This is a genomic window from Streptomyces barringtoniae (assembly GCF_020819595.1).
Lineage (GTDB): Bacteria > Actinomycetota > Actinomycetes > Streptomycetales > Streptomycetaceae > Streptomyces > Streptomyces barringtoniae.
In genome coordinates this window covers 113,383-224,861 of the sequence record NZ_JAJHNP010000005.1, presented here as the reverse complement: position 1 = coordinate 224,861, position 111,479 = coordinate 113,383, and the positions used below count along the sequence as shown (strand labels likewise).

Annotated in this window: 107 protein-coding genes, 3 tRNA genes, 3 pseudogenes and 1 riboswitch (2 of these 114 only partly in view); of the genes and pseudogenes, 51 read left to right on the top strand and 62 right to left on the bottom strand. The window is 72.4% G+C overall.

Annotated features, from left to right (window positions below; translation table 11 throughout):
* On the top strand, positions 1-503 hold the end of the coding sequence (locus tag LMU33_RS10450) for a DUF2252 domain-containing protein (protein WP_228619411.1). 907 nt of this gene lie to the left of the window's left edge; 503 of the gene's 1,410 nt are visible here — the last part of the coding sequence; its start codon lies beyond the left edge, outside the window; its stop codon occupies positions 501-503.
* A 22-nt stretch (positions 504-525) separates the two neighbouring features.
* On the opposite strand, the gene LMU33_RS10445 is transcribed toward LMU33_RS10450, so the two are convergent.
* The 6 genes from LMU33_RS10445 to LMU33_RS10420 form a co-directional block, all read right to left on the bottom strand.
* Complete coding sequence (locus LMU33_RS10445; protein WP_228619409.1) at positions 526-723, bottom strand: DUF8691 family protein; 198 nt, start codon at positions 721-723, stop codon at positions 526-528.
* Between the two features lie 112 nt (positions 724-835).
* Positions 836-1,354 carry a hypothetical protein gene (locus tag LMU33_RS10440; protein ID WP_228619760.1) on the bottom strand — a complete coding sequence of 173 codons (519 nt, stop codon included), beginning with the start codon at positions 1,352-1,354 and terminating at the stop codon, positions 836-838.
* Between the two features lie 17 nt (positions 1,355-1,371).
* The gene (locus tag LMU33_RS10435; RefSeq protein ID WP_228619407.1) at positions 1,372-3,000 is read right to left on the bottom strand and encodes an MFS transporter; all 1,629 of its coding nucleotides are present in this window, start codon (positions 2,998-3,000) and stop codon (positions 1,372-1,374) included.
* 145 nt (positions 3,001-3,145) lie between these two features.
* Complete coding sequence (locus LMU33_RS10430) at positions 3,146-5,815, bottom strand: winged helix-turn-helix domain-containing protein (protein ID WP_228619406.1); 2,670 nt, start codon at positions 5,813-5,815, stop codon at positions 3,146-3,148.
* 187 nt (positions 5,816-6,002) lie between these two features.
* The gene (locus LMU33_RS10425; RefSeq protein ID WP_228619404.1) at positions 6,003-7,217 is read right to left on the bottom strand and encodes a hypothetical protein; all 1,215 of its coding nucleotides are present in this window, start codon (positions 7,215-7,217) and stop codon (positions 6,003-6,005) included.
* A 1,182-nt stretch (positions 7,218-8,399) separates the two neighbouring features.
* Entirely contained in the window at positions 8,400-9,278 is an 879-nt protein-coding gene (locus tag LMU33_RS10420) for a YhjD/YihY/BrkB family envelope integrity protein (protein WP_228619402.1), read from the bottom strand.
* Between the two features lie 287 nt (positions 9,279-9,565).
* Here LMU33_RS10420 and LMU33_RS10415 point away from each other — a divergent pair, with 287 nt between their 5' ends.
* From LMU33_RS10415 to LMU33_RS10405, 3 genes are read left to right on the top strand one after another with little or no spacing between them, the layout of a single operon-like run.
* Complete coding sequence (locus tag LMU33_RS10415; protein WP_372477915.1) at positions 9,566-10,024, top strand: DUF6325 family protein; 459 nt, start codon at positions 9,566-9,568, stop codon at positions 10,022-10,024.
* A 58-nt stretch (positions 10,025-10,082) separates the two neighbouring features.
* Positions 10,083-10,394 carry an SHOCT domain-containing protein gene (locus tag LMU33_RS10410; protein WP_228619401.1) on the top strand — a complete coding sequence of 104 codons (312 nt, stop codon included), beginning with the start codon at positions 10,083-10,085 and terminating at the stop codon, positions 10,392-10,394.
* Positions 10,395-10,426: 32 nt separating this feature from the next.
* Positions 10,427-10,837 carry a DUF4186 domain-containing protein gene (locus LMU33_RS10405; RefSeq protein WP_228619399.1) on the top strand — a complete coding sequence of 137 codons (411 nt, stop codon included), beginning with the start codon at positions 10,427-10,429 and terminating at the stop codon, positions 10,835-10,837.
* Here the strand turns inward: LMU33_RS10405 and LMU33_RS10400 are convergent, their stop codons facing one another.
* Positions 10,838-12,385: a M1 family metallopeptidase gene (locus LMU33_RS10400; RefSeq protein WP_228619397.1), complete on the bottom strand. Its 1,548-nt coding sequence runs from the start codon at positions 12,383-12,385 to the stop codon at positions 10,838-10,840.
* 213 nt (positions 12,386-12,598) lie between these two features.
* Between LMU33_RS10400 and LMU33_RS10395 the strand changes: the two genes are divergently transcribed.
* On the top strand, positions 12,599-14,818 hold the full coding sequence (locus LMU33_RS10395) for an NADP-dependent isocitrate dehydrogenase (protein ID WP_228619396.1): 2,220 nt from the start codon (positions 12,599-12,601) through the stop codon (positions 14,816-14,818).
* Between the two features lie 126 nt (positions 14,819-14,944).
* Here LMU33_RS10395 and LMU33_RS10390 read toward each other — a convergent pair whose 3' ends face one another.
* The gene (locus LMU33_RS10390; RefSeq protein ID WP_228619394.1) at positions 14,945-15,286 is read right to left on the bottom strand and encodes a DUF5713 family protein; all 342 of its coding nucleotides are present in this window, start codon (positions 15,284-15,286) and stop codon (positions 14,945-14,947) included.
* A gap of 82 nt (positions 15,287-15,368) precedes the next feature.
* Between LMU33_RS10390 and LMU33_RS10385 the strand changes: the two genes are divergently transcribed.
* Both LMU33_RS10385 and LMU33_RS10380 read left to right on the top strand, forming a co-directional pair.
* Entirely contained in the window at positions 15,369-16,148 is a 780-nt protein-coding gene (locus LMU33_RS10385) for an N-formylglutamate amidohydrolase (RefSeq protein ID WP_228619393.1), read from the top strand.
* Between the two features lie 177 nt (positions 16,149-16,325).
* A complete protein-coding gene (locus LMU33_RS10380) occupies positions 16,326-17,549 on the top strand; it encodes a cytochrome P450 (protein WP_228619392.1) in 1,224 nt (407 codons plus the stop codon).
* A 5-nt stretch (positions 17,550-17,554) separates the two neighbouring features.
* On the opposite strand, the gene LMU33_RS10375 is transcribed toward LMU33_RS10380, so the two are convergent.
* Genes LMU33_RS10375 through LMU33_RS10365 form a run of 3 tightly spaced genes read right to left on the bottom strand, consistent with a single transcriptional unit; the run spans position 17,555 to position 20,090 of the window.
* Positions 17,555-18,034: a hypothetical protein gene (locus LMU33_RS10375; RefSeq protein ID WP_228619390.1), complete on the bottom strand. Its 480-nt coding sequence runs from the start codon at positions 18,032-18,034 to the stop codon at positions 17,555-17,557.
* Complete coding sequence (locus LMU33_RS10370) at positions 18,031-18,630, bottom strand: RNA polymerase sigma factor (protein WP_228619389.1); 600 nt, start codon at positions 18,628-18,630, stop codon at positions 18,031-18,033. Before LMU33_RS10370 ends, LMU33_RS10375 begins: the two co-directional genes overlap by 4 nt.
* A gap of 35 nt (positions 18,631-18,665) precedes the next feature.
* Positions 18,666-20,090, bottom strand: a complete 1,425-nt coding sequence (locus LMU33_RS10365) for a S8 family peptidase (RefSeq protein ID WP_228619388.1) — start codon at positions 20,088-20,090, stop codon at positions 18,666-18,668.
* Between the two features lie 85 nt (positions 20,091-20,175).
* Between LMU33_RS10365 and LMU33_RS10360 the strand changes: the two genes are divergently transcribed.
* Positions 20,176-22,779 carry a CHAT domain-containing protein gene (locus LMU33_RS10360; RefSeq protein ID WP_228619387.1) on the top strand — a complete coding sequence of 868 codons (2,604 nt, stop codon included), beginning with the start codon at positions 20,176-20,178 and terminating at the stop codon, positions 22,777-22,779.
* Between the two features lie 4 nt (positions 22,780-22,783).
* On the opposite strand, the gene LMU33_RS10355 is transcribed toward LMU33_RS10360, so the two are convergent.
* Positions 22,784-24,496: a LuxR family transcriptional regulator AbsR2 gene (locus LMU33_RS10355; RefSeq protein ID WP_228619385.1), complete on the bottom strand. Its 1,713-nt coding sequence runs from the start codon at positions 24,494-24,496 to the stop codon at positions 22,784-22,786.
* A 95-nt stretch (positions 24,497-24,591) separates the two neighbouring features.
* On the opposite strand from LMU33_RS10355, the gene absR1 reads away from it, so the two are divergent.
* Positions 24,592-25,686, top strand: a complete 1,095-nt coding sequence (absR1, locus tag LMU33_RS10350) for a beta-glucuronidase AbsR1 (RefSeq protein ID WP_228619384.1) — start codon at positions 24,592-24,594, stop codon at positions 25,684-25,686.
* Positions 25,687-25,792: 106 nt separating this feature from the next.
* Here absR1 and LMU33_RS10345 read toward each other — a convergent pair whose 3' ends face one another.
* The 9 genes and pseudogenes from LMU33_RS10345 to LMU33_RS41365 all read right to left on the bottom strand — a co-directional run bounded on the left by LMU33_RS10345 (position 25,793) and on the right by LMU33_RS41365 (position 33,300).
* Entirely contained in the window at positions 25,793-27,175 is a 1,383-nt protein-coding gene (locus tag LMU33_RS10345; RefSeq protein WP_228619382.1) for an NtaA/DmoA family FMN-dependent monooxygenase, read from the bottom strand.
* A 25-nt stretch (positions 27,176-27,200) separates the two neighbouring features.
* Positions 27,201-28,409, bottom strand: a complete 1,209-nt coding sequence (locus LMU33_RS10340) for an LLM class flavin-dependent oxidoreductase (RefSeq protein WP_228619381.1) — start codon at positions 28,407-28,409, stop codon at positions 27,201-27,203.
* 131 nt (positions 28,410-28,540) lie between these two features.
* A complete protein-coding gene (locus LMU33_RS41930) occupies positions 28,541-28,648 on the bottom strand; it encodes a putative leader peptide (RefSeq protein WP_372477914.1) in 108 nt (35 codons plus the stop codon).
* Positions 28,649-28,805: 157 nt separating this feature from the next.
* Positions 28,806-29,831: an ABC transporter substrate-binding protein gene (locus LMU33_RS10335; protein WP_228619379.1), complete on the bottom strand. Its 1,026-nt coding sequence runs from the start codon at positions 29,829-29,831 to the stop codon at positions 28,806-28,808.
* Between the two features lie 57 nt (positions 29,832-29,888).
* Complete coding sequence (locus tag LMU33_RS10330; protein ID WP_228619377.1) at positions 29,889-30,680, bottom strand: amino acid ABC transporter ATP-binding protein; 792 nt, start codon at positions 30,678-30,680, stop codon at positions 29,889-29,891.
* Positions 30,677-31,658, bottom strand: a pseudogene (locus LMU33_RS10325) (amino acid ABC transporter permease). The gene LMU33_RS10330 and the pseudogene LMU33_RS10325 overlap by 4 nt, the downstream one beginning before the upstream one ends.
* A 182-nt stretch (positions 31,659-31,840) precedes the next feature.
* On the bottom strand, positions 31,841-31,990 hold the full coding sequence (locus LMU33_RS10320) for a hypothetical protein (protein WP_228619375.1): 150 nt from the start codon (positions 31,988-31,990) through the stop codon (positions 31,841-31,843).
* Positions 31,991-32,023: 33 nt separating this feature from the next.
* Positions 32,024-32,135: riboswitch (SAM riboswitch) on the bottom strand.
* A 78-nt stretch (positions 32,136-32,213) separates the two neighbouring features.
* Positions 32,214-33,101 carry a glutathione S-transferase C-terminal domain-containing protein gene (locus LMU33_RS10315; RefSeq protein WP_228619374.1) on the bottom strand — a complete coding sequence of 296 codons (888 nt, stop codon included), beginning with the start codon at positions 33,099-33,101 and terminating at the stop codon, positions 32,214-32,216.
* Between the two features lie 76 nt (positions 33,102-33,177).
* Positions 33,178-33,300, bottom strand: coding sequence for a hypothetical protein (locus tag LMU33_RS41365; protein WP_283844112.1), 123 nt, complete (start codon positions 33,298-33,300; stop codon positions 33,178-33,180).
* 188 nt (positions 33,301-33,488) lie between these two features.
* Here LMU33_RS41365 and LMU33_RS10310 point away from each other — a divergent pair.
* From LMU33_RS10310 to LMU33_RS10300, 3 genes and pseudogenes are all read left to right on the top strand, one after another.
* Positions 33,489-34,325, top strand: a pseudogene (locus LMU33_RS10310) (dihydrodipicolinate synthase family protein); the annotation flags it as partial.
* Positions 34,291-34,416: pseudogene (locus LMU33_RS10305) on the top strand (proline racemase family protein); the annotation flags it as partial. The pseudogenes LMU33_RS10310 and LMU33_RS10305, both read left to right, overlap by 35 nt.
* A gap of 32 nt (positions 34,417-34,448) precedes the next feature.
* Positions 34,449-35,138, top strand: coding sequence for a GntR family transcriptional regulator (locus LMU33_RS10300; protein WP_228619757.1), 690 nt, complete (start codon positions 34,449-34,451; stop codon positions 35,136-35,138).
* On the opposite strand, the gene LMU33_RS10295 is transcribed toward LMU33_RS10300, so the two are convergent.
* Positions 35,135-35,362 (bottom strand): hypothetical protein, encoded by a 228-nt coding sequence (locus LMU33_RS10295; RefSeq protein ID WP_228619372.1) that lies wholly within the window; start codon positions 35,360-35,362, stop codon positions 35,135-35,137. The genes LMU33_RS10300 and LMU33_RS10295 overlap by 4 nt on opposite strands.
* Before the next feature lie 242 nt (positions 35,363-35,604).
* On the opposite strand from LMU33_RS10295, the gene LMU33_RS10290 reads away from it, so the two are divergent.
* Both LMU33_RS10290 and LMU33_RS10285 read left to right on the top strand, forming a co-directional pair.
* Complete coding sequence (locus LMU33_RS10290; protein ID WP_228619370.1) at positions 35,605-37,041, top strand: amino acid permease; 1,437 nt, start codon at positions 35,605-35,607, stop codon at positions 37,039-37,041.
* Positions 37,042-37,126: 85 nt separating this feature from the next.
* On the top strand, positions 37,127-38,674 hold the full coding sequence (locus LMU33_RS10285) for a carboxylesterase/lipase family protein (protein WP_228619368.1): 1,548 nt from the start codon (positions 37,127-37,129) through the stop codon (positions 38,672-38,674).
* Here LMU33_RS10285 and LMU33_RS10280 read toward each other — a convergent pair.
* Together LMU33_RS10280 and LMU33_RS10275 are read right to left on the bottom strand one after the other, a co-directional pair.
* Complete coding sequence (locus LMU33_RS10280) at positions 38,656-39,345, bottom strand: response regulator (protein WP_228619367.1); 690 nt, start codon at positions 39,343-39,345, stop codon at positions 38,656-38,658. The two genes, LMU33_RS10285 and LMU33_RS10280, sit on opposite strands and share 19 nt — an antisense overlap.
* Positions 39,345-41,033: an ATP-binding protein gene (locus LMU33_RS10275; protein ID WP_308280768.1), complete on the bottom strand. Its 1,689-nt coding sequence runs from the start codon at positions 41,031-41,033 to the stop codon at positions 39,345-39,347. The genes LMU33_RS10280 and LMU33_RS10275 overlap by 1 nt, the downstream gene beginning before the upstream one ends.
* 237 nt (positions 41,034-41,270) lie before the next feature.
* Here LMU33_RS10275 and LMU33_RS10270 point away from each other — a divergent pair, with 237 nt between their 5' ends.
* The 4 genes from LMU33_RS10270 (at position 41,271) to LMU33_RS10255 (ending at position 44,909) form a co-directional block, all read left to right on the top strand.
* Positions 41,271-42,131, top strand: coding sequence for an ABC transporter ATP-binding protein (locus LMU33_RS10270; protein ID WP_228619365.1), 861 nt, complete (start codon positions 41,271-41,273; stop codon positions 42,129-42,131).
* On the top strand, positions 42,128-43,006 hold the full coding sequence (locus tag LMU33_RS10265; protein WP_228619363.1) for an ABC transporter permease: 879 nt from the start codon (positions 42,128-42,130) through the stop codon (positions 43,004-43,006). Before LMU33_RS10270 ends, LMU33_RS10265 begins: the two co-directional genes overlap by 4 nt.
* A 56-nt stretch (positions 43,007-43,062) precedes the next feature.
* Entirely contained in the window at positions 43,063-44,148 is a 1,086-nt protein-coding gene (locus LMU33_RS10260) for an ABC transporter substrate-binding protein (protein WP_228619361.1), read from the top strand.
* Between the two features lie 140 nt (positions 44,149-44,288).
* Positions 44,289-44,909 (top strand): TetR/AcrR family transcriptional regulator, encoded by a 621-nt coding sequence (locus tag LMU33_RS10255; protein ID WP_228619360.1) that lies wholly within the window; start codon positions 44,289-44,291, stop codon positions 44,907-44,909.
* A 113-nt stretch (positions 44,910-45,022) separates the two neighbouring features.
* On the opposite strand, the gene LMU33_RS10250 is transcribed toward LMU33_RS10255, so the two are convergent.
* A tRNA-Pro gene (locus tag LMU33_RS10250) sits at positions 45,023-45,096 on the bottom strand.
* A gap of 45 nt (positions 45,097-45,141) precedes the next feature.
* On the bottom strand, positions 45,142-46,569 hold the full coding sequence (locus tag LMU33_RS10245; protein ID WP_228619358.1) for an MFS transporter: 1,428 nt from the start codon (positions 46,567-46,569) through the stop codon (positions 45,142-45,144).
* Positions 46,570-46,761: 192 nt separating this feature from the next.
* Between LMU33_RS10245 and LMU33_RS10240 the strand changes: the two genes are divergently transcribed.
* On the top strand, positions 46,762-47,340 hold the full coding sequence (locus tag LMU33_RS10240; RefSeq protein WP_228619356.1) for a TetR/AcrR family transcriptional regulator: 579 nt from the start codon (positions 46,762-46,764) through the stop codon (positions 47,338-47,340).
* 13 nt (positions 47,341-47,353) lie between these two features.
* Here LMU33_RS10240 and LMU33_RS10235 read toward each other — a convergent pair whose 3' ends face one another.
* Positions 47,354-47,869: a hypothetical protein gene (locus tag LMU33_RS10235; protein WP_228619354.1), complete on the bottom strand. Its 516-nt coding sequence runs from the start codon at positions 47,867-47,869 to the stop codon at positions 47,354-47,356.
* Positions 47,870-47,998: 129 nt separating this feature from the next.
* Here LMU33_RS10235 and LMU33_RS10230 point away from each other — a divergent pair, with 129 nt between their 5' ends.
* On the top strand, positions 47,999-48,343 hold the full coding sequence (locus LMU33_RS10230) for a cupin domain-containing protein (protein WP_228619353.1): 345 nt from the start codon (positions 47,999-48,001) through the stop codon (positions 48,341-48,343).
* Here LMU33_RS10230 and LMU33_RS10225 read toward each other — a convergent pair.
* Positions 48,333-48,938: a poly-gamma-glutamate hydrolase family protein gene (locus LMU33_RS10225; RefSeq protein WP_228619351.1), complete on the bottom strand. Its 606-nt coding sequence runs from the start codon at positions 48,936-48,938 to the stop codon at positions 48,333-48,335. The genes LMU33_RS10230 and LMU33_RS10225 overlap by 11 nt on opposite strands.
* Before the next feature lie 14 nt (positions 48,939-48,952).
* Complete coding sequence (locus tag LMU33_RS10220) at positions 48,953-49,984, bottom strand: LacI family DNA-binding transcriptional regulator (protein WP_228619350.1); 1,032 nt, start codon at positions 49,982-49,984, stop codon at positions 48,953-48,955.
* 192 nt (positions 49,985-50,176) lie between these two features.
* Between LMU33_RS10220 and LMU33_RS10215 the strand changes: the two genes are divergently transcribed.
* Genes LMU33_RS10215 through LMU33_RS10205 form a run of 3 tightly spaced genes read left to right on the top strand, consistent with a single transcriptional unit; the run spans position 50,177 to position 53,188 of the window.
* The gene (locus LMU33_RS10215; protein ID WP_228619349.1) at positions 50,177-51,343 is read left to right on the top strand and encodes a phytanoyl-CoA dioxygenase family protein; all 1,167 of its coding nucleotides are present in this window, start codon (positions 50,177-50,179) and stop codon (positions 51,341-51,343) included.
* Positions 51,344-51,359: 16 nt separating this feature from the next.
* Positions 51,360-52,148 carry an SDR family oxidoreductase gene (locus LMU33_RS10210; RefSeq protein WP_228619347.1) on the top strand — a complete coding sequence of 263 codons (789 nt, stop codon included), beginning with the start codon at positions 51,360-51,362 and terminating at the stop codon, positions 52,146-52,148.
* A gap of 35 nt (positions 52,149-52,183) precedes the next feature.
* The gene (locus tag LMU33_RS10205; RefSeq protein ID WP_228619346.1) at positions 52,184-53,188 is read left to right on the top strand and encodes a Gfo/Idh/MocA family protein; all 1,005 of its coding nucleotides are present in this window, start codon (positions 52,184-52,186) and stop codon (positions 53,186-53,188) included.
* A gap of 73 nt (positions 53,189-53,261) precedes the next feature.
* On the opposite strand, the gene LMU33_RS10200 is transcribed toward LMU33_RS10205, so the two are convergent.
* The 5 genes from LMU33_RS10200 to LMU33_RS10180 all read right to left on the bottom strand — a co-directional run bounded on the left by LMU33_RS10200 (position 53,262) and on the right by LMU33_RS10180 (position 57,465).
* Positions 53,262-53,456 carry a hypothetical protein gene (locus LMU33_RS10200; protein WP_228619344.1) on the bottom strand — a complete coding sequence of 65 codons (195 nt, stop codon included), beginning with the start codon at positions 53,454-53,456 and terminating at the stop codon, positions 53,262-53,264.
* Between the two features lie 92 nt (positions 53,457-53,548).
* Complete coding sequence (locus LMU33_RS10195) at positions 53,549-54,457, bottom strand: sugar phosphate isomerase/epimerase family protein (protein ID WP_228619343.1); 909 nt, start codon at positions 54,455-54,457, stop codon at positions 53,549-53,551.
* Between the two features lie 2 nt (positions 54,458-54,459).
* The gene (locus tag LMU33_RS10190) at positions 54,460-55,365 is read right to left on the bottom strand and encodes an ATP-binding cassette domain-containing protein (protein WP_228619341.1); all 906 of its coding nucleotides are present in this window, start codon (positions 55,363-55,365) and stop codon (positions 54,460-54,462) included.
* A 4-nt stretch (positions 55,366-55,369) separates the two neighbouring features.
* A complete protein-coding gene (locus LMU33_RS10185) occupies positions 55,370-56,446 on the bottom strand; it encodes an ABC transporter permease (protein ID WP_228619339.1) in 1,077 nt (358 codons plus the stop codon).
* Positions 56,446-57,465 carry a sugar ABC transporter substrate-binding protein gene (locus LMU33_RS10180; RefSeq protein ID WP_228619338.1) on the bottom strand — a complete coding sequence of 340 codons (1,020 nt, stop codon included), beginning with the start codon at positions 57,463-57,465 and terminating at the stop codon, positions 56,446-56,448. The genes LMU33_RS10185 and LMU33_RS10180 overlap by 1 nt, the downstream gene beginning before the upstream one ends.
* 178 nt (positions 57,466-57,643) lie before the next feature.
* Between LMU33_RS10180 and LMU33_RS10175 the strand changes: the two genes are divergently transcribed.
* From LMU33_RS10175 to LMU33_RS10155, 5 genes are all read left to right on the top strand, one after another.
* Complete coding sequence (locus LMU33_RS10175) at positions 57,644-58,435, top strand: GntR family transcriptional regulator (protein WP_228619336.1); 792 nt, start codon at positions 57,644-57,646, stop codon at positions 58,433-58,435.
* A gap of 310 nt (positions 58,436-58,745) precedes the next feature.
* Entirely contained in the window at positions 58,746-60,059 is a 1,314-nt protein-coding gene (locus LMU33_RS10170; protein ID WP_228619334.1) for an ABC transporter substrate-binding protein, read from the top strand.
* Positions 60,060-60,067: 8 nt separating this feature from the next.
* Positions 60,068-61,048: a carbohydrate ABC transporter permease gene (locus tag LMU33_RS10165; protein ID WP_228619332.1), complete on the top strand. Its 981-nt coding sequence runs from the start codon at positions 60,068-60,070 to the stop codon at positions 61,046-61,048.
* Positions 61,045-61,932, top strand: a complete 888-nt coding sequence (locus LMU33_RS10160; RefSeq protein ID WP_228619330.1) for a carbohydrate ABC transporter permease — start codon at positions 61,045-61,047, stop codon at positions 61,930-61,932. The genes LMU33_RS10165 and LMU33_RS10160 overlap by 4 nt, the downstream gene beginning before the upstream one ends.
* 35 nt (positions 61,933-61,967) lie before the next feature.
* Positions 61,968-63,992, top strand: coding sequence for a beta-galactosidase (locus tag LMU33_RS10155; RefSeq protein ID WP_228619328.1), 2,025 nt, complete (start codon positions 61,968-61,970; stop codon positions 63,990-63,992).
* Here the strand turns inward: LMU33_RS10155 and LMU33_RS10150 are convergent.
* Both LMU33_RS10150 and LMU33_RS10145 read right to left on the bottom strand, forming a co-directional pair.
* Positions 63,984-64,925, bottom strand: a complete 942-nt coding sequence (locus LMU33_RS10150; RefSeq protein WP_228619327.1) for an aminoglycoside phosphotransferase family protein — start codon at positions 64,923-64,925, stop codon at positions 63,984-63,986. The genes LMU33_RS10155 and LMU33_RS10150 overlap by 9 nt on opposite strands.
* 122 nt (positions 64,926-65,047) lie before the next feature.
* Positions 65,048-65,121 (bottom strand) — tRNA-Pro (locus LMU33_RS10145).
* A gap of 105 nt (positions 65,122-65,226) precedes the next feature.
* On the opposite strand from LMU33_RS10145, the gene LMU33_RS10140 reads away from it, so the two are divergent.
* The 3 genes from LMU33_RS10140 to LMU33_RS10130 all read left to right on the top strand — a co-directional run bounded on the left by LMU33_RS10140 (position 65,227) and on the right by LMU33_RS10130 (position 67,137).
* Entirely contained in the window at positions 65,227-65,739 is a 513-nt protein-coding gene (locus tag LMU33_RS10140) for a DUF309 domain-containing protein (protein ID WP_228619325.1), read from the top strand.
* 44 nt (positions 65,740-65,783) lie between these two features.
* Positions 65,784-66,557 carry a precorrin-6A synthase (deacetylating) gene (gene cobF, locus LMU33_RS10135; protein ID WP_228619324.1) on the top strand — a complete coding sequence of 258 codons (774 nt, stop codon included), beginning with the start codon at positions 65,784-65,786 and terminating at the stop codon, positions 66,555-66,557.
* 85 nt (positions 66,558-66,642) lie between these two features.
* Positions 66,643-67,137 carry a hypothetical protein gene (locus LMU33_RS10130; RefSeq protein ID WP_228619322.1) on the top strand — a complete coding sequence of 165 codons (495 nt, stop codon included), beginning with the start codon at positions 66,643-66,645 and terminating at the stop codon, positions 67,135-67,137.
* Here LMU33_RS10130 and LMU33_RS10125 read toward each other — a convergent pair.
* The gene (locus LMU33_RS10125; protein ID WP_228619321.1) at positions 67,124-67,870 is read right to left on the bottom strand and encodes a cobalt-precorrin-6A reductase; all 747 of its coding nucleotides are present in this window, start codon (positions 67,868-67,870) and stop codon (positions 67,124-67,126) included. The genes LMU33_RS10130 and LMU33_RS10125 overlap by 14 nt on opposite strands.
* Before the next feature lie 89 nt (positions 67,871-67,959).
* Between LMU33_RS10125 and LMU33_RS10120 the strand changes: the two genes are divergently transcribed.
* The gene (locus LMU33_RS10120) at positions 67,960-68,739 is read left to right on the top strand and encodes a TIGR01458 family HAD-type hydrolase (protein WP_228619755.1); all 780 of its coding nucleotides are present in this window, start codon (positions 67,960-67,962) and stop codon (positions 68,737-68,739) included.
* Here the strand turns inward: LMU33_RS10120 and LMU33_RS10115 are convergent.
* The 3 genes from LMU33_RS10115 to LMU33_RS10105 all read right to left on the bottom strand — a co-directional run bounded on the left by LMU33_RS10115 (position 68,728) and on the right by LMU33_RS10105 (position 72,383).
* The gene (locus LMU33_RS10115; protein WP_228619320.1) at positions 68,728-69,501 is read right to left on the bottom strand and encodes a sulfite exporter TauE/SafE family protein; all 774 of its coding nucleotides are present in this window, start codon (positions 69,499-69,501) and stop codon (positions 68,728-68,730) included. The two genes, LMU33_RS10120 and LMU33_RS10115, sit on opposite strands and share 12 nt — an antisense overlap.
* A gap of 118 nt (positions 69,502-69,619) precedes the next feature.
* Positions 69,620-71,134, bottom strand: a complete 1,515-nt coding sequence (locus LMU33_RS10110; protein WP_228619318.1) for a long-chain-fatty-acid--CoA ligase — start codon at positions 71,132-71,134, stop codon at positions 69,620-69,622.
* Between the two features lie 61 nt (positions 71,135-71,195).
* Positions 71,196-72,383, bottom strand: coding sequence for a thiolase family protein (locus LMU33_RS10105; RefSeq protein ID WP_228619317.1), 1,188 nt, complete (start codon positions 72,381-72,383; stop codon positions 71,196-71,198).
* Between the two features lie 155 nt (positions 72,384-72,538).
* Between LMU33_RS10105 and LMU33_RS10100 the strand changes: the two genes are divergently transcribed.
* The 5 genes from LMU33_RS10100 (at position 72,539) to LMU33_RS10080 (ending at position 75,799) form a co-directional block, all read left to right on the top strand.
* Positions 72,539-73,348 (top strand): alpha/beta hydrolase, encoded by an 810-nt coding sequence (locus LMU33_RS10100; protein WP_228619315.1) that lies wholly within the window; start codon positions 72,539-72,541, stop codon positions 73,346-73,348.
* Between the two features lie 86 nt (positions 73,349-73,434).
* Positions 73,435-73,926, top strand: coding sequence for a Dps family protein (locus LMU33_RS10095; RefSeq protein WP_228619314.1), 492 nt, complete (start codon positions 73,435-73,437; stop codon positions 73,924-73,926).
* A gap of 29 nt (positions 73,927-73,955) precedes the next feature.
* Positions 73,956-74,300 (top strand): DUF3140 domain-containing protein, encoded by a 345-nt coding sequence (locus LMU33_RS10090; RefSeq protein WP_228619312.1) that lies wholly within the window; start codon positions 73,956-73,958, stop codon positions 74,298-74,300.
* A gap of 2 nt (positions 74,301-74,302) precedes the next feature.
* Entirely contained in the window at positions 74,303-74,950 is a 648-nt protein-coding gene (locus tag LMU33_RS10085) for an endonuclease (protein ID WP_228619310.1), read from the top strand.
* A 48-nt stretch (positions 74,951-74,998) separates the two neighbouring features.
* Entirely contained in the window at positions 74,999-75,799 is an 801-nt protein-coding gene (locus LMU33_RS10080) for an SAM-dependent methyltransferase (RefSeq protein ID WP_228619308.1), read from the top strand.
* A gap of 27 nt (positions 75,800-75,826) precedes the next feature.
* Here the strand turns inward: LMU33_RS10080 and LMU33_RS10075 are convergent, their stop codons facing one another.
* Positions 75,827-76,687, bottom strand: a complete 861-nt coding sequence (locus LMU33_RS10075) for a Cof-type HAD-IIB family hydrolase (protein ID WP_228619307.1) — start codon at positions 76,685-76,687, stop codon at positions 75,827-75,829.
* Between the two features lie 163 nt (positions 76,688-76,850).
* Between LMU33_RS10075 and LMU33_RS10070 the strand changes: the two genes are divergently transcribed.
* The 7 genes from LMU33_RS10070 to LMU33_RS10040 all read left to right on the top strand — a co-directional run bounded on the left by LMU33_RS10070 (position 76,851) and on the right by LMU33_RS10040 (position 84,484).
* Positions 76,851-77,663 (top strand): SAM-dependent methyltransferase, encoded by an 813-nt coding sequence (locus LMU33_RS10070; RefSeq protein ID WP_228619754.1) that lies wholly within the window; start codon positions 76,851-76,853, stop codon positions 77,661-77,663.
* A 79-nt stretch (positions 77,664-77,742) separates the two neighbouring features.
* The gene (locus LMU33_RS10065; RefSeq protein WP_228619305.1) at positions 77,743-79,146 is read left to right on the top strand and encodes a type I glutamate--ammonia ligase; all 1,404 of its coding nucleotides are present in this window, start codon (positions 77,743-77,745) and stop codon (positions 79,144-79,146) included.
* A gap of 2 nt (positions 79,147-79,148) precedes the next feature.
* Positions 79,149-80,324, top strand: coding sequence for an amidohydrolase family protein (locus tag LMU33_RS10060; protein ID WP_228619303.1), 1,176 nt, complete (start codon positions 79,149-79,151; stop codon positions 80,322-80,324).
* Between the two features lie 7 nt (positions 80,325-80,331).
* Complete coding sequence (locus LMU33_RS10055; RefSeq protein WP_228619302.1) at positions 80,332-80,868, top strand: NUDIX hydrolase family protein; 537 nt, start codon at positions 80,332-80,334, stop codon at positions 80,866-80,868.
* 183 nt (positions 80,869-81,051) lie between these two features.
* Positions 81,052-81,846 carry a COG4705 family protein gene (locus LMU33_RS10050; RefSeq protein WP_228619301.1) on the top strand — a complete coding sequence of 265 codons (795 nt, stop codon included), beginning with the start codon at positions 81,052-81,054 and terminating at the stop codon, positions 81,844-81,846.
* A 159-nt stretch (positions 81,847-82,005) separates the two neighbouring features.
* On the top strand, positions 82,006-83,340 hold the full coding sequence (locus LMU33_RS10045) for a PP2C family protein-serine/threonine phosphatase (RefSeq protein WP_228619300.1): 1,335 nt from the start codon (positions 82,006-82,008) through the stop codon (positions 83,338-83,340).
* Between the two features lie 115 nt (positions 83,341-83,455).
* The gene (locus tag LMU33_RS10040; RefSeq protein ID WP_228619299.1) at positions 83,456-84,484 is read left to right on the top strand and encodes an MASE1 domain-containing protein; all 1,029 of its coding nucleotides are present in this window, start codon (positions 83,456-83,458) and stop codon (positions 84,482-84,484) included.
* A 28-nt stretch (positions 84,485-84,512) separates the two neighbouring features.
* Here LMU33_RS10040 and LMU33_RS10035 read toward each other — a convergent pair.
* A tRNA-Pro gene (locus LMU33_RS10035) sits at positions 84,513-84,589 on the bottom strand.
* A gap of 125 nt (positions 84,590-84,714) precedes the next feature.
* Between LMU33_RS10035 and LMU33_RS10030 the strand changes: the two genes are divergently transcribed.
* Both LMU33_RS10030 and LMU33_RS10025 read left to right on the top strand, forming a co-directional pair.
* A complete protein-coding gene (locus LMU33_RS10030) occupies positions 84,715-85,422 on the top strand; it encodes a thiamine pyrophosphate-binding protein (RefSeq protein WP_228619298.1) in 708 nt (235 codons plus the stop codon).
* Between the two features lie 32 nt (positions 85,423-85,454).
* Positions 85,455-86,369, top strand: a complete 915-nt coding sequence (locus LMU33_RS10025; RefSeq protein ID WP_228619297.1) for a transketolase family protein — start codon at positions 85,455-85,457, stop codon at positions 86,367-86,369.
* Between the two features lie 191 nt (positions 86,370-86,560).
* Here the strand turns inward: LMU33_RS10025 and LMU33_RS10020 are convergent, their stop codons facing one another.
* The 14 genes from LMU33_RS10020 to LMU33_RS09955 form a co-directional block, all read right to left on the bottom strand.
* Positions 86,561-87,844 (bottom strand): MFS transporter, encoded by a 1,284-nt coding sequence (locus tag LMU33_RS10020; RefSeq protein ID WP_228619295.1) that lies wholly within the window; start codon positions 87,842-87,844, stop codon positions 86,561-86,563.
* A 94-nt stretch (positions 87,845-87,938) separates the two neighbouring features.
* On the bottom strand, positions 87,939-88,298 hold the full coding sequence (locus LMU33_RS10015) for an MmcQ/YjbR family DNA-binding protein (RefSeq protein ID WP_228619294.1): 360 nt from the start codon (positions 88,296-88,298) through the stop codon (positions 87,939-87,941).
* 30 nt (positions 88,299-88,328) lie between these two features.
* The gene (locus LMU33_RS10010) at positions 88,329-88,859 is read right to left on the bottom strand and encodes a GNAT family N-acetyltransferase (RefSeq protein WP_372477913.1); all 531 of its coding nucleotides are present in this window, start codon (positions 88,857-88,859) and stop codon (positions 88,329-88,331) included.
* Positions 88,856-89,440, bottom strand: coding sequence for a helix-turn-helix domain-containing protein (locus LMU33_RS10005; RefSeq protein WP_228619292.1), 585 nt, complete (start codon positions 89,438-89,440; stop codon positions 88,856-88,858). The genes LMU33_RS10010 and LMU33_RS10005 overlap by 4 nt, the downstream gene beginning before the upstream one ends.
* A 76-nt stretch (positions 89,441-89,516) precedes the next feature.
* Positions 89,517-90,890 carry a B12-binding domain-containing radical SAM protein gene (locus LMU33_RS10000; protein ID WP_228619291.1) on the bottom strand — a complete coding sequence of 458 codons (1,374 nt, stop codon included), beginning with the start codon at positions 90,888-90,890 and terminating at the stop codon, positions 89,517-89,519.
* Between the two features lie 36 nt (positions 90,891-90,926).
* Positions 90,927-91,829 (bottom strand): LysR family transcriptional regulator, encoded by a 903-nt coding sequence (locus LMU33_RS09995; RefSeq protein WP_228619289.1) that lies wholly within the window; start codon positions 91,827-91,829, stop codon positions 90,927-90,929.
* Between the two features lie 31 nt (positions 91,830-91,860).
* On the bottom strand, positions 91,861-93,054 hold the full coding sequence (locus LMU33_RS09990; RefSeq protein ID WP_228619287.1) for a glycine C-acetyltransferase: 1,194 nt from the start codon (positions 93,052-93,054) through the stop codon (positions 91,861-91,863).
* Positions 93,055-93,092: 38 nt separating this feature from the next.
* A complete protein-coding gene (gene tdh, locus LMU33_RS09985; RefSeq protein WP_228619285.1) occupies positions 93,093-94,121 on the bottom strand; it encodes an L-threonine 3-dehydrogenase in 1,029 nt (342 codons plus the stop codon).
* A 190-nt stretch (positions 94,122-94,311) separates the two neighbouring features.
* Positions 94,312-94,884 carry a GAF domain-containing protein gene (locus tag LMU33_RS09980; RefSeq protein ID WP_228619284.1) on the bottom strand — a complete coding sequence of 191 codons (573 nt, stop codon included), beginning with the start codon at positions 94,882-94,884 and terminating at the stop codon, positions 94,312-94,314.
* 85 nt (positions 94,885-94,969) lie between these two features.
* Positions 94,970-95,569 carry a GTP-binding protein gene (locus tag LMU33_RS09975; RefSeq protein WP_228619282.1) on the bottom strand — a complete coding sequence of 200 codons (600 nt, stop codon included), beginning with the start codon at positions 95,567-95,569 and terminating at the stop codon, positions 94,970-94,972.
* Entirely contained in the window at positions 95,547-95,918 is a 372-nt protein-coding gene (locus LMU33_RS09970; protein ID WP_228619280.1) for a DUF742 domain-containing protein, read from the bottom strand. The genes LMU33_RS09975 and LMU33_RS09970 overlap by 23 nt, the downstream gene beginning before the upstream one ends.
* A gap of 2 nt (positions 95,919-95,920) precedes the next feature.
* Positions 95,921-96,355 carry a roadblock/LC7 domain-containing protein gene (locus LMU33_RS09965; RefSeq protein ID WP_228619279.1) on the bottom strand — a complete coding sequence of 145 codons (435 nt, stop codon included), beginning with the start codon at positions 96,353-96,355 and terminating at the stop codon, positions 95,921-95,923.
* 91 nt (positions 96,356-96,446) lie between these two features.
* Positions 96,447-98,909, bottom strand: coding sequence for a sensor histidine kinase (locus LMU33_RS09960; protein WP_228619277.1), 2,463 nt, complete (start codon positions 98,907-98,909; stop codon positions 96,447-96,449).
* A gap of 586 nt (positions 98,910-99,495) precedes the next feature.
* Positions 99,496-100,662, bottom strand: coding sequence for an MBL fold metallo-hydrolase (locus tag LMU33_RS09955; protein WP_228619275.1), 1,167 nt, complete (start codon positions 100,660-100,662; stop codon positions 99,496-99,498).
* A gap of 267 nt (positions 100,663-100,929) precedes the next feature.
* Here LMU33_RS09955 and LMU33_RS09950 point away from each other — a divergent pair, with 267 nt between their 5' ends.
* The 3 genes from LMU33_RS09950 (at position 100,930) to LMU33_RS09940 (ending at position 104,495) form a co-directional block, all read left to right on the top strand.
* On the top strand, positions 100,930-102,561 hold the full coding sequence (locus tag LMU33_RS09950; RefSeq protein ID WP_228619273.1) for a 5-guanidino-2-oxopentanoate decarboxylase: 1,632 nt from the start codon (positions 100,930-100,932) through the stop codon (positions 102,559-102,561).
* Positions 102,558-103,742 carry a glutamate dehydrogenase gene (locus LMU33_RS09945; protein WP_228619271.1) on the top strand — a complete coding sequence of 395 codons (1,185 nt, stop codon included), beginning with the start codon at positions 102,558-102,560 and terminating at the stop codon, positions 103,740-103,742. Before LMU33_RS09950 ends, LMU33_RS09945 begins: the two co-directional genes overlap by 4 nt.
* Before the next feature lie 138 nt (positions 103,743-103,880).
* Complete coding sequence (locus LMU33_RS09940; protein WP_228619269.1) at positions 103,881-104,495, top strand: TetR/AcrR family transcriptional regulator; 615 nt, start codon at positions 103,881-103,883, stop codon at positions 104,493-104,495.
* A gap of 213 nt (positions 104,496-104,708) precedes the next feature.
* Here LMU33_RS09940 and LMU33_RS09935 read toward each other — a convergent pair whose 3' ends face one another.
* Together LMU33_RS09935 and LMU33_RS09930 are read right to left on the bottom strand one after the other, a co-directional pair.
* A complete protein-coding gene (locus LMU33_RS09935) occupies positions 104,709-105,494 on the bottom strand; it encodes an SGNH/GDSL hydrolase family protein (RefSeq protein WP_228619750.1) in 786 nt (261 codons plus the stop codon).
* Positions 105,495-105,711: 217 nt separating this feature from the next.
* On the bottom strand, positions 105,712-107,784 hold the full coding sequence (locus LMU33_RS09930) for an alpha-galactosidase (RefSeq protein ID WP_228619748.1): 2,073 nt from the start codon (positions 107,782-107,784) through the stop codon (positions 105,712-105,714).
* A 173-nt stretch (positions 107,785-107,957) separates the two neighbouring features.
* On the opposite strand from LMU33_RS09930, the gene LMU33_RS09925 reads away from it, so the two are divergent.
* On the top strand, positions 107,958-108,755 hold the full coding sequence (locus LMU33_RS09925) for a tyrosine-protein phosphatase (RefSeq protein ID WP_228619268.1): 798 nt from the start codon (positions 107,958-107,960) through the stop codon (positions 108,753-108,755).
* Positions 108,756-108,779: 24 nt separating this feature from the next.
* On the opposite strand, the gene LMU33_RS09920 is transcribed toward LMU33_RS09925, so the two are convergent.
* On the bottom strand, positions 108,780-108,902 hold the full coding sequence (locus LMU33_RS09920) for a DUF6126 family protein (protein WP_069777376.1): 123 nt from the start codon (positions 108,900-108,902) through the stop codon (positions 108,780-108,782).
* Positions 108,899-109,522, bottom strand: a complete 624-nt coding sequence (locus tag LMU33_RS09915; RefSeq protein ID WP_228619266.1) for a helix-turn-helix domain-containing protein — start codon at positions 109,520-109,522, stop codon at positions 108,899-108,901. The genes LMU33_RS09920 and LMU33_RS09915 overlap by 4 nt, the downstream gene beginning before the upstream one ends.
* Positions 109,523-109,652: 130 nt before the next feature.
* Between LMU33_RS09915 and LMU33_RS09910 the strand changes: the two genes are divergently transcribed.
* Complete coding sequence (locus tag LMU33_RS09910) at positions 109,653-109,952, top strand: hypothetical protein (protein ID WP_228619265.1); 300 nt, start codon at positions 109,653-109,655, stop codon at positions 109,950-109,952.
* Positions 109,953-110,010: 58 nt separating this feature from the next.
* On the opposite strand, the gene LMU33_RS09905 is transcribed toward LMU33_RS09910, so the two are convergent.
* Positions 110,011-111,396 (bottom strand): aspartate aminotransferase family protein, encoded by a 1,386-nt coding sequence (locus LMU33_RS09905; RefSeq protein ID WP_228619263.1) that lies wholly within the window; start codon positions 111,394-111,396, stop codon positions 110,011-110,013.
* A protein-coding gene (gene dxs, locus LMU33_RS09900; protein WP_228619261.1) for a 1-deoxy-D-xylulose-5-phosphate synthase crosses the window boundary here: on the bottom strand, positions 111,393-111,479 show its 3' end. Its footprint extends 1,812 nt past the window's final position; 87 of the gene's 1,899 nt are visible here — the last part of the coding sequence; its start codon lies off the right edge, out of view; the stop codon is at positions 111,393-111,395. Before dxs ends, LMU33_RS09905 begins: the two co-directional genes overlap by 4 nt.

Here is a 111,479-nt window from a genome sequence, read left to right as displayed (position 1 = left end):
CCCGGTGCTGGGTCCTGCTGCTGCTCGGCCGCGACGACGACGATCCGCTGCTGCTGCAGGCCAAGGAGGCACAGGAGTCGGTGCTGGCGGCGCACTCCGGCGGCGAACGGTACGACAACCAGGGCCGCAGGGTGGTGAACGGGCAGCGGCTCCTCCAGGCGGCCGGTGACATCCTCCTGGGGTGGACGCACGTCGTGGGTCTCGACGGGCGCGGGCGGGACTTCTACGTACGGCAGTTGTGGGACTGGAAGGGCAGCTTCCGGCCGGAGAACTGCGACCCGGATCTGCTGCGGCTGTTCGCCCGGGTGTGCGGGGCGTCCCTGGCCCGGGCCCACGCCCGGTCCGGCGATCCCGTCGCCATCTCCGCCTACCTCGGGGACAAGGACCGCTTCGACCGTGCGCTGGCCCGGTTCGCGCAGGCCTACGCGGACCGCAACGAGCGGGACTTCGAGGCACTGGGCGAGGCCGCACGCTCGGGGCGGATCGTGGCGGCCGACCGCTGAGGGACCCTGCGGTGAGCGGCGCTCACTCCGGCAGCTGGCGCATCTCCACGACCCGCAGGCCGAGCGACTGGCAGCGGTTCAGCAGCCCGTACAGGTGCGCCTCGTCGACGACGGGGCCGAACAGCACCGTCTGACCGGACATCTTCACGTGATCCAGCTCCGGGAAGGCCTCGGTGAGGGTCTCCGACATGTGTCCATCGACGCGGATCTCGTAGCGCATGGGCCGTACTCCCGCCGCGGGCCGCTGCGGTCTTCCTGCGGACTTGCTGCGATCCTGCTCCGCCCGGCCGCGCCGGGCCTCACCCGGCACAGGTGATCCGGGGCGCCGGGCTTCAGTGGCTCAGCGTGATCTTGAACATGATGATCGCCAGGCCGAGCAGCAGATTGACCGCGGCGGTGCCCGCCACCAGGCGCCACGACGCTCCCGCCTGCCGTGCGCCTGCCGCGGACCAGCCCACCTGGCCGGCCACCGCGACGACGACCGCCAGCCAGACCGCGCCGGCGACGTCCAGGCCGAGCAGCGGGCTGAGGGCGACCGCGAGCGCGGGCGGGACGGCCGCCTCGACGATCGGCCACTCCTCGCGGCACACCCTAAGGACCGTCGGCCGGTCCAGTGACCGTTGCGCGAGCCGGGCCCCGAACAGCTGGGCGTGGACGTGGCCGACCCAGAAGACGAGGCCGGTGAGCAACAGCAGCATCACCAGTTGCACGCGGGGAAACCGTCCCAGGCCGCCGGCGCCGATCACCACCGACGCCGCCAGCATCGATCCGTACACCGCACCGGTGTAGTCGGCGTGGGCGCGGCGCTCGGTACGGCGTTCCCGTGCCGTGGTGCGGCCGGTCGAGGACATCGCCGTGGCCTTCACCCTCACTCCCTGGCGCCGGCGACGCCGGCCGGTGCGCCGCCCTGCGACGGCTGCCGGCGGCGGCCGGGCGCGGTCGGCAGGTGCCGGGTGACGAGGAAGCTCGCCAGGGTGATGCCGCCGGTGGCGAGGATCGCCGACTTCAGGCCGTCGAGCTGTGCCGAGGCGTAGGAGCCGGTGAGGGCGTCGACCTCGGACGGCGGCAGTCCGGCGTGCTGGGCGGCCGAGCGCACCTGGTCGGTGGGCACGAAGCTGACCCCGGCCTCCAGGTGGACGCTGGTCTGCTGCCGGGCCTGGGCCGACAGCTGGGGGTTGCTCTCCACCTCCGTGCTGAACGCGCTCACCAGCGCGCCGATGAGCACCGATCCGATGAGCGCGGTACCCAGCGCCGAGCCGAGGTTCTGCGCGGTGAACTGCAGGCCGCCGACCTCGCTGCGTTCCGCCTCGCCGACGCTGGACTGGACGACGTTGCCCAGCTGGGAGGCGAGCAGACCCATGCCGATGCCGAGCACCGCCATGGCGCCGGCGAACTGGGCGTTGTCGATCTGCGGTTCGATGGTGGCGAGCAGCCACACGATGGCCGCGGCCAGCGTCAGCAGGCCGATCCGGACGACCCGGCGCGGCCCGAGGGCACGGCCGGCCCGGGCCGCGCCGAGGGAGGTGACGAGCATGGTCACGGACACCGGAAGCAGCCTGAGCCCCGTCTGGAAGGCGTCGAAGCCCTGCACCACCTGCAGGTACAGCGGGATGGTGAAGAACAGGCCCAGCAGGATCAGGTTCTGGCTCAGCAGGGTGAGCAGGCCGGAGCGCAGGGGCGGCACGCCGAACAGGGACAGGTGCACCAGGGGGTCGGCGCCCGCGGCCTCCCGCCCGCGTTCCCAGCGCACGAACAGGGCCAGTACGGCCACCCCGGCGGCGACGACGAACAGGGTGGGCGCGAAGCCGAGGACGGTGAAGGGCGGGTTGCGCGGCTGGACCCAGCCCCAGGTGCTGCTCTGCAGCACGCCGAGCACGCCCAGCCCGAGTCCGCCCGCCGAGAGGACCGCGCCGACCGCGTCCAGCCGGGGCGGCGGTCCGGTTCGCGGGGCCTCCTTGATGACCCGATGGCACAACAGGACGACGAGGACGACCACGACCTCGCCCGCGAAGACCAGACGCCAGGTCAGGTACGTCGTCACCCAGCCGCCCAGCAGCGGACCCACGGCGATGCCGGCACCCGCGAGGCCGCCGATCACGCCGTAGGCGACGGCCCGGTCCCTGCCCCGGTAGGACTCGGCGACCAGGGCCGCCATGGCGGGCAGCACCATCGCGGCGCCGAGCCCCTCGATCACCGACCAGCCCAGGGCGAGCACCCACAGGGTGGGCGCCAGGGCGGTGAGGGCCGACCCTGTGCCGTAGACGACCAGGCCGAGCAGGAACAGCCGACGGCGGCCGTGGATGTCGCCGAACCTGCCACCGACGATCATGAACGCGGCCATGACCAGCGCGTACAGCGTGATGACGGCCTGGATGGCGGTGACCTCGGTGTGGAAGTCCTCGACCAGTTGGCTGATGGAGACGTTCATGACGGACGTGTCCAGGACCATCAGGAACTGGGCCGTGCCGAGCACCATCAGAGCGCGCCAATGTCCCACGGTGTCCACCACCTCGCCCGGGTGCTCCCGGCCGCTCGCGCGGTCCCGTGACGACCGCCCCGGCCTGCCCGGCCGCCACCCCTCATCGCAGCGGCGCTGCCGTGTCCGCGCCTCACCCGTCACGGGCGAACCGGCCGGGCGGGGGTCAGATCAGCCCTTGGTCACGGGCCCGGCGCACCGCCTCGGCGCGACCGTTCACCCCGAGTTTCCGGTAGGCGCTCTTGAGGTGGGTCTTCACTGTGTTGACCGAGACGTACAGGTCGGCGGCGATCTCCTCCGTGGACATCAGCTCGGCCAGCCTGCCCACGACCTCGCGTTCGCGTCCGCTCAGCTCCTCCACGACCAGGGACGAGCCGTCCCCGGCCGACCCCGGGCCGCCGGGCGGGGCGGGGCGGCACGGGGTGAGCCAGCCCGCGGCCAGATCCTGCAGAGGCGGTGAGTCCAGCAGGTGCCGGATGCGGGGTCCGGCTTCGAGGAAGGGGCGGCGCAGCCGCTCCCGCCGGGCCTGCAGCAAGGCACCGGCGAGCAGTTTGCGAGCGGCGGCGACGTCCGTCTCCTGGGCGGCCCCGGCACGCACCAGCGCGCACTGGACGGCCGCCCTCGGGCCGGTGTGGCGGTGCGTCCGCATGTGGTCGAGCAGGTCGAGCGCGGATTCCTGGTTCCCCGCGGCGAACCGCGCCCAGGCCAGCTCCGCCGCCCACGTGGGCTCACCGTCCGAGGAGACGTCGTCGAGCACCTTCAGGGCGCTTTCCGTGCGGCCCTCGGCCAGATGGGCGGCGGAGGCGACGAGCGCCGTCTGCACCTCTGCCCAGGGGGAGTCGACCAGGGCCGGCACGTCGAGGTCGGCCGCCGCCGCGGCGGCCCGTGGCTCCCCCCGCGACAGCAGCAGCCGGGACGTCGCGAGCGAGCGGCCGGCGGCCGTCACCGGATCGCGCGGGGCGCCCGAGGCCGCCGCCGCCTCGTCCAACAGGGCCTGGGCCGCCCGTAGTTCGTCGCGGTCGACGGCCACGGCCGCCAGCACCAGCTGCCCGAGGCCCGCGCCGGGGAAGCCGGGGTCGCGCAGGCCGAACCGCTCCGTCTCCCTGAGGGACGCCTGGGCCTTGCGTTCCGCCCGGCAGAGCCAGCCGTTCAGGTAGTCGATCAGCGCGAGCTGTCCGAGGGAGTCCTCGCGTGGCAGCGCCGTCGAGACGCCGCCGGGGCATCCGGCCACCGTGGACAGGGCGGCGCGCGCGTCGTCGAAGCGCCCGGCCCACAGCCGGGCCGACCCCACGTGGGTCAGCAGCAGGGCGCTGAACTCGGGGTGGCTGTCCAGCAACTCGGCCGGGACCTCGCCCCACAGTCGCTCCGCCGTCGCCACGGCCTGCTCGGCCATGCCGGGCGAGCCGGTCAGCCGGGCCGCCAGGGACTGCAGCAGCACAAGGCTCAGCCGGGTCGCGGCGTCCGGCCGGGCATCCAGGCGCTCCTCGGCCCGGCGCAACTGGACCAGGCCGCGTTCCACGTCGCCCCGGGACAGTTCGCGCGCGGCGCGCACCAGGTCCGCCGCCGCGCTCGTGGCCTCGGGGCCCATCCGGGAGAACAGCTCGGCGAGGTCGTTCGCGCGCAGGCCGGTGAAGAGCTGGCCGATCGCCAGGTCGTCGACGAGGGTCCGGGTGGTGAAGTTCCAGTCGCCGGCGGCCGCGCCGTGCGCCAGCGCCTCGGGCAGTGCCCCGGAGGCGTGCAGCCACTGCGCGGCACGGCGGTGCAGTTCGCTCTCCAGCCCCGGCGAACGGAAGCGCAGGTGTGCCCGGAGTATTTCGCCGAAGAGGGGGTGCAGGCGGTACCACGAGTGCCCGAGGTCCTCCACGAACGCGTTCTGGCTGTGCAGTGCGGCGAGGATCGGCTCGGTGCCGCCGCGGCCGGTCAGCTCCGCGACCAGCTCGGGGGAGAAGCGCTCCACGACGCTGACCCGCAGCAGGAGGTCCTGCACCCGGACCGGCTGCCGTTTGAGCACCTCCGTGAGCAGGAAGTCGGCGATCGTGCTCCGGCCCGCCTCGAAGTCCCGCAGATACGCCGATGGGTCCGGACTCTGCCGGGCGGCCAGGGCGCACAGGCGCAGCCCGGCGGCCCAGCCCCCGGTGCGCTCCACCAGCGCGCGGACGGCGGCCGTGGGAAGGCGCAGTCCGTGCAGCTGAAGGAGCGCGGCGGCCTCCTCGACGGTGAAGGCCAGCTCGGCGCCCCGGATCTCGGTCATGGCCCCGGCCGCCCGGTAGCGGTGCAGCGGCAGCAGCGGCTCGGTACGGGTGACGACGACCAGGCGCAGCCCCCGTCCGGCGTGGTGCAGGACGAACTCCAGCTGTTCCGCGATCCGTGCGGAGGTCACCCGGTCGAACTCGTCCAGCACGAGGACGACGGGCCGCTCCAGCCCGTTCAGTTCGTGCGCGAGACGGGACAGCAGCCCGTGGTCCACGCGGCTCGCGTCGCCGGGGCAGCCGATGTCGGAGGGCAGCGGTACTCCGGCGGCGCGCAGGGCCTCGAGCACGTACGCCCAGAACACCCCGCAGCCCTGGTCCCCCGCCTCGGTGGTGAACCAGGCGACCGGTTGCCGCTGCCGGGCGGCCCAGTCCGCGACCAGCAGGGTCTTGCCCGCGCCGGCCGAGCCGTTGACCATCGTCAGCGGTGTACCGAAGGACTGGTCGAGGTGTTCGTCGAGCCGCGGGCGGCGCAGGAACACGGCCGGCCTGGCCGGCAGGGCGAACCGGGTCCGGAGAAACGGTTCGCCCAGCGGATCGACGTGTGCGACGGCCGATCGCCTGGGGTTCTTCTGCCGCGTGGTCACAGGGTCACCGCCCTGTCGTCGGGCTTGCGGAGCGGGCTCCACCCGCTCAGGATCCCAGTTTTCCGGCCCCGGCGCAGGTCGGACACGGCCGGTCGGCCCGTCCACGGATCCCCGCGGCTCGCGTGTCCCCGCAGTCCGGGTTCTCGCGCCGGAGGCGCGCGTGGGTCGGCTCCGTGGAATGCCTCCGTCAGTGCTCGTCCCCGGCCGGCCGCGGTGCCCCGCGTGCCGCGTTCAGCTGGACGCGCCCGGCGGCCGCCAGCAGGGCGAGCAGCGCCAGGACGCCGAGCAGCACGAGGACCAGCAACAGGACGGTGAGCACCGTCGGATGGTTCCAGAGCGCGAAGACGAGCGCGATGATCAACAGGACGAGGAGCGTGACGGCCCGGCGGTAGGCCAGTGCCCACGCGCCGACGCGCCCGGCGCCGACGTGATGGGCGGCCGCCCAGCGCGCCGCGGAGTCCGCCGTGTGGTCGGAGTAGCCCCGGACGGCCACGGGCAGCCGTCCCGGCCCGACGAAGTAGGCACCCAGCGCGATGACCACACCGAGGACGACGGCCGTACGCAGGCTGACCCTCAGGAAGCGGAGCAGGGTGTCGAAGACGGCCCCGGCGGCGGCCCTGGACTGCACCTGGGGCGGCAGGTGGTCGAGGTAGTAGTTCCGCGCCACGACCAGTCCGATGGCCACGACCAGGCAGGCGAAGGCGGCGCCCAGCGCGGTGCGCGCCAGGGCCCGGCGCCGGTGGTGGGCCAGGAACACCCCCGCGGCGCCGAGGAGCACGACGATCACGGGGAACCAGTTCCCGACGGTGTCGAGGAGGCGGGCGCCCTTGCGGAACTTGGCGAGCTGGTCGGAGTGGAACAGCACCAGTTGCTTGTTCACCTGCGGGATCTTTTCGGCGGGTTTGAGGCCGGCGTCGACCAGTTCCTTCTTGACCCGGTCGACGGCCGTACCGACGTCCAGGGTGACCGTGCCGTCGCTGACTCCGAACGCGCCGCGTCCCTTGCCGGTCAGTGCGTGCACGACGGCGTTGTGGGCGGCGCGGTTGGCACCTCGCCACACCGTCGCGAACGCGTCGCTGTGGACGACACGGGTGGCGATCTTGGTCACGGCCGAGTCCACGGCGGAGTCGATCTGCGGTCCGAGCCGGCTGACCGCGTCGGCGGCGACCGGCGGCAGGCCCTGGGACTGCAGCCAGGAGGCGATGTCCCCCGCGACCCGCTTGCCGTCCACGTGGGCGCCGACGGCCTCGGTGATCCGGTGCACCGCCGCGTCCTGGACGGCGGGTTCGGTGGCCAGCGGCGCGACCGTGGCCACGTAGCGGTCGGTGTCGAGCGCGATGTCGTGCACCCAGGTGGCCAGCAGCGCGACGGGTACGAGGATGCAGGTCAGCACGATGAGCACGGCCGAGGCGGTGTTACGCGCGATCCGCCCCGCAGCGGACCCTCCCCCCGCGGAACGGCCCCCGGGCGGCCCCGCCCGCCCACCACCGGCCGGCACCCCCTGCCCACCACCGGGCGGCACTCCCTGCCCACCACCGGGCGGCACTCCCTGCCCACCACCGCTGGCCGGCCTTCCCTGCCCGGCGCCGGAGGGGCCCGGCTGCCCACCGCCGGGCGGCATTCCTTGCCCGCCCCCGGAGGAGCCTGTCTGCCCACCGCCGGCCGGCACTCCCTGCCCGCCCCCGGAGGGGCCAGCCTGCCCACCGTCGGGCGGCACTCCCTGCCCGCCCCCGGAGGGGCCAGCCTGCCCACCGCTGGGCCGCTCCCCCTGCCCACCGCCGGACAACGTGCCCCGATCACCGCCGGACGGCACACCGAACCCACCACCGGAGGGCCCCGCCGGACCACCACCGGGCCGCATTCCTTGCCCGCCCCCGGCAGAGCCTGCCCGCCCACCGCCGGAAAGCATCCCCTGCCCACCGCCGGGCGGCACACCAAACACACCACCGGGCGGCATCCCGTGCCCACCACCGCTGAGCGGCTTCCCCCGTCCACCACCGGAGGGGCCCGGATGACCACCCCCGGGGCGCATTCCTTGCCCGCCCCCGGCGGAGCCTGCCCGCCCACCGCCGGAAAGCATCCCCTGATCACCGCCGGACGACATGCCCCGATCACCGCCGGACGGCATTCCGGACCCACTGCCGGAGGAGTTCGCCTGAGCATCGTCGGACAGGTTGCCCTGACCACCGCCGGACGGGCCCGCCTGACCGCCGCCGGGCGGCTGCCCGTGCCGACCGCCGCCGGTGTTCGCCCGGTCGCCGCCGTTGGAGATCGGCTGCCCAGTGCCGCCCGTGCCCACGCGGTCCGGCGGGTCCGGGCGGGGGTCGGGGCGACGCGCCTCCCGGCTCGGCCGATCCGCCTCGCCGCCCTGTGGGTTCGCGCCCGGATCCAGCCGATGTGCGGCCCTGTCCTGCCCGTGTGCCTCAGTCGGCCGGTGCGGGTCCGGCTCCGGAGACTGCGGGGCGGGCGGCCTGGTCATGGAACCTCCGGCGTGGTGGTTGCCTGGACAGCACCATTGGTTCAGCCCCGCGGACGCTCCGCGCGCCGGGCGGTCCGGACGGGGGAACCCGGCCCCGGCGAGGGTTCACCGGCCGCCCGCTTCACGGTCGCGCAGTGGGGGCGGGCTGCCGAGGCGTGCCGCCAGAAAAGGCTCCTGCGCCAGTACGGCGCCCACGCTGACGGCCACGGCCGCGGCGACGCACACCACGATCAGCCACGACAGGACCACGAACACGGACCCCACGGAACCGTAACTGGCGAGGGCGCGGTCGAGGGCCCGGGGCATGTACAGGCGCGCGGTCACCGCCAGCGTGGTGAGCACGGTCGCCGTGACCACGGCACCCGGCAGCAGGGGCTTCCAGCCGACCAAGCCGCCGAGCAGCAGATGCTGGGTCCACCACCACAGGCCCACCTGGCTGATCCAGGTGAGGGGGATGCCCAGCCAGACACCGGCTCCGAAGCCGTCACGCAACGGGCCCTGGAGCACCAGGACACCGATCCACAGGCCCAGCCAGGCCAGCCACCGCCAGGGGGCGATCGGGGTCCCGGCGCGCGGGATCTCCCAGGCTCGCTTGCACAGGCGTTGCGTCGCCCGGCTGACGGCGGTGGCCGACAGCAGCACCATCAGTCCGCCCACCACGCCGGTGGTCTGCTTCAGGTCGTCGGACGTGGGCTGCAGTACCTGCTCCAGCTGGGCCTGCGCCGCGCCGGTCAGCCCGAAGACCCCTGTCACGGATGCGACCAGCTCACGGCGCACCGCCGCCGGAGCGTACGCCGCGACGACGAACAGCAGCGGGACCGCGGTCAGAAAGCACTGCGCCGCGATGCGCGTACCGGAATCGAAGATGTTCACGGACACCATGCGGTCCGCGACGTGCGTGACCACGGGGAACCGGCTCTCCGCCCGCTGGTGCACCGATTTCGCCCAGGCGACCAGCCGATGCGCACGTCCCTCCGTCGCCATCAGGGTCCCAGGGGGAAACTCTGCGGGTACGCCCGCTCCCCGCCCGCTGACGGCACCCCGACGGTCGGCATGACCTCGCTCCCTTCGCTGCGTCCAGGGTGGAGGGCCGGGCGCCCCGCGGCACTCCGGAGCCGTCCGGTGAGCCGCCGCCCCCGCTCGCGCCCACCACCGCCCAACGCCGCCCACCGCCGCCCACCGCCCAATATGCGGGTCCTCGCACCGCGTGGTGGACTGGAAGCGGGCCGGGCGAGCGGCCCCGATTCCCATGCGTCTCGCGAGGAGAAGTCATGGACGGCGTCGAAGAGATGGGGCCCGTCGACTACCTGGTCATCGAGTTCCCCGGCAACCGTATGACGGGAGAGGCCTTCCCGCTGCTGGTCGATCTCGTCGACCGCGGCATCGTCCGGATCATCGACCTGGCCTTCGTCCGCAAGGAGACCGACGGTTCGGTCGTCGGACTGGAGGTGCAGGACCTCGGCGAGGAAACCGATCTGACGGTCTTCGAGGGAGCGTCGGCGGGCGTGCTGGACCAGAGTGACCTGGACGAGGCGGCCAACGCGCTGGAGCCGGGCAACTCGGCCGCGGTGCTGGTGTACGAGAACCTGTGGGCCGCTCCCCTGGCCGCCGCGCTCAGGCGCAGCGGGGCCCAGCTCGTCGCGAGCGGCCGTATCCCGGTGCAGGCGCTGCTGGCGGCGCTGGACGCCACGGAGGAGACGGTGCCGCCCGGCGGCTCCACAGCGGCCTGAACGGCACCGCACCGGTGCCCCGCCGATCCCGTACCGATGCCATGGGAGATGACCGAACATGCCCGGACTGCTTCGCGGCGTCGCCCGCACAGCCGTGGTCGCCGGAACCGCCACCGCCGTGTCCAACCGTGTCTCGCGGCGGCAGGCCGGCCGGTGGGCGCAGCAGGACTACGAACAGCAGCAACAACAGTACGAGCAGCAGCAGTACGCACAGCCGCAGTACGCGCAACCGCAACAAGCGGCGCCGGCCGCGGCACCCGACGAGATGACCGAGAAGATCAACCAGCTCAAGCAGCTGGCCGACCTGAAGGCCCAGGGGGTCCTCACCGAGGAGGAGTTCCAGGCCCAGAAGCGCCTGCTGCTGGGCTGAGTCGCATCGGGACGACGTAGGCTCACTGCAGCATGACCACCTCGCCGGACCCCTCTGCCCTGGACGAGCGGCTGAACGCGCTCGCGCTCCAGCCGTTCCGGGCGCGGTTCCGCCTGCGCGGACGGGACCGGGCGACCGCCGAGCTCAAGGGGCCGGCGACGATCCGGTGGCACGCCTACGACCTGATCGCCAAGCGGCTGGCGCCGGCCGAGCCGTACAAGGACGGCAAGCAGACGCCGTACCGCGGCCATCCGGTCTTCGTCGCGCAGCACGCGACCGCCACCTGCTGCCGGGGCTGTCTGGAGCGCTGGCACGGCATCCCCAAGGGGCGGGAACTGACTCGTGCCGAGCACGTGTACGTGGTCGCCGTGATCTGCCGGTGGATCGAGCGGGAGATGACGGGCGGGGCAGGGAGCGGTCCCGGCCCCGCCCGCCGGGACTGATCAGAGCGTGGCCGAATTCTCGTGCCAGTGGCCGCCGCGCCTGCTGTGCGGGGCCATGAGGGACGAGCTGACCGGGGTCACGGTCCAGTCGGGGTGTCCCGGCATGCGCGGGGTCTTCGTGCCGTACAGCCAGTCCCGCAGGAAGCCGGACAGGTCCTGGCCGGAGACCTCCGAGGCGACGGCGATGTAGTCCTCCGTCGACGCCGAGGAGTTGCGGTACCGGTCCAGGAAGCCACGCTCGACGGCGTGGAAGACGTCCTCGCCGACGACCTGCCGCAGCGCGTACAGGACCAGGACACCGCCGGTGTAGCGCTGGCTGTCGAAGAGGTTGACGGCGTTCGGGGCGGCGACCGGGCCCGAGTCGTGGCGCCACTGGTCGCCGAGGCCGTAGGTGTACTTCATACGGTCCTCGAAGGTGCTGTAGCCGAGCGAGTCGGTCCAGCCGCGCTCGTAGCGGTACAGCAGCCCGTAGTAGTCGGCGTGGCCCTCGTTCAGCCACAGGTCGGCCCAGGTGGCGGGGCTGACCAGGTTGCCGAACCAGGAGTGGACCAGCTCGTGCATCATGTGCGAGCCGATCTTCTTCTCCTCCTGGAGCAGGAAGTTCGGCTTGTACAGGGTGAGGGTCTGGGTCTCCAGGCCGGTGAAGTCGAAGGCCTTCGGGTCGTCGGAGTTGCACGGCAGCAGTCCGTACGTCTCGAAGGGGAACGCCCCGAGCCGCTGCTCGATCCAGTCCACCAGTCCGGGGGTCAGCGCGAGCGCCGGTTCGAGGGCGGCGGCGCGGGCGGTCGGGACGACGTCGCGCAGCGGCAGCCCGTGCGGGCCCTGACGGTCCTTGACGACGTAGTCCCCGACCGTGACCTGCACCAGCTCGGTGGCCATCGGCTCCCGGGACTCGTAGGTGTACGCGGTCCGGCCGCCGTCGAGGCTCTCCGTGCCGGTGAGCAGACCGTTGGCCACCGCGCGGAGCCCGTCCGGGACCGTGAGGCGGAAGGTGAAGCGGGCCTTGTCCGACGGGTGGTCGTTGCACGGGAAGACGGTGTGCGCGGAGTTCGGCTGCGGGCAGATCGCGAAGCCGTCCGGGGTGGGCACCCAGGCCGTGTGGGCGAGCGTGCGGTGCGGATCGGCCGAGTAGCCGACACAGACGGTCGCCGCCGCGTCCTCCGGGAGCGGCCGGGCGGGAGTGATCCGCAGTTTCTCGTCCGCCTGCTCCCAGCCGGCCGCCCGGCCGCAGACGGACACGGAGCGTATGTCCAGGCCGAGCGCGTCGAGGGAGAACCTGGTCAGCGCGCCGGTGGCGCGGATCCGCAGGGTGGCGGTGGCATCCACCCGCTGGGTCGTGGGGTCGTAGGCGAGGTCGAGGTGGTACGACGACACGCGGTAGCCGTCGTTGCCGAGGGCCGGGAAAACCGGGTCGCCGAGGGTCTCCGGGCCCGGCTCCCCCGTCCGCCTCGCCGTGCCGGCCGCCCGCGCCGGGGAGCCGACGGTCAGTGCCGCGGCCGTGCCGATCAGGGCGGCCGCCGGGGCCGTCACTCTGCTGCGATATCTCATGGTCCGCCTCCGCTCGGGCGGCCGGGTGGTCGGTCCGGCCGCCGGTCGTTGACGATCACCGTGGTCGGTGGTGATCGCTTGTCATGACCGCTGAAGACGGCTGCCGGTTGCACCGGCGCGGCACCTTTTCCGGCCGGGACCCCTGTCGAGCGGATCCCGATCACGAGATATCTTGATGTCGAGCAATGTTGCAGACGTGGAGCGGAGCACCCGGTGACTGACTCGACCATCATCTACACCTACACAGACGAGGCCCCGGCCCTGGCGACGCATTCGTTCCTGCCGGTGATCCAGGCGTACGCCTCGCAGGCCGGTGTGCCCGTGACCACCCGGGACATCTCGCTGGCCGGACGCATCATCGCCCACTTCCCGGAGTACCTGAACGAGGACCAGCGCATCCCGGACGCGCTGGCCGAGCTGGGCGACCTGGCCAAGACGCCCGCCGCCAACATCGTCAAGCTGCCGAACATCTCGGCGTCCATCCCGCAGCTGCGCGCCGCCGTCGCCGAGCTGCAGGGCAAGGGCTACGCGCTGCCGGACTACCCGGACGACCCGAAGACCGACGAGGAGCGCGAGATCCGCGCCCGCTACGACAAGGTCAAGGGCTCCGCCGTCAACCCGGTCCTGCGTGAGGGCAACTCCGACCGCCGTGCCCCGGCCTCGGTGAAGAACTACGCCAAGACCCACCCGCACCGCATGGGCGCCTGGACCCCCGAGTCCAAGACCAACGTGGCGACCATGGGCGAGAACGACTTCCGCTCCACCGAGAAGTCCGTCGTCATCGCCGAGGACGGCGCGCTGAGGATCGAGCTGGTCGGCGAGGACGGCACCACCACCGTGCTGCGCGAGTCCGTGCCGGTGCTCAAGGACGAGGTCGTCGACGCCTCCGTCATGCACGTGGCCGAGCTGGAGCAGTTCCTCGCCGCGCAGGTCGCCCGGGCCAAGCAGGAGGGCGTCCTGTTCTCCGTCCACCTGAAGGCCACGATGATGAAGGTCTCCGACCCGATCATCTTCGGTCACGTGGTGCGCGCCTTCTTCCCGAAGACGTTCGCGAAGTACGGCGAGACCCTCAAGGCGGCCGGCCTCACCCCGAACGACGGCCTCGGCGGCATCCTCAAGGGCCTGGAGAACCTGCCCGAGGGCGCCGAGATCAAGGCCTCCTTCGACGCCGAGATCGCCGAGGGCCCGGCCCTGGCGATGGTCGACTCCGACAAGGGCATCACCAACCTGCACGTGCCCTCGGACGTCATCGTCGACGCCTCCATGCCGGCGATGATCCGCACCTCCGGCCACATGTGGGGCCCGGACGGCCAGGAGCACGACACCCTCGCCGTCATCCCGGACTCCTCCTACGCCGGTGTCTACCAGGCCGCCATCGATGACTGCCGGGCCAACGGCGCCTACGACCCGTCCACCATGGGCTCGGTCCCGAACGTCGGCCTGATGGCGCAGAAGGCCGAGGAGTACGGCTCCCACGACAAGACCTTCGAGGTCCCGGCCGCGGGCACCGTCCGCCTGGTCGACCAGGCCGGCACCGTGCTCATCGAGCAGCCGGTCGCGCAGGGCGACATCTTCCGCGCCTGCCAGACCAAGGACGCCCCGATCCGCGACTGGGTCAAGCTGGCCGTCACCCGCGCCCGCGCCACCGGCGACCCGGCGGTGTTCTGGCTGGACGAGAACCGCGCCCACGACGCGCAGCTCATCGCGAAGGTCAGGCAGTACCTGCCGGAGCACGACACCGAGGGCCTGGACATCAAGATCCTGTCCCCGGTCGAGGCCACCAAGCTGTCGGTGGAGCGCATCCGCCGCGGCGAGAACACCATCTCCGTGACGGGCAACGTCCTGCGCGACTACCTGACCGACCTCTTCCCCATCCTGGAGCTGGGCACCAGCGCCAAGATGCTGTCGGTCGTCCCGCTGATGGCGGGCGGCGGCCTGTTCGAGACGGGCGCCGGCGGCTCCGCGCCGAAGCACGTCCAGCAGCTGGTCAAGGAGAACTACCTGCGCTGGGACTCCCTCGGTGAGTTCTTCGCGCTGGTCCCCTCCTTCGAGCAGTACGCGGCGGCCACGGGCAACACCCGCGCCAAGGTCCTCGCCGACACCCTCGACCGCGCCACGGCGACCTTCCTCAACGAGGACAAGTCCCCGACCCGGCGCGTCGGCGGCATCGACAACCGCGGCAGCCACTTCTACCTGTCCCTGTACTGGGCGCAGGAGCTGGCCCGGCAGACCGACGACGCCGACCTGGCCAAGGCCTTCGCCCCGCTCGCCGAGACCCTCGCCGCGAACGAGCAGAAGATCGTGGACGAGCTGATCGCCGTCCAGGGCAAGCCGGCCGACATCGGCGGCTACTACCAGGTCGACAAGGCCAAGGCGGACGCGGTCATGCGCCCGTCGGCCACCTGGAACGAGGCGCTGGCGTCCCTGAGCTAGTGCCTGCGGCGCCAGTGCCTGCGGCGCCTGAACCGCTCACCTGAGTGACCTCCGCCCCGGCAGGTGTCCCCGCCGGGGCGGAGGCACGTCCGGGCACCGCCCCCGTGCGGGAGAGCGGACCGGCCGTCACCACTCGCGGGTGGCGATCAGCTCCTCCGCGTCCGCGTCCTCGAAGCCGTAGGCCCGCGCGACGAACCAGAAGTCCCCGCCTATCTCCTCGCGGGCCACCGTCTCGATCTCGCTCCCGGCCGCCTCGAACTCCGCCTCCAGTGCGTTGAACTCCTCGGTGGCGGCCTGCGTCAGCCGGTACAGCGCGGCCAGGTCGGCGGGCCGCTCGGCCTCGATCCGCGCACACAGGGCGAGCAGGATCGCCCGGCCCTTGTCCACGACGTGGTCCGGGAAGTACCCGTCCCGGTACAGCCCGTCCAGGAAGGCGTGCTGCGCCACCTGGGGATTGCTGATCGGCATGCTCGGCCCCGCCCCTCGCTCGGTGTCGTCGTGACACCTTGATCCTGCACCAGACCACTGACAACGCCCCCGGAGCCCGCCCGTGTCCTCCTTCGAACTCCTCCCCGGTGCCCCCGCCTCCCCCGTCCTGCTGCATGTGCCGCACTCGGCCCGGGCCATTCCGCACGACGTGCGCCGCGGGATCGTGCTGGACGACGCCGCTCTGGAGCGGGAGTTGGACCACATCACGGACGCACACACCGCCGAGCTCGCCGAGCGGGCCGCGGATCTGGCCACCGTCACGCCCTGGCGGTTCGTGAACCGGCTGTCCCGGCTGGTCGTGGACCCCGAGCGGTTCCCGGACGAGCGCGAGGAGATGACGGCCGTCGGCATGGGCGCCGTGTACACCCGGACCACGCACCGGAGCGAACTACGGCCCGCGGACACCGATCCGGAGCCGCTGCTGGCGCGGTACTTCCGGCCGTACGCGCAGGCCATGGGCGAGGCGGTCGCCGGACGGCTGGCGGCGACCGGGCGGGCCGTGGTGATCGACGTGCACTCCTACCCGACCGAGCCCCTCCCCTACGAGCTGCACGGCACCGGGCCGCGTCCGCCGGTGTGCCTGGGGACGGATTCCTTCCACACCCCGGAAGGGCTCACGGAAGCGGCCCGCAAGGCGTTCGCGGGCGTCGGGGAGACGAGGCTGGACAGCCCGTTCGCCGGAACGTACGTACCGCTGGAGTTCTACGGCACCGACGCCCGGGTCACCGCCCTGATGGTGGAGATCCGCCGGGACACCTATATGGCGGAGCCGGGCGGACCGGCCGGGCCGGGCCTCGACCGTCTGGCCACAGCATTGGCCGCTGTGGTCGACACAGCCTGAGCACCCCCAAGGGGCGCGGGGCCGTATCGATGTGCGGCTCCGCCGCGGGGGTGCGACCAGCCACAAGCGGCGCTGCACACGCCCGACGGCCCGGAGCGGCACCCCGGTAGGCGCAATGCCCTCCACCTGGACTACTCCGACAGGACAGCCGCCGCTGCCCGTACCAGGGTGGTGCTCATGACCGAGGAGACCACGCTCACCGGCCACGCCCCGCCGCCCGTACGGGACTGGCCCACCCCCGACCTGGACGGAACCGACTTCGACCCGGTCCTCGCCGGCCTGATGCGCGAGGGTCCGCTGACCCGGATCCGGCTGCCGTTCGGCGAGGGCTGGGCCTGGCTGGCGACCCGCCACGAGGACGTGAAGCTGATCACCAACGACCCGCGGTTCAGCCGTAGGGAGGTGACCCGCCGTCAGGTGACCCGGATGGCGCCGAACTTCGCACCCCGGCCCGGCTCGCTCGCCTGGGCCGACCAGCCCGACCACAACCGGCTGCGCAAGCCGGTCGCGGGCGCCTTCACGGTGAGCGCCATGAAGCGGCTGCGGCCCCGTGCGCAGGAGATCCTGGACGAGCTGGTGGACGGTGTCGTACGGGACGGACCGCCGGCCGACCTGGTCCAGCGGGTGCTGGAGCCGTTCCCGCTCACCGTGGTCAGCGAGGTGATGGGCGTGGCCGCCGCAGACCGGGCGCAGGTGCACGCCTGGACCCGGGAGATCATCTCCACCAACGGGGCCGAGGCGGCGGGACGGGCCAAGGAGGGCCTGTACGGGTGGATCACCACGACAGTCCGGGCCCGGGCAGAGAGCCGGGGCGAGGACGTCTACTCGATGCTGGGCGGGGCCGTGGCGCGCGGGGAGATCAGCGAGGAGGAGGCCGTCGGGCTGGCCGGACCGCTGCAGATCGGCGGCGAGGCCGTCACGCACAACTGCGGGCAGATGCTGTACCTGGTGCTGACCCGGCCGGAGCTGATGGAGCGGCTGCGGGCGCGTCCCGAGGCCCGCGGCCCCGTGCTCGACGAGCTGTTCCGGTGGATCCCGCACCGCAGCTCGGTCGGGCTCGCCCGGATCGCGCTGGAGGACGTGGAGATCGCCGGCCACCGGATCGCCGCGGGCGAGCCGGTCTACGTCTCCTACCTCGCCGCCAACCGCGACCCGGCCGTCTTCCCGGACCCGGACCGCATCGACCCCGACCGTGATCCGAACCCGCACGTGGCCTTCGGCAACGGTCCGCACTTCTGCACCGGCACCCTGCTCGCCCGGCTGCAGACCGAGCTGCTGGTGGACACCCTGCTGGACCGGCTGCCCGGGCTGCGGCTCGCGGTGCCTGCCGAGGAGGTGCGCTGGCGGCACCGGACGATGATCCGCGGGCCGCAGACGCTGCCCGTGACCTGGCTCCCCTGAGCGGGTCACGCCCGCAGCCACTCCGTGACGATCACCTCCGCGCCGGTCCGCAGCCTGAGGGCGAACGGGCCGGCCGGTGGTGTGTCACTGGTGAAGCGGCCGAGGGTGTCGGCCGTGACCGGGCGGGCGGTCTGCGGGCCGCCGAGCACCTCGATGCGCGCGGACTGCGGCGGCAGCACCTGGCCGATCAGCCCGTCCTCGGTCACCTCGACGTCGACGGTGACCTCGCCCGCGCTGAACGTCAGCATCCGCGGGGCGTCCGGCACGCCCCTGACCGGCAGCGCGTCCACGAGCGAGTCGAAGGTCAGCTCGGCTATTCTCGCATCCAGGTCGTGCAACGCGTAGGCGTCCAGGGCGAGTTGGAGCAGATCGTCCGGTACCGGGTCGAGGACCGCGGCCGCCTGGCGCAGTTCCTCCTCCAGCAGGGAGTCCGTCAACTCCTGGTCCGTCGCGCCCGGTTCCGGGAACCGATGGTCGTCGTTCACGCCGCACCCCGTGCGTCCATCCGGGCCCGCAGCCGGCGCAGACAGCGCTGGCGCAGCGGTCCGATGCTGCCGACCGCGATACCGAGCGCGGCCGAGATCTCACCGTAGCTGGGCGGCGGGGAGGCCACCAGCACGCGCAGCAGCTGCCGGCAGCGCTCCCCCATTCCGTCCAGCTCCTGCCACAGGCGGCGTAACCGCTCGGCCCGGTCCGCCGCCTCCTCCGAATCGATCAGCGACTCCTCCGGGGTCCGGTCGTCGCTGGCCCGGTCCAGCACCCGTGGATCGTCCGTCAGGGTCAGCCGGGTCAGGCTCCTGAGCACTTTCAGGCACTCGTGGCGGGCCGTACTGGCCAGCCAGGAACCCGCCTTGTCGGGCTCGCGGATCCGGCCCAGGTGCTGGGCGAAGCGGAACCACACGGTCTGGTAGACCTCGTGCCCGTCGGCGTCGGAGAGCCGGTGTGCGCGCACGACCGACCACACCAGCGGACTCATCCCTTCCACCAGCGCCTTCCAGGCCGCGGCGTCCCCGTCGACGGCGGACCGGACGAGCGCGCCGACCTCTGTTCGGTCCACGGCTCCACCCCTCGTGTACGGCATGTCATCGTACGCCGCGGAGTGGAGCGTTCCGCACCTCATGCGGGCACGGCCGGGGCCACGGCCGGGACCGGGCGCCAGGTGGCCGGCCGGAGCGCCGGGACGAGCGCCCCGCGCACCTCGGCGGTGTCCGTCGTGGCCGCGAGCAGCCGGGTCAGCGCGGTACGCGGGTCGCGCTCCCCGTGCGCCGTCATCCGGGCGGCGACGAGGCCCGCGGCGACCGGGGTGGCGAAGGAGGTGCCGCTCCACTGCGCGAGGCCGTCGAACATCACCTGGTCCGGCTTGGCCCCGGTGCCCTCCCGGTCCTCGCTCAACACGCCGGTGTGGCGCGGGAACTGGCAGGTGCACGGGTAGTCGAAGCCGAACCGGCAGGCGTCGTAGGTGGAGTGCTGGTAGACGTACGGCACGGGTGTGTCGAAGCCGGTGAGGGCGCTGGTGAGGCGCTCGCCGGGGGCGTGGACCCGCACCCAGGGGCCGTGGTTGCTGAAGCAGGCCTCGCCGTCGCCGTCCGCGCGCAGCGCGCCGACCGACAGCACGCTGTCGGCGTACTCGGGCAGCGCGGCGTAGGCGGCGGGCCAGAACGGCGTGTCACTGGCGTTGTTCCCGGCGGCGGCCACCAGCAGGGTGCGCTGGTCGCGCAGTTCGCGCATGAAGGCGTCCAGGCCGATCAGTCCGTCGCCGCTGCCGGTCGTGGTGCCGGCGGAGAGGCTGATGATGTCGGGCCAGCCGCCCTGGTCGACCGCCTCGATGAGCCGGGCGCCGAACTCGGACTCCAGGATCGCCCCGGCGTCGTTCAGGGTGCCGCGCACGGTGATGTCGGTGCTGGGCGCGACGGCCGCGAGGATTCCGGCGATGAACGTGCCGTGGCCGACGTACTGGCGCAGCACGCCGTCGGCGTCGGTCTCGGCCGTCTGGGCGTCGCCCGTGGTGTGGGCGAGCAGCGGGTAGGCGCGGTGGTCGTGGACCAGGCCGGTGTCGATCACGAGGACGCGGACGGCGCCGTCCGGGTCGTAACCCCCGTCGGCGGCGGCCGGGTTGGCCGACCGGGTGCGCGCGACGGGCACGGGCTCGTCGCCGGGGCAGGCGTTGACCGCGATGTGCACCACGTGGTTACGGCCCACCAGCCGGCGACCCCGGCGGTCCTCGGCCTCCCGCAGGGCGCGCAGCGCGTGCGGGACGGTGTCGTCACCGGAACCCGGGTCGCCGGTACGGATGCGGGTGACGCCGGTGCGGTTGCTCTCCGGGCCGTCCCGCCGCACGTGCGCGGGGTCCAGGCCCTCGGTAGCGGTGAAGTGGGCGCGCACGGCGTCCTCGACGACCCGCGCCTCCGCGCCGTCCCGGGCCAGGACGACGCCCTTCTCGTAGAGGAGGTGGGTGTCCTCCTCCGGCCCCATGGCCAGGGATACGTCCGGCATGGAGCGCTGGATGTGCTCGAACTGCTCGTGGAACCGCTGTGGAGCCATGACGTGTCCTCCCCCTGAAGACGGTGTTCGACAGTGAGAGCCGCGGGGCCACCGTCTGATACAGCAGGCCACTACCATGCGAGACGTGACGGCGGGAAGCGAGTCGGTTCTCGAACTGCTGCCCCTGGTGTTCGCCGACCCGGGCGAGGCCCGGGCACGCGCGGAACAGGTGCTGGGGACCTCTCCGCCGCCGCTGCACGCCAGCGTCGCCCACCAGGTGCTCGGCATCTGGCAGCGGGACTTCGGGGATCTGCGGATCGCGCTCAGGCATCTGCGCCGGGCCCGGGACCTGGCCGCGCGCGCCGAGTCGGCCGACCGCGAGGCGGACGTGCTCGCCACGCTGGGGGTCGCACTGGTGCACGCGGGGCGCACGCGACAGGGGCTCACCTCCTTCGAGCGCGGGGTCGCCCGGGGCAGCGGGCACACCCGGGCCCGGGTGCTGTACCGGCGGGCGTACGTGTGGTGGGTGCTGGGGCGTCACCGGGAGGCACTGGAGGACGTACGGCGGGCACTGCCGGTGCTGCGGCAGCTCGGCGACGACATCTGGACCGCGCGGGCGCTGACCCTTCGGGCCACCGTCCATCTGGCGCTCGGCGCGGTGGACCGGGCGGTCGCGGACTTCACGGCGGCGGAGCGGCTGTGGGACACCACCGGCCAGGAGCACGACAAGGCCGACGCGGTGGAGAGCCGCGGGCTTGCCGCGTTCCGGTCCGGGGACATCCCGGCGGCACTGCGGCTGCTGGACGAGGCCGAGGAGCGGTACGCCAAACTCGGCACCCCCACCTACATGTTGTCCCTGCGCCGCTGCGAGGTGCTGATGGCGGCCGGGCTCGCCCCGGAGGCGCTGGCCGAGGCGGACGCGACGATCGCGCTGCTGGACCGGATCGGCGGGCAGTCCACCCGCAAGGCCGAGCTGCTGCTGGCCGCCGCGCGGGCCGCCCGCTCGGCCGGGGACGCGCACACCGCCGTGGCCCGCGCCGCGGTCGCCGTGAGGTTGTTCGCCGCGCAGCGCCGGATGTGGTGGGAGCAGCATGCCCGGCTGGTGCTGATCGAGGCGCGGGTGGCGGCCGGGCGCTGCTCGGGGCGGCTGGTGGCGGACGCGGCGGCGGTCGCCGGGAAGCTGGCCTCCTTCGGCTCGCCCGCCGCGCCGGAGGCCTCCCTGCTCGCGGGCCGGATCGCGCTCGCGCTGGGCTGGACCGCCGACGCCGAACGGCATCTGGCGGTGGCCGCGCGCAGCCGGTACGGCGGCCCGCCGCCGGCCCGGGTGACGGGCTGGGCGGCACAGGCGCTCCGGGCGCGCGCGGCCGGGTCCCGGCGGGGCGTGCTGGAGGCCTGCCGGCGCGGCCTGGAGGTGCTGGACGACCACCGGATGACGCTCGGCGCCTCGGAGCTGCGGGCGCACGCCACCGCGCAGGGCGCCGAACTGGCCGCGCTGGCACAGGAGGTGAGCCTCGCCCACGGCGGACCCCGCCGGCTGCTGGAATGGAGCGAGCGCTGGCGGGCGACCGTGCTGTCCGCGCCGCCCACCCGGCCGCCCGCCGATCCGGCGCTGCTCAGCGGCCTGACCGCCTACCGGGAGATCGCGGCCCGCGCCGAGGAGGCCCGGATGGAGGGCCGTCCGGTGCCCGCGCTGGAGCGCGAACAGCGGCGCCTGGAACGGGAGGTCCGCTCCCGCACCCACCACATACGCGGCTCCGCCCCGCACGAGGGCGACCGCTTCGAGGTGGCCCGGCTGCTGGACCGGCTCGGCGAGGCGCGCCTGGTCGAACTCGCCGTGGTCGACGGGCGGGTGCACGTCCTGCTGTGCGGGCAGGGCCGGGTGCGGCGGTTCACCGGCGGCCCGCTGGCCGAGGCGGTGGCGGAGGCCGAGTACGTCCAGGCGGGGCTGCGGCGCCTCGCCCACCCCGGCGCCGAGGCCCGGCTGCCGCTGGTGGAGGCCGCGGGCCTGCGCCTGCAGGAACTGCTGCTGGGCGGGGCCGTACCGCATCTGGGGTCGGGCCCGGTGGCGGTCGTGCCGCCGGGGGCGCTGCACCGGGTGCCGTGGGCACTGCTGCCGGCGCTGCGGGACCGGGTGCTCAGCGTCTCCCCGTCGGCGGGCAGCTGGCTGCGCGCCCGCGAGACCGAGCCGCCACCGGGCGGCCGGCATGTGCTGGTGCGCGGACCGGGTCTCGCGTCCGGCGGCGCGGAGGTACCGGAACTGGCCGCCCACTACGGCACGGCGACGGTCCTGGAAGGCGACGACGCCCAGGTCCCGCGGGTCCTGGAACACCTCGACGGGGCGGCCCTCGCGCACCTCGCGGCCCACGGCACGTTCCGCGCCGACAGCCCTCTGTTCTCCGCCCTCCGCATGGCCGACGGCCCGCTGATCGTGCACGACTTCGAACGGCTCACCCGCAGCCCGTACCGGATCATCCTCTCCAGCTGTGACACCGCCCGCCTCGCCTCCGTCGGCGCCGACGAACTCCTCGGTCTGGTCACCGCGTTGCTGCCGCTCGGCACGGCCGGGGTGGTGGCGAGCAGCGCCCCCGTCAACGACGCGGCCGTGGTCCCCCTGATGCTCGCCCTGCACAAGGGCCTGGGCGCGGGACTGTCCCTGGCGGAGGCACTTCGGGACGCGCGCGCCACCCTGCCCGAGGACCCGGTCCACCAGGCGACGGGCTGGGCGTTCGCGGCGTTCGGGGCGGCGTAGGCCCCTACGCGGACTCGCACAGCCACGGCAACGCTCCCCGGTCTCCCGTGCCGAGCCTGCTGTACGCGCTGTACAGGTGGTTCCCCACCGTCCGCACGGACAGGGTCAGCCGCTCGGCGATCTCCCGGTTGCTGAGCCCGGCCGCGGCCAGCGTCACGATCTGCCGCTGCCGGGCGGTCAGTTCGCCGAGGACCAGCCCGGCCAGCGCCGGCGTCCGCGCCCCCTGGCACCGCCGTGCGAGCGCGACCGCCCGGGTGCGGGAGACCCGCGCGGCCCGCGGATCCCGGTGGACCCGTACGGCCTGGGCGTACGCCTCGGCCGCGAACAGCCGGAAGCCACGCTCCGCCAGGCCCTCGGCGGCCCGGTCCAGTCCGGACCCGTCCTCCCGCGCCAGCGCTTCGGCGTGCCGCGCGAACACGCTGCCGGCGGGCAACCGTCCGGCGACCCGCTCGGGTTCACCGCGGCGTACGGCGGCGTAGCGGGTGTACGGATCATCGCCACCCGCCTCCTCCACCTCGCCGCCGGCCAGTCGGAGCTCGGCAAGGCATCCCGGGTCTCCCGGCGCACCCCGCAGCCCCTCCCGAGCCCAGGCGGCGGCGTCGCGCACCTCTCCCCGCAGCCGGGCGAACCGGGCGCGGACGGCGGCGTACCCGGCGGGGAGTGTGGCGCCCTCCCCGGCCAGCCACTCCCCCACCGGCGTCGGCACCGGCCGGACGTCCAGCCGTTCGATCCGCCCTGCCAGGGCCCGCAGTTCGGCCTCCAGGGCCGGACCGTGGTCGTGGGGACCGCTGGTCAACCGGCGGGCCCGCAGGCGGCCGGCCGTGGCCCGCAGGGCCGGCCCGTGCAGGGGATCGGCGAGGGTGACGCCGCCCTGGTCGTCGACGTGGATCAGCCCGTCCGCCTCCAGATGCTCCAGGACCTCCAGGTCGAGGTCTTCCCGCGACGGCGACAAGGGCAGCGGCTCGGCGAACGCCAGCCGTTCCAGCGTGTCCCGCTCGCCCGGGCCGGAGTGCTCCAGCACCGGGGCGAGTCGCTGCCGTACGGCCGCGGTGACCGGAAGCGGCCCACGCCAGGCCCGCTCCTGCGTTCCCGGAACGGCAGTCAGCCGCCCGGCCGTGCCGAGTGCGGCGACCAGGTCGCGCAGCAGCCGCAGATCGCCCCGGCACATCCGGTGCAGGCGGCGGACGGTGAGCGGTTCCAGCCCGGCGGCGGCGAGCAGCTGGGCGACGTCCTCGCAGGGCAGCGGTTCGAGGGCCAGCCGGGGCAGCAGCTCCCCGGTCCACAGCCGGGACACCGCGCCGGGCGCGGGCACGCCGGCCACCGCGGCCACGACCAGCCGGGTGCGGCCGTGCACGGCCAGCTGGTGGACGAGGGCGGCGGAGGCTTCGTCCAGCAGATGGGCGTCGTCCACGACCAGGAGCCGTACGCCGGACAGGATCCGCACCGCGCGGTGCAGCGAGACGGTGTCGGGCAGCAGGTGGGCGAACGCCGCGAAGGGCAGGCCCTGGGCCTCGGGCGTGCCGGTGACCAGGGCGTGCTCCGTGCCCCGGACCGCCTCGGTGATCAGCCGGGTCTTGCCGTGGCCGGCCGGTGCGGTCACCACGATGCCGTGCCGGCCGCCGGCCGACGAGGCGCGCACCAGCTCCAGTTCGTCCTCCCGGCCGGTGAACGGCCGGGGCAGCTCCAGCGTCTTCGCGTCCTGCTCGTAGATCCTCACATCATGCAGAGCGCGCGTACTCAGGTTTGATACAGGGCGACTTGAGTAGCGCCCGACTCAGGCGCCCGGCTGCGGTGGGCGGGCATGGTGGCCGCATGACCCGACGCCTCTGCTCGCTCCCGCGGCAGCCGGCCCCGTGCTTCGCACCGGGGCTGACCGCCGAGCGGCTGGGCGCGCTGCTCGCCGGGCGGCGGATGTGGGTCGACGGCACGGTGCTGCACTACGCATTCTTCGCCGACGCGGGCGACGATTCCGCGGCCTCGGTGATCCCGGTCCCGGGCACCGGTGAGCTGCGCCGGGTCCCCTGGGCCGGCGGCGAGGAGCAGCTCGACGTGGTCCGCGACGCCTTCCGCGAGTGGCAGGGGCTCGGCATCGGCGTCACGTTCGCCGAGGTCGGCGACCGGCGCGAGGCGGAACTGCGGATCGGGTTCCAGGCCGGCGGCGGTTGCTGGTCGGCGGTGGGCCGGGAGGCGCTGTCGGCCGGCCGCGGCGAGCGCACCATGAACCTGGGCTGGGACGTGACCGGGCCCGGGGAGCGCGGGACGGTCCTGCACCAGATCGGGCACGCGCTCGGCATGGTGCACGAGCACCAGAGCCCGTACGCCGGCCTCCACTGGGACGACGAGGCCGTGTACGCCGAGCTGGCGGGCCCGCCGAACTTCTGGAGCCGGGAGACGACGTACACCAACGTCCTGTGCGAGGTGGACGCCGGTGAGGCGAGCTGCTCGGTGTGGGACCCGCAGTCGGTGATGACGTTCCCGTTCGGGCCAGGGCTGGTGCTGGAGCCGGAGCAGTACCGCGGGGGGCTGTCTCCGTCCGGTGGACCGTCCCCGGCCGACAAGGAGTTCGTGCTGCGCTGGTATCCGCCCGTCGGCCCCGCGGGGCCGGCCGCGCTGGTGCCGTTCCGGTCGGCACCGCTCGGTCTCGGGCCGGGCGAACAGGCCGATTTCACCGTCGAGCCGCCGGAGACCCGCGACTACACCGTGGGCACCTTCGGCGACGCCGACACCGTGCTCGTGGTCTTCGAGGAGCGCGACGGGGTGCCGCGCTTCCTCGCCGGCCACGACGACGGCGGCACGCCGGACAACGCCGCCGTCCGGGTGCGGCTCGTCAGGGGCCGCCGCTATGTCGTCCGCGTCCGTCTGTACTCCACGTGGGGGGCGGGAGAGACGGCGGTCATGTGCTGGTGAGCACACGCTGACGACACACCCCAAGGTCCGGCACCGGGGGAGCGGCCGTGGACGTCACCTACGGGGGAGGTGACGTCCACGGCCACGCCGGTGTGCGGACGCCGGTTCACGACGCGGCCCGCTCGGACGCGGCGGTGGTGCCGGCGTCGGGGTGGGCGAGGCCGAGGTGGTCGCGCAGGGTCGTGCCCGCGTAGTCGGCGCGGAAGACGCCCTGTTCCTGGAGCAGGGGTACGACCTTGTCGGCGAAGGGGTCGAGGCCGCCGGGGGTGATGTGCGGGACGAGGATGAAGCCGTCGGAGGCGTCCGCCTGCACGAACTCGTCGATGGTCCGCGCGACGGTGGCCGGGGAGCCGACGAAGGTCTGCCGGTTGCCGGTGTTGATGACCAGGTCGCGGATGGACCACTTGTTGGCCTCGGCGAGCTGCCGCCACTCGCGGGCGATGGCGATCGGGTCACGGTACATCCGCACCTGGGCGCGGCCCCGGGAGATGTGCTCCTCGCTCACCACCGGGTCGACGTCGGGCAGGGGGCCCTCCGGGTCGTAGGCCGACAGGTCCCGGTTCCAGACGAACTCCAGGTGCTTGATGGCGGTCGCGCCGCTGACCTGCTGCCGGCGCACCTCGCGGGCGAGTTCGGCGGCCTCCTGGTCGGTGTCGCCGAGGACGAAGGTGGCGGCGGGCAGGATGAGGAGCTGGTCGGGGCGGCGGCCGTACTTGGCGAGGCGGGACTTGACGTCGGTGTAGAAGGCCTGGCCCTCCTTCAGCGTGGAGTAGCGGCTGAAGATCGCGTCCGCGTCGGAGGCCGCGAACTCACGGCCCTCGTCCGAGTCGCCGGCCTGGAAGATCACCGGGCGGCCCTGCGGGGAGCGCGGGACGTTGAACCGGCCGTGGATGTCGAAGTGCTGTCCCCGGTGGACGAAGGCGCCGGCCCGGGCCTCGCGGAGGAAGGTGCCGGTGGCCTGGTCGGCGAGGATCTCGTCGCCGCGCCAGGAGTCGAAGAGTTCGTGCGCGGTGGCCAGGAACTCCTTGGCACGGGAGTAGCGCTCCTCCTGCGGCAGGAAGCCGCCGCGGCGGAAGTTCTCGCCGGTGAAGGCGTCCCAGGAGGTGACGACGTTCCACGCGGAGCGGCCGCCGGAGAGGTGGTCGAGGCTGGCGAACTGGCGGGCCACCTCGTACGGCTCGTTGAAGGTGGAGTTGATGGTGCCGGTCAGGCCGAGCCGGTCGGTGACAGCGGCCAGTGCGGCCAGCACGGTGAAGGTGTCGGGGCGGCCGACGACGTCCAGGTCGTAGATCCTGCCGCCCTGTTCGCGCAGCCTGAGCCCCTCGGCGAGGAACAGGAAGTCGAACTTGGCGCGTTCGGCGGTCCGTGCGAAGTGCGCGAAGGAGCTGAACTCGATGTGGCTGCCCGCTGCGGGGTCGCTCCACACGGTCGTGTTGTTGACGCCCGGGAAGTGGGCGGCCAGGTGGATCTGCTTCAGCGGCTTGCTCATGGGTGCGGTCGTCCTCTCCGGCTGCTCAGGCGGTGGCTGCTGCGTAGCGGTTGGCGGGGCGGGCGAGGCCGAGCAGACCGCGCAGGGTGCCGGACTCGTAGGCCTCCCGGAAGCGGCCCCGGCGCTGCAGTTCGGGCACCAGGTCACGGCTGATGCGGGGCAGGTCATGCCCGGCGATGGCCGGCCGCAGCCGGAACCCGGTCAGCCCACCGGTCGCCAGCTCCTCGAGCAGATCCGCCAGTTGCACGGCCGTACCGGCGAAGATCCGGGCGTCGCCGGTGTACGGCTCGCCCGCGAGCGCGTCCAGCCGCTCTCGCCGGGCCTGGGCCTCGGCCGGGCTGTCGTCGAGGAAGACGACGAGGTCGCCGAAGATGTGCACGGTGTCCCCGGCGCGGCCCGCCGCCCGCTGCTCGGCGCGGATCTCGGCGACGATCGCCCGGGCCTGCTCCGCGTCGTGCGGGGTCACGTAGCCGACGTCGGCCTGGCGGGCGACGAGCCGGTAAGGGGCGGTCTGGTGGGCGAGGGCGGTGACCAGCGGTTGCCCCTGGGGCGGACGGGGCGTGATCGAGGGGCCCTTGACGCTGAAGTGGCGGCCCTCGAAGTCGATGTAGTGCAGCTTGTCCCGGTCGACGAAGCGGCCCGTCGCCGTGTCCCGGATCTCGGCGTCGTCCTCCCAGCTGTCCCAGAGCCGGCGCACGACTTCCACGTGGTCGGCGGCCTCGTCGAAGAGTTCGGCGAGGATGTCCTGTGCGGCCGGGCTGTCGTAGGCCTCGATCCGGCCGATGCCGCGGCGGCCGAAGTGGGCGGCCTCGTTCGGCCGGGCGCTGATCTGAACCCGCAGGCCCGCGCGGCCGGTGCTGACGTAGTCGAGGGTGGCGATCGCCTTCGAGATGTGGAACGGCTCGGTGTGCGTGGCCACCACGGTCGGGACCAGGCCTATGTGCTTGGTGAGCGGGGCGACGCGGGAGGCGACGAGGACCGCGTCGAGCCGGCCGCGCACCAGGTCGGTGCGCTCGTCGGGGTCGAGGAAGTGCGTGGACTGGGGGCCGAGGCCGTCCTCGATGGTGACGAAGTCGATGAGGCCCCGTTCGGCCTCGGCGACCAGGTCGGCCCAGTAGCCGGCGGTGAACAGGTCCCGGGGGCGGGCGACCGGCTCGCGCCAGGACGCGGGGTGCCAGCCGGTGCCGTCCAGGGCGACGGCAAGGTGCAGAGGGGAAGCGGGAGTTGGGGACACGGCGGTGCCTTCCTTGATGTCCGTGACGGATGTCCCTGACGAGCACACCGGCTCGCGAGGGCAGGCGTCGGCGAGGGCGAGCGCGGCAGGAGCGGACCCGGGCCTCGAGGCGGGTCGGGCCGGGGAGGGGGTCAGTGGCGACAGAGGGCGGCGGACACGCGCTGGAGATCTATGTGCGGCCGGGATATCAGCCGGACGGAGCGGTACGGGCGCGGAGCACGCGGCGGGAGTACGCGCATCACGGCCGTCACCTCCGTCCGTCGGCCACGGCGGGCCGTCTCGCCCGCCTGTCGGATCTCGTCATGACTCACAACGCGCGGCCGGCCGCGGTTGTTCCCGCACTTGCCGTTGTTCTTCCTCTCCGGCGCGCGGTCGGCCGGCAATGGTGAGACGGGGTCAGGAATTGTCCAGCGGCAGGCCCGGCGGGTTGATCCCGGACTTGGCGACAGCCTCGTTGGAGAGGTTGTAGGCCTTGAGCCAGGCGGCGTACTGACCGTTCCTGATCAGGTAGTTGACGGCGTCGGCGAGCGGCTTCGCAAGACCGCTGCCCTTCTTCGCGGTCGCCGCGATCAGGCCCTGGAGGGTCTCGCCCGCGCCGGAGAACTTGCCCGCGTTGCGCGTGGCGTCGGGCGTGTTCGCGACCTGCGTGATGTGGTACGCGATGCCCGGGTTGGGACCGAAGTAGGCGTCGATCCTGCCACTGGCGAGGGCCAGGTAGGTGCTGTTGTGGTCCTGGTAGTACTTGACGGTGAGCTTCTTGCCCTCCTTGGCCAGCTTGGCCTTCCACTCCAGGAGGATCCGCTCCTGGTTGGTACCGGAGCCGACGGAGACGGTCCTGCCCGCGAGGTTCTCGTAGTTGCCGTCGAAGTTCCAGGTGCTCTTCTTCGGCACCTCGAAGGCGAGGCTGTCCTGGCGGTAGGAGGCGAAGTCGTACTTCCTCTTGCGCTCCTCGGTGTCGGTGACGTTGGAGAAGGCGACGTCGACCTTGCCGCTGTCGATGCCGACGAAGAGGTTCTCCCAGGTGAAGTTCTTCAGCTCGGGCTTGAGCCCGAGGACCGCGGCGACCAGGCGGCCGAGGTCGGGTTCGGAGCCGGTGAGGGTCTTCTGGTCGCTGCCCACGTACGCCAGCGGCGGGAACCCGGCCGGCAGGGCGCCCTCGCCGATGACGAGCTTGCCGCTCCTGCCGACGGCGGCGGGCAGTTCGGCGCTGATGGCCTTCACCTCGGAGACCTTGACGGTGGTCTGCTCGGCGGCGCCGTTGGAGACCTGCCCGATGACGACCTCGCCGGGCTTGGCGCCTTCGGTGGTGGTCGCCGCGTCGCTGTCGCCCCCGCAGGCGGCGAGCCCGGTGGCCAGGGAGGCGACCGCGGTCGCCGCGGCGATGCCGCGTATCAGGCTGCGTCGGGAGAGGTGGCTGCGCATGGCTGTCCTTGTCGTCCGTGAACCGCTGGGGGCAACTACGAGGGGGAAAGGGGGAGGTCAGAGGACCTTGGCGAGGAAGTCGCGGGTCCGTGCGTGCCGGGGCCGGTCCAGTACCTCCTGGGGCGGGCCCTGTTCGACGATCCGGCCGCCGTCGATGAAGACGATCCGGTCGGCGACCTCGCGCGCGAAGCCGATCTCGTGGGTGACGATGACCAGGGTGGTGCCGCTGGTGGCGAGGTCCTTGATGACGGAGAGCACCTCGCCGACCGTTTCGGGGTCGAGCGCGGAGGTCGGCTCGTCGAACAGGATGATGCCGGGGCGCAGCGCGAGGGCGCGGGCGATGGCGACCCGCTGCTGCTGTCCGCCCGACAGCCGGCGCGGATAGGCGCCGGTACGGTCGCCGAGGCCGACCCGGGTGAGCAGCGCGCGGGCCAGTTCCAGCGCCTCGGACCGGGTCAGTTTCCCGGTGGCGACGGGCGCGGCGGCGACGTTGTCGAGGGCGGTCAGGTGCGGGAAGAGGTTGAAGTTCTGGAAGACGAAGCCGATCCGGCTGCGCTGGGCCAGGATGGCGCGCTCGCTGAGCTCCCTGAGCCGGCCGCCGCTGCCGCGTCCGACGCCGATCGGCTCACCGTCGACGCTGACGTGGCCGACCTCGGGTTTCTCCAGGTGGTTGATGACCCGCAGCAGGGTTGACTTGCCGGAGCCGGAGGGGCCGATGATCACGGTGACCTCGCCGGGGCGCACGGTCAGGTCGATGCCGTCCAGGACGCGGTGGGTGCCGTACCACTTGTGGACGTCGTGGACCTCCAGCGCGGCCGGGGCGGTCGCCGGGGTGTCGGTGGCGGTCATACGGCGGCCTCCCTGCGCAGCCGGGCCCCGAACTCGGCGAGGCCCGCGCGCGCCTTCTGCAGTGGGGTCGGCGGCAGGGTGCGGGTGACGCCCCGGGCGAAGTACCGCTCGACGTAGAACTGGACGACGGACACGGCGCTGGTGAGGATCAGGTACCAGACGGTGGCGACGAGCAGCAGCGGCACGATGTCGCCGGGGTAGGTGCTGCCCATGGTCTGCACGGAGCCGAAGAGGTCGAGCAGCGAGACGTAGAACACCAGCGAGGTGCTCTTGATCAGGCCGATGAGCTGGTTGACGTAGTTCGGCGTGATGGACCTGAGGGCCTGCGGGAACACGATCCTGGTGAACTGGTAGCCCCTGGGGCAGCCCCAGTGCGGCCGCCGCCTCGTGCTGGCCCTGGTCGACGGAGAGGACGCCGCCGCGAACGACCTCCGCCGCGTACGCCGCCTCGTTGAGGCTGAGCCCGACCACGGCGACCGTCAGGTCGGTGGCGAGCCTGGACTCGTCGAAGGTGACGAGGGCCGGGCCGAAGGGGATGCCGAGGCTCAACGTCTTGTACAGGGCCGAGAAGTTGTAGAGGAAGATCAGGACGACGATCAGCGGCACCGAGCGGAACAGCCAGGTGTAGGTCCAGCTCACGGCGCGCAGCACCGGACTGCCGGACTGCCAGCCGAGGGGCAGCAGGATGCCGCCGAGGAGGCCGAACACGGCGCTGAGGGCCGCGACTTCGAGGGTGACGAGGAGTCCGTCGAGGACGGTGGGGCGCAGGAACCAGTAGCGGAAGCGGTCCCACCGGTAGAACGGGTTCGTGGCCAGTCCGTGCAGGAACTGCGCGACGAGCACGAGGACGACGGCGGTGGCGATCCACCGGCCGGGCCTGCGCAACGGCTGAACCCCTTGTGCTCTCGGTGGCGTTGACGGTGTGTCGGCGGGTGGCGCCTCGGCGAGGGAGACGGCGGCGCCTGGGGGTTCACTCATGGCGGGCTCCGGCGGAGTCGGACACCCCCGGTCGCGGCGCACGGGAGCGGGCACCGCCACGGCACTACGGCACGAGGCGGCGCACGGCAGCGCGCGAGAAGAGGGGGCTGGGCGGGCGGCGGCACACCGGCCGGGCAGTGTGCGTCAGGACGCGGGGCTGGAGCGGGGGCTGGAAGGAGACGTCAGCCCCGGCGGCGGGCAGAGCCCGGTGCGGTACACAGCGCGCTGTGGACGCGGAGCAGATCGACGGCGCGGTCGGCGACGAGGAGCCCGGCGTACGACCGTACGCAGCCCTGGGGGCGGCTCACGGCCGTCCTGGGAGCTGCGTACATGGCGTCACCTGTCACTGTTCCGGCCCCGCGGGGCCCTCGCGCTTACCGAAAGCGCCATTCCGGTCCGGTCGTCACCTGGGGCACCCCACCGCGATGCGAGGGTTGCCGGTCAGCAAGCCAGGGCTTGGCGCTGACGCTCATGACCGTTCTGAGCCGCAAGTAAGGCAGTTGTCCCTTCGGATGTCAACGGCCGTCCGAGTGGTGGACGTCGCCCGACCGTTTCTCACCTGCGGGAAGTGTCCTCGGCGTCCGCGGCGTGGCCCGCCCAGTCCAGGATCTGGACGGCGGCCCCGGCTGCCTCCAGGCCCTGGCAACGGCCGTGGTGGCGGCGGGAGATGCCGTCGAGGTCGAGATGGCGGCCGAACGCGGGGTGGGCGGCCAGGCGGCGGGCGTGGGCCCACAGGGCGCGGTGGTCCGCGATGCGGTGGACGGCGGAGGCGTCCAGATGGCAGCGGTGGACGGTGTCCAGCTGCACCAGGGCGACCCACAGTTCGATGTCGGCCGCGGTGAGCCGGTCGTCGACCAGGTACGCCTCAGCGGCCAGCCGGCTCTCCAGCCGGCCCAGGGTGTCCAGGAGCACGTCCAGGGCGGCGGCCCGCTCGACGGGGTCGGCGCCGGCCTGCCCGGCGCGCTGCGCGGCCTCCTCGATGCCCTCGGCGCACATCCGCTCGACGGCCTCGATGACGGACTCCTGACCGCACGGGTACAGGGCGGCGCGACCCTCGCGCGGGAAGCGGTCGAGGTCGCGCAGGATGTCGCGGGCACGGGTGCTGACGATCCGTCCGGACCAGTCGTCGCTGAGCACGGGCGCGAGGGCCGGGCCGGTGTAGTGGTGGGCGCTCGCCTCGTACAGCGGGCGCAGCGCGGAGTGGCCGCCGCCGGGACAGTCCGGTACGGCGGGCAGGACCGTGACCGGACAACTGCCGTCCAGCCCGAGGAGGCTGTGGCCGACGGCCAGGCGGAGCCCGTCGGGGCAGGCGGTCGACAGATGGAGCCGGTAGCGGTGCGGCACGGCGTAGTGGCCACTGCGCGCGTCCCGGCCGATCCGGCCCCGGAAGACGGGCGCGGCACGATGGACGGGCGGGACGGCGGCGAGCGGAGTGATGGACATGCGTCTCCCCGGATGATGGACGTACGGACGTGCGCGGCGACGAGCGGGCGCCGGCCGGTGGCGCGAGGGCCCCGGCTCAGCGGCAGCGGCTGATCGCGCTGCAGATGCGCAACAGGTCGATGTGCCGGCGGGAGGTGAGCAGGGGCGCGCGCAACGGCGTACGGCCCGCGAGGCCGGTGACCGTGTCGAGGCGCGTCATCATTCCCTACCTGTTCACTAGGATTCCTATCCTGGAGTGTCGACCCGGCATCCGGCGACGTCAAGGGGGCGTCCACGCCTGGGACGTGTGTGACCGGCCGACAGCGTCCGAGGCACCCGCACCGAGACCTGTCCACAGGTCATCCCACTCAGTACCATGTCACACCTCATTGGATGGGGGATCCCGCAATGATCCACTCTCCGGCCCACTCACCGGACCGCCCCTGGCGCGGCGTCCTCGTCGCCACCGCCCTCCCGCTGCGCGACGACCTCTCGGTCGACCACGACCTATGCCGAGCACTGCGCCTGGCTGGTGGCGAACGGCTGTGACGGCGTCGTACCGAACGGCTCGCTCGGCGAGTACCAGGTGCTCACCGCCGACGAGCGCGCCCGGGTGGTGGAGACGGCCGTGGCGGCGATCGGCGGCGAGCGGGTGATGCCGGGCGTCGCCGCGTACGGCTCGGCCGAGGCCCGGCGCTGGGCCGAGCAGGCGGGCGAGGCCGGCTGCGCCTCGGTGATGCGCTGCCGCCCAATGCCTACCGCGCCGACGAACGTTCCGTCCTCGCCCACTACGCCGAGGTGGCCGGCGCGGGCCTGCCGGTGGTGGCGTACAACAACCCGGTCGACACCAGGGTCGACCTGGTGCCCGAGCTCCTCGCCCGACTGCACGGCGAGGGCCACATCCACGGCGTCAAGGGGTTCTCCGGTGACGTGCGCCGCGCCTGCCGCATCGCCGAACTCGCCCCGGAATCGGACCTGTTGACCGGCGCCGACGACGTCCTGCTCGAGCTGGCGGTGGCGGGCGCCAAGGGCTGGGTGGCCGGTTACCCGAACGCGCTCCCCCGGGCCTCGGCGGAGCTGTACCGCGCCGCGGTGGCCGGGGACCTCACCGCCGCGCTCCCCCCGTACCGGCAGCTCCATCCCCTGCTGCGCTGGGACTCCCGGGTGGAGTTCGTGCAGGCGATCAAACTGCCCATGGACGTCGTCGGCCGGTACGGCGGAGGTCGCGGGCCGCCCGGCGGTCCTGCCCAGCTTCACCGGCCGCGCGTGGATCACCGGCACCGCCCAGTGCCTCCTGGACCCCACCGACCCCTTCCCGGAGGGATTCGTCCTCTAGACGTCCTCTAGACTCACCCGGTGACGCGTGACATGGCACCGAACACGCGAGGCACGCAGATGCCCGCGCTCCCCCGGCTGGGCGGCCGGCGCAGCAGCTACCGCGAGCGGGTCGCCGACGCGCTGCGCGCCGCGCTGATCGCCGGCGAGCTGCGGCCGGGCGAGGTCTACTCCGCGCCCTCGCTCGCCGCCCGCTTCGGCGTCTCGGCGACGCCGGTGCGGGAGGCGATGCTGGACCTGGCCAAGGAGGGCCTGGTCGACACCGTGCCCAACAAGGGCTTCCGGGTCACGGCCGTCTCCGACGAGCAGCTGGACGAGTACACGCACATCCGCGCCCTGATCGAGATCCCGACCGTCGCCGCACTGGCCCGCACCGCCGACCGCGTCTCGCTGGAGGCGCTGCGCCCGGCGGCCCGTGAGATCGTCACGGCGGCGGTGGCGGGCGACCTGATCGCCTATGTGGAGGCCGACACGCGCTTCCACCTCGGCCTGCTCGCCCTCGCGGGCAACGCCCACCTGGTCGAGGTGGTCGCCGACCTGCGCAAACGCTCCCGCCTCTACGGCCTGACGGCCCTGGTGGAGGCCGGCCGGCTGCTCGCCTCGGCCGAGGAGCACCTGGAACTCCTCGACGCCCTGCTGGAACGGGACGAGAAGGCCGTCCACGCGATCATGACCCGGCATCTGGGCCATGTGCGCAGCCTGTGGGCCGACGGCGAGGCCTAGGCCCTGTCGTCGTACCAGCCGGACGCCGTGGGCAGGTCGCTGATCAGGGCCGGCACCTCCGGCTCGAACCGCAGCAGGGCAAGTGTCTTCCATCCGCGCGGGATGCCGTCGAAGGGCTTGCCGAACTGCTGGGTCACGGCGACGACCATGACCGTGACCCAGGTGGCGTCGCCCTCGTCGGCCGCCGGGAAGCAGCACTCGTCGCGACTCCACGCACAGGACACGCTCGGCCGCCGGGGTGGCCTCTTCCGTTCTCATGCCGTCAGATCATCGCAGCCGTGCCGCTCCCCGCGGGTCCGAGGCGCCGAATATCTCACGGTGCAGACGCCGCATCAGTGCACTTTTTCCACCACCAGCCGCTCCGGACGGCACAAGAACCGGCGATTTTGCGGCGGGCAAGGGCATACCGGACCATGGCAGCGCCCGGCGATCCTGGGACATCAGTTCGATGAGAGGCGCACCACCCATGCACGTCACCGGAACCGCCCCGCAGCCGGCTCCGGCCCCTTCCGAGGACCTCACGGCCGTCGTCGGAGACCTTCGCGACACCACCGGCGTCGCCGACGCCCACGGCACCACCAGCAAGCATGCCCGCCGCTTCGGCCTGCCGGTCGCGACCGCGCTGGTCATGGGCAACATCATCGGCGGCGGCATCTTCCTGCTCCCCGCCTCCATCGCCCCGTACGGCTGGGTCAGCCTGATCGCCTTCGGTGTGCTGACCGTGGGAGCCATCGCGCTCGCGCTGGTCTTCGGCCGGCTGGCCGCGCGCGACCCCCGTACCGGCGGCCCCTATGTCTACACCCGCGAGGCCTTCGGTGACTTCGCCGGATTCCTCGCCGCATGGGCGTACTGGATCACCACCTGGGTGTCGAACGCGGCGCTCGCCGTCGCCGCCGTCGGCTACCTGGACGTGCTGATCCCGGTCAACCAGCACAAGTGGACCGCGTGCCTGGCCGCCCTCGCCCTGCAGTGGCTGCCGGCCCTCGCCAACTTCGCCGGCACCCGGTACGTGGGCGCGGTCCAGCTGGTGTCGACGGTCCTGAAGTTCGTGCCGCTGCTGCTCGTCGCGGTCGGCGGCCTGTTCTTCTTCGACCCCTCCCGGCTCGGTCCGTTCAACGCCAGCGGTCACAGCGCCGTAGGTGCCGTCTCCGCCTCCGCCGCCCTGCTGCTCTTCTCCTACCTCGGGGTGGAGTCCGCCGCCGTCAGCGCCGGCGAGGTCAGGAACGCCCGACGCAACGTGGGGCGCGCCACCGTGATCGGCACCGCGGGCGCCGCGCTGGTCTATCTGCTGGGCACGCTGTCCGTCTTCGGCACGGTCGCGCACAACCGGCTGATGGCCTCCACGGCCCCCTTCTCCGACGCCGTGAACACGATGTTCGGGGGCCGCTGGGGCGGTACGGCGGTGGCGCTGGCGGCGCTGGTGTCGATGACCGGCTGCCTCAACGGCTGGACGCTGCTGAGCGCGCAGACCCCGTACGCCGCGGCCAGGGACGGCCTGTTCCCGGCGGCCTTCGCGCGCCGCCGCCGAGGTGTGCCGACGGTGGGCGTCGGCGTCACGGTCGTGCTGTCCTCCCTGCTCACGGCGTACAACTACCTGTCGGGCTCGGCGAAGGTCTTCGACGTCCTGGTCCTCGTCACCACGTTCACCGCGACCGTGCCGTACCTGCTGGCGACGGCGGCGCAGCTCTTCCACCTGGTCTCCGGCAGGTCGGTGGACCGGGCGCGGCTGGTGCGGGACTCGGTGATCACCGCGGTCGCGGCCGCCTTCTCCGTCTGGCTGATGGCGGGCGCCGGCTACGCGGCGGTGTACCAGGGCGTGCTGTTCCTGTTCGTCGGGATCCTGGTCTACGCGGTGATGGCGGCGCGGCGGCAGCGGAAGCCGGCGGGGACCGGCACCCCGTAATTCGCTGGCCGCTCACGGTGACCCGGCGGGATGATGCCCGGCGTCGGTCATGCGACCGCCGTGCCGGTCCGGGAGGGAAACCGTGATGACGACCGCAGGGTCCGGACCCACCGGCTTCGAGCCCGAGGTGCGCACGGCGGCCGGGGTGCTGCGCGGCCGTACGGAGCAGGGCGTGGCGGTCTTCCGGGGCGTTCCGTTCGCGGCGCCGCCGGTGGGCACGCTCCGTTTCGCCGCGCCCCGGCCGGCCGGCGGCTGGGACGGCGTGCGCGAGGCGGTGTCGTACGGCCCTCCGCCGCCGCAGGCCGGGTACTTCGGCATGGACGCGATGGCGCGGAACGCGGGCACCGACTGGCTGACGGTCAACGTCTGGTCGCCCGATCCGTCCCCCGGAGCGGCACTGCCCGTCCTGGTGTGGGTCCAGGGCGGCGCGTACAGCATCGGCGCCTCGGGTCTGCCCGAGTACGACGGGGCCCGGCTCGCACGGGAGGGCGGCCTGGTCCTGGTGACGTTCAACTACCGCGTGGGCATGGAGGGTTTCGCCCATGTCGACGGAGCGCCCGCCAACCGGGGTCTGCTCGATCAGGTGGCGGCGCTGGAGTGGGTGCGCGACGCCATCGGAGCCTTCGGGGGCGATCCGGACCGGGTCACGGTCTTCGGCCAGTCGGCGGGGGCCGGGTCGATCGCCGCGCTCGTGGCCATGCCGCGCGCGGTGGGGCTGTTCCACCGGGCGATCGCGCAGAGCGTCCCGGGGACGTTCTTCTCGCCGGAGCTCGCCGCCGACATCGCCGCCGCCGTGGCCGCCGGGCCGGGGCTGCGGCCCACCGTGGCGGAGCTGTCGGCGGTGCCACCGGAGCGGCTGGCCGCCGCGGGCGACGTGGTTGCCGCCAAGTCGCCTTCGTTCGGCGGGCGTTGGGGGCCGTCGGCGCTCCGGTCGATCCCCTTCTCGCCCGTCGTCGACGGTGACGTCCTGCCGGTCACTCCGTGGCAGGCCCTGGCCCGTGGCGCCGGCCGGGACATCGGCCTCGTCGTCGGCCACACCCGTGAGGAGCAGCGGCTGTTCACCGCACTGGAGGGGGCTCTCGGCCAGGTGACCGAGGAGCAGGCCGCGACCGCGCTGGAGGCCTTCGCCCCGGGGCCGGACGGCGCCCACCGCTACCGCACCGGCTTTCCGGCCGCCGGCCCCGAGGAGCTGTACGAACTGGTGCACTCGGACTGGCTGTTCCGCATGCCGAGCCTCCATCTCGCGGAGGCCCAGCTCAGCGGCGGCGGCCGTGCCCATGTGTACGAACTGGCCTGGCCCGCACCGGGGATGGGCGGTGTCCTCGGCGCCTGCCACGGCCTCGACGTACCGCTGGTGTTCGGCAACCTCGCCAGCGGGCAGCCGGCCGCGCTGATCGGCGAGCGCCCCTCCCCCGCCGCGGAGGAACTGTCCGCGGCGTTCCGCACCGCGTGGTCGGCCTTCGCCACGCACGGCGACCCCGGCTGGCCGGGCTATGACAGGGAGCGACGCCTCACCCGGGTCTTCGGCGAACGGCCGTCCGTGGCGCCCTACCCCGAGGAGACCTCCCGGCTGCTCCGGCGGGACCACGTCTTCGCGGCGCTGCCGCTGCTCGTTCAGGAGACGATGCGATAGAGGTGCTCGGGACGCCCGGCGGCGCCGTACCGGAGCTCCAGGCGGACCATGCCCTCCTTGACCAGGTAGGACAGATAGCGCTGGGCCGTGGCGCGGGAGACGCCGGTGAGTTCGGCAGCCTCGGCCGCGGACACCGGGCCGCTCGCGGCACGCAGCGCCTGGTGGACCAGGGTCAGGGTGGGCGCCGAGTGGCCCTTGGCCGGCACCCGCGGCACGGCGGGCGGCCGCGCGGCGCTGAACAGGGCGTCCACGTCGGCCTGATCGGTCTCGGCGGCCGGGCCGAGCACCTCCACGCGGTGCTGGAGCTCACGGTAGGCGGTGAGCCGCTCGCACAGGTCGGGCGAGCCGAACGGCTTGACCAGATATCCCACGGCACCGAGCTTCATGGCGCTGCGCACCGACTCGATGTCCCGGTCCGCCGTGATCATCAGGGCGTCCGGCCGGGCTCCGCCCTCGTCCCCGGTGAGCCGGCGCAGCACGTCGAGTCCGCTGCCGTCGGGCAGGAAGATGTCGAGCAGCAGCAGGTCGGGGCGCAGCGCCCGGACCGCCTCCAGCGCCTCGGCGACGCTCGCCGCCTCGCCGACCACGTCGAAACCCGGGACGCGGCTCACGTACTCGCTGTGGATGTGGCTCACCCGGAAGTCGTCGTCCACGACCAGGGTCCGGATCATCAGCGCTCGCCTCCCACCGGCAACGCCGTGGTGAACAGTGCTCCGTGCGGTGCTCCCCCCGGCGCTCCGTGCGGCACGTGGGCCGTGTCCGGCAGGGGCAGTACGACCGTGAAGACCGCGCCGGGTCCCTCGCTGACCGTGACGGTGCCGCCGTGCCGTTGCACCAGCCGGTGCACCAGGGCCAGTCCGAGGCCGCGCCGGGCGGTGCCCCGTTCCGGCCGGGTCGACCAGCCGTCCTCGAAGATCGACTCGGCCGAGTCCGGCGGGACCCCGGGACCGGTGTCCGCGACCCGGACCCGCACCTCGTGGGAGCTCTCGGTCAGCGTGAGCCGTACCTCGCGGCCGCCCGCCGGGCGCGGTCCCTCGCCGGCCGCGTCGACCGCGTTGTCCAGGAGGTTGCCGGCGATGGTCAGCAGCCGGTGCAGGTGCGGCGGGTCCTGGCCGAGGGCCGAGTCGTCGGTCAGCACGATCCGTACCCCGCGTTCGGCGGCGACCGTGGTCTTGGCGACGATCAGACCGACCATGAGGGAGTTCCCGATCCGTTTGCGCACGGACTCGCTGAGCGCCTGGCCGGCGCCGGCCGCGCCGACCGCGAACTCGTAGGCGTCGTCGTACTCCCCGATGTCGAGCAGGCCGGCCAGGGTGTGCATGCGGTTGGTGAACTCGTGCTGCTGGGCCCGGAGCGCGTCGGTCAGGCCCCGCACGGAGTCCAGTTCGCGCAGCAGTCCGACCAGCTCGGTGCGGTCCCGTACGGTGACCACGGCGCCGAGTTCACGGCCGTGCAGGGTGACCGGCATGCGGTTGACGACGAGGCAGTGCTCGTCGGTCAGGACGCTGACGTCGGTGCCGGTCAGGGTGCCGTCCAGGGCTCGGCGCAGCCGGCCGTCGGGCAGGACCTGCTCGACGGTGCGGCCGAGTGCGTTGCCGAGGCCGAGCAGCCGGCGGGCCTCGTCGTTCACCACGGTGATCCGGCCGTCGGGGGCGAAGGCGACCACGCCCTCGCGGATGCCGTGCAGCATTGCCTCGCGGTCCTGCAACAGTCCGGCGATCTCCTCCAGTTCCAGCCCGAACGTGGTCCGCTTCAGCCGTCTGGCCAGCAGATACGCGGCCGCGGCACCGAGCGCGGTGGCGATCGCCGCGTACAGGCCGAAGGTGGGCAGCTCGCGCCACAGCTCGTCGAGCACATGCCGTTCCGGGATGCCCACCGACACCTCGCCGACCAGCTTGCCCGTCGGCCCGTACAGCGGGGCCTTGCCGTTGGCGGAGCGCCCGGTCGCGCCCTGGTCGGTGCCGACGTGCGTCCGGCCGTCCACCACCACGATCGGCTCGGCCACCGGCGAGCCGACCAGCCGCGGCATGGGGTGCGAGTGGCGGACCCCGTGCAGGTCGATCACCACCACGTACGACGCCCCCGACGCCCTGCGGATCCGCTCGGCGGCGGTCTGCACCACGGCGCCGCCGTCGCCGTACTGCATGGCCCGGCGGATCTGCGGGTCCGCGGCCGCGGTCCGCGCGATGCCCACGGCCCGCTCCTCGTAGGTGCGGTCGAGTGCGGAGCGCTGCGCGAAGGCGAACAGGACGAATCCGATGGCGCCCGTGAGCGCCAGGATGACGAGTTGGCTGGCGAGGATCCGCGCGGAGAGTCTCCCCCTCCCGCCGCGCCCGATCCGCATTCGGATGGGTGTCACAGGTGCCTCTTCGCCTCTGTCCCGCGTCGTGCCGGGCCGGCCCGACGCCGGACCCGTGGTGGCGTGATTGTGCCTGATGGCCGAAACCCTGCCCACCCCCGTTTCACTGAGCAGAATGAGCAGAACCCCGGTTAACGCGGCTTTCGCGAGATACCTGGGAAACAGCGACGTAACACCAGGTGACCTCTAGCGTCTGCCTTCCTCGACCCCACGAGGTGTGGAAGGAGACGGCCTCACATGGCTTCGCGAAACGATGTCGCGACGAGCCCGATCGCCGGTGCAGCAGAGCGCGAGGACGCGCGCATCGAGATCTCCGGGCTCACCAAGCGATTCCTGACCCCTGCCGGTGAGGTGTTCACGGCGCTGCAAGGCGTTTCGTTCACCGTGGAGCCCGGTCAGTTCTGTGCGGTGGTCGGCCCCACCGGCTGCGGCAAGTCGACCACGCTCGGCATGGTCTCCGGGCTCGACCGGCCCAGCGAGGGCTCGGTCAGGGTCGGCGGCCGTGAGGTGGACGGCATCACCGACGGCGTCAGCTTCATGTTCCAGGCGGACGCGCTGCTGCCCTGGAAGACCGTCCTCGGCAATGTGCTCATGGGCCCGGTATTCCGCGGCGTCCCCAAGCAGCAGGCCCAGGCCTCGGCGCGCGACTGGCTGCGCCGGGTGGGCCTCGCCGGGTTCGAGGACCGCTATCCGCACCAGCTCTCCGGCGGTATGCGCAAGCGCGTGGCGATGGCCGCCGCGCTGATCAACGAACCCAAGATCCTGATCATGGACGAGCCGTTCGGCGCCCTGGACGTGCAGACCAAGGCGATCATGTCGACCGAGCTGCTGGACCTGTGGGAGCAGATCCGGCCCTCCGTCATCTTCATCACCCACGACCTCGACGAGGCCGTGGCGCTCGCCGACCGGGTCGTCGTCATGACGTCCAGCCCCGGGTCGGTCAAGGCCGTCTTCGACATCGATCTGCCGCGTCCGCGCGGCTCGGTCCAGGAGATCCGCTACCAGCCCCGCTTCATCGAACTCCAGCACCAGATCTGGGACACGCTGCGCGAAGAGGTGGAGCGCGCCTACGCACGCACCGCAGGAGGAAAGGCATGAGCACGACGTCCACCGCTTCCGCCGTCCCGGTCGCCGACGGCGGGCAGGCCTCGGCCGCGGCCGCCGCCAAACGGGCCGCGCGACGCCGCGTCGCACTGGTGTGGGCGGGCCGCCTCGGTCTCGCCGCGTTCGTCATCGGCGGCTGGCAGGCGTTCACCACCTGGGGCATCGTCGACCCGTTCTTCTTCGGGCAGCCGTCCGGGATCTGGCAGCGGCTGATCGACCTCTTCCGGAACGGCACCGAGTTCGGGTCCTTCTACGCGAACATCTGGACCACCATCCAGGAGGCGCTCATCGGCTTCGCCCTCGGCGCGGGCACCGGAGTCGTCGTCGGCGTCGCGCTGGGCCAGAGCCGCTATCTGTCCGACGTGCTCGGTCCCTACATCAAGATGGTCAACGCCATCCCGCGCATCGTCCTCGGCTCGATCTTCATCGTCGCCTTCGGCATCGGCGTCACACCGAAGATCCTGCTCGCCGCCGTGCTGGTGTTCTTCATCGTCTTCTTCAACGCCTTCCAGGGCGTCCGCGAGGTCGACCGCAACATCCTCGCCAACGCCCGGGTGCTCGGCGCCTCCCAGATGCAGATCATCCGGCACGTCATCGTGCCCTCCGCGCTCACCTGGATCATCGCCAGCCTGCACAGCGCGTTCGGCTTCGCCATCGTCGGCGCGCTGGTCGGCGAGGTGCTGGGCGCGCAGAGCGGCCTCGGTCTCGTCATCAAGACCGCCCAGAACAACTTCGACCCCAACGGCGTGTTCGCCACGATGCTCGTCATCGCGGTGATCGTGCTCGGCGCGGAGTGGCTGATCGGCAAGCTCGAGCACCGGCTGCTCTCCTGGCGCCCGCCGGCCCCTTCCGAAGCCAACAGCCTCTGATCTCCTCCCCCTTCTCCGGTCCATCCCGGGTCCATCCCAAGAACGAAAGAGCCGCCATGTTCAAGAGAACCCTCACCGCCTCCCTCGTCACCGTGCTCGCCCTCGGCGCGGCCACCGCGTGTTCCAGCAGCTCCTCCGGCTCCGGTTCGAGCGGCTCCGGCGGCACCCCGACCGTCAGGCTCATGGTCGGCGGCATCGACAAGCAGATCTACCTGCCGTACCAGCTCGCCCAGAACCTCGGCTTCTACAAGAAGTACGGCGTCAACGTCGTGCTGAGCACCGAGCAGGACGGCGGCACCGGCGCCGAGGAGGCCATGGCCTCGGGGCAGGTGGACATGGCGGGCGCCTGGTACAACCACACGATCGACTTCCAGGTGAAGGGCAAGGCGGTGGAGGACGTCGTCCAGCTGTCCGGCGCACCGGGCGAGCGGGAGATGTGCGCCACCAAGAGCGGGGTGCACTCGGCCGCGGACTTCAAGGGCAAGACGCTGGGCGTGACCGACCTGGGCTCGGGCACCGACACCCTCACCCAGTTCCTGGCCGCCAAGAAGGGCGTCAAGACCGGCGACTTCCACCGGATCGGGGTCGGCGCGGGCTCCACCGCCATAGCCGCGCTGCAGAACGGCAAGGTGGCCTGTGTCATGACGACGCAGCCGACGGTCGCCGCGATCGAGAAGAAGGGCGTCGGCTACTCGGCGGTCGACGCCGCCACCGTCTCCGGTGCCAAGGCGGCGACGGGCGGCGCCTGGCCGGCCGCCGGTGTCATCGCCCGTACCGACTGGGTGAACGCGCACAAGGACGCGGTGCAGAAGGTCGTCGACGCGCTCGTGGCCACCATGCACTGGATCGACAAGCACAGCGCGGCCGACATCGCCGACAAGCTGCCGCAGTCGTTCGTGCAGAACCAGCTGGTCACCAAGGCCGACTACATCTCGGCCCTGACCCAGGACAAGGGCCAGTTCCTCCCGGACGGCATCATGCCGGCCGGCGGTCCCAAGAACGTCCTGTCCACGGAGGAGCTGGTGGGCCACGCGACCTCGAAGGTGAACCTCGGCACGACGTTCACCAACGACTTCGCCCTCGCGGCCAACAAGAAGGAGGGCTTCACCACGACGACGACCCCGGCGGGGACGTCCGGCTGAGTCTCCGTCCGCGCGCGGAGACCGACAGGAATGACCGAGCGGCCGTGTCGGATCAGCCCGACACGGCCGCCGGCCTGCGCTTCCGGAGGGCCAGCCGACCGGTCCACTAGTGGTAGGCGGTCGGTCGTATACTCGGGGCCATGGGACGTACCAGTGATGCGAAGGAGAAGATCCTCACCGCCGCGCAGTCGCTCATCGAGCTGCGGGGCTACTCCGCGCTGGGCGTGGCCGAGATCTGCAAGGCCGCCGGCGTACCCAAGGGCAGCTTCTACTACTTCTTCGAGTCCAAGGAGGCTCTCGCCCTGGCCGTGCTCGACGAGCACTGGGAGGCCCAGCGCAGGGACTGGGTCCGGGCCCTGCAGAACGACGGGGAGCCGCTCTCGCGGCTGCACCGGCTGTTCGAGGAGACGGAGGCCGGCCTGCGCGCAGGCCAGCAGAGCTGCGGGACCGTCTCAGGCTGCATGTTCGGCAACCTCACCCTGGAGCTGAGCAACCAGACCGAGCCCATCCGCGAACGCCTGAAGCAGATCTTCGAGGCCCAGGTGGAGATGGTCGAGGAGGTCGTCGCCGAAGCCCGGGAGCGCGGTGAGGTCACCGTCGGTGACACCCGGGAGGCCGCCCGGTCGGTGGTCGCCCAGCTCGAGGGCCAGGTGCTGTTCGCCAAGCTCTACAACGACACCCGACACCTCGAAGCCCTGTGGGAGAACTGCCTGTCGCTGCTCTCCGCCCGCCATCCGGACGTGGCAGCCGTCAACTCCTGACCGGCCCGGGCAGAGGCCGTCCACTCACCGAGCGGGGCCCTGGTCCCCGAGAATGGCCGAAGGGCCGTTTCAGATCTCCTCTGAAACGGCCCTTGACCTACGACTTCACAAAGTCGGGACGACAGGATTTGAACCTGCGACCCCTTGACCCCCAGTCAAGTGCGCTACCAAGCTGCGCCACGTCCCGTTGCGGTCTCACGCGGGGTGTCCCGTGTGATCACGCAGGTCAACCCTACCGCACCCGTGCGGGTGTCTGTGCCGCCCCCGTCGCGGCGGGGATCGTCGTACGGGCGGGGCGGCGGGCCGGGACCAGGAGGGCGGCGCCCGCCGCGCCCAGGCAGAGGAGGGCGAGCAGGGCCCAGCCGTGGGTGTAGCCGGAGGCGTAGGGCAGGCCGGAGGGCTGGAGGCGGCCGGTGACCAGGACGGCGGTGAGCGCGGCGCCGATGGAGCCGCCGATGGTGCGGATGTTGGCGTTCATGCCGGTCGCGGCGCCGGTCTGCTCGGGCGGGACGCTGCCGACGACGAGGTTGGCCATGGAGGCGAAGGCCAGTCCGATGCCGAGGCCGAACAGCCCGGCGACCACGGCGATCTGCCATTGGGCGTCATGCCAGAAGGTGAGGAATCCGCAGGCCAGCGCGCCCAGTGCGGCACCCGTGGTGAGGAGCGCCTTGGCACCGACGCGGGGCTCGAGCCGGCCCGAGAGGACGCCGGAGAGGAACATCGCCAGCAGCATCGGGAGCATGAGGAGGCCGGAGGCGGTGACGCTCGCCCCGAAGCCGTAACCGGCCGCGGACGGCGTCTGGACGAAGCCCGGCAGGAAGGACCAGATCGCGTACATGCCCGCACCGAAGAGGAGGGCGGCGGCGTTGGTGGTCCACACGGCGGGCAGCCGCATCACGCGCAGGTCGATCAGCGGGGTGCGGGAGCGGGCCTCGGCCGTGAGCCACAGGGCGAACAGTACGACGGCGGCGGCGAACAGGCCGAGCACCTTCGGCGAGCCCCAGCCCCACTGCCCGGCCTGGCTCAGCGGCAGCAGCAGGGCCACCAGCCACGCGGACAGCAGCGTGGCGCCGTACCAACTGACCTTCCCCTGGGCCCGCTTGGGCGACTCGGGGACGTAGGCCACGGCGATCAGGACCGTCGCGGCGACGATCGCCACGGGGATCCAGAACAGCCAGCGGTAGTCGAGCGCGGAGACGATCGGTCCGGCGGCCACCATGCCGACCCCGCCGCCCGCGGCGATGACCGCGGAGAGGTTGCTGATACTGCCGCTCACCTCGGCGGGCGCGAACTCGTCGCGGATGATGCCGAAGGACAGCGGGAACAGGGCGCCGCCGACGCCCTGGACGACCCGGGCGACGATGAGGACACCGATGTTCGGGGCGAGCGCGGCGACGAGACAGCCGGCGAGGACGGCGAGGAGGACGCCGACGAGCGTGCGCTTCTTGCCGGCGAGGTCGCCGACCCGGCCGAGGATCGGGGTGAAGACCGAGGCGGACAGCAGGTAGGCGGTCATCACCCAGGTCGCGGTCGACTGGGAGGCGTGCAGGGCGTGCTGGACGGTCGGCAGGGCGGGCGCGATCAGCGACTGGAGCATGGAGAACACGCCGGCACCGGTCGCGAGGACCGCGAAGGTGAGGCGCGTGGACTTGCGGGGCATGGGAGAGCCTCTCCGAGTGGGAGCGCTGTGACGGGCGAAAGGGGGCGTTCCTGCCGGGCGCGTCAGGCCAGGGCGGAGCCGCCCCCGCACTGCTAAAGTGGAGGTGCCCCTCCACTCTAACGGAGGCATTCCTCCGGTTCAACCGAACCGGATGCGTTCCTCCGGTTCATCGATTCCCCCTGGGAGGCACCAGTGACGGCCACGCCGTTCCCCGTCGGCGAGATCGTGGCGGCCCGCCGGCCGCACCGCAAGGACGCCGCCCGCAACTACGACGCCCTGCTCACCGCCGCCCGCGAGGCGTTCGCCGAGCACGGCTCGGACGCCTCCCTGGAGGACATCGCCCGCCGCGCGGGCGTCGGCATCGGCACGCTCTACCGGAACTTCCCCACCCGCCGCGACCTCTTCGAGAGCGTCTACGCCGACGAGGTCAACGCCCTGTGCCGGGCGGCCGTGGAGGTCGCGGACCTGGCGCCGTGGGAGGCGCTGACCGCCTGGCTGGACCGGTTCGCCGGCTACATGGTCACCAAGCGCGCGGTGCGCGAGGCGCTGAACGACGAGTCGGAGATCTTCCAGACCTGCCGCGACTCGATGTACGCCGCCGGAGGGCCGCTGCTGGAGCGCGCCCAGCGGGCGGGTGTGGCCCGCGCGGACATGGACTTCGTCGACCTGCTGCGGATGGTCGCCGGCATCACGGCCACGGCCTTCGACGACGACGCCCAGCGCGACCGGGTTCTCGCCATCGCGCTGGACGGGGTGCGCACCGGCCGCTGAGGCCGGGCACCGCCTACTTGATGAGCGCGTTCGCCACCACCACGATCACCCCGAGCAACGCGTCCCCGGCGCCCATGAGGACCGCCATGGGCCAACTCCGGGCCGACCAGCGGGCGGTGATCAGGCCGAGGACGAAGAGAATCACGATGTTGAGGGCGAACGCCGGGTATTGGACGCCGTTCGGCGACCACCAGCCCCAGCCCGCGCCCGCGAGCAGGAAGACCGTGGGCAGCACGGCCGTGACCAGCGGCCACTCGTCCCGCAGCGTGCGCAGCACGTCCCAGCGGCGGTGCGGGGCGCGTTCGGCGATGTAGTGGGCGTAGCCGTGCGCGAGGGCGGAGGCGAAAGCGGTCACCAGGAGCCACACGGCGTCGTAACGGCGGCCGGCGGCGGTCGTACGGCCGTACTGGGTGAGCGCCGCCACCATCGAGCTGGCGAGGACGGCGCCGTACACACCGCCGAACAGCACGGCTTCGCGTGTGTCGTGCCGCCCGGGCGGTGCCGTGCCGACCGCCGTGGAGTCAGCCATGGTCCCCACGATCACCCGTGCCGCGGCGCCCCGCCAGTCCGCACGGAGTGACGAAGTGTCCTGCCACCAGCCCCGATGCCCCACACACTGTCGACTCCGGCGCGGCCCGGCGCTGGCTAGGCTCGCCGCATGACGCACAGCTTCGCGCTCCACATCCCCGACGCCGGCCTCGAACCCGAGCCCCTCGACCCGGAGCAGATCGTCTCCGGCGCCCCGGAGGTCACCGGCAAGGTGGTCTGGGAGTCCCCGGACGGCCGGCAGATCCGCGGGATCTGGCAGATCACGCCGGGCGTGGTCACCGACACGGAGGCGGACGAACTGTTCGTCGTGATCAGCGGTTCGGCGACGATCGAGGTCGAGGACGGGCCGACGCTCAGGGTGGGGCCGGGCGACATGGCGGTGCTGCGCGCGGGTGACCGTACGACGTGGACCGTGCACGAGACGCTGCGCAAGGCGTACGCGATCAACCTCTGACGTCACGACGGGACGCTGCCGCGCCCAGCGCTTTCACCCCAGCGGTCAGCGCCTCGGCCACCGGCCCCGGCGGGATGTCCGCTCCCCCGCCGGTGCGGGCCAGGAGCGGCAGCTCCACCTGGACCCCGCCCAGGCGCGTGAGGTTGACGGGGTTCCTGGGATGCACGCCGCGCAGGTCGGCCGGGATGGCGGCCAGGTCGGTGACGGCCGGGAACTGCGGGGCCCCGGCGGCCAGCGCCTCGGCGAGGACGCGGGCCGCGGCCCGGTTGCCGCCGCCCAGGAAGATCGTGTGCGGTGCCTCGGGCCGCATGTGGCCGTGCAGGGAGACCGTGAGGGAGACCCGGTCCAGGAACTCCCTCAGGAGTGCGCTGTGCCCGGCCGCCATGCGCGCGGACGGGATGTGCACGGGCTGCCGTACCCCCGGCTGGGTGAAGACGAGGCTGGTGGCGCCGCAGCGGCGCGCCACGAGGTCCGCGAGCTGGGCCGTACCCCCTTCGTTGCTGCCGTGCAGGGCCAGCAGCCCGATCTCGCTGCCCGGTAGGAGGGCCGCGACCAGCGGTGTGCCCTCGATCTCCGTGTGCTCGGTGCGGGTCACCGGCTCTTCCCCCTTCACTCGGCCGCCTGCGCGGGCATGTTGTACGGCGTGACGACCTGGATCGCGGACGGCAGCGCCGGGCCGGCCGGGGGCAGCGCGCCGTGCGCCCGCATCACGAGGTGGCAGGCCTCCCGCATGTCCTGGCGCAGGTCGTGGTGGAGCACGGCGGACAGCTTGTGCTCGCGCAGCAGCCGGGTGTTGTCGTGATCGAGGTCGTGGGCGATGAACACCGCGCAGGCACGGCCGAGATCGGCGAAGGCGCGCAGGGTGGCGTCGTTGCCGCCGCCGATGGAGTACACGGCCCGGATCTCCGGGTCGCGTTCCAGGGCGGCGCGGACCAGGTCGTACTGGGTGGCGTCCAGGCCCTGTCCCTCGGCGATCTCCACCAGGGTGCGCTCGGGATGCCGGGCCCGCATCACGCTGCGGAACCCCATCTCGCGTTCCTCCTCGTTGCGGAAGAAGCCGCTGCTCAGGCTGGTGAGGGCATGGCCGGGCCGCTCGCCCAGCCACTGGCCCATGAGATACGCGGCGGTGGCGCCGGCGGCCCGGTTGTCGCTGCCGACGTAGCCGATCCGGCCGCTGGCGGGCAGGTCGGTGACCAGGGTGACGACCGGGATGCCGGCCGCGGTGAGCCGGCCCACCGCGGCGGTGACCTCGGGGACGTCGGGCGCCTTGAGGATCACACCCTGGGAGCCGCGCCGGGCGATCCGGTCCAGCGACCTGACCTGCTCGGCGGCCGGGCCGGTCTCGCGGAAGTGGAAACGTGAGCGGACCACGGCCGGGTGCAGGGACGGCAGTTCGGCCTCCAGGGCGGCGCGTACGGCGGTGCTGAACCGCTCCGGGGCCTGCACCACGATGTCGACCATGAAGGTACGGCCGACCAGCCGCACCTGGGTGCGCTGCCGGTCGAGGTCGGCAATCGCCCGGTGGACCTCCTGCGCGGTGCTCTCGCGCACTCCGCCCCTGCCGTTGAGGACACGGTCCACCGTGGCCTCGCTGAGACCGGCCTGACGTGCGATCTCCCGGATCGGGAAGGGGTGGCCCATGGGCCGGCTCCTTGAGGGGTTTTTGATGGCTGGCTGCTGGTTGTTCGAGGGGTTTGTCATGACAAGAATGACAGGGCTGCGTCGTCGCCGTGGCCGAAAGCCGTGATCGAGGGCCGGAACCGAGGACCGTGGTCGACGGCCCCAGGCCGCAGGGCCGTGACCGAGCCGCAAGGCATGACCGAAAGGACACCGATGTCCGTCGCCTCCGTGCCAGGACGCGCCTGGCTGTCCGAGCAGGACTGCGACCTGGACGCCTTCCGCGCCCTGACCGACCGGACGACCCGCCTCGCGGACTACCCGCACGCCGCCTCGGTGACGGAGAACGTCCTGGTGTACGAGGGTGACCGACTGCGCGCCACCGAGGACCGGGACGCGCTGCGGGCCGAGCTGGTGCGGGCGTTCGCCGACGGCCCCGGCATCGTCGTCGTCCAGGGTGCCTGCCCCGATCCGGAGGTCGTCGACCGGGTCACGGCCGTGTTCGAGGCGCTGATCGCCGAACAGCGGGCCTCCGGGGCCACCGCCGGCGACCACTTCGCGCAGCCGGGCGCCAACGACCGGGTGTGGAACGCGCTGGAGAAGACGGCCCTGTACGATCCGGAGGCGTTCGCCGACTACTACGCGAACGACGTCCTGGCCCTGGTCTGCTCGGCCTGGCTGGGCCCCGGCTACCAGGTGACCTCGCAGGTCAACGTGGTCAACCCGGGCGGCGCGGGGCAGACCGCGCACCGGGACTACCACCTCGGCTTCCTGAGCAACGCGACCGCGGCCGCCTATCCGGCCCATGTGCACCGGCTCTCCCCGGTGCTCACCCTCCAGGGCGCGGTCGCCCACTGCGACATGCCGGCGGACTCGGGCCCGACGCTGTACCTGCCGTACTCGCAGCGGTACGAGCCGGGGTATCTGGCCTGGCGGCTCCCCGCGTTCCAGGCGTACTTCGAGGCGCACCACGTCCAACTCCCGCTCGCCAAGGGCGACGCGGCCTTCTTCAACCCGGCGCTGTTCCACGCCGCCGGCACCAACCGCACGGCGGACGTGCGGCGCACGGCCAATCTGCTCCAGGTGTCCTCCGCCTTCGGGCGCGCGATGGAGACGGTGGACCGGGAGGCGGTGGCGAACGCGGTGTTCCCGGTGCTGCTGCGGCGGGCGGCCGAGGGTGCCGGCGAGGAGTGGCTGGAGAACGTGGTCGCGGCGAGCGCCGAGGGCTATCCCTTCCCGACCAACCTCGACAGCGATCCGCCGGTCGACGGTCTGGCCCCGCCGGCGCAGGCGGATGTGCTGCGGCGGGCGGTGCGCGAGCGGTGGGCCCCGCAGCGGCTCAGGGCGGAGCTGCGGGCCGCCGGCGAACGACGAGAGAGCTGAGGAGGGCCGACAGGTCATGGGACTTCTCGACGGACTCCTCCGGGAAAAGGTCGTCCTGGTCAACGGCGGCAGCCAGGGGGTCGGTGCCGCGATCGCGCGGGCGGCCGCCCGGGAGGGCGCCGTCGTGGCGGTCACCGGCCGCCGTACCCGGCCGGGTGAGGCGCTGGTCGCCGAGCTGGAATCGGCCGGGGCCGAGGCGATGTTCGTGCGCGCCGATCTGGCGGACGCCGAGCAGGCCAAGGCGGCGGTCGCCGAGGTGGTGGACGCCCACGGCCGCATCGACTGCCTGGTGAACTCCGCCGGGCTGACCTCCCGCGGCACGCTGCTGGACACGACCCCGGAGCTTTTCGACGCGCACATCGCGATCAACCTCAAGGGGCCGTTCTTCGCGATGCAGGCGGCGGTCGCCGACATGGTGGCCCGCAGGGCGCCGGGCACGATCGTCAGCATCATCACCTCGTCGGCGCACGGCGGCCAGCCGTTCCTGGCGCCGTACGTCGCCGCCAAAGCGGGCCTTGCGGGGCTGACGCGCAACGCCGCGCACGCCCACCGATGGGACCGGATCCGGATCAACGGCCTGAACATCGGCTGGACCGCGACGGAGGGCGAGGACGCCACCCAGCGCGCCTTCCACGGCGCCGGCGACGACTGGCGCGAGCAGGCCGCGGCGAAGCTGCCGATGGGCAGGCTGGGCCAACCGGACGAGATCGCCGACTTCGTGGTCTTCCTGCTGTCCGACCGGTCGGGGGTGGTCACGGGGTCGGTGATCGACTGGGACCAGAACGTTCTCGGCGGACTCGACTGACCTCCCTGACGGAACATTCGCACACAAGGAGCACCATGCGTATCGGAATCCTCGGCCTCGGCCGCATCGGCGCCTTCCACGCCGAGACTCTGTCCGGACTGGACGCCGTCGAGTCGCTCGTCGTCGCCGACCCGTTCGCGGACGCCGCCAAGGCCGCCGCCGAGCGGTTCGGCGCCGAGGTCGCGGACTCGCCGGAGGCGCTGCTCGCGGCCGGGGTGGACGGCCTGGTCGTCGCGGCGGCCACCGACGCCCACCCGGCGCTGATCCGGGCCGGCGTCGAGGCCGGCGTCCCCGTCTTCTGCGAGAAGCCGGTCGCCCGCACCATGACGGAGGGCGTCGAGGTGCTGAAGGCCGTGCGCGACAGCGACGTGCCGATCCAGATCGGCTACAACCGCCGCTTCGACGCGGGCTTCACCGCCGCGCGAGCCGCCGTACGGGCGGGTGAACTGGGCAAGCTGCACACGGTCCGCTCCACGACGCTGGACCCGGCGCCGCCGCCGGCCGCGTACGTCGCCGCCTCCGGTGGCATCTTCCGGGACTGTTCCGTGCACGACTTCGACATCATCCGCTGGGTGACGGGCCGCGAGGTCACCGAGGTGTACGCGGTCGGGGGCAACCGGGGCGCCGACTACATCAAGGCGGCGGGCGACGCGGACACCACCGGCGCGATCCTCACCCTGGACGACGGCACCATCGCTGTGGTCTCCAACTCCCGCCACAACGCCCGGGGTTACGACGTCCGCATGGAGCTCCACGGCTTCGCCGACTCCATCGCCGTCGGCCTGGACGACAAGCTCCCCCTGCGCTCGGTCGAACCCGGCGTGACCTTCCCCTCCGGCACCCCGCACGACTTCTTCATGGACCGCTTCACCGACGCCTACCGCGCCGAACTCACCGCGTTCACCGAGGTCGTGGCCGGCACCCGCCCCTCCCCCTGCACCATCGAGGACGCCCTGGAGGCAGGCTGGATCGCCGAGGCCTGCACCCTCTCCCTCCAGGAGCACCGGCCGGTGACGCTCGCGGAGGTGCGGAAGCTCTGAGACATGCGGGAGGCGCCGGGCGGAGATGCCCGGCGCCGAGCCGTGTCCCCGCCGCAGTGGCCGTACTCGTGTCTCAGCCGCAGTAACGGATCAGCCACTCGTCGGGGTTGTACGTGTCGCGCGCCGGGTCGGGCAGGGTGGCCGGCTTGGTCTCGACCATGTCCTCGGGGCGTATCCGATCGGGCAGCGCGCCGAAGCGGTCGCGGCGCAGCAGCGCCGGGTCGGTCGCGTCCCGGGCCGTCTTCCGGGGTTCGGTGCGGTCTGTCATCTCGTCCTCCCGTGTTCGCGGGCGCCCCCGTCGTCGTACACAACGCCCGCGTGCCAACGGTTGGTTCCCGGCCGCCCCCTGGCCGAATCCTGTCAGGCGCCGCAGGACCGCAGGAACCGCCGGGTGCGTACCGCGATCGGCAGGGGCTCGTCCGGCTCGCAGGGATACATGTCCTGCTCGACGATCGCGAACAGCTCGACGCCCAGCCCCTGCGCGGCCTCCAGGACGGGCCCCAGCTCGGGGACGCCGGCGGGCGGTTCGCACATCACTCCACGCTGCACCGCCGGCCCGAACGGCACCTCGTCGGCGATCACCTCGGCGAGGACGTCCGGGTCGACCTGCTTGAGGTGCAGATAGCCGATGCGCTCGCCGTAGGTCTCGATGAGCTTGACGCTGTCCCCGCCGCAGTAGGCGTAGTGCCCGGTGTCCAGGCAGAGGTTGACCAGGTCGGTGTCGGTCGAGTCCAGGAAGCGCTCGACGTGGTCCTCGGTGTCGATGTGGGTGTCGGCGTGCGGGTGGACCACGATGTCCAGTCCGTACGTCTCCTTGACCTCGTGGCCGAGCCGTTCCATGCCCTTGGTCAGGTGCGCCCACTGCTCGGCGGTCAGCTCCGGCGGTTCCAGGATCTCGGCGGTCTTGTCGTCCCGCCAGAACGAGGGGATGACCACCAGGTGCCGCGCGCCCGTCGCCCGGGTGAGCGCGGCGACCTGGCTGACATGGGCCCAGGTCTCCGCCCAGACGGACGGGCCGCGGTGCATGCCGGTGAAGACCGTGCCGGCGGAGACCTTCAGGTTCCGCCGGGCCACCTCGTCCCTGAGCCGGGCCGGGTCCGTGGGGAGGTAGCCGTAGGGGCCGAGTTCGATCCACTCGTAGCCGGCCTCGGCCACCTCGTCCAGGAAGCGTTCCCAGGGCACCTGCCGCGGGTCGTCGGGGAACCAGACTCCCCAGGAGTCGGGGGCCGAGCCGACCCGGATCCGGTCCAGCGGGGTGGGGGTGGCCATGGTCAGGGGGTCCCTTCCGGGGAGGGCGCGACGGGTGCGGTGAGGTCTTCCTCCTCGGGGAGTTCGTCGGTGTCGACGCCGCGTACCTGGGCCAGTTCGTGCTTGAGGGCGGCGAGTTCGGCGCCGCCGGCCATGTGGTTGGTCAGTTCCTCCAGGCTGACCTCGGCGCGGGAGGCGGACAGTTCCAGGGTGCCCAGGCGCAGGACGCTGAAGTGGTCGCCGACCATGTAGGCGTGGTGGGGGTTGTGGGTGATGAAGATGACGCCCAGGCCGCGGTCGCGGGCGGCGGCGATGTACTTCAGCACCACGCCGGACTGCTTGACGCCGAGGGCGGCGGTGGGCTCGTCCAGGATGAGGACGCGGGCGCCGAAGTAGACGGCGCGGGCGATGGCCACGCACTGGCGCTGGCCGCCGGAGAGGGTGCCGATGGGCTGTTCCAGGTCGTCCAGGACGATGCCCATGCGGCGCAGTTCCTCGTCCGCGGTCTTCTTCATCGCCGCGATGTCCAGCCGGCGGACCGGCCAGGGGCCCCGGGTCATCTCCGAGCCGAGGAAGAAGTTGCGCCACACCGGCATCAGCGGCACGGTGGCCAGGTCCTGGTAGACGGTCGCGATGCCGCGGTCCAGGGCCTCGCGCGGGCTGGAGAACCGCACCGGGACGCCGTCGACGAGGAACTCGCCCTCGGTGTGCTGGTGCAGCCCGGAGACGATCTTGATGAGGGTGGACTTGCCCGCGCCGTTGTCCCCCAGGACGCAGGTGACCTCGCCGGCGTGGACCGTGAGGTCGACGCCGTGCAGGGCGCGGATGTTGCCGTAGGACTTGCCGGCCTTGCGCAGTTCGACCAGCAGGCCGTCGTCGGCGGGCGGTGCGTCCTGGACAACGGTGCCGTGGGTCTTGTCGTCGGTCATCGCTTTACCTCCGGGTCGCCGTGCGCTGGACCCACAGATTGATCAGGACGGCGCCGAGCAGCATCACGCCGAGGAAGGCCTTGAACCAGTCGGGGTTCCAGCCGGCGTAGACGATGCCCTGGTTGACCATGCCGAACATGAACGCCCCGAAGACCGGGCCGATCGCGGAGCCGGCGCCGCCGGTGAGCAGGCAGCCGCCGATGACGGCCGCGGCGATGTAGATCAGCTCCTGGCCGACGCCCTCGCCGGACTGCACGGTGTTGAAGGAGAACAGGTTGTGCATGCCGATGAACCAGGCGCCGAACCCGACCAGCATGAACAGCGAGATCTTGGTGAAGGTCACCGGGACGCCGACGGCGCGGGCGCTCTCCTTGTTGCCGCCGACGGCGAAGATCCAGTTGCCGTACCTGGTGCGCAGCAGCACCCAGGTGGCCAGGGCCGCGAAGACCAGCCACCACACCACGGTGATCTTCACCTGGACCCCGCCCACGTCGAACGAGGACGCGAAGACCTTCCTGGCCTGGTCGAAGCCGTCCATGTCGCTGATGTCGTCGGTGGCCACGTTGCCGGTGACCAGCTTGGTCACGGCCAGGTTCACGCCCTGCAGGATCAGGAAGGTGCCCAGGGTGATCAGGAAGCTGGGCAGGCCGGTCCTGACCACCATCCAGCCGTTGAAGAACCCGATCGCCAGCGACACGACCAGCGCGACGATCACGCCGGTCCACACGTTCATGGTCAGTTGGTAGCTGAGCATGCTCGCGGTGAGCGCCGAGGTGATCACCGCGACGCCCGCGGAGAGGTCGAACTCGCCGCCGATCATCAGCAGGGCCACCGGCAGGGCCATGATCCCGATGGTCGAGGACTGGTAGAGGATCGTCGCCATCGAGCTGCCCTGGCGGACCGAGGGCGCGACGACCAGGAAGAAGACCAGGACGGCGGCGGCGCCGAGGAAGACCCCCACCTCGGGCCGGGCCAGCAGCCGCAGCGCCAGCGGGCGGCGCGCGGTGCGGCCGTCGGTCTGCTCGGGGCCGGCCGCCGGCGGCCTGCCGAGGGCCGGTCCAGCCTGCTGGGCCATGCTCATCACCGGGTCCCCTTCGCGGCGAACTCGGCGACCTTGTCGACGTTGGACTTGTCGACGAAGGCCGGGCCGGTCAGCACCGGCTGGACCCCGCCGCCGCTGTAGTTGCCGTTGTACTTGTAGAGCCACAGCGCGTCGACGGCCAGATAGCCCTGCAGATAGGGCTGCTGGTCGACGGCGAACTCGATCGAGCCGTTCTGGACGGCCTTCACCAGGTCCTTGTTCAGGTCGAAGGTGGCCACCTTGGCCTTGCTGCCGGCGTCGCCCAGCGACTGCACCGCCGTGAGCGCGAACGGGGCGCCGAGGGTGACGACGGTGTCGATGGAGCTGTCCTGCTTCAGCTTGGCCGTGATGGTCGACCGCACGGACGGCATGTCGGTGCCGTTCACGTACAGCGTCTCAGTGGTGCCCTTGAACGTCTTCTTCACCCCGTCGCAGCGCTGGGTGAGGCCCACGTTGCCCTGTTCCTGGATCACGCAGACGATCTTCTTGGCGCCGGTCGTGTTCAGCTTGTCGCCGAACGCCTCGCCCGCCACGCTCTCGTCCTGCCCGAAGAACTCCAGCAGGCCGAGCTTCTTCCAGTCGCTCAGGCCCGAGTTCAGGCCCACCACCGGTATGCCCGACTGCTCGGCCTTGCCGATGACGCTCTTCATCGCGTCCGGCTTGGCGAGGGTGACCGCGATGCCGTCGACCTTCTGGTCGATCGCGTTCTGCACCAGGTTGGCCTGGTTGCCGGCGTTGGGGTCGGCGGAGTAGACGAGCTTGATGTTGTCCTTGGCGGCGGCGGCCTCGGCGCCCTTGCGGACGGTGTCCCAGAAGGTGTCACCGGGCGCCTGGTGCGTGACCAGTGCGACGGTCATGCGCGGGGTGTTGGCCCTGCCCGCCGAGGCGTTCTGTGCCGCCTCCTCGGCCTTCTTGCCGCCGTGGCTGCTGGCGCAGCCGGCGAGGGTCAGGGCCGCCGCGGCGGCGACCGCCACTACGGGGGCCAGTCTCCGGGAGCGGGAGGGAGAAGAGCGGTCCATCTTTCCTGCACCTCACTGTGCGTGTGACGGGGAAGGGACGCTGTTGCGTTGGGACGGGATCCAAGTCCTTGGGGGCGCCTGCTGTCAATACTTTGTTAAGACATCATTTCAGAAGCAGGTTCGAATGTAAGTACAAACCATTGACACCCGCACCGTCCGGGACCTACACCTGAGAGGCATGAGCCCAGTACACCGCACCCCGCAGCGAACGGCACCGGGTGATCGTGCGCTCGACTCGATCGGCTTCACCCTGGACCGCACGAGCCCGGTGCCGCTGTACTACCAGTTCGCCCGGCAACTGGAAGCGGCCATCGAACACGGCACGCTGGCCCCCGGCAACCTCCTGGGCAACGAGGTCGACCTGTCCGTACGCCTCGGCCTGTCCCGGCCCACCGTGCGCCAGGCCATCCAGTCCCTGGTGGACAAGGGGTTGCTGGTGCGCCGCCGCGGGGTGGGCACGCAGGTCGTGCACAGCAAGGTCAGACGGCCGCTGGAGCTCAGCAGCCTCTACGACGACCTGGAGTCGGCCGGCCAGGAGCCGACCACCCTGGTGCTGCGCAACGAACGCGTCCCGGCGAGCGCCGAGGTGGCCGCCGCGCTCGGGATCGCGGAGGGCGCGGAGGTCACCGCGCTGGAGCGGCTGCGCCGCACCCACGGCCGGCCGGTGGCGTTCCTGTGCAACCACCTGCCCACCTCACTCCTCGAACTCCCCACGGGGCGGCTGGAGTCGACGGGGCTGTACCGCATGATGCGGTCCGCCGGGATCGTCCTGCACAGCGCCCGCCAGTCCATCGGCGCCCGCAGCGCGACGGCCGAGGAGGGCGCCCTGCTCCAGGAGCAGGAGGGCGCGGCCCTGCTCACCATGCGGCGCACCGCGTACGACGTCACGGGCCGGCCGGTGGAGTACGGCAGCCATGTATACCGGGCGTCGCGGTACGCCTTCGAGTTCCAGTTGCTGGTCCGTACCTGAACCCGCCCGCCGGGAACCCGAACCGCTGGTCAGGACCCGAAGCGGAATCACCCGTGTTCACACAGCCCCCTCGGCCGCCCGCGCCGTGGGGGCTCTCGGCTCTTCGCTCGGGTGAACACGCAGGTAACGGTGACGATTACGTTTCGGGCAAGAGACAGCCCAGGAGGGGCCGCCCTATTGACTCATGAGCGGACATGGGGCTGTTATTACGCCCACGATGTTCGGTCGAGTTGGTTTCTGATCGGTTTCGACGACCTTTCGGTGACCGACTCATCCCCTTGACCGAGCCCTGTATTCCTCAGGAGCCGCCATGCGCCTCTCCCCCTCCGGTCTCTCCGTCCCGGGTCCCAGCCGTCGTTCGGTCCTGCGCGGAGCAGGCAGTGCCGCCCTGCTCGCCGGGGCGGGCATACCCCTGCTGTCCGCCTGCGGAGGCAGCGGTTCCTCCTCGGACCCGAAGACCGTCACCCTCGGCTCCAACGCCTCGGACGCCGTGCCGAAGCAGGCCTTCGCGAGCGTGTACGCCGAGTTCAAGAAGCAGTCCGGCATCACGGTCGATGTGAACACCAAGGACCACAACACCTTCCAGGAGCAGATCAACTCGTATCTGCAGGGCACGCCGGACGACGTGTTCAACTGGTTCGCCGGCTACCGCATGCAGTTCTTCGCGGCGAAGGGCCTGGCCTCGCCGATCGACGACGTGTGGGCGAAGATCGGGAACAACTTCCCGGACGCGATGAAGAAGCTCAGCAAGGGCGAGGACGGCAAGTACTACTTCGTGCCGCTGACGACGTACCCCTGGGCGGTCTTCTACCGCAAGAGCGTCTTCCAGCAGCACGGCTACAAGGTTCCCACCACCTGGGACGACTTCGTCGCCCTGTGCAAGCAGATGCAGAAGGACGGACTCGTCCCGCTGGCCTTCGGCGACAAGGACGCCTGGCCGGCGATGGGCACCTTCGACCAGATCAACTTCCGCCTCAACGGCTACGACTTCCACGTCCAGTTGATGGCGGGCAAGGCCGCCTGGACCGACGCCAAGGTGAAGGCCGTCTTCGACCACTGGGCCGAGATCCTCCCCTACCACCAGGACGGCTTCATGGGCCGTACCTGGCAGGACGCCGCGCAGTCCCTGGTGTCCAAGAAGGCCGGCATGTACCTCCTCGGCTCCTTCGTGGCCCAGCAGTTCACCAACAAGGCCGACCTGGACGACCTCGACTTCTTCCCCTTCCCGGTGATCAACTCCGCCTATGGCCAGGACACCGTGGAGGCGCCCACCGACGGCTTCATGGTGAGCAAGTCCCCGAAGAACCACGACGGTGTGGTGAAGCTGCTGGAGTACCTGGGCAGCCCGGCGGCCGAGGAGCTGTACCTGAAGACCGACCCGAGCGTGGTGGCCGCCTCCAGCAAGGCGAGCACCTCCGCCTACTCGGCGCTGCAGAAGAAGGCGTTCGACATGATCGGCAGCGCCAAGAGCCTCACCCAGTTCATGGACCGCGACTCCCGCCCCGACTTCACCTCCACGGTGATGCAGCCCGGCCTGCAGAAGTTCCTGCAGAACCCCAAGGACGTGGACAGCCTGTTGTCGTCCATCGAGCGCCAGAAGAAGACGATCTTCGCGTCCCAGTGAGCGGCCCGATGACGACCGATACGAACACGAAGACCCCGGAGGCGGCCGCCGTGCCGCCTCCGGGCGCCTCGCCCGCGCGCACGCGGGCCACGCACGGCCATCGCCGTCTGCTGACGCGCCGTGACCGGTTCACGCTCGCCCTGATGGCGGGCGTGCCGACGATCCTGCACGTGCTCCTGGTGTGGGTCACGGCCATCGCCTCGATCTTCCTCGCCTTCACCACCTGGGACGGCATCGGGTTCGACTCGATCAAGTGGGTGGGCCTGGACAACTTCAAGCAACTCTTCAACGACAACCCGCAGTTCTGGCCCGCCGTCCAGCACAACATCATCTGGTTCGTCGTACTCATCCTGATCCCGACGCCGTTCGGCCTGTTCCTGGCCGTGCAGCTGGACAAGCGGATCCGCTTCAGCCGGGTCTACCAGACCGCGTTCTTCCTGCCGGTCGTCATCTCGATGGCCTGCATCGGCTTCGTCTGGCAGCTGGTCTACAACCCCGACACCGGCCTGATCAACAGCATCATCGGCGCCAACAAGCCGGGCCACTACATCGACTGGATCGGCGACCCGCACCTCAACCTGTGGGCGGTCCTCATCGCCGCGTCGTGGCGGCACACCGGCTACATGATGATCCTGTACCTGGCCGGTCTGAAGAGCGTCGACCCGTCGCTCAGGGAGGCCTCCGCGCTGGACGGCGCGAACGAGTGGCAGACGTTCAAGAGTGTCATCTTCCCGACCCTGCGCCCGACCAACACGGTCGTGCTGGTGGTCACGATCATCGAGGCGCTGCGCGCCTTCGACCTGGTCTTCGTCTTCAACAAGGGTGCCCAGGGCACCGAGTTGCTGTCGATCCTGGTCACCAACAACATCATCGGCGAGTCCAGCCGCATCGGTTACGGCTCCGCCATCGCCGTCGTCCTGCTGGTGATCTCCCTCGCGGTGATCATCCCGTATCTGATCGCCACCTTCCGGAAGGAGCGGCGCGCATGAGCAGCACCACCCTGCCGCTGAAGCGGCGCGCCCCCGTCCGGCCGGCCCGTGTCCTGCTGCACGTCTTCCTCGCGGGTACGGCGCTGGCGTGGCTGGCGCCATTGCTGTGGGCGATCTTCTCGGCCCTGCGGCCGTACAGCGAGACCAGCGCGAAGGGTTACGTCTCCTGGCCGGACAAGCTGACGTTCGAGAACTTCACAAACGCCTACCAGCAGTCGGACATGCTGCACTACTTCGGCAACACCCTGGTCATCGCGATCCCGGCCGTGCTGCTGACGCTGTTCCTGTCCTCCTGCGTGGCGTTCTACGTCGCCCGTTTCGACTTCCGGCTGAACCTCGCCCTCCTGCTGGTCTTCACGGCCGGCAACCTGCTGCCGCAGCAGGTCATCATCACCCCGCTGTACCGGCTGTACCTGCTGACGGACCTGCCGGGCATCACGGCCAGCGGCAAGCTGTACGACTCCGCGCTCGGCCTGGTCCTCATCCACGTGGCGTTCCAGTCCGGGTTCTGCGCGTTCGTGCTGAGCAACTACATGCGCTCGCTGCCGCACGAGCTGACGGAGGCCGCCCTGGTCGACGGTGCCTCGGTGTGGCGGCTGTACTGGCAGATCACGCTGCCGCTGTGCAAGCCGGCGATGGCGGCCCTGGCGACCCTGCTGTCGATCTGGATCTACAACGACTTCTTCTGGGCGCTGGTGCTGATCTCGACGGGCCAGAACATGCCGATCACCTCGGCCCTGAACAACCTCTCCGGACAGTACTTCACCGACCCCAACCTGGTGGCCGCCGGCTCCCTGCTGACCGCGATCCCGACCCTGATCGTCTACTTCGCGCTCCAGCGCCAGTTCGTCAGCGGTCTGACCCTGGGCTCCAACAAGGGCTGATCCGTTCGCACGTGAAAGGGAACGAAGAAAACACAGTGAAGCGCACCCTGTCCGTCCCCGGCCTCGCCTACGGCGGCGACTACAACCCCGAGCAGTGGCCCGAGGAGGTGTGGGCCGAGGACATGCGCCTGATGCGCGAGGCCGGGGTGAACCTGGTCAGCGTCGGCATCTTCTCCTGGGCGCTGCTGGAGCCGGCCGAGGGCGAGTACGACTTCTCGCACCTGGACAAGGTCCTCGGCCTGCTGCACGAGAACGGCATCGCCGCCGACCTGGCCACGCCCACGGCGGCGCCTCCGGCGTGGTTCTTCCGCGGCCACCCGGAGGCGCTGCCGGTCGACCGCGACGGCCGCGCCCTCTCCTACGGCAGCCGGCAGACCTTCTGCCCGTCCTCCCCCGCCTACCGCGAGGCCGCGCTGCGCATCGCGGGCGCGCTCGCCGAGCGGTACGCGGACCACCCCTCGTTGCGCATGTGGCACGTGCACAACGAGTACGGCTGCCACAACGCGGCCTGCTACTGCGACACCAGCGCGGCCGCGTTCCGCCGCTGGCTCAGGGCCCGCTACGGCGACGACCTGGCGGCGCTCAACGAGGCCTGGGGCACGCGGTTCTGGAGCCAGTGGTACGGCGACTGGGCGGAGATCCTGCCGCCGCGCGCCACCGGCGCCGTACCCAACCCGACGCACCAGCTGGACTGGCGCCGGTTCTGCTCCGACGAGCTGCTGTCGCTCTGCACGGCGGAACGGGACGTGCTGCGGGCGGCGGCGCCGTCTATCCCGGCCACCACCAACTTCATGGTGATGGCCAACTTCGACGCGCTCGACTACTGGCGCTGGGCGCCGCAGCTGGACATCGTCTCCAACGACCACTACCTGATGTCCACGGACCGCGAGTCCGAGATCGACATCGCGCTGAGCGGCGACCTCACCCGCTCCCTGGCGGGCGGTCCGTGGCTGCTGATGGAGCACTCCACCGGCGCGGTGAACTGGCAGCCCGTCAACCGCGCGAAGAAGCCCGGAGAGTTGCGCCGCAACGCCCTCGCACACGTGGCGCGCGGCGCGGACGGCATCGCGTACTTCCAGTGGCGGCAGTCGAAGGCGGGTGCGGAGCAGTGGCACTCGGCGATGGTGCCGCACGCCGGCACCGACAGCCGGATCTGGCGGGACGTGGTGCGGCTGGGCTCGGACCTGCGGGCGTTGGCGGAGGTACGCGGCAGCGCCTCGCCCGCCGAGGTGGCGATCGTCTGGGACTGGGACGCCCGCTGGGCCCTGGAACTGCCCTCGCAGCCGAGCGGGGAGCTGCGCCATGCGGACCTCGTCCGGGCCTGGTACGAGCCGCTGTGGCGGTCGGGCGTGCCCGTGGACTTCGTACGGCCGCGGGCGGACCTGTCCGCCTACCGCCTGGTCCTGGCCCCCAGCCTGTACCTGGTCGACGACGAGGGCGCGGCGAACCTGTCGGCGTTCGCCGAGCGCGGCGGCACCCTCGCCGTGGGCTTCCACAGCGGGGCCGTGGACGAGAACTGCCATGTGCGCCTGGGCGGTTACCCGGGCGCCTTCCGCGAGGTGCTCGGCGTCCGCTCGGACGAACCGTTCCCGCTGCTGCCCGGTGAGCAGGTCGCGCTCTCCGGTGCGGTGCCGGACGGGGCCGCGGGCACGCTGTGGTCGGAGCGGCTGCGGCTGGAGGGCGCCGAGGCGGTCGCGTCGTACGCCGACGGCCCCCTGACCGGCGTCCCCGCGGTGACCCGCCGCGCCCACGGCACGGGCACCGGCTGGTACCTGGCCACGCTCCCGGACCCGGCCACCCTGGCCGCGCTGCTGGACCGCGTCCGGGGCGAGGCGGGCGTGGAGCCGGTGCGTACGGCCCCGCCGGGCGTCGAGGTGGTCCGCCGCCGCGGCCCGGAGGCGGACTACCTGTTCGTCATCGACCATGCCGGGCAGGGCGCGGAGGTGCCGGTCGCACCGGGCGCGACGGAACTCCTCACCGGCAAGGAGCTGCACGACTCGGTGACGGTCGCTCCGGGCGAGGTCGCCGTCGTACGGGAACCGCGGCGGCCTTCACCCTGACTCCGCTTCCGTGAGCAGGTCCGCCAGGTGGTCGGCGAGGGCGATGAGCCGATCCCGCCGCGCCCCCTGGCGGGCCCTGCGGAATCCATGCCGACGGCCGTGGAACGCGGCCTGAACGGCGTGCAGTTGGGCCCAGCGCCGGACCCGCTCACGATCGAGTCCGGCGGCCTCGGCGAAGACGTCGAGAGCGCGCCGCACGGCCTTCGGCAGATCGCCGGACGTGGCCCGGTTCGCCGCGTAGGCCTTCAGGAGCGTGCCCCCGTCGTACGCCGGATCGCCCGCGTATCCCTTGGGGTCGACGGCGAGCCACGGCTCGCGGTCGGCGCGCAGGATGTTGCGGGCGTGCAGGTCACCGTGGACGAGGGTGTCCGGCTGGCTCCGGCCCAGCTCGCGTACGGTCGCCACGGCGGCGTCCACCACGCGGCGCGGCAGCCGGTGCGGCAGCGACACCTCGTCCGTGCGCAGCTGCTCCTCCCAGGCCCCGGACCGCTCCCGCAGCCGGGGCAGAGCGGGCGGGGCGGGCACCGCGAGGCGGCGGTTGATCCGCCCGGCGACCGCGAGGAGTTCGTCGCCGTCCGCCGCCTGTGCCAAGGTCGTGGCGTGGGCGCGCTCCAGCAGCAGCGCGAACCGTTCGTCGTCCCGCGCGTGCAGCCGGACGGCTCCCCGGCCGCGCCAGACCGCGAAGGCGTCCGGCTCGTGCACGTTGCCGGGGTGCGGGAACGACACCTTCAGCACGGCGGCGTCCGCGCTCGTCACCCGGCGCACCGGGACGATCAGGCCGACGCCCCCGTGCAGGACGTCGCCGTCGGGCAGGCATTCCCAGCGCCGCAGCAGGTCGTCCACGATCCCGGGCAACGCGGCGAGCCAGGCCCTGCCGGACTCTCCCTCGCGTTCGACGGTGCTGCGCACGAACGCCTGCGGCGGTTCGATCATCGGCGGCTGCTCCCTGGCCGGCGCGGTGATCGCCCTGACCACCGGGCGATCCGGTGCCCGAACACGACCAGGGGTGGTGCCGGACTGCTCCGACACCACCCCTGACCCACGACTCTCGCAAGTCGGGACGACAGGATTTGAACCTGCGACCCCTTGACCCCCAGTCAAGTGCGCTACCAAGCTGCGCCACGTCCCGTTGCGCTCACTCGCGGTGTCCCGCGTGATCGCGCGAACAGCACTTTACCCCACCTTCGGGGGTGGGCCGAAGAGGGCCGGGGGTGAGCCGGGGACAATCGGTTGCATGACGAACGCGGGCGCATCGGATGCCAGGGACCGGGACCCGGAGGGGCGGGCGCGCAGTGCGCGGCCCCGGGACGGACTCGGCCGGCCGTTGCCCTACGGCACGGAGGGCGTCCCCCGGCAGCCGGAGGGGGTCGTGCGGCGGCCGCAGGAGACGGTCGCCGAGGCGCAGGCGCTGCTGGACGCCGGGAAGCCGTTCCACGCGCACGAGGTGTTCGAGGACGCCTGGAAGTCGGGGCCCGAGGAGGAGCGCTCGCTGTGGCGGGGGCTCGCCCAGCTGGCGGTGGGCCTCACCCACGCGGCGCGCGGGAACGCCGTCGGCGGGGCCCGGCTGCTGCGGCGGGGCGCGGGTGCGCTCGCGGAATGGGAGACCGAGCAGGGCGAGGACCGGCCGTACGGGATCGATCTCGCCGGGCTCACCCGGTGGGCGCGGGAGCTGGCGGGGCGGGTGGAGAGCGGGGCCCGGGAGCGGCCGGTGGACGCCGGGGAGGAGGCGCCCCGGCTCCTTTCCTGACAGGCCCGTCTCCCACTGTCAGTGGCATGCGGCAGACTCGGGGCGTGCGAAAGATTCATGTCATCGGTATCGGCGCGGGCGACCCCGACCAGCTGACCCTGCAGGCGGTCAAGGCGCTGCGGAGCACGGACGTGTTCTTCCTGCTCGACAAGGGCGAGGTGAAGAGCGATCTCACCCAGCTCCGCCGGGACATGCTGGACGCGCATCTGCCCGAGGGGTCGTACCGGTTGGTGGAGGCCCGTGACCCGGAGCGGGACCGGAAGGCGGGCGGGTCGGCGTACTCGCCGGCGGTGGAGGACTGGCGCAGCGCCCGCGCCGGGATCTACGAGCGGCTGATAGCCGAGGAGCTGGGCGAGGACGGCACCGGCGCCTTCCTGGTGTGGGGCGATCCGGCGTTGTACGACAGCACGCTCGGGATTCTGCAGGAGGTGCTGGAGCGCGGCGCGGTCGCGTTCGAGTACGACGTGATACCCGGCATCAGCAGCGTCTCCGCCCTGGTCGCCCGGCACCGCACGGGCCTGAACCGGGTGGCCCGGCCGGTGCAGATCACCACCGGGCGGCGGCTGGCCGAGGGGTTCCCCGAGGGCGTGGACGACGTCGTCGTGATGCTGGACGCGCACCAGGCCTTCCGGAAGTACGCCGAGGAGGACATCGACATCTACTGGGGCGCGTACCTCGGCACTCCGGACGAGCTCCTGGCTTCCGGACCGATCGCCGAGACCGGTCCGCGCATCGAGCGGATGCGGGCCGAGGCACGTGAGCGCAAGGGCTGGATCATGGACACGTATCTGCTGCGCAGAAACCCCGGCGACCAGTAGCTGCGCCGGACCCCGGCCGGGGAAACGGTGGCAGGGGTTCGAAAACCGGGTGAGCCGGACGCCGGGCGCCGGTCATACTCGGGCCATGTCCGGCTCTCCCGTCCGTTTCCGCGATCCGCGCAGTACGGAGTACGACTTCCTGGACTCGATCCTGGTCCGCTGCCCGCGCTGCGACCGCATCGCCCGCGTCCAGCGGCAGCCGCACCCCGGAGGGCGACTGCTCTTCGCGCCCCGGCGACTGGTCTGCCGGTCGTGCGGTCTGTCCCGGACCTGGACGGGCCGGGGCGTCGGCTTGTGGGCGGGGTCGAGGGGACCCGCCGAGGATCCCTACTTCGGTGCCCGCCTGTGGCTCCAGCGGGAGACCCGACACGGCTGGCTGTGGGCCTACGACCTGCGACACCTCGATCTGATCCGGCGTCATACCGGCGCCGCGCTGCGCGAGCGCGCCGACTGGTACGACACCGGGCAGAAGATGACCCTGGTGGCCAGGCTGCCGGCCTGGGTCAAGTCCGCCAAGAACCGGGACGAGGTGCTGCGCGCCGTCGACCGGATCCGGGCGTCGGTCCTCACGCCGGGCTGAACCCGAGCCACTCCAGTACGCCCGCCACATCGGGGACCGCCGCCACGCCCTGCGGGAGCGGGGGGCGCCGCACGACGACCACGGGCAGGCCGAGTTCCCGCGCCGCCGTCAGTTTCGCGGCCGTGGCCTGCCCGCCGCTGTCCTTGGTCACCAGCACCTCGATGCGGTGGGCGCTCAGCAGCTCCGTCTCGTCGGCGACGGTGAACGGGCCGCGGGCGAGGACCAGTTCGGTGTCCGGCGGCATGGGCGGCTCGGGCGGGTCGACCGACCGTACGACGAAGCGCAGGTCCGTCAGGTGGGCGAATGCGGCGAGGCCCAGGCGTCCGGTGCTCAGGAAGACGCGGCGGCCGAGGCCGGGCAGCACTTCGGCGGCCCCTGCCAGGGACGGGACGTCGTACCAGCGGTCGCCTCGGCCCGGCCGCCAACCGGGGCGGCGCAGGACTACCGAGGGAACTTCCGTGGCCGCCGCCGCGTGCGCCGCGTTGGCCGTGATCGCCTCGGCGAAGGGGTGGGTGGCGTCGACCAGGGCGTCCACATGCTGCGCGCGCAGCCAGTCGGCCAGGCCCTGCGCACCGCCGAAGCCGCCGATCCGTACCTCGCCCGCCACCGCTCCCGGCCGCGCGACTCGGCCGGCGAGCGACGTGGTCACCCGGACGCCGGTGCGGGCGGCGAGGTCGGCGGCGAGGCGACGGGCCTCGGTGGTGCCGCCGAGGATCAGGACGTGCGCGGGCATAGGGGTGAGGGTACGAGGTGGTACCGGACGGTCCGCCGGGCGGGTCGCTACGGTCTTCGGTCATGGAGGTCATGGAGGTCATGGAGGTCATGGATTCCGTGCGTGCCGTGCTGATCGATATCGACGGTGTTCTCACCGTCTCCTGGAAACCGCTGCCGGGCGCGGTGGAGGCCCTGCGCGCGATCCGCGCTGCGGGGCTCGGCGTGGTGCTGGTGACCAACACGACGTCCCGTACCCGGGCGTCGATCGCCGAGACGCTGAGCGGCGCCGGTTTCGACGTGCGTGCCGAGGACGTCCTCACCGCGCCCGCCGTCACCGCCGCCCACCTCGCCGAACACTTCCCCGGCGCCCGCTGCGCGCTGGTCAACAGCGGGGACGTCGCGGAGGACCTGGGCGATGTCACCCTGGTGGACGACGATCCCGAGGTGGTCGTGTTCGGCGGTGCCGGGCCGGAGCTGGACTACGCCACGCTCAACCGGGCGTTCGGGTTTCTCCAGCGGGGTGCGCGGCTGGTCGCCATGCACCGGAACCTGTACTGGCGGACCGACGCCGGGCTGCAGCTGGACTCCGGTGCCTTTCTGCTCGGGCTGGAGAAGGCCGCGCACACAGAGGCGGAGGTCACGGGCAAGCCGTCCCGGGCGTTCTTCGAGGCGGCGCTGGCCCGGCTGGGGGTGGACGCCGAACACGCGCTGATGGTGGGGGACGACGTGGAGTCGGACGTGCTCGCGGCGCAACGGGCCGGGCTCACCGGGGTGCTGGTGCGGACGGGGAAGTTCCAGCAGGAGACGCTGGAAGGCGCGAGCGGTACACCGGACCACGTGCTGGACTCTTTCGCGGACCTCCCGGCGCTGCTGGGGCTAGCGCAGTAGCAGTTGCACTCCGCCCACGATCGTCGCCGCGATCACGAGTTGTTCGAAGAGTCGCTGGTTGATCCTGTTCACAGCCCACTTGCCGAACAACGCACCGGGCACGACGAACACCGCGAGCGCCGCGTCAAGGAGCAGCGAGCGCCCGTCGATCAGGCCGAGGCCCGCGCTGAACGGCACCTTGGAGACGTTCACGATGAGGAAGAAGAAGGCGGAGGTACCGAGGAAGCCCAGCTTCCGGAAGCCGGCGGACAGCAGGTACATCGACATCACCGGGCCGCCCGCGTTGGCGACCATCGTGGTGAACCCGCCGAGCACGCCGTAGGAGCGGGCTTTGGCGCGGCCCGCGCGTGAGGTGACCTGCTCCGGTGCCTGCCCGGCGTCCGCCGTGCGCCGCCGCCACACCGTCACCCCCGCCATCAGCAGCAGGATCGCGCCGATCGAGGTCCGTACGATCCCGTCGTCGGCCCACATCAGGAACAGCGTGCCGACCACCACGCCGGCCGCGACGGCCGGGAACAGCCGCCACAGGGTGGGCCAGTGGGCGTGCCGCCGGTAGGTGAGGACGGCGAGCACGTCACCGGCGATCAGGACGGGCAGCAGGACCCCGGTGGAGGCGCGGGCGGGCAGGACCGCGGCGAAGATCGCGAGGCTGACCGTGTTGGCCCCGCTCACCGCGGTCTTGGAGAAGCCGACGAGCAGGGCCGCGAAGGCGAGCGCCGCGAACCCCCAGCCGGACATGTGCCAGAGCGTCATCGTGTTCATGCGGGGACCGATGCTATGTCCGGACAAGCCTCCGGCGTAAGGACCGTCTCGCCAGTTGACCCCCGCCGTGCCCCCGCCGTACTCCCACCGCGCCCCTCACCACGGCCTCTTCCGCCCGCTATGACTGTTCCGCGTACTGCGCCCGGAGTTCCCGCTTCAGCACCTTCATGCTGGGCCCGAGCGGCATCGCGTCCGTGAACTCCACGCGCCGCGGGTACTTGTGCCGGCCGAGGTACTCCTTCGACCACTCGGTGATCCCGGCGGCGTCGGGCGCGGTGCCCGGTGCCGGTACGACGACGGCGCAGACCTCCTCGCCGTGCAGTTCGTCGGGCAGGCCGATGACCGCGACCTGGGCGATGCCGGGGTGCCGCATCAGCACCTCCTCGACCTCCCTCGGGTACACGTTGTAGCCGCCGCGGATGATGACGTCCTTCTTGCGGTCGACGATCCGCAGGAAGCCCTGGTCGTCCTTGGTGCCCAGGTCGCCGGTGCGGAACCAGCCGTCGACCAGGGCCTCGGCGGTGGCCTCGGGCCGGCCGAGGTAGCCGGAGAAGACGTTGTGGCCGCGGATGACGACCTCGCCGAGCTCCCCGGGCGGCAGCAGCTCGACGCGGCCCTCCACCTCGGCGCGGGCGATCTCCACGTCGATGCCCCACAGCGGGTGGCCGATGGTGCCGGCCCGGGTGCCGAACACGGGCTGGTTGACGGTGGCCGTCGGCGAGGTCTCCGACAGACCGTACCCCTCGTAGATCTTCGCGCCGAACGCCTCCTCGAACCGCTCCAGTACGGCCACCGGGAGCGAGGCCCCACCGGAGACGCACACGCGCAGGGCGGGCAGCGCGCCGGCGTCCGAGGCGGCCGCGGCGAGGGCCACGAACATGGTCGGCACGCCATGGAAGGTGTTGACCCCCTCCTTGACCATCAGTTCGATGGCGCGGGCCGCGTCGAAGCGGGGCAGCAGCACGAGCGTGGCCCCCGCCCGCCAGGTGGAGTTGAGCGACACCGTCTGCCCGAAGGCGTGGAACAGCGGCAGCGCGCCGAGGGCGATGTCGTCGGCGCGGATGTCGTTGGCGTCGAAGGCGTTGACGGTCGCGTTCATCACGAGGTTGAAGTGGCTGAGCACGGCGCCCTTCGGCACGCCGGTCGTCCCGCTCGTGTAGAAGATCACCGCCGGGTCGTCGGCGGCGCGGGTGACGTACGACGGCAGCGGCTCGGCGGCGGCGGCGAGTTTGTCGGACTCCTCACCCAGGACGACCACTTGGACGCCGGTGGCCTCGGCGGCGGCCCGGCCGGTCGCCGCCTGGGCCGGGTGCACGAGCAGCAGCGTCGCCCCGCTGTCCCTGAGCACGTGCTCGACCTCGCCGGCCGACAGCAGCAGGTGGACGGGGACGACCACTCCGCCCGCCGCGGCGATCGCGTAGTAGGCGACCGGGAACTCGGCGGTGTTGGGGGCCATCAGCGCCACCCGGTCACCCGGTCGTACGCCGAGCGCGGTGAGCGCGCCCGCCCGGGCCAGGGCCCTGCGCCACACCTCGGCGAAGGACAGCCGCAGGTCCCCCTCGACCAGCGCGGTCTTGTCGGGGCGACGCCGGGCGTTCTCGGCGGGGATGGCGGCGACGGACAGGGTTGCCATGGAGTTCTGCTCCGTTTCCCAGCTACGGCTCGACTGACCAGATCCCCCCGTTGGAAGCGCGCTAGTGCCGCTCGACCAGCACCGCGCTCCCCTGCCCCACGCCCACGCACATGGTCGCGAGTCCCCGTTCGGCGCCCGTGCGCCGCATCCGGTGCAGGAGCGTCGTCAGGATGCGGGCGCCCGAGCAGCCGAGGGGGTGGCCGAGGGCGATGGCGCCGCCGGTGGGGTTGACCAGGCCGGGGTCGATGCCCAGCTGGTCGACGCAGGCGAGGGCCTGCGCGGCGAACGCCTCGTTGAACTCGGCCTCCTGGAGGTCGGCGATGTCCCAGCCGGCCCGGGCGAGCGCCTTGCGGGTGGCGGGGACCGGGCCGATGCCCATGACGTCGGGGTGGACCCCGGCGGAGGCGCCGGCGACGTACCGGCCGAGGGATTCCAGGCCCAGTTCGTTCAGGGCCTCCTCGCTGACCAGGAGCAGCCCGGCGGCGCCGTCGTTCATCGGCGAGGCGTTGCCCGCGGTGACCGTGCCGCCCTGCCGGAAGACCGGCTTCAGCCTCGACAGCTTCTCCAGCGAGGTGTCCTCGCGGACGCACTCGTCCTGTTCGACCACGATGCCGTCCGGCCGCTCCACGGGCAGGAGTTCGTCGTCGAAGTGCCCGTTCTTGCGTGCGGCGGCGGCGAGCTGGTGGCTGCGCAGGGCGAACTCGTCCTGCCGGTCGCGGGAGATGCCGTACCGCTCGGCGACCTCCTCGGCGGTCTCCCCCATGGACAGCAGGCCGTGCAGTTCCTTCATCGCCGGGTTGACCAGGCGCCAGCCGAGCCGGGTGTCGTGGGTCTCGATGCGGTGCGGCAGGGCCTCGTCCGGGCGTGGCAGCACGAAGGGGGCGCGGCTCATGGACTCCGAGCCGCCCGCGATCACGATGTCGGCCTCTCCGGCGGCGACGGTCCGGGCGGCGGCGGTGACCGCTTCGAGGCCGGAGGCGCACAGCCGGTTGACGGTGGCGCCGGGCACGGACTCGGGCAGCCCGGCGAGCAGGGCGGCCATGCGGGCGACGTTGCGGTTGTCCTCGCCGGCCTGGTTGGCCGCGCCCCAGTAGACGTCGTCGATCCGGGCCGGGTCGAGGGCGGGTACGTCGGCCACCAGGCGGCGGATCACGGTCGCCGCCAGGTCGTCGGGGCGGATGGAGGACAGGGCTCCACGCAGCTTGCCGATGGGGGTGCGGCGGGCGGCCGCGAAGTGGACGGGACGCACGGCTTCGACTCCTGACCTACGACCGATCGACGGCACTGTCGATCGGCGGACCACACGGGGACACTTAATTAGCACTGCTAGTTTTAGACTATAGACCGCCGACCGGCTCCCTGGGAAGATCCCCCCGTAGCTTCACCGCGTCACCCGGAGGAGACATGCCCCACGTCCGTGAGCACACGGTGGACGGCACCCACGGCCCGCTCGCCGTACGTGAGTGGCCGCACCCGGCACCGCGATACCTGGCCCTGGTGGTGCACGGATACGGCGAGCACGCGGGCCGGTACGACGAGCTGGCCGCCGTGCTGACCGGGCACGGGGCGGCCGTGTACGGGCCCGATCACGCCGGCCACGGCAGGTCGGCCGGGGAGCGGGTGCTGATCGAGGACTTCGAGGACGTGGTCACCGATGTGCACGCGGTGGCGGACCTCGCCCGGGCCGCGCACCCCGGCCTGCCGACGGTCCTGGTAGGCCACTCCATGGGCGGGCTGATCTGCGCCCGCTACGCCCAGCGGTACGGCGCCGAGCTGAGCGCGCTGGTCCTGTCCGGGCCGGTGATCGGCGGCTGGGAGCTGCCCGGGCGGCTGCTGGCCCTGCCGGAGATCCCGGACACCCCGGTGAGCCCGGCCGCGCTCTCCCGGGACCCTGCCGTCGGCGCCGCCTACGCGGCCGATCCGCTGGTGTGGCACGGGCCGATGAAGCGGCCGACGGTGGAGGCCTTCGCACGCACTCTGGAGACCGTCGACCGGGGCGGTGACATCGGCGCGCTGCCGATGCTGTGGCTGCACGGGGACGACGACCGCCTGGTGCCGCTGCCCGGCAGCCGGACCGGCGTGGAGCGGCTGGCCGGCTCACAGCTGACCGAGCGGATCTTCGCCGGAGCGCGGCACGAGGTGTTCCACGAGACGGACAGGAAGGAGGCCTTCGCCGAGGTGATCCGCTTCCTGGACCGGTCACTGCCCCGCTGATCAGGCCTGTTTGCTCACCCGGGCGCTGGGCACCCGCCCTTTCGGACACGACCCGTACGCAAGCGACGAAAGGGGACGGAGACACCATGACGGTGATGAGGAGCACGCTGCCCGAGGAGGCGCTCGGCGTCACCGGGACCGCCCTGCAGGACACCCTGGTGGACCTGCTCGGTCTGTCGCTGATCGGGAAGCAGGCGCACTGGAACATCGTGGGCCCGCGGTTCCGGTCGATCCACCTCCAGCTCGACGAGGTGGTGGCGACGGCCCGTGCCCACTCCGACACGGTCGCCGAGCGCGCCGCCGCCCTGGGCGTGCCCCCGGACGGCCGGCCCGAGACCGTCGCCGCGACCTTCGCGCTGCCCGGCACCAAGGACGGCTGGCTGCGCGACACCGAGGTCGTGGAGCTGATGGTGTCGGCGCTCGAAGCGGTCGTCGGCCGGCTGCGCGAACGGATCGCGGCGACGGCGGAGCCCGACCCCGTCACGCAGGACCTGCTGATCTCCGTCACCGCCGACCTGGAGAAGCAGCGCTGGATGTTCCAGGCCGAGAACCACCCGCGCGAGACCGCCCCCAGCTAGCACGACACCCCGCTCGGAAGGGAAGAGCCATGGCCGACTCCCTCGAACTCGAAGCGCTGTGGGAGGACTTCCACCGCCTGGTGAACATGACCTCGGCGGAGCTCGCGGCCTGGCTGCGGGTCCGGGACGCCGACGAGGAGACCGAGCCGCTGCCCGAAGAGGCGGGCACGGACACCGGACAGCATGTCCTCGCCATCCTCCAGAAGCGCCGGACCGATCTCACCGACGACGACGTCCGCGTGATGCACCAGGTCGTCGACACGGTCGGGGACCTGGTCGACATGGAGGACGAGCCGGAGCCGGAGACGGCGCCGGAGGACACCCGCCGCCGGCACCGGCTGATGACACTGGGCCACGACCCGCTCAAGCCGTAGCCATGAACCGCGACGAGAAGGTCCTGCGCGAGCTGCTGTCCGCCCACGGGCAGACCTACGCCGACGAGGCGGGCATCAAGCTGAAGGACACCCCTCAGCCGCTGTACCGGCTGCTCGTGCTGTCCCTGCTGCTCAGCGCCCGGATCCGCGCCTCGGTCGCGGTGGCGGCCGCGCAGGCCCTGCACGAGGACCACCTCGACAGCCCGCGCCGCATGGCCGACGCGGACTGGAAGCAGCGGGTGGACGCGCTCGGCCGCGGCGGCTACCGGCGCTACGACGAGCGTACCGCAACCCAACTCGGCGACGGCGCCCAGCTGTTGCTGGACCGCTGGTCCGGCGACCTGCGCCGGCTGCACGAGGCGGCGCACGGCGGCACCGGGGAGCTCAGGGAACTGCTCCAGGAGGAGCCGGGCATCGGCCCGGCCGGCGCCGACATCTTCCTGCGCGAGGCCCAGCGGGTCTGGCACGAGATCGAGCCCTACCTGGACGACAAGGCGCTCTCCGGGGCGCAGCGGCTCGGCCTGCCGAAGGACCCGGACAAGCTGACGGAGCTCGCCGGGAACACCGAACCGGCCGTACTGGCGGTCGCGTTGGTGCGGGCCGCGCTCGACAAGGAGGTGGCCGAGGACTGTCTGCGCCGCGCCGGATGATCGTGTCAGACTGCTGCTCGCATCCCGGCGGGAGTGAAGGAGCAGCACGTGACGGGGACCGAGCCGGCCGCGCAGCACATCGACACCACACGGCCGCATCCGGCCAGGGTGTACGACTGGTTCCTCGGCGGCAAGGACAACTACCCCGTCGACGAGCGGCTCGGCCGGCAGATCGCGGCCGTGGACGGGGGCGGCGCACCGCGGGCCGCCCGCGCCAACCGGGCGTTCATGCACCGGACCACGCGCGCGCTCGCCGAGACCGGCATCCGCCAGTTCCTGGACATCGGCACCGGCATACCGACCGAGCCGAACCTGCACCAGATCGCCCAGTCGGTGGCGCCGGACGCGCGGGTGGTCTACGTCGACAACGACCCGATCGTGCTGGCCCACGCGGGTGCGCTGCTGCGCGGCACCCCCGAGGGTGTGACGGAGTACGCGCAGGCCGACGCCCGCGATCCGCGCGCCGTTCTCGAACAGGCCGCCCACGTCCTGGACTTCGGCCGTCCGGTGGCCCTGTCGCTGATCGCGCTGCTGCACTTCGTCGCCGACGAGGACGGCGCGCACGAGATGGTGTCGACGCTGGTCGAGGAGCTGGCGCCGGGCAGTTGTCTGGTGCTGTCGATGATGACGGCCGACTTCGAGCCGGAGAACGTCCAGAAGGGCATCGCCGCGTACGCCGCGGGCGGAGTGACCCTGGTCGCCCGGTCCCGGGACGAGGTGGCCGCGTTCTTCAAGGGCCTCGACCTGCTGGAACCGGGCGTCGTGCCGGTCGACGCCTGGCGCTGCGAACGGGCCGCGGACGGCGCGGGGCCGGTCTCGCTGTACGGCGGAGTCGGGATCCTCCGCTGACCGGCACCGCCCGGGTCGCGCACACCGCTACAGGGTGATCCCCAGCACGTGGGCGATGGTGCGCAGCACTCCGTTGTCGTTGTTGGACGGGGCGAGGTGGCGGGCCCTGCCGACGACCTCCGGGTGGGCGCCCGCCATCGCGAAGGACCACTCGGCGGCGTCGAGCATCTCCAGGTCGTTGAGGTAGTCGCCGAAGACCATGGTCCGCGCGGGCGTGATGCCGAGCGCCCGCTGGAGACCGCGCAGCGCGGTGCCCTTGTTGGCGGTGCGGTTCATCACGTCCACCCAGTGCTCGCCGGAGACGACGACCTGGTGGGTGGCGGTGAACTCCGCGAGGGCCGGGGCGGTGGAGTGCTCGGCGGACCCGAAGTCGAACAGCGCGACCTTGATCACGTCGTCGTCGACCGCGGTGACGTCCTCGACGATCCGGTGCACGGCGTAGTACTTGCGTACCTCCGCCAGGAACGCCTCGTCGGTCCGCTCGACGTACGCCGCCCGCTTGCCGCACACCACGGCGCCGGCGTCCACGCCGTCCGCGACCAGCCGCCGTACCGTACGGGCCACCCCGGCGGCGACGGCCCTGTCCATCGTGTCGGAGCTGAGCTCCACGCCGTCGCGGACCACGTACGTGCCGTTCTCCGCGATGAACACCATGCCCTCGGCGACCTGGGCGAACTGCTCGGCCAGCGTGGCGTACTGGCGGCCGCTCGCGGGGCTGAACAGCACGCCCCGCCGGCGCAGCTCGGCGAGCATCGGCCACAGCCCGTCGGGGATCCGCTTGGCGTCGTCCAGCAGCGTGCCGTCCATGTCGGTGACGATCAGCCGGATGTCGGCGGGGCCCGCGGGCAGGCCGGGGGTGTCGAGGAGGGGCGTGGGCGTGGCGGGCATGTCCTGCTTCCGGTCGGGGACGGCGTACCGGTCCAGTGTTCCTCATGGGCCGGGACGTCCCGGAGCCGCCCCGAACCGCTCACGGTGCGCGTTTCCCGGGACAGCGCGATCACCGGGCGGCACAATGACGACGGAGGACCGAGAACCGGAGAAGGGCGGCGACGTGACCGAGGGCCACTCCCCGACGGCCGGGCCGGAGAGGCTGAACACCTCCGTGGCGCACAACGCCCGGGTGTGGAACTACTGGATCGGCGGCAAGGACAACTACGAGGTCGACCAGCGGGTCGGTGAGCACGTCGCAGGGATGTTCCCGGTGATCCGGGCGGTGGCCCGCGCGGACCGGGAGTTCCTGGCCCGGGCGGTACGGTTCGTGACCGCCGAGCGCGGGATGCGGCAGTTCCTGGACGTGGGCACCGGCCTGCCGACCGTCGACAACACCCACGAGATCGCGCAGCGGATCGCCCCCGAGTCACGGGTCGTGTACGTCGACAACGACCCCATCGTGCTCGTGCACGCCCGCTCGCTGCTCACCAGCTCCCCCGAGGGCGTCACCGACTACATCGACGCCGATGTGCGCGACCCGGACGGCATCCTGCTGCGCGCCGCCGAGACCCTGGACCTGACCCGGCCGGTCGCGCTGATGATGCTGGGCATCCTGAACTTCGTCCTGGACACCGGCGAGGCCCGGGACATCGTGCGGCGGCTCATGGCGGCGCTGCCCTCGGGCAGCCACCTGGTGCTCACCCACCCGACCTACGACAGTGACGTGGGCGGCGAGGGCAACCGGGCCGCGATGGAGTTCTGGAACGCCAACGCCACCCCGCCGATCACCGCCCGCAGCCGCGCCGAGATCACCGGCTTCCTCGACGGACTGGAGGTGCTCGAGCCGGGTCTGGTGCCCTGCTCGCAGTGGCGCGCAGGGGCGGAATCCGCTGCCCCTGTGCCGCAGTTCGGTGCCGTGGCCGTGAAACCCTGACGCCGGCACGGGCGGACCGACGCCGAGAAGGACGCCGACGGGACCGACGCCGAGGAGGGCGTATGGCCGAGGAGGACGTATGACCACCCTTGCCGACCCCGTGCCCGGCGGGCGTCCGGAGGATCTGCGCCGGGTCGCGGGACTCACCGCCGAGCTGGCCGGGCGGGGCGTGCGCGGGATCGTGCTGGCCTATGTGGACACCGCGGGTGTCTGCCGGGTGAAGACGATCCCGACGGCGCGGCTGGAGGCGGCCGTGTCCTGGGGTGTCGGCATGTCGCCGGTGTTCGACACCTTCCTGGCCGGCGACTCGATCGTCGCCACCGACGTCCTCGGCTCCCCCGACGGTGACCTCAGGCTCTACCCGGACCTGGACCGGCTGGTGGAACTGGCCGGGCAGCCCGGCTGGGCGTGGGCGCCGGTGGACCGGATCACCCAGGAGGGAGAGCGCCACCCCGGCTGTGCCCGAACCTTTCTGCGCCGGATCGTCACCGACGCCGCCGAGCGGCACGGCCTCGCCTTCAAGGCGGCGATCGAGGTCGAGTGGGCGGTGGGGCTCGGTTCGGCACCTCCCGGGGAGTTCGTGCCGGCGGTGTCGGGACCGGCGTACGGGGCGATCCGGCAGGTCGAGCTGGGCGACTACAGCGCCGATCTGCTGGCCGCGTTCGACGCCCAGGGCGTGCCCGTCGACCAGCTCCATCCCGAGTACGCGGCCGGGCAGTTCGAGGTGTCGGTGGGAGCGCTGGACCCGGTGGCGGCGGCCGACCGCAGCGTGCTGGTCCGGCAGACGATCCGGGCGGTCGCACAGCGGCACGGACTCAGGGTGTCGTTCGCGCCCGCGGTGTCCGCCGAGGGCGTCGGCAACGGCGGCCATGTCCACCTGTCCTGCTGGCGCGAGGGTGTGAACCTGCACGCGGGCGGGGAGCGCCGCTACGGCATGACACCCGAGGCGGAGTCCTTCGCGGCCGGGATCCTGGCCCGCCTGCCCGCGCTGACGGCGGTCACCGCGCCGAGCCCCGCCAGCTATCTGCGGCTCAAACCGTCCCAGTGGGCGGGGGTCTTCACCGCCTGGGGCCGGGAGACCCGCGAGACCGCGCTGCGCGTGATCACCGGCTCGGCGGGCCGCCGGGAGCAGGAGGCCAACCTGGAGGTGAAACCGGTCGACCTGGCCGCCAACCCCTATCTCGCCCTCGGCTGTGTCATCGCCGCGGGCCTGGACGGGATCGACTCGTCCCTGGGCCTCCCCGAGGAGATCACGGGCGACCCGGCCCGGTACGGCCCGGACGAGGCGGCGGCTCTCGGCGTACGGCGGCTGCCCGAGTCGCTGCCCCAGGCCGCCCGGGAGTTCCGGGCCGACGAGGTGCTGCGGGCGGCGCTGGGCCCGGTGCTCGCGGACGCGGTGACCGCCGTACGGCTCGGTGAGGCGGCGGCCGTCGACGGCCTGGACGACGCGCGGGTGGCGGCGGCCTACCGCTGGGTGTACTGACCATGGCCACGCCGGGACCGGTCCACGAAGCCCTGGCCGAGCTGGAGCTGGTGGACCACCACTGCCACGGCGCCGTGACGGCCGGCCTCGCGCCCGAGGAGTTCGCCTCGCTGCTGACCGAGGGCGGGGCCTGGCCCGGCGTCTCGCCCTTCGACACCCCGGCCGGCGTGGCCGTACGCCGCCACTGCGCGCCCCTGCTGGACCTGCCCCGGCACGCGCCGCCGGCCGACTATGCGGCCCGCCGCGCGGAACTGGGCCCGCAGGAGGTCAACCGCCGCTTCCTGCGGGCCGCGGGAGCCGGGGTGTTCCTCGTGGACACCGGCTACGCCCCGCACCCGCTCACCACCCCGGCCGAGCTGGCGGAGGCCTCCGGCGCCGCCGCGTTCGAGGTCGTCCGCCTGGAGCAGGTGGCGGAGGCGGTGGCCGCGGGGGGCGTCGAGCCGGGCGAGTACGCGGCCCGCTTCCGTGCCGCCGCCGAGGACGCCGTACGCCGGCCGGGCGTGGTGGCGGTGAAGTCGGTGGCCGCCTACCGCACCGGCTTCGCCCTGGACCCGCTGCGCCCGGCGGACAGCGAGGTGACCGAGGCGGCCCGGCGCTGGCTCGCGGACGGCGGCCGGCTCACCGATCCGGTCCTGGTGCGGCACCTGCTGTGGACCGCCGTGGACCTCGGCCTGCCGCTGCAGCTGCACACCGGCTTCGGCGACGCCGACCTGCGACTGCACCACGCCGATCCGGCCCTGCTGACCGACTGGCTGCGGCTGACGTCCGGCACGGTCCCGGTGCTGCTGCTGCACTGCTGGCCGTACCACCGCCAGGCCGCCTACCTCGCCGCGGTGTTCGAGCAGGTGTACCTGGACGTGGGGCTCGCCCTGCACCACACGGGCCCGGCCCGCTGCCGGGCGGTGCTGGAGGAGGCGCTGGAGATCACCCCGTTCCGGAAACTGCTGTACAGCTCCGACGCCTACGGGGTGGCCGAATTCCACCACCTTGGCGCCCTGTGTTTCCGGCAGGGGCTCGCCGGTCTGCTCCAGGCCCGCGTCGACGCCGACGAGTTGAGCCTGCCCGACGCCCTGCGGATCGCGGCCTGGACCGGCCGCGACAACGCCCTGCGCCTCTACGGACCGCCCGTATCCGACCCGGCCCGCGATCCCAGCGGACGCCCCACCCGGAAAGTATGATCAAGCAATGTCTGACATGACCGAGACGACGCCCGGCTGGCTGAGCAGCGACGAGCTGGAAATGGCCAGGGCCCGGATGCCGATCCTGTACGTCGAGGCCGTGCCCGTGCGCGTGGACGACAGCGGCGAAGTCACCAGCATCGGTGTGCTGCTGCGGATCGGCCCGGACGGGACGGTCAGCCGGACCCTCGTGTCCGGCCGTGTCCTGCACCACGAGCGGGTCCGCGACGCCCTGCTGCGCCACCTGGAGAAGGACCTCGGCCCGGTGGCGCTGCCCCGCGTCCCCCCGTCCCTGCAGCCGTTCATGGTGGCGGAGTACTTCCCCACGGCGGGCATCACGCCCTACCACGACCCGCGCCAGCACGCGGTGTCCCTCGCCTACATCGTCCCGGTCACCGGCGACTGCCGCCCCCGGCAGGACGCGCTGGACCTCGTCTGGTTCAGCCCGCAGGAGGCCGCCTCCCCGGCGGTGCAGAGCGAGATGCCGGGCGGGCATGGGGTACTGCTGAAGCAGGCGCTCGCGCACGTGGGTCTGAGCTTCTGACGCCGGCGGCCGCCTGACCTGCCTGCCTATCAGGCCGGTCAGGCCGCCGACCAGGGGTTTCCCCGACGCGTTCAGGTTGCGTTCAGGTCCGCGGCGGCCCGTGGCAACAGCTGCACCAGAAGCCCCAAAACAATGGCAAAGGCATCTGGGACAAGGTCAGTTGTGCGTGCGAAGGTGCGGACCATGAGCACAGAGCACGTCCTGGACGACCGCCCCCGCGGGCACGTACGCGCGCGCATACGTGAGAGCGCGAACAAGGTGCCGGAGGTCACCGTCTACTTCTGGATCATCAAGGTCCTCACCACCGGCATGGGCGAGACCGCCTCCGACTTCCTCGCCCACCTGCTGGGCCCGATCCCCGCGGTCGGCCTCGGCGGCCTCGCCTTCGCCGCCTCGCTCCTGCTCCAGTTCGCCGTCCGCCGCTACGTGGCCTGGATCTACTGGACGGCGATCGTCATGGTCAGCGTGTTCGGCACGATGGCCGCGGACGTGCTCCACGTCGGCCTCGGCGTCCCGTACACCCTGTCCACCCCGCTGTTCATGATCGCCCTGGCCGCCGTCTTCGCCCTGTGGTACGCGTCCGAGCGCACCCTGTCGATCCACTCCATCCGCACCCGGCGCCGCGAGCTCTTCTACTGGGCGGCCGTCCTCGCCACGTTCGCCCTCGGCACCGCGGCAGGCGACCTCACCGCGACGATCGGCCTCGGCTACCTGGGCTCGGTCGCCCTGTTCGCCGTGGCGATCTGCGTGCCGGCCTTCGCCCACCGCGCCGGCCTGCTGGGCGCCGTGACCGCGTTCTGGACGGCGTACGTCATCACCCGCCCGCTCGGCGCCTCCCTCGCCGACTGGATGGCCCTGCCCGGCACCCGGGGCGGCCTGGGCTGGGGGCTGGGCCCTGTGACGCTGTCCTGGACGGTGGCCATCCTCGGGCTGGTCGGCTACCTCGCCGTGTCACGCCAGGACGTCCGAACCGCCTGAAGCCACCCGCAGCACGCGAAGGGGCCTCGCTCGGCAGCGCCGGCGAGGCCCTTTCCCTGTCGTTCCGGCCGCCGTCATACCGCCATGCCAGGGCGCCGATGCCACAATCGAAGTGATGCTGCCGTCCCGCATGGACCGGGGTCGTGTCAGGAGGCCGGAATGGCGGGAGACAAGGCAGGGAGACAGCCGAGCCAGCCGTACCTCCCCGACCTTCACATACGTCTTCGCTCCGAGCTGGGCCGGATCGACGAGCAGCTGCGTGCCCTGCTGTCCTCCATGGACCGGCTGCAGGGCCTGCTGGACGCGGTGGTGGCCATCAGCCGTGAGGTGGAACTGCCGGCGGTGCTGCACCGTATCGTGACGACCGCCATGAACCTGGTCGGCGCCCGCTACGGCGCCCTGGGCGTGCTCGACGAGTCCGGGGAACAGCTGAAGCAGTTCATCGCGGCAGGAGTGTCCGAGCGGGAACGCGAGGCTCTGACCAGGGCCGGACTGCCCCGTGGTCTGGGCGTCCTCGGCCACCTCATCCACAACCCCGCCCCCCTGCGGATCGACGACATCCAGGGCCATCCCGCCTCCGCCGGATTCCCGGCCGACCACCCGCACATGCACACCCTGCTCGGCGTCGCCATCACCGTGCGCGGCGAGATCTACGGCGACCTGTACCTCTCCGAGCGGATCGACGGACAGGCCTTCGACGTGCACGACGAGAACGTCGTCATCGCCCTGGCCGGCGCCGCAGGCATCGCGATCGAGAACGTCCGCCTCTTCGAACAGATTCGCCTCGGAGCCGAGCAGTTCCAGCGGCTTCTGCTGCCCACCCTGCCCGACTTGCGGCCCTTCACCGCCGCCGCCATCTACCGGCCCGCCGCCGAGCCGAGTCAGCTCGGCGGGGACTGGTACGACGCCATCCCCATGCCCGGCAACGTCGTGGCGATCGTCATCGGCGACGTCGTCGGCCACGATCTGCAGGCCGCGGCCGCCATGGCCGCCACCCGCAACATGCTGCGCGCTCTCGTGTTCGACCAGAGAAGCCCGCCCGGCGCGGTCCTCGCCCAGCTCGACCGGACGCTGGAGATGATCACGAACAATCGCGTCACGACCACCACCCTGGCCCGCATCGAACCGGAGGGATCGGGCTGGCGACTGCGCTGGAGCACCGCGGGTCACGTTCCGCCGCTGCTGATCACCCGTGAGCACAGCGTGGTCTATCTGCTCGCCGAGCCAGGACTGCCGCTCGGCGTCGACACCGAGCAGCCCCGCCCGGACCACACCCGCCTCCTGCCCCCGGAGGCCACCGTCGTCTTCTACACCGACGGGCTGATCGAGCACCCCAGCCACCCCATCGACGAGAGTCTGAGCGAACTCGCCGGTCTCGCCGCGCTCCATGCCGCCCTCCCCCTGCCGGAGTTCGTCCAGGCACTGGCCGACCAGCACCTCAGCGACGGTCACGACGACATGGCCATCCTCGCCCTGCGCACCCCATCCGCCTGACCCCTTCGGGGCACCCCGCTCGGTGCCGCTCACCGGCGGGTCGGCCTGCCGTGGAGGATCCGGGGGATCCGGCGCATGATGGTCTTCGGGGCGATGTCAAGCCGGAGGTCGCCCGATGTCTGTCGCGCGGCGTCAAGGGGTCCGGCACGGTGCTGCGGACTTCCTGGGGATCTGTGTCATCGCCGCGCTGTACTACGGCTCGGCCAGGCTGGGGCTGCTCCAGCAGCTGGTGCGCGGACAGGTCACCCCCTTGTGGCCGCCGAGCGGTATCGCGGTGGCGAGCCTGCTCCTGCGCGGCCCGCGGGTCTGGCCGGGTATCGCGCTCGGCGCGTTCCTGGTCAACATCTCGCTGGGGCCGTCGCTCCCGGCCGTGCTCGCCATCGCGGCAGGGAACACCCTCGCGCCCCTGTGCTCCTACGTTCTGCTCCGCCGTACGGGCTTCCGCGAGGACCTGGACCGGCTGCGGGACGCGCTCGCACTGATCTTCCTCGGCGCGTTCACCGGGATGCTGGTCAGCGCGACGACGGGCAGCGGAACCCTGGTCCTCGCCGGGGTACTGAACACCGGCGACTTCTGGCCGACGTGGTCGGTCTGGTGGACCGGCGACGCGATGGGCGTCCTGGTGGTCACACCGGTCCTGCTGGTCCTGCGACGGGTACGCCGGCCGGGGAACGCCCGGCCGTCCCGGTGGGCGGAGGGTCTGCTGCTCGCGGCGGCCACGGCCTGCGCCGGATTCCTCATGACCAGCCACGCGCCCCTGCTGTTCCTCGGCTTCCCGCTGCTGATCTGGGCGGCCTTCCGCTTCCAGCTGGCCGGGGCCGCGCCCTGCGCGCTGGCCGTGTCGACCTTCGCGATCATCGCCGGTGCCCAGAGATCGGGCCCGTTCGCCGGTCATGACCTGCTCACCAAGATGATCACCCTGCAGGCCTTCAACGGTTCTGCCGCGCTGACCGCGCTCCTGCTCGCGGCGGTCATCAGCGAGCGGGCGCAGACCCAGCGGGAGATCGCGCGGGCCTGCGCGCAGCTCGCCGGCATGGCGGCCAAGATCGCCACCGGCAACCACCACCCGATGGTCCCCGACGCGGAGCGCGAGACGGAGCCGGCAGACCCGCAGACACCACAAAGGCCGTCCCCTCATCCCTGAGAAGACGGCCTCCGACCGGCAGAAAAGCTGGTCGGGACGACAGGATTTGAACCTGCGACCCCTTGACCCCCAGTCAAGTGCGCTACCAAGCTGCGCCACGTCCCGGTGCCGTTTGACCTGGGGTTTCCCCGGTCGAAACGCGCAGGGAAACAATACCGCACTCGGCTCGGTGGTCGCGCACCGATTTCCCGGTTGACCTCAAGCTTGCTTGAGGTTGCACGATCGTGAATATGACGATCACAGCGGACGAAAACCGCACGTACGGCTACGAAGACCTGCCGGGCCTGATGAGTCTGATGACCGGCGACGAGAAGCACGGGCCGGCGGCCACCTCCACCCTCGACGTGCTGTGGGTGCTCTACGACCGGGTGCTCCGGGTGACGCCGGAGCGGCTGGAGGATCCGCTCCGGGACCGGTTCCTGCTGAGCAAGGGGCACGGTCCCATGGCGTACTACGCCGTGCTGGCCGCGAAGGGATTCGTGCCGGTGGACTGGCTGCCCGGGTTCGGGTCGTACGACTCCCCGCTCGGGCATCACCCGGACCGGGTGCTGGTGCCGGGTGCCGAGATCGGCAGCGGCTCGCTCGGACACGGGCTGCCGATCGCGGTGGGCAGCGCGCTGGGGCTGCGGGCTCAGGGGCTGCACGATCCGGCGGTCTGGGTGCTGATCGGCGACGCCGAGCTGGACGAGGGCAGCAACCACGAGGCGATCGCCTTCGCCGGGCCCGCCGGACTGGAGCGGCTGCACACGGTCGTGGTCGACAACTCCTCCGCCAGCCACGCCCTGCCCGGCGGGATCGCCGCCCGGTTCGAGGCGGCGGGCTGGTCGGCGGTGACCGTCGACGGACGCGATCACGAAGCGCTGTACGCCGCGTTCACCGCGCCGCATCCCGGACGGCCGCACGTGGTCGTGGCCCGCGTCGAGCCGAAGAACCTCTGACTTTCACCGCTCCTTGGAAAGGGCTCAGCTTCATGGACACCATGCGTGACCGTTTCGCCCCCGTCGTCTCCCGGCTGCTGGAGGAGGACCCGCGCGTCGCGGTGGTCCTCGCCGAGATCGGCAAGGACGGCTTCCGCGAGGCGATGGCCCGGCATCCCGACCGGGTCGTCAACGTCGGCATCCGCGAGCAGTTGCTGGTCGGAACGGCGGCGGGGCTGGCGCTGACCGGGCTGCGCCCCGTGGTGCACACCTTCGCCAGCTTCCTCGTGGAACGGCCGTTCGAGCAGGTCAAGCTGGATCTCGGGCACCAGGACACCGGGGCGGTGCTGGTCAGCGCGGCCGCCTCGTTCGACTGGCCGGCCGGCGGCTACACGCACATGGCGCCGGGCGATGTGGCGCTGCTCGACACGCTGGACGGCTGGACCGTGCATGTGCCCGGGCACCCCGACGAGGCCGAGACACTGCTGCGCCACGCGGTCGCCGCGGGGGACGACAAGGTGTACGTACGACTGTCCGTGCAGGCCAACCGGCAGGGGCAGCTGATCGACGGCAAGCACCTCGTCACCGTCCGGGAGGGCCGCCGGGGTGTGGTCCTCGCCGTGGGGCCGATGCTGGACTCGGTCCTCGCCGCCACGGAGGGCCTGGATGTGACCGTCCTGTACGCGACGACCGTACGGCCCTTCGACGCGGCCGGCCTGCGCCGGGCCACGGAGGCGGCCGGCACCGATGTCGTCCTGGTCGAGCCGTACCTCGCGGGCACCTCGACGACCGTGGTGAGTGAGGCCCTCGCGGACGTGCCCCACCGGGTCCTGGGTCTCGGCGTCGGACGCCGCGAGCTGCGCCGCTACGGGACGGTTGAGGAGCACGTGGCCGCGCACGGGCTGGACCCGGTGGCCTTGCGCGAGCGGATCGGGCGGTTCACGGCGCCCACCCACCGGGCCGGTTGAGCGCCGTACGCGGCTGCGGGTGCGTCGGGGCTGGTCGCGCCCGCGCGGCGGAGCCGCTTGATTGATACAGCCCCGCGCCCCTAGGGGGTTGCAGTCGCCGCACCTGCATGCGCACCGGCACCCCGCCAGCGCGGGCAAGCGACCCAGCCCCCGGCCGGCACCAGCTCAGGGCACCTGCACAGGCCCAGCGCTCAGCGCGCGGGGGCGTCCGCCCGGACCAGGTTCCGTATCGCCGGAACCACGAGCAGGGCCACGGCCACCGCCAGGCTGGCCCCGGCGGAGATCAGCAGGACATGCCCGGTGCCGAGCGCACCGGCCGCCGGGCCCGCCAGGGCCTGGCCGACCGGCATCATGGCGAGGGAGCCGGCCACGTCGTAGGCGTGGATGCGGTTGAGGACGTCCGGCGGGACCTGGGTCTGCACGCTGGTCGCCCACATCACGCCCCAGAACGACATCCCGGCGCCCGCCACGGCCGCTCCCGTCGCCATCGCCGGCACGCCGAGGCCCGCGCCGACGGCCGCGGGGAAGCCGAAGAAGGCGAACAGGGAGAGCGCGCCGGCGCGGAGCATGCGGCGGGGCCGCAGCCGGAGGGCGAGCAGTCCGCCGACGACCGTGCCTGCGCCGAGGGCCGAGTTGACCAGGCCGTAGGCGCGTGGGCCGTGCCGCTGGACGACCTCCGTGGCGACGAGGGGGACGGTCGGGCCCCAGACGGCGATCATGTACAGGCACCAGACGGCGATCACCCCCCACAGCCAGGTCCGGGATCTGAACTCCCGCCAGCCCTGGACCAGATCGGCCCGGAAGGCACGCATCCCGCGGCCGGTGGCGGCACCGGCGCCCCCGGGGAGCGGGGGCAGCCGGAGCAGCAACAGGCACAGGGCGCTCGTCGCGTACGTGGCGGCGTGCGCGGCGAACACCCCGCCGGGCGAGGCGAAGCCGACCAGGAACCCGGCGACGGCAGGGCCGGCGAGCTGGGCGGCGGACTCGGCGATGCGGACCGCGCCGTTGGCGCCCTGGATGTCGGCAGCCAGCCGGGGCACCGTACTGGCCACGCCCGGCTGGAACACCGCGCCCGCCACGCCGTTGGCGAAACCGATCGCGCAGATCTGCCACAGCACCACATGCCCGGCGAAGAACAGGCCCGCGGCGAGGGACTGGGTGACGAGCCGGACGAGGTCGGCGCCGATCATCAGCCTGCGGGTGCTGAACCGGTCGGCGATGACCCCGCCGAAGACGACGAGACCGGCGAACGCCGCCGCCGTCGAGGCCATGGCGAGGCCGACCGCGCCCGCGCCGTACCCGTGTTCCAGCAGGCCCGCGGCGAGGGCCACGGGCAGCATGGTGTCGCCGAGGCGGGCGACGGCCCGGGCCACGAAGAACAGGGCGAAGTCCCGTGACCAGACGGCCCGCCCGCCGGCCTCGGCCCCACCCGCCCCGCGCGTGCCGACATCGTGCCGTGAGTCCGTTCCCGTCATCGCGGATGCTCCCTCCCCGTCGCCCCCTGCGGTGCCGCGCCCCTCTGCGCCGCGCGGGATCATGCCACGCCCGGCTCGCGCCCACTGGGAATTTTCACTCCGCGGGCGGCAGCCCCAACTCGGGGTGGGCGTCGAGGAGTCGGGGCGGTGCGGCTTGGCGCCAGGAGTCGGCGAGGACGGCCCGCAGCTCGTCCTCGTCCTCCAGTGCGGCGAGTCTCGCTCTGACCCAGGCGAACTGGGCCTCGTGGTCGGCGATCCAGAACTTGTCCGGCTCGGCCAGCACCAGTTCGTCGCGCTCCTCCTTGGGGCAGCGCACGGCGATGGACGTCTCGTCCTCGGGCAGGGTCGCGAACATCTTCCCGGCCACCCGGAACGTGGGCATGCTCCAGGCGATCTTCTCCGTGGTGTCCGGCAGGGACAGGGCGATACGGCGTACGTCTTCGGCATCCGGCATGCAACGCACCGTAGCGCCTGCCACTGACAGTCACCCGGTGGGCGGCTCCAGCCGCTTGTAGTACAGCGTCGTCGGCCGCAGTTCGCCCGCGGGACTCTCCGCGTAGTCGGGGATGAGGCCGGCCCGGGTCCAGCCGGCCGAGCGGTAGAGGTGCTCGGCGGGGCTGCCGGTCTCGGTGTCGAGGTGGAGCAGGGTGATGCCGGCGGCCGCGGCGGCGGACTCGGCGGTGGCGAGGAGGAGGCGGCCGAGGCCCTGTCCGCGCGCGGAGCGGTGCACCATCAGTTTCACCAGTTCCGCGCGGTGGCGGCTGTTCGGCTTGTCGGGGTAGGCCAGGCTCACGGTGCCGATCGGCCGGCCGGTGCCGTCGAGTGCCGCCCAGACGGCGAGCCGGCCCGCCGCCGTCGCCTCGGCCCGCTCCCGCCACCAGGCGGTGGCCTCCTCGTGCGTGAGCGCCGCGAGGAAGCCGACCGAGGCGCCGCCGGACACGGTGTCGGTCAGCAGTGCCGCCAACTCCCCCGAGCGCCGCCGTACTTGCGCGGCGTTCCAGTGCTCCACCCTCACGGCCGCACCACCGCCAGCACATACCGTGCCTCGACGGGGCCGGCGCAGCGGAACCGGGTCGGGCCGAAGACGCGCATCCGCAGGCAGTCTCCGGGGTCCAGGTGATGGACCTGCTCCCCGTCGGTCACCTCCAGGGCGCCGTCGAGCACCCACAGATGCTGTTCCAGGCCGGTCACGGGCGGTCGGTCGTAGGCGATGTCGGCGCCCGGCGCGAGCCGGCCCTCGACCAGTTCGCCGCGGAGCCCGGCGTGCGGCGGGGACACGGACCGCCGCACGAACCCGGAGCCGCGGTCCTCCCAGACCTGCTGGTCGGCGGCCCGGACCAGCGGCGCGGGTGCCGCCTCGACCTCGCTGAGCAGCTGGGACATGGTGCGGCCGTAGACATGGCAGAGCCGGTTCAGCAGGGCGGCGGTGGGGCTGATCTCCGCCCGTTCGGCGCGCGACAGGGTGGACCGGCTCACCCCGCTGCGCTCGGCCAGCTCCCCCAGGGACCAGCCGTGCTCGGCGCGCAGCTCGGCGAGGCGGGCACCGAGCCGGGCGTCGACGGGGTCCGGGGCCGATGCGACATCATCCTGTTTCACATCAGGGATGCTATCCCATATCTGAAACGGCGTGCGCCACGCGTGCACCGCGCTGCCTCTCTCCCACGTGCCTTCCTCATTCCCGCCCGCCGAACGCCGCCAGCGTCCGCTCGAGCATCGGCAGCGCCCGCACCACCCGGCGGGAGCGGATCAGCAGGTCCCAGGCGGGCTCGAACTTCTTCCAGCCGCCCGCGTAGGCCAGGTGCCGCAGCCGTTCCTGCCGGCCCGGCTGGGCCGCCGAGCCGCGCCAGATGCTGGACCAGCGGTAGAAGTCGCGGTAGGCCCGCCAGTAGCCGTCCTCCAGCTGACGCGGTGTCATGCCCTTGGGCCGGTAGACGACATGGCGGGTGTCGTAGAGGTCCCAGTCGCGGTGCATGATGCGCCCTTCGGACTCCAGTTGCTGCCACAGCCCCGTCGACGGGTACGGCGTCATGATGTGGAAGGTCGCCGTCTCGATGCCCTGCTCCACGGCCCAGTCCACGGTGCGGTCGAAGACGTCGGGGCCGTCCTGGTCGAGCCCGAAGACGAAGCTGGCGTTGACCATCACCCCGGCCTCGTGCAGGCGCCGTACCGCGGCCGCGTAGTCGGTGCCGATGTTCTGGTTCTTGCGCCGTTCGGCGAGGTTCGCGTCGTTGACCGTCTCGAAGCCGACGAACAGACTGCGCAGCCCCGCCTCCACCGCCCGCTCCAGCAGGCCGGGCCCGAGCACCGAGTTGACCGTGCCCGCCGCCTGCCACAGCCGGCCCATCCCCCGCATCCCGTCGAACAGGGCTTCGGCGAAGCGCCGGTTGCCCAGCAGGTGGTCGTCGAGGAAGTAGAGGTGGCGGCCGGGCAGGCGGTCGATCTCGGCGAGGGCGTCGTCGACGGCCTGGGTGTAGAAGGACCTGCCGCCCTCGAAGAACGCGTCCTTGTAGCAGAAGTCGCAGTGGTGGGGGCAGCCACGGGACACCACGATCGAGTTGGGCACCAGGTAGAGGTCTCGCTTGATCAGGTCGCGGCGCACCGGCGGCAGTCCGGCGAGGGTGCGCCGGGTGGAGTCGTAGCGGCGGGCCGGTGCGCCGTCGCGGAAGTCCTTCAGGAACAGCGGCCAGGTGTCCTCGCCGGGCCCGGTGAAGATCGTGTCGGCGTGGGCGGCGGCCTCCTCGGGCAGCGAGGTGACGTGCAGACCGCCCATGGCGACATGGACGCCCCGGCCCCGGAAGTGGTCGGCTATCTCGTAGCTGCGCCGGGCCGAGGTGATGTACGGCTGCACCACCAGGAGGTCGGGGGTGTCCAGGGCCGCCGGGTCGATGCGCTCCACGTGTTCGTCGTAGAGCGTGACCTCGTCGTCCGGGTCGAGGTAGCCGGCCAGGGTGGCCAGGCCCAGCGGCGGGAACAGCGAGTACTTGATGGGCCTGAACAGCGGACTGGTCGCTTCGGTCAGAGCCGGGAGGATCATCGTCACACGCATGACCTCCCAGACTGCGTGCGGCCGATGGCCGGTTCCCTACCCCCCGGCCGCCTCCCGCAGCGCGTCCAGCACCGGGCGGATCAGTGGGTGCCCCTCGGCACCGCGGCGTACGGCGGCGAAGACGCGGCGGGTCGGAGCCACGCCGTCGACAGGGCGTACGACGACGCCGGTGAGGTCCATGCCGTTCAGCGCGGAGCGCGGTACGAGGGCCACGCCGGCGTCGGCCGAGGCGAGCGCGACGACCGCGCGGAAGTCGTCGGAGGAGTGCTCCAGACGGGGCTGGAAGCCCGCGCTCTCGCAGGCCAGGACGACCACGTCGTGGCAGGGATTGCCGGGGTACGGACCGATCCAGGGGTCCTTGGCCAGTTCGGCGAGGGGGACCTCGGCGGCGTCCGCGAGACGGTGGCCGACGGGTACGACGGCGTCGAACGGCTCGGCGTAGAGCGAGACGTGGGTGAGCCGGGGGTCGTCGGCGGCCGGGGCGCCCCGGTACTCGACGGCGACCGCCACGTCGACCTGCCGGTCCAGGACCATGGGCAGGCTGGCGTCGCCCTCGGCGTCCTGGACGCGGATGCGGATGCCGGGCGCGGTGTCCGCGAGCCGGGCCACGGCCGGGGCCACGACCTGGGCGATGCCGGTCGCGAAGGCCGCCACGGTCACCGTGCCCGCCTCGCCCGAGCCGTAGGCGGCCAGCTCCGCCTCGGCCCGCTCCAGCTGGGCGAGGACCGCGTTGGTGTGGTTGAGCAGGATCTCGCCGGCCGCGGTGAGCCGTACGCCCTTGGCGCTGCGCTCGACCAGGCGGTGGCCGGTCTCCTGCTCCAGGGCCGTGAGCTGCTGGGACACGGCCGAGGGGGTGAGGTAGAGGGCGGCGGCCGCCGCGGTGACCGTGCGGTGGTCGGCCACCGCACGGAGGATGTGGAGCCGCCGTGCCTCGATCATGCGGTCAATTATCGCAAGGCGTCCGCCCTGCTCAGGCCTCCAGCTCGGCGCGCGCGGCGACGAAGGCGTCCACCGCGCGGTTGACGTCCCCGGTGGAGTGTGCGGCGGACAGCTGGACGCGGATGCGGGCCTGGCCCTGCGGGACGACCGGGTAGGAGAAGCCGATCACGTACACGCCGCGCTCCAGCAGCAGCTCGGCCATGCGGCCCGCCTTCGTCGCGTCGCCGATCATCACGGGGGCGATGGCGTGCTCGCCGGGGAGGATGTCGAAGCCCTCCTCGGTCATGCGGCGGCGGAACAGGGCGGTGTTCTCGCCCAGCCGGACCCGCAGGTCGTCGGCGGACTCCAGCAGGTCGAGGACCTTCAGGGAGGCGGCGGCGATCACCGGGGCCAGGGTGTTGGAGAACAGGTACGGGCGCGAGCGCTGGCGCAGCAGGGCGACGATCTCGGCGCGGGCGGCGACATAACCGCCCGAGGCGCCGCCGAGGGCCTTGCCGAGGGTGCCGGTGACGATGTCGACGCGGTCCATGACGCCGTGCAGCTCGGGGGTGCCGCGGCCGGTCGGGCCGACGAAGCCGACGGCGTGCGAGTCGTCGACCATGACCATCGCGTCGTAGCGGTCGGCGAGGTCGCAGATCTCGCGCAGCGGGGCCACGTAGCCGTCCATCGAGAAGACGCCGTCGGTGACGATCAGCCGGCGCCGCGCGTCGGACGCCTCCTTCAGCTTCGCCTCCAGGTCGGCGAGGTCGCGGTTGGCGTAGCGGAAGCGGCGGGCCTTGGACAGGCGGATGCCGTCGATGATGGAGGCGTGGTTGAGGGCGTCGGAGATCACCGCGTCCTCCTCGCCGAGGAGGGTCTCGAAGACACCGCCGTTGGCGTCGAAGCAGGAGGAGTACAGGATCGTGTCCTCCTGGCCGAGGAACGCCGAGAGCCGGGCCTCCAGCTCCTTGTGCACCTCCTGGGTGCCGCAGATGAAGCGGACGGAGGCCATGCCGTAGCCCCAGCGGTCCAGGGCCTCGTGGGCGGCGGCGATCACCTCGGGGTGGTCGGCGAGGCCGAGGTAGTTGTTGGCGCAGAAGTTGAGGACCTCGCCGGGGCGGCCGCCGGCGGTGACGTTGACGGTCGCGGACTGCGGGGTGCCGATGACCCGCTCGGGCTTGTGCAGGCCGGCGGCGCGGATCTCGTCGAGGGTGGCACGCAGGTCGTCGCGGACGGAGTCGAACATGGGGGAGCTCTCCTGAAGGTGCTTGCGGATGACGGGAGTTACGCGGTCCAGTCGAGGATGACCTTGCCGCCCTTGCCGCTCGCGGCGTCGGCGAAGGCCGCCTCGAAGTCGCGGTAGCCGTAGCGGCCGGTGATCACGGGGGCCAGGTCCAGGCCGCCCTCCAGCAGTACCGACATCGCGTACCAGGTCTCGAACATCTCGCGGCCGTAGATGCCCTTGATGGTGATCATCGAGGTGACGATCCGGGCCCAGTCGACCGGGAACTCCTGGGCCGGCAGGCCGAGCATGGCGATACGGCCGCCGTGCGTCATGTTGGCGATCATGTCCCGCATGGCCTCGGGGCGGCCGGACATCTCCAGGCCGATGTCGAAGCCCTCGCGCAGGCCCAGCTCCCGCTGTCCGTCGGCGATGGTGGACTCGGCGACGTTCAGGGCGAGGCTCACCCCTATCTTGCGGGCCAGCTCCAGGCGCTCCTCGCTGACGTCGGTGACGACGACGTTGCGGGCGCCCGCGTGCCGGGCCACGGCGGCGGCCATCAGACCGATCGGCCCGGCGCCGGTGACCAGTACGTCCTCGCCGACCAGCGGGAAGGACAGCGCGGTGTGCACGGCGTTGCCGAACGGGTCGAAGATCGCCGCGATGTCGAGGTCGACGGGGACGCGGTGCACCCAGACGTTGCTCGCGGGCAGGGCGACGTACTCGGCGAAGGCACCGTCCCGGCCGACGCCGAGGCCGACGGTGGCGCGGCACAGATGGCGGCGGCCGGCCAGGCAGTTGCGGCACTTGCCGCACACCAGATGGCCCTCGCCGCTGACCCGGTCGCCGATGCGGATGTCGCTCACGTCCCGGCCGGTCTCGACGACCTGCCCGACGAACTCGTGCCCGACCACGAGCGGAGTGCTGATCGCCTGCTGCGCCCAGCCGTCCCAGGCCCGGATGTGCAGGTCGGTGCCGCAGATACCGGTCCGCATGACCTTGATCAGCACGTCACCCGGGCCGATCTCGGGCTCCGGAACGTCCGTCAGCCAGAGCCCGGGCTCCGCCTTCTCCTTGACCAGCGCCTTCACGCGTACGGCTCCTGTGGGTGAGATCCCGGACCTCGGGCATACCGAAGGAGCCCGCACCGGGTCAGAGGGGTGGAATCACCCTGCAATCTGCCGTATGCGCGGGCCGCGGGTCCATCGAGCTTTTCTTAACCGCCGCCTCAGCTTTCCTTCACACCCCAGGTGCCGGGCGGCGAAGGCACGACCTGGCCCGTCACAGGGGCAACCCGTCCTCGGCGCTCCGTTCGAGGCGTACGACGAGATCGGCGGCCAGCGCCTTGATGGTCTCCAGGCCCGATCGGCCCCAGGCCCGGGGCGCGGTGTCGGCCGCGCACACGGTGCCCAGCGCCATGCCGGAGCTGTCGATGAGCGGGGCGCCGAGATAGGAGCGCATGCCGTACTCGTCCACGACGGGGTTCCCGGCGAACCGCGGATAGTCGCGGACGTCCTCGAGCACCAGCGCCTTGCGGCGGACCACCACATGGGGGCAGAAGCCGTGCTCGCGCGGCAGGACCCGGCCGAGCTCCGGCCTGCTGCCGTCCTCCCTCGGCGGCGGGACGGCGGGGACGCACAGGCCCGCGAAGAACTGGTGGTCCTCGCCGACGAAGTTGACCATGGCGTACGGCGCGCCGGTGAGCCGGGCGAGATGGTCCGCGAAGGCGTCCAGCGCCGGATCGGGACGGCTCACCAGGCCGAGCAGGCGCAGTCGGTGGACGCGGGCGGGGGCCTCCTTGTCCTCGGGGGTGAGGAGCAGACCCCGGACCGGCCGGGGCGGCTCGTAGGTCATGACCGGGCTCCTGGCCGTACTGCTGGCCGGGCTGCGGCGCTGTGGGTGTACCTCATATAGGAACTCCGTTGGCGGTAGGGCGGTATCACATGTGGGCGCCATGGCTCGGCGCGGTCGCCGGGGCGTGGGCGAGGAGGTGGCGTACGAGGGTGAGCAGGGTCTGCACGCCGGAGCTGGAGATCCGGGCGTCGCAGCGGACGACGGGGATCCGGGGGTCGAGGTCGATGGCGGCACGCACCTCCTCGGGGTCGTAGCGGTAGCCGCCGTCGAACTCGTTGATGGCGACGATGAATCCGAGTCCGCGTTCCTCGAAGAAGTCGACGGCCGCGAAGCAGTCCTGGAGCCGGCGGGTGTCGGCGAGGATCACCGCGCCCAGCGCGCCCTCGGACAGCTCGTCCCACATGAACCAGAACCGCTCCTGTCCCGGCGTACCGAACAGGTACAGCACATGGTCCGGATCGAGGGTGATCCGGCCGAAGTCCATGGCCACCGTCGTCTCCATCTTGTTCTCGACGCCGTCGAGACTGTCCGTGCCGACACTGACCGTGGTGAGCAGCTCCTCCGTGCTGAGCGGCGCGATCTCGCTGACCGCGCCCACAAAGGTCGTCTTGCCGACCCCGAACCCGCCCGCCACCAGGATCTTCAGCGCGGTCGGGAACGGGTCAGAGCTGTCGTCGTAGTCCATCGAGCACTGCCTCCAGCAGAGACCGGTCAGTAGGTGTGTGGTGGAAGGCGGGGGGCTTGGTGGTCAGGGCCCCGCAGTCGACCAGGTCCGAGAGCAGCACCTTGGTGACCACCGCGGGCAGTTTCAGATGCGCGGCGACCTCGGCGACCGAGACGGGGGCCCGGCTCAGGTCGAGCGCCTGGGCGTGCTCGGGGCCGAGGTAGCCGAGCGGGGTGACGCCGGTGGCCATCACCTGCGACATCAGGTCCAGCGCGATGCTGGGCTCGGTTCGTCCGTTGCTGACCGTGAACGGGCGCACCAGCCGTCCGGCCGCGTCGTCCAGCCAGGGCCCGTCGCCGGCTGCGGCCACGCTCAAGGCCTCGTCGCCGTGGGTTCGACGGCGTGCTGCCGGGGTGCGGTCACCAGGTAGGGGCGGACGCTCTTGACGAGCATCGCCATCTCGTAGCCGAGCACAGCGGCGTCGGCCTCGCGGCCCGCGAGCACGGCCAGGCAGGTGCCGGAGCCGGCGGTGGTGACGAACAGCAGGGTCGAGTCCAGTTCGACGACGACCTGGCGGACGTCGCCGCCGTCGCCGAACCGGACGCCCGCACTGCGGCCGAGGGAGTACAGGCCGGAGGCGAGGGCCGCCATGTGGTCGGCACTGTCGATGTCGAGGCCGTGCACGGACTTCACCAGCCCGTCGCAGGACAGGAGCACCGCGCTGGTGGTATGCGGTACGCGCTGCACAAGGCCGCTCAGCAGCCAGTCGAGGTCGGATGCGTGGGCGGTCGGCGCATCGCTCGCCATGGTGGATCGACTCCTTGGGGTACGAAGGTCGTGGGAGCGCTGGGGGTTGGGGGTGCGTGGTCGTGGTGATGGGGGGGGTACGGTGCGGGCGTCAGCCGGCCGGGGCGCTCCCGTCGGGCCGGCCGGCACCGCGGGCACCGTCGGATGCGGGCGCGTGGGTGCGCCCCTGGGATATGGGGGCGGGGTTCGTGTGGTCGGAGCCCATGTGGTCCGAGCTCGGATGGTCTGAGCCCATGTGGTCGGGCTGCACGCTCGGTGGGTCGGTGAACCCCCGTACGGCAGACCAGAGGTGATGGGCCGTCACGGGGGAGGCATGAGCGGCGTCCGTGTGTGTGGAATCCGTGTGGAGCGCGTCCGTGCGGACCGGCTCCATGTGGGCCGACTCCATGTGGGCGGAGTCCATGTGCGCGGAGTCCATGTGTGCCGAGTCCAGGTGGCCGGTGTGCAGGTGCCCAGTGTCCAGGTGCCCGGTGTCCAGGTGCCCGGTGTCCAGGCGGCCGGTGTCCAGGCGGCCGGTGTCCAAGCGGGTGGGCTCCTGGTTCTCCAAGTGCTGCTGTGCCTCGGCGAGTCCGATCCCGCGTTGGAAGGCCGCCATCAGCCCCGGGTCGTGGCCGGGGACGGTGTCGCCGTCCTGGCGGGGGGCGGGGCCGCCGCGCAGTTGGGGGACGATGTGCTCCTGGGCCCGGCGGCGGGGCAGTTGGGGCTTGCTCATGGTGCCGCGCACGGTGTCGGTGCGCGGCGTGGGCAGGACGCCCGCGTGCGTCTCGACGGCCGCCCGGTCCCCGGCGTTGATGCCGGGCAGGGCCTCGGAGGGGTTGGGCCGGTCCTGCCGGGCACCCCGCACGGGAAGCGGCGCGAGGGCACCTCCGTTCCGCCCGCCGTCATCGCTGTCCGCACCACGCCGCGCGGCGCCGCTCTCGGCGCCCCGGCGCCCGCTCCCGCGCTGGGCGTGCCGCCGCCGCCCGGTCACCTGAGCCTGCCCGGCGCCGGTGCCGCCCTCGCCCCCGGGGGCCACGGCCCCTCCCCCGGCTACGGCCCCCGAGTCGGACGGCACCTCGGCCCCCGGCCCGGTACCGCCCCGCGCGGGACTCACGCCTCCGGCGCGCACTCCCGGCGCGGGCGCGGGGGCAGACGTAGTTGCAGGCGCCGGCGTGGTCCCCCGCACCTGCCCCGCCCCGTGCGCCCCCTGCGCCTGCCCGAGCCCGTGGCCCTGGGCCCGGACCTGGCCATGCCCACTGACCTGTCCCTGAAGCCCCACCTGCGGTGACGCACCGGTGTCCGCCGCATCCTGCGGCCGGTGTGCGCCCGCCCCGGCGGCCGTACCGGCGACCGCACCGCCCGCCCCGGGCGCCGTACCCAACAGCGTCTGCGGGACGACGAGTACGGCCTGGACACCGCCGTAGATGTTGGTCTGCAGCCGGACGTGGATGCCGTGCCGCCGGGCGAGCTGGGAGACGACGTAGAGGCCGATGCGGCCGTCGGCCAGCAGGCTGGCGACGTTGACCTGGTCGGGGTCGGCGAGCAGGGCGTTCATCCGGTTCTGCTCACCGACCGGCATGCCGAGCCCGCGGTCCTCGACCTCCACGGCGAGCCCGGAGGTGACGAGGTTGGCGCGCAGCAGCACCTGGGTGTGCGGGGCGGAGAACACCGAGGCGTTCTCGATGAGTTCGGCGAGCAGATGGATGACGTCGGCGACGGCGTGGCCGCGCAGTTCGCCGTCGATCGGCGGCACCAGTTTGACCCGGGAGTACTGCTCGACCTCGGCGATGGCGGAGCGCAGCACCTCGGTCATGCTGACCGGGTTGCTCCACTGGCGCCGGGAGACGGCGCCGCCGAGCACGGCGAGGTTCTCGGCGTGCCGCCGGATGCGGGTGGCCAGGTGGTCCACGTGGAAGAGGCCCTTGAGCAGTTCGGGGTCCTCGATCTCGTTCTCCAGGTCGTCGAGAATCGAGATCTCCCGGTGCACGAGGGACTGAAGCCGCCGCGCGAGGTTGACGAAGACCTCCAGCTTCTGCTCGCTGCCGGCGTGGCTGGAGAGCTGGGCGGCGCGCACGACGGCGGTGACGGCGCCGTCGTGCGCGCGGGCCAGATCGGCGGCGAGCAGTTCGAAGTCGTCGCCGTCCTCGGGCGGCCGGCGGCGCGGTGCGCGCTGCGGCGGGGCCTCCCCCTGGCGCAGCGCGTCGACCAGGGCGTGCAGGTCGGCCTCGCCACGTGCGGCGGTACGGCGCAGTGCGTCGACGCGGTCGGAGACCGAGCGGGCGGCCCGGTCGGCGGCCACGGCTGCGATGAGGATGCCGGCGACGGTCACGGCGACCGCTCCGGCGAGTACGGCCCAGAGCATGGGGCCGGTGCGGGCGCCGGTGGAGCGGATGCTGAAGAGGACCGCGGCGGTGGCGCTCAGTGCGACCGCGAGGGGCGGCAGCACCGCGAGCCGCATGAGCTGGGGCCGTATGTGCGTTTCGGGCAGTGCGGGAACGGGTCGGGCGACCGGTCTCCCGTGCCGGCCGCCCTCTCGGCGGTCGGCACGGGTGGCCGGTGCTCGCTGGTCAGACATCTGCGTCCTCGTACTGGTCCGTCGGGGCTGCCATCCGGCGACTGACAGTAGTCGCCTCCCCCTCATGTGCGGGGGGCAGTTGACAAAGTCCCGCAGGATTGGTCCCGCTCTGGTATGACGCCTCGTACGACAGACCGATTACCCAGTCATGTACGGGAATTGAACCCGAAAGACATCGATGCGACTCGTGCAGAATCGATCACGACGACGTGATCATCTTCTGGGCATTCCGTACGTCCGTTGGCCTGGCCCACCATGAGGCATCCAGGCAAATTGTTACGGAGAGTATCTGCTTTGGCCCCGACTCGGGGAGGCCGATCGTGGCCGTAAGGGCCCTGGCCACCGTCCTGTGCGTTGGTCGGTCGCGCGGGTCTCAGAGTGCCGTCAGGCAGAACTGCACGAGACCGGCGTCGACGTCCGGCGCACGCCGTGCGGCGCGGCGCAGAACCGCTCGGAGAACACGATGGAGCCGTCGGCGTCGGCCTTCGGGATGTGGTCCGCGTGTGTGGCCGCTCAGGTTGTACGTTCTCTCCGTATCCTTGCGCACGCCTCCAGGACGGTCGCAGGGGCTGACGGCTCCGCGGCGTCACCTCCGGGCGGGCGGCTCCGCCACGAACGCGCCGACCGAGCGCCAGGTGCGCCGCAGCTCCCCCGACACCCCGCGCCACCAGGCCTCCGCCGGGAGCTTGCCCGCCGGCTCGAAGGGCTCGCCCGGGCGGGGCAGGGCCACCGCCTGCCCGGCCTCCTCGGCCGCTTCCTTCGTCCACTCGCCCGGCTCGGCCCAGGGGTGCGGGGCGAGGTTGAAGGTGCCCCAGTGGATCGGCAGCAGCGCGCCGTGCGGTGCTCCGCCCTGCAGGTCGAGGTGGGCGCGCAGGCCCTCCTCGGGGGTCATGTGGATGTCGGGCCAGAACTCGCTGTACGCACCGATCTGGATCATCGTGGCGTCGAACGGCCCGTGCTCCGCGCCGATGTCCTTGAAGCCCTCGAAGTAGCCCGTGTCCCCGCTGTGGTAGATCCGGTGCTCCTCGCCGGCGACGGCCCAGGATGCCCACAGGGTGTGCTGGGTGTTGCGCAGGCCGCGGCCGCAGAAGTGCCGGGCGGGCGTCGCGGTGAGGGTGAGGCCGCCGACCCGCGTCGACTCGTGCCAGTCCAGCTCGCGCAGGCGGTCCGCGGAGACGCCCCAGTGCTCGAGGTGGGCGCCGACGCCGAGCGGCACGGCGAACACGGTGTCCGTGCCGGCCAGCGCCTTGATGGTGGGCAGGTCCAGGTGGTCGTAGTGGTCGTGCGAGATGACGACCACGTCGACCTCGCCGAGCCCGGCCAGCGGAAGCGGCACGGGGTGCAGCCGTCTGGGGCCGGCGAAGGGGAACGGGGAGCAGCGCTCGCCCCAGACGGGGTCGAACAGGACCCGGTGGCCGTCGAGCTCGGCGAGGACGCTGGAGTGGCCCATCCAGGTCAGCCGCAGTCCGGTGGCGGGCGGCTTGGCCAGGTCGGCGAAGGTGGTCGGATGCACCGGGACGGTGCCCTTCGGGGCGCGCAGGGGCCGGGTTTCCTTGTCGAGGAACACCTTCGCGAGGTCCAGCGTGGAGCCGGAGGGGCGGGTGCGTGCGGTGCCGCCCGGGTTCTGGAAGACGCCGTCCTTGAAGTGGGGGGAGCGGCGGATGCGTGCCAGGCGCTCACCGCCCGGTTCCGCGCCGAAGGCCGCGGGCCGCAGGGCGCGGAGCCGGGAGCTCGAGGAACGCAGTCCGGTCACGGTACCTCCCGGTGAAGTGGGTGAGGCTCCCCATTATGGTCGGCCCCTCCGACAGTCCGGCCCTCGCGGGGTACCCGTGCGGGCCCGGCGGCACGCTACTGAACCCCTGTTCAGCACATTGACAGGGTGCGGACCGGGTCCGGATACTGACTCACTATTCAGTAGAGCTCTGTCCCGGCGCCCTTCGCCGACCACCGTCCGCGGCCGCCCTGGAGGCACCATGTCCGACCTCCCCACCGAGCAGCTCGTCATCTCGCGGAGCCTGTGATGGCCGACGCCGCAGACCGTCTCCGCACGGGCGGGGAAGCCCTGGTACGGGCCCTGCGAGCACACGGCGTGACGCGGGTCTTCGGCATCCCGGGAACCCACAACCTGGAGATCCACCGCCATCTGCCGGCCTATGGCATCGATCATGTGACATCCCGCCACGAACAGGGTGCCGGGTACGCGGCCGACGGGTACGCGCGCGTGACGGGCCGTCCGGGTGTCGTGCTCACCACGACCGGGCCCGCCCTGCTGAACGCGGCGGCCGCCGTCGGCGAGGCCTACGCGGACAGCGTGCCGCTGCTGGTCGTCTCGCCGGGCATGCCGCTCGGCCATCCCCGGCTGGCCACCGGCGCGCTGCACGAGATGCGCAGCCAGACCGACGCCCTGCGCGGCATCGCCGCGTTCAGCCACCGGGTCTCGTCGGTCACGGAGATCGACGCGGCCGTGGCCCGGGCCTTCACCCTGTTCCGCACCCGCCGCCCCCGCCCCGCGCACATCGAGGTGCCGCTGGACCTGCTGACCGCCGCACAGGCGCTGGGGGCCCTCCGGCGCGCCCCGAGCACCCCACCGCCCGCGCCCGCCCCGGAAGCCGTACGACGGGCCGTCACGGAACTTTCCGGGGCCCGCCGCCCCGCGTTGGTGCTCGGCGGCGGAGCGGCCGGTGCGCGGGCGCAGTGCCGCGCCCTCGCCGAACGCCTGGGCGCGCCCGTCGTCACCACGGCGGCCGGCAAGGGCACGGTCGCGGAGACCCATCCGCTGTCCCTCGGCGTGTCCCTGCACAGCCCCGCGGTGCAGAAGTGGCTCGCCACGCGGGACGTCGTCCTCGCCGTCGGCACGGAGCTGTCCGAGTCCGACTTCTGGACCGTCCCGCCACGGCTGGACGGCACGCTCGTACGCATAGACGTCGATGCGGACCAGATGTACGCGGGCCCGACGGTGGACGTACCGCTCGTGGCGGACGCGCGGCTCGCCCTGCAGGCTCTGCTGGCGGAACTGCCGGACGGCCGTCACGCGCGCGTACCCGCGAACACTCCGCACCCGCGCGTGGCCGACGAGGTGGCCGCCCTGCGCGCCGCGCGGGATGCCGAGACCGCCGATCGGGACGCCCGCTGGATCCCGTATCTGCGGGCGCTGCGCGCGGTGCTCGCGGCCGACGCCGTCATCACCTCCGACAGCGCCCAGTGCTGCTACTACGGCGCCCTGCCCCATCTGCCCGTCGGCCCCGAGGGCCGGTATCTGCACCCCACCGGCTTCGGCACGCTCGGCTACGCGCTGCCCGCCGCGCTGGGCGCCAAGGTCGCCGAGCCGCACCGGCAGGTGCTCGCGCTGAGCGGGGACGGCGGACTGCAGTTCACCGTGCAGGAACTGGCGACCGCCGCACAGCTCCGGCTGCCGTTGCCCATAGTGGTGTTCGACAACGGCGGCTACGGCGAGATCCGCGACGAGATGCGGGCACGCGGCGACGTGCCGGCCGCGGTGGACCTCGCGCCGGTCGACCTGCCCGCCCTGGCCCGCGCCTACGGAGGACACGGCACGCGCGCGTGCGACCCGGCCGCCCTTGCGCGCGCGGTCACCGAGGCCCTGGACCGGCCCGGCCCCACCCTGATCACTGTCCCCGAGGAGACCCCATGACCGCCCCCGCTCCCCTGATGTCGCTCGTCTGGACCGACCATGTCACCGGCCGCCAGGGCTTCCTGGTGGTGGACCGGCTGGTGCGCGGCGTGGCCAGCGGCGGCCTGCGGATGCGCCCCGGCTGCACGCTGGAGGAGGTGGCGGGGCTCGCCCGTGGCATGACGATGAAGGAGGCCCTGCACTACGACCCCGAGGCACGCTATGTGCCGCTGGGCGGCGCCAAGGGCGGCATCGACTGCGATCCCCAGGACCCGGGGGCGTACGGTCTGCTGGTGCGCTATCTGCGCGCCATGCGGCCGTACATCGAGAGTCTCTGGACCACCGGCGAGGACCTCGGCCTCACCCAGGACCTGGTCGACCGCGCGGCGGCCGAGGCGGGTCTGGTCTCCTCCGTCCAGGCCGTGTACCCGCTGCTGGACGACGAGGCGGCGGCCCGCGAGCGGCTCGCGGACGCCTTCGCGGTCGAGGTGGACGGCATCGGCCTGGACGAGCTGGCGGGTGGCTGCGGGGTCGCCGAGTCGGTCCTCGCGGCGCTGGACCGGGCCGCCGTGCCGTACCGGGGCACCCGGGTGGCGGTGCAGGGGCTCGGCACGATGGGCGGGGCCACCGCGCGGTTCCTCGCCCGCGCCGGGCTGACGGTGGTGGCGGTCGCCGACATCAAGGGCACGATCGCCAACCCCGCGGGGCTGGACGTCGAGGCCCTGCTGGCCGCGCGGGACGGTTACGGCACCGTCGACCGCCGTGTGCTGCGCCCCGGCGACCGTGAACTGCCGGGCGACGACTGGCTGTCCGCCGACGCGCAGGTGCTCGTGCCGGCGGCCGTGTCGTACGCCGTCGACACCGCCAACCAGGACCGGGTCCGCGCCCGCTGGATCGTGGAGGCCGCCAACATGCCCGTGCTGCCGGAGGCGGAGGCGCTGCTGGCGGCGCGCGGGGTCACCGTGCTGCCGGACGTGGTGGTCAACTCCGGTACGAACGCCTGGTGGTGGTGGACCCTGTTCGGCGACATCGGTGCGGATGCCGAGGAGGCCTTCGCGTACATCCGGCGGTCGATGCGTGCTCTGATCGAGCTGATGCTCGCGCGCGCAGAGGCCGACGGCACGACTCCGCGTGCGGCCGCCCACGCGCTGGTGACCGACCGGCTGCCGGTGATCGCCGACCGCTTCGGGTGGTACCGGTGACGGGCCCCGGTGGACCGCTTGCCGATCCGGACTCACCGACTGAACGAGCAGTCAGCAGCTCGGCACTGTGGCCCCGGGCCACACAGGGGTGTCAACAGGTCGTCGGCGCATGTCCGGGCGGCTGTGTAGGGTGACCGCGTGGCGAGAGTGCGGTTGAGCGTGGCCGAGCGGCGGGAGGAGCTGCTGCGGGCCGCCATCGGGCAGATCGAGGCGCGGGGCGTGGCGGCGGTCAGGATCGCCGACGTGGCCGCGTCGCTCGGGGTGAGCAACGCGCTGGTGCTGTACCACTTCTCGACGAAGGAGAAGCTGGTCGCCGCCGCGTTCGCCTACGCCGCCGAGGACGACCTCGCGCACCTGCGCAAGCTGCTGGGCCGGCGCACGTCCGCGCTGCGCCGGCTGCGGGCCGCGGTGCGCTGGTACGCGCCCACCGGGCAGGCCAAGGGCTGGCGGCTGTGGATCGAGGGCTGGGCCGTGGCCCTGCGCGAGCCGGCCCTGCGGGAGGTCACCCGGGACCTCGACAGGCAGTGGAAGGCCGCGATCGCCGACGTCATCGCCGAGGGCACGGCGGCGGGCGAGTTCGCCTGCGCCGACCCGGCCGGCGCCGCGCTGCGGCTGACCGCGCTGCTGGACGGGCTCGCCGTCCAGCTGACGTCGTACCCGGGAGCGGTGCCGCGGGCGCGCGCACAGGAATGGGTCGACGACGCGCTCGCACGCGAACTGGGCCTGGACCGAACGGCACTGACCGAGCGCTAGACCCGTCAGGGGACGGGCGGGTGCTCGTGTTTGTTGTGCGGGGCCACGGGTGCGGGGGCCGTCCGACGACTCTGGTGGCGCTGATGCCGGCCGGGTGCTTGCAGCGGGGCCGGCGACACCCCACGCCGACCGACACCAGCCACGCGGAACCCCACCCGTGCGCATCCGTGCCCCGCGCCGCAGGCTGTGCGGTGCGGGGCACGTCGGTGCGGGTCAGGCAACCGAGGCGATGCGCATCTTGATGTCGTCGGGCGACAGGGTGCCCTTCGCCGTCACATGGTCGCCGGAGGACTCGCCGCGCAGTCGGCGGCCGATCCACGGGACGAGGTACTCGCGGGCCCAGTGGACGTCGTCGCGGCGGATCTCCAGGGTGCCCCGGGGCGGCAGCGGCGGCCACGGCTGCTCCGGGTCGGCCGGGATCTCCAGACCGAGGGCCTGACCGGCGCGCAGCGCCACGCGCGTGTGCCCCTCGGGCGAGAGGTGGAGGCGGTCGCTGTCCCAGGCCCTGCGGTCCTGGACGGACTTCAGGGACCACAGGTCGAGCACGGGGCATCCGTACCGGTCGGCGATGGCGCGGACGTGCCCGTTGTATGTGGCGATCTTGCCGCGCAGATGCTTGAGCACGGGGACGCCACGGGTGTCGAAGCCGGTTGTCACCATGACCGTGCCGGCTGCCTCGGCCAGCCGGGCCACGGCCCGTTCGAAGCGCTCGGCCACCTCGTCGGGGTCGGTGCCCGGCCGGATGATGTCGTTGCCGCCCGCACAGAAGGAGACCAGGTCCGGGGCCAGTTCGACGGCCTTCGGGAGCTGGTCCTGCACGATCTGGTCGAGCAGCTTCCCGCGGACCGCGAGATTGGTGTACCTGAAGTCGCCCTCGGGCCGCCGGTCGGCGAGCAGTACCGCGAACCGGTCGGCCCAGCCCACGAACGCCCCGTCGGGCCCCGGGTCGCCGACGCCCTCGGTGAAGCTGTCCCCCACCGCCACGTACGACCCGATCACTGATCTGTTGTCATTCTTCGAATCGTCTGCCACGTCGGACCATGATTCACCTTCACATGTGACCTACGCGACCGTAAGGAGGGGTTGACGAACGGTGAGATGTGACACTCTTAAATAATTTGCCAACCAGGAATAGGGCTGGTCCCGGGCGGGTTGAGTGTGTGACTCGGCCGACCGGGACGCCGTGCCCGCGAAGGCATCAGTGCGGGCGGAAGGATCAGATGCGGCGCAGACGGAGAATCGTCGCATCCAGGTCGCCCTTGAGTCCGGTGCGCAGCCCGTGGTGCAGCAGGACGGCACCCCGGTGCACTTCACCCGTTTCGTGGCACGCGTACGACGCCGTCGGGTCGAGTCCGCGCAGGCGCAGCGCCGGTACGGGCTCGCCGTAGCTCTGCGCCTGCAGCCGGGCGAGGACCACCGTCTCCTCCCCGAGGACATACTGGACGGCGCTCAGGCCGCCGGCCGGGGGCCGCAGCCGGTACAGCTCGCCGTGCTGGACGACCGGGCGGATCTGTTTGTAGAGCTCGACCCACTGCCGGGCCTCGGCCAGCTCCTGCTCGGTCCACTCGGTGAGGTCGCCGCCGACCCCGAGGACGCCCGCCATGGCGCTGACGAACCGGAACCGCAGGGAGCTGACACGGCCGTTGAGCTGGGTGTTCGGGCTGTCGGTGACCCAGGCGGCCATGACCCGGGCAGGGTGGATCTGGCTGAAGCCGTGCTGGATGGCGAGCCGGTCGAGCGGGTCGGTGTTGTCGGAGGTCCACACCTGGTCGGTGCGGCTCATGACACCGAGGTCGATCCGGCCGCCACCGCCCGAGCAGGATTCGAAGGCGACCTGCGGGTGGGCCGCGCGCAGCCGGTCCAGCAGGGCGTAGAAGCCGCGGACGTGGTCCACCCACAGGCGCTGCGGATAGGGCTCGCCGGGCCAGCCGGCGTCGGTGAAGCAGCGGTTGAAGTCCCACTTCACATAGTCGATCGGCGCGCTGGAGAGGAGGGCGTCCAGCTGCTCCCAGAGGTACGCCTGGACGTCCTCGCGGGCGAGGTTGAGGACGAGTTGGTTGCGCAGTTCCGTCCGCTTGCGCCCCGTCTGGTACTGCACCCAGTCGGGGTGGGCGCGATACAGGTCGCTGTCCGGGTTGACCATCTCCGGCTCGACCCAGATGCCGAACTGCATGCCGAGTCCGTGCACCTGGTCGGCGAGGGGCTTCAGGCCGTGCGGGAAGCGGTCGGGGTTGGGCGTCCAGTCGCCGAGTCCCGCGCGGTCGCTCGTGCGGGCGCCGAACCAGCCGTCGTCCACGACGAACAGCTCCACGCCGATCCCGGCGGCCCGGCGGGCGAGCGCGAGCTGCTGCTCCCCGGAGATGTCGAAGTTCGTCGCCTCCCAGGAGTTGAAGAGCACCGGCCGGTCCCCCTCGGCGTCCGGGATGACGTACGCGCGCTGGTAGGCGTGCCAGGTGCGGCTCGCGCCGCCGAAGCCGCCGTCGCTCCACAGTCCGGCGAAGACGGGCGTGGTGTACGACTCCCCCGGCTCGAGGAGCAGCAGCCCCGAGTCGTCGTAGCCGGCGCCGCCGGTGATCTGCACGCGCGCGTCCGGGAGTTGGGCGACCGCGATGCGCCAGGAGCCGGACCAGCCGAGCGCGCAGCCGTAGACCTCGCCGTGCTCCTCGGTGGCGTCGGTGTCGAGCGCGACCCAGGGCAGGTGCTGATGGCCGGTGTGGCCGCGGCGGCTGCCGATGACCTTCTCGCCGTAGGTGAGCGGGGCGGTGGTGAGCAGGGACTCTGCGGCCCAGCGGCCGTGCAGCTGGGACAGCCGCCAGCCGTCGCGGTCGGGCAGGGTCCAGGTGGCCGCGTCGGCGCGCAGGAGCTCCACGCGCGCGTGTGTGTCGTTCGCCACGGTGACCCAGCGTTCGAGGACATCGCCGCGCATCCGGTAGTGCAGGGTGACGGCGAGGCCGTCGTCGTCGAAGCGCAGCCGCAGCTCCTCCCCCTCCGTCTCGCACGACACGAAACGCCACTCGGTGCCGCGGCGCTCGTCGGTGCGCACGGACAGGGCGGGGCGGACGAAACGGGGGCCGCCCTCGACGGGGTACTCCTCGCGGCCGTCGAGCGGGGACTCGAAGGGCCAGTAGCCGGGCAGCGGGTCCTTGGCCAGGGCCTCCGCGTCCGGCAGGGCGATGCGTGGCCCCCAGTGCAGGTGGAGCAGCTCCTGCGCTTCGGTGAGATGCAGGGCATAGCTACTGGTGGGCCCCGAGAGGAGCCAGGTACGACCGTCTTCGGCGATGTCCACCACGTAAGACCTCACAGGTGCCAACAGATCCGCTCAAGTGCCAACATCATCAGGCGCCGGAGCCCCTGGTGACAATGCCTGTGGACAACTCCTTGCCCGAGGAAACCGATGTCGTATGGTCGACGGAGCGCCCGCCGACGAGCCGCGACGGCGGGGCCCGACCGGGAGGAGCCCCCGTGACGCAGCAGGTCCCGTCGACCGAGCCGGAGCTGGCCGGCGTGCGCAATTTCCGTGACGTGGGCGGGCTGCCGACCACGGACGGACGGCGGGTGCGGCACGGCGTGCTGTTCCGCAGCGGGCATCTGGCGCACGCGACCGAGGACGACGCCGCCTTCCTCACCTCCCTGGGCCTGCACACGGTCTTCGACTTCCGCAACGCGGCCGACCAGAAGCTGGAGGGCCCGGACGTCGAGCTGCCCGGCGTGCGGAACGTGAACCTGCCGCTGAGCGACCCGGCGGACGGCGCCGAGTTCTGGAAGATGGTCCGCGACGGCGACCTCGACCAGCTGCGCGGCATCCTGGCCGACGACAAGGGGGCGGCCCGGATGATCGCCTCGTACCGGTCGATCGTCCGGGAGCGCACCGCCGAGCACTCCCGGGTGCTGCACGCCCTCGCCGAGGACAGCGTGCCCGCCCTGATGCACTGCGCGGCGGGCAAGGACCGCGCGGGCATCTCCATGGCGGTGACGCTCCTCGCGCTCGGCGTGGAGCGCGAGGCGATCCTCGCCGACTACCTGGAGTCCAACGCCAAGCACCGGCGCTACAAGGTCCGCCGCAGCGGCAGCGCGGACACCGCGTACACCCCGGAGATCATGGAGCTGCTCAGCCCGCTCTTCGACGCCCGCGCCGAGTACCTCCAGGCGGCGTTCGAGACCATCGAGGAGACCTGGGGCGGGGTGGACACCTACCTGGAGCGGGGCCTCGGCCTCACTCCGGCCTCCCGCGACGTGCTGCGCGAGCGTCTGCTGGACTGACCGACCCGGATCGGCCCCGCCGGGTCAGTTCTTCGCCCCCAAGGCGAACAGCAGGAAGAGGAACGCGGCCAGGACGTGGCCGACGGCGATGTAGATGATCAGGCGGATCCACAGCGCACGGGGGAACTTCGTCTCGAGGTCGCTCATGGCAGCTCTCCGGTCAGCGGGCCCAGGCACAGTGTGGCCGTGGGGCTCTGCAGCAGGGTGTGGACGAACAGCAGCTCGACGCCGTCGTGGTCCTCGGCGGCGAGGCGGTGCGGGGTGAGCGAGTCGAAGTGCGCGCTGTCGCCGGGCGCGAGCAGGTGCGCGCTGTCACCGAGGCGCAGCCGCAGCCGGCCCCGGAGGACGTAGAGCCACTCCTCGCCGGGGTGGACGCGCACGATGTCGCCCTGCGAGCCGTACGGCACGCGCACGCGCAGGGCCTGCATGGCGCGGCCCGACGCCCCGGCCTGGAGGTAGGTCCAGCCGCCCGCCCGGGTCGGCTCCATGTCCCCGGCCCGTGTGATCGCGTCGCGGTCGGCGACCGTCTCGCCGAGCAGTTCGGAGACGGTCGTACCGTAGATACGGGCGAGGGACAGCAGCATCGGCAGCGAGGGCTGCCGCTGTCCGGTCTCCAGGCGGGACAGATGCGCCGGTGAGAGCCCGGCGGCGCGGGCCGCGGCCTCCAGGGTGAGGCCGGCGCGCCGGCGCAGTGCCCGCAATTGCGGTGCGACGGCCGACAGGTCGTCGCCCGGGCCCGCCGGTGGCCCGGCGTCTGAGGCGTTCATGCCTCCATTCAGCCCCAGTCTTGCCCGAGCGGCAATTTTTTTGCCCCACAGACAAACCCACGCCGGGCCCCTGGATGCCTTGCTACGATCGACGAAGAATTTTGAACACGTTCAAAACATGGGGGATCGCATGTCCGAAAGCACCACGCCCGAGCCGGCCGACTCACCTGCGGCCGCCCTGGGCTGCACCGCCCTGTTCCTGGGACTCGCGGCCGCGACGGACCTGTGGCCGACGCTCACGTTCGGCCTGTTCCCCGTGTCGCTCATCGCCGGCGGGCTCGCCGTCGTCCTCGGCCTCGCGGGCGTCCACTACGCACGCCGCGGCATCGGCCGGATGTGGATCGCCGTCACGGGAACCGTCCTGGGCGCGATCGGTTTCGCCTGGCCCGTCGCCCTGTTCCTGACGTTGTTCGCGCCGGTCGCCCCCTGAAACGCCGACGTCCCGCACCAGGCGGTACCGGTGCGGGACGCGCGTGGAGACGGCGGGCTCAGCGGCCCGCCACCGCCTGCTTGATCAGGGTCTTGCCGAAGTCCCACATCAGGCCGCCACCGCTGTGGGCGTCGTCCATCACGGCCGAGAACGCGTCCGTGAACCGCTCGACGTCCGCCTCGTCGATGATCAGTGGCGGGATCAGCTTGATCACCTCCAGGTGGTCGCCGGAGACCTGGGTGAGGATCCGGTGCCGCTGCAGCAGCGGTACGACGACCATCTGGGCGAACAGGCCCTTGCGGGCGGCCTGGAGCATGGTCCAGCGGCTGCGCAGCTTCAGCGAGGCGGGCCGGCCGAACTCGATGCCGATCATCAGGCCCCGGCCGCGGACGTCGGCGAGCAGCTCGTACTCGTCGACCATCGCGGTCAGCCGGGACTTCAGCAGCTCGCCCGTCTTGCGCACGCCCGCGACGACCTGCTCGTTCTCCATGACCGACAGCACGGCGAGTCCGCAGGCCATCGCCTGGGCGCCCGAGCCGAAGCTCGCCGAGTGGACCAGCACCCGGTCCATGGACGAGTAGACCTTCTTGAAGATCCAGTCCCGGCCGAGCGTGGCGCCGACCGGGACGTATCCGCCCGACAGGGCCTTGGCCACGCACACCAGGTCGGGTTCGACGCCGTCCTCGTGCTGGTAGGCGTAGAAGTCACCGGTGCGGCCGAGGCCGGTCTGCACCTCGTCGGCGATGAGCAGTGCCTTGTGCCTGTGCAGCAGTTCCTGGGCGGCGCGCAGATAGCCGGGCGGGGCCTCGTGCACCCCCTTGCCCTGGATCGGCTCCACGATCAGGGCGGCCACGTCGCCCTTCTTCAGCTCCCGTGCCAGGGCGTCCAGGTCGCCGAGCGGTACGGCGGTGTCGGGCAGCAGTGGGGCGAAGCCGTCGCGGAAGCCGCTCTCGCCGTTGACCGACAGGGAGCCGGTGGTCAGTCCGTGGAAGGCGTGGTCGCAGTAGAGGACGCGCGGCCTGCCGGTGGCGTACCGGGCGAACTTCAGGGCCGTCTCGACGGCCTCCGTGCCGCTGTTGCCGAAGAACACCCGGTCCAGGTGCGGGCTGTGGGCGAGGAGCCGTTCGGCGAGCAGACCGGGCAGCGGCTGGCAGTCGAACCGGGTGAGGTCGGCGAGGTCCAGGTCGAGCACGTCGTGCAGCGCCTTGCGGACGACCGGGTGGTGGCGGCCGAGGCCCATCACCCCGAACCCGGCGAGCATGTCCAGGTAGTCGTTGCCGTCGGCGTCGAAGAAGTGGGCGCCCTCCGCCCGCTCGTAGACCTTGTCGAAGCCGATGGTGTGCAGCATGCGCGGGAGCTGCGGGTTGAGGTACTTCGCGTGCAGCTCGTAGCGTTCGGCTCCGCGCTCGGCGAGCAGGGCTCCGAGGTCGAACTCCGTGCTCATTCACTCTCCTTGGCTGTGCCGCCCGCGTCCTTGACGGCCAGGCTCCCACTGATCCGGCCGGCGATCTCGACGGGCGTGAGACC

Bases quoted from the DNA above. Each gene is read 5' to 3' on its own strand.
- LMU33_RS10210 (WP_228619347.1), top strand. From the start codon at position 51,360: ATGGGACTTCTCGACGGACTCCTCCGGGAAAAGGTCGTCCTGGTCAAC.
- LMU33_RS10200 (WP_228619344.1), bottom strand. From the start codon at position 53,456: ATGACAGACCGCACCGAACCCCGGAAGACGGCCCGGGACGCGACCGAC.
- LMU33_RS10365 (WP_228619388.1), bottom strand. From the start codon at position 20,090: ATGGCTCCACAGCGGTTCCACGAGCAGTTCGAGCACATCCAGCGCTCC.
- LMU33_RS10175 (WP_228619336.1), top strand. From the start codon at position 57,644: ATGAGCCCAGTACACCGCACCCCGCAGCGAACGGCACCGGGTGATCGT.
- LMU33_RS09980 (WP_228619284.1), bottom strand. From the start codon at position 94,884: ATGACCTACGAGCCGCCCCGGCCGGTCCGGGGTCTGCTCCTCACCCCC.
- LMU33_RS41365 (WP_283844112.1), bottom strand. From the start codon at position 33,300: ATGACGCGCCTCGACACGGTCACCGGCCTCGCGGGCCGTACGCCGTTG.
- LMU33_RS09975 (WP_228619282.1), bottom strand. From the start codon at position 95,569: ATGGACTACGACGACAGCTCTGACCCGTTCCCGACCGCGCTGAAGATC.
- LMU33_RS10025 (WP_228619297.1), top strand. From the start codon at position 85,455: ATGGACACCATGCGTGACCGTTTCGCCCCCGTCGTCTCCCGGCTGCTG.
- LMU33_RS10205 (WP_228619346.1), top strand. From the start codon at position 52,184: ATGCGTATCGGAATCCTCGGCCTCGGCCGCATCGGCGCCTTCCACGCC.
- LMU33_RS10015 (WP_228619294.1), bottom strand. From the start codon at position 88,298: ATGCCGGATGCCGAAGACGTACGCCGTATCGCCCTGTCCCTGCCGGAC.
- LMU33_RS10085 (WP_228619310.1), top strand. From the start codon at position 74,303: ATGAACCGCGACGAGAAGGTCCTGCGCGAGCTGCTGTCCGCCCACGGG.
- LMU33_RS09945 (WP_228619271.1), top strand. From the start codon at position 102,558: ATGACCGCCCCCGCTCCCCTGATGTCGCTCGTCTGGACCGACCATGTC.
- LMU33_RS09905 (WP_228619263.1), bottom strand. From the start codon at position 111,396: ATGAGCACGGAGTTCGACCTCGGAGCCCTGCTCGCCGAGCGCGGAGCC.
- LMU33_RS09965 (WP_228619279.1), bottom strand. From the start codon at position 96,355: ATGGCGAGCGATGCGCCGACCGCCCACGCATCCGACCTCGACTGGCTG.
- LMU33_RS10300 (WP_228619757.1), top strand. From the start codon at position 34,449: ATGGCACCGAACACGCGAGGCACGCAGATGCCCGCGCTCCCCCGGCTG.
- LMU33_RS10115 (WP_228619320.1), bottom strand. From the start codon at position 69,501: ATGAACACGATGACGCTCTGGCACATGTCCGGCTGGGGGTTCGCGGCG.
- LMU33_RS10060 (WP_228619303.1), top strand. From the start codon at position 79,149: ATGGCCACGCCGGGACCGGTCCACGAAGCCCTGGCCGAGCTGGAGCTG.
- LMU33_RS10095 (WP_228619314.1), top strand. From the start codon at position 73,435: ATGACGGTGATGAGGAGCACGCTGCCCGAGGAGGCGCTCGGCGTCACC.
- LMU33_RS09990 (WP_228619287.1), bottom strand. From the start codon at position 93,054: ATGTTCGACTCCGTCCGCGACGACCTGCGTGCCACCCTCGACGAGATC.
- LMU33_RS10125 (WP_228619321.1), bottom strand. From the start codon at position 67,870: ATGCCCGCGCACGTCCTGATCCTCGGCGGCACCACCGAGGCCCGTCGC.
- LMU33_RS10290 (WP_228619370.1), top strand. From the start codon at position 35,605: ATGCACGTCACCGGAACCGCCCCGCAGCCGGCTCCGGCCCCTTCCGAG.
- LMU33_RS10065 (WP_228619305.1), top strand. From the start codon at position 77,743: ATGACCACCCTTGCCGACCCCGTGCCCGGCGGGCGTCCGGAGGATCTG.
- LMU33_RS10000 (WP_228619291.1), bottom strand. From the start codon at position 90,890: ATGCGTGTGACGATGATCCTCCCGGCTCTGACCGAAGCGACCAGTCCG.
- LMU33_RS10215 (WP_228619349.1), top strand. From the start codon at position 50,177: ATGTCCGTCGCCTCCGTGCCAGGACGCGCCTGGCTGTCCGAGCAGGAC.
- LMU33_RS10190 (WP_228619341.1), bottom strand. From the start codon at position 55,365: ATGACCGACGACAAGACCCACGGCACCGTTGTCCAGGACGCACCGCCC.
- LMU33_RS10440 (WP_228619760.1), bottom strand. From the start codon at position 1,354: ATGTCCTCGACCGGCCGCACCACGGCACGGGAACGCCGTACCGAGCGC.
- LMU33_RS09920 (WP_069777376.1), bottom strand. From the start codon at position 108,902: ATGAGCGACCTCGAGACGAAGTTCCCCCGTGCGCTGTGGATCCGCCTG.
- LMU33_RS10230 (WP_228619353.1), top strand. From the start codon at position 47,999: ATGACGCACAGCTTCGCGCTCCACATCCCCGACGCCGGCCTCGAACCC.
- LMU33_RS09960 (WP_228619277.1), bottom strand. From the start codon at position 98,909: ATGTCTGACCAGCGAGCACCGGCCACCCGTGCCGACCGCCGAGAGGGC.
- LMU33_RS10315 (WP_228619374.1), bottom strand. From the start codon at position 33,101: ATGTCCATCACTCCGCTCGCCGCCGTCCCGCCCGTCCATCGTGCCGCG.
- LMU33_RS10110 (WP_228619318.1), bottom strand. From the start codon at position 71,134: ATGGCAACCCTGTCCGTCGCCGCCATCCCCGCCGAGAACGCCCGGCGT.
- LMU33_RS09915 (WP_228619266.1), bottom strand. From the start codon at position 109,522: ATGAACGCCTCAGACGCCGGGCCACCGGCGGGCCCGGGCGACGACCTG.
- LMU33_RS10260 (WP_228619361.1), top strand. From the start codon at position 43,063: ATGTTCAAGAGAACCCTCACCGCCTCCCTCGTCACCGTGCTCGCCCTC.
- LMU33_RS10170 (WP_228619334.1), top strand. From the start codon at position 58,746: ATGCGCCTCTCCCCCTCCGGTCTCTCCGTCCCGGGTCCCAGCCGTCGT.
- LMU33_RS10185 (WP_228619339.1), bottom strand. From the start codon at position 56,446: ATGAGCATGGCCCAGCAGGCTGGACCGGCCCTCGGCAGGCCGCCGGCG.
- LMU33_RS10390 (WP_228619394.1), bottom strand. From the start codon at position 15,286: ATGCCGATCAGCAATCCCCAGGTGGCGCAGCACGCCTTCCTGGACGGG.
- LMU33_RS10270 (WP_228619365.1), top strand. From the start codon at position 41,271: ATGGCTTCGCGAAACGATGTCGCGACGAGCCCGATCGCCGGTGCAGCA.
- LMU33_RS10220 (WP_228619350.1), bottom strand. From the start codon at position 49,984: ATGGGCCACCCCTTCCCGATCCGGGAGATCGCACGTCAGGCCGGTCTC.
- LMU33_RS09910 (WP_228619265.1), top strand. From the start codon at position 109,653: ATGTCCGAAAGCACCACGCCCGAGCCGGCCGACTCACCTGCGGCCGCC.
- LMU33_RS09950 (WP_228619273.1), top strand. From the start codon at position 100,930: ATGGCCGACGCCGCAGACCGTCTCCGCACGGGCGGGGAAGCCCTGGTA.
- LMU33_RS10285 (WP_228619368.1), top strand. From the start codon at position 37,127: ATGACGACCGCAGGGTCCGGACCCACCGGCTTCGAGCCCGAGGTGCGC.
- LMU33_RS10055 (WP_228619302.1), top strand. From the start codon at position 80,332: ATGTCTGACATGACCGAGACGACGCCCGGCTGGCTGAGCAGCGACGAG.
- LMU33_RS10040 (WP_228619299.1), top strand. From the start codon at position 83,456: ATGTCTGTCGCGCGGCGTCAAGGGGTCCGGCACGGTGCTGCGGACTTC.
- LMU33_RS10195 (WP_228619343.1), bottom strand. From the start codon at position 54,457: ATGGCCACCCCCACCCCGCTGGACCGGATCCGGGTCGGCTCGGCCCCC.
- LMU33_RS10020 (WP_228619295.1), bottom strand. From the start codon at position 87,844: ATGACGGGAACGGACTCACGGCACGATGTCGGCACGCGCGGGGCGGGT.
- LMU33_RS09995 (WP_228619289.1), bottom strand. From the start codon at position 91,829: ATGATCGAGGCACGGCGGCTCCACATCCTCCGTGCGGTGGCCGACCAC.
- LMU33_RS10235 (WP_228619354.1), bottom strand. From the start codon at position 47,869: ATGGCTGACTCCACGGCGGTCGGCACGGCACCGCCCGGGCGGCACGAC.
- LMU33_RS10265 (WP_228619363.1), top strand. From the start codon at position 42,128: ATGAGCACGACGTCCACCGCTTCCGCCGTCCCGGTCGCCGACGGCGGG.
- LMU33_RS10150 (WP_228619327.1), bottom strand. From the start codon at position 64,925: ATGATCGAACCGCCGCAGGCGTTCGTGCGCAGCACCGTCGAACGCGAG.
- LMU33_RS10140 (WP_228619325.1), top strand. From the start codon at position 65,227: ATGACGAACGCGGGCGCATCGGATGCCAGGGACCGGGACCCGGAGGGG.
- LMU33_RS10255 (WP_228619360.1), top strand. From the start codon at position 44,289: ATGGGACGTACCAGTGATGCGAAGGAGAAGATCCTCACCGCCGCGCAG.
- LMU33_RS10100 (WP_228619315.1), top strand. From the start codon at position 72,539: ATGCCCCACGTCCGTGAGCACACGGTGGACGGCACCCACGGCCCGCTC.
- LMU33_RS10075 (WP_228619307.1), bottom strand. From the start codon at position 76,687: ATGCCCGCCACGCCCACGCCCCTCCTCGACACCCCCGGCCTGCCCGCG.
- LMU33_RS41930 (WP_372477914.1), bottom strand. From the start codon at position 28,648: ATGCGCGTACTCCCGCCGCGTGCTCCGCGCCCGTACCGCTCCGTCCGG.
- LMU33_RS10050 (WP_228619301.1), top strand. From the start codon at position 81,052: ATGAGCACAGAGCACGTCCTGGACGACCGCCCCCGCGGGCACGTACGC.
- LMU33_RS10345 (WP_228619382.1), bottom strand. From the start codon at position 27,175: ATGAGCAAGCCGCTGAAGCAGATCCACCTGGCCGCCCACTTCCCGGGC.
- LMU33_RS10410 (WP_228619401.1), top strand. From the start codon at position 10,083: ATGCCCGGACTGCTTCGCGGCGTCGCCCGCACAGCCGTGGTCGCCGGA.
- LMU33_RS10370 (WP_228619389.1), bottom strand. From the start codon at position 18,630: ATGCCGTACACGAGGGGTGGAGCCGTGGACCGAACAGAGGTCGGCGCG.
- LMU33_RS10415 (WP_372477915.1), top strand. From the start codon at position 9,566: ATGGACGGCGTCGAAGAGATGGGGCCCGTCGACTACCTGGTCATCGAG.
- LMU33_RS10030 (WP_228619298.1), top strand. From the start codon at position 84,715: ATGACGATCACAGCGGACGAAAACCGCACGTACGGCTACGAAGACCTG.
- LMU33_RS10165 (WP_228619332.1), top strand. From the start codon at position 60,068: ATGACGACCGATACGAACACGAAGACCCCGGAGGCGGCCGCCGTGCCG.
- LMU33_RS10445 (WP_228619409.1), bottom strand. From the start codon at position 723: ATGCGCTACGAGATCCGCGTCGATGGACACATGTCGGAGACCCTCACC.
- LMU33_RS10245 (WP_228619358.1), bottom strand. From the start codon at position 46,569: ATGCCCCGCAAGTCCACGCGCCTCACCTTCGCGGTCCTCGCGACCGGT.
- LMU33_RS10045 (WP_228619300.1), top strand. From the start codon at position 82,006: ATGGCGGGAGACAAGGCAGGGAGACAGCCGAGCCAGCCGTACCTCCCC.
- LMU33_RS10320 (WP_228619375.1), bottom strand. From the start codon at position 31,990: ATGTACGCAGCTCCCAGGACGGCCGTGAGCCGCCCCCAGGGCTGCGTA.
- LMU33_RS10120 (WP_228619755.1), top strand. From the start codon at position 67,960: ATGGATTCCGTGCGTGCCGTGCTGATCGATATCGACGGTGTTCTCACC.
- LMU33_RS10160 (WP_228619330.1), top strand. From the start codon at position 61,045: ATGAGCAGCACCACCCTGCCGCTGAAGCGGCGCGCCCCCGTCCGGCCG.
- LMU33_RS10420 (WP_228619402.1), bottom strand. From the start codon at position 9,278: ATGGCGACGGAGGGACGTGCGCATCGGCTGGTCGCCTGGGCGAAATCG.
- LMU33_RS10090 (WP_228619312.1), top strand. From the start codon at position 73,956: ATGGCCGACTCCCTCGAACTCGAAGCGCTGTGGGAGGACTTCCACCGC.
- LMU33_RS10335 (WP_228619379.1), bottom strand. From the start codon at position 29,831: ATGCGCAGCCACCTCTCCCGACGCAGCCTGATACGCGGCATCGCCGCG.
- LMU33_RS10130 (WP_228619322.1), top strand. From the start codon at position 66,643: ATGTCCGGCTCTCCCGTCCGTTTCCGCGATCCGCGCAGTACGGAGTAC.
- LMU33_RS10380 (WP_228619392.1), top strand. From the start codon at position 16,326: ATGACCGAGGAGACCACGCTCACCGGCCACGCCCCGCCGCCCGTACGG.
- LMU33_RS10280 (WP_228619367.1), bottom strand. From the start codon at position 39,345: ATGATCCGGACCCTGGTCGTGGACGACGACTTCCGGGTGAGCCACATC.
- LMU33_RS10405 (WP_228619399.1), top strand. From the start codon at position 10,427: ATGACCACCTCGCCGGACCCCTCTGCCCTGGACGAGCGGCTGAACGCG.
- LMU33_RS10330 (WP_228619377.1), bottom strand. From the start codon at position 30,680: ATGACCGCCACCGACACCCCGGCGACCGCCCCGGCCGCGCTGGAGGTC.
- absR1 (WP_228619384.1), top strand. From the start codon at position 24,592: ATGACCCGACGCCTCTGCTCGCTCCCGCGGCAGCCGGCCCCGTGCTTC.
- LMU33_RS10400 (WP_228619397.1), bottom strand. From the start codon at position 12,385: ATGAGATATCGCAGCAGAGTGACGGCCCCGGCGGCCGCCCTGATCGGC.
- LMU33_RS10180 (WP_228619338.1), bottom strand. From the start codon at position 57,465: ATGGACCGCTCTTCTCCCTCCCGCTCCCGGAGACTGGCCCCCGTAGTG.